We start from the raw sequence: 115,343 nt of genomic DNA, 5'->3' as shown, positions 1-115,343 counted from the left end.
GGCTGAGCGGGTAAACGCCCCGACAGAACATTCATGCTTTTATGTCGGGGGTTATGATGATTACCGGGCAGGTCTGATTAATGATCTGGCGCCAATATTGCGGGAAAATCACTGCCAGCCGGATTTTTATCTGGTGGGGGGTGACGCGGAGGATCCAAAATACTCCGCCTTCTGCATCAATGAAAAAATCAGTTATCAGCAAAATATTGAGAAACTGAAACGCTCCTCAGTCGTGCTGGAAATTAACAAACCGGGTCAAAGCGGATTAACTCTGCGCGCACTCGAGGCGATGGCTTTCAATAAAAAGCTGATTACTAATAACGCCTCAATAAAAGATTATGATTTTTATCACTCTGATAAAATCTTTATCTGGGGAGAAGATGACCGCAACAGCCTGGCCCGCTTTCTGTCATCACAGCATCAGAAAACTGACCTGGCTTTGATGAAAAGTTATTGCGCCGACGGCATGCTGAAAACATTGACCGGAACTGCAGTAGAATAAAATTTATGCCTGCCAACACAACCGGGCAGCAAAAGGAAACGCTATGAACAACAATCTCGCAGGGCTGAGTAAAGAAGAAATGGACAAAGTGAGTGCCGGACTGGCCGCCGGGACGGTCGCAGTGCGTGAGCGCAACAATCTGCCGGTGAATGCAGATGAAGTTGAAATGGAGCAGCCTGAACACCTGCGCGCATATTTTCGCGAGCGTCTGGCGCACTATCGTCAGCAGCCCGCAAAAAAGTAACCGAACCTGATTACCGGCAAACAGATTTAGCGGCGCACCGCGAAAAAATCGTTTATCGCCCGGATCAGATAACCCGTCGCCTCACCGGGCGGCGTCTGCCCCTGATGCAGGCTGATCCCTACCTCGCCCGGTTCGGGCAACTCATTCAATATTCTGACCGTCTGCGGCCTGCCGAAATCGGTACGCACCGTAACGCCTAATCCCGCCGACATCGCGGCCCAGATCCCGCTCAGGCTGCGGCTGGTAAACGCGATACGCCACGGAATACCCGCTTTATCCAGCGCCGTTGTGGCGGCATTTCGCATCAGGCACGGCGCTTCGAAAACCAGCAACGGCACCGGTTCGCCGGTTTCCTGATAACGTTGCAGGTCGAAGTTTTCAGGGCCAATCCAGCGCATTGGTATACGCCCGAGCGACTGACTTGACGGGAAAAGCGGCGCGTCATCAGCCTGCCAGCACACCGCAAGATCAAACTCGTTATGGCGGATCCCGTCGAGTAATTGCTGGTTGCGGGTAATGCTGGCCGATAGCTGAACCTGCGGATGTGCGCGGGTAAAGGTGCCGAGAAGTGCCGGTAACAGCGCTTCGCCGAAATCCTCCTGCATTCCCAGATTCAGGCTGCCGCTCAGGGCGCTGGCAAGCATAACGGCGCTGGCTTCATCGTTGAGACTGAGGATCCGCCGCGCATAGCTCAGCATCACCTCGCCGCGCTCCGTCAGAATCAGATGTCGTCCCGATTTTTGTACCAGCTCCGTACCGGCCTGCTGTTCCAGCTTTTTCAGCTGGGCGCTGACAGCGGAAGTCGAGCGCCCCAGCCGGTCTGCCGCCAGCACAAAACTCCCCAGTTCAATGCCGGTGACAAAACTGCGCAACGCCTGTGCATCAAAAGTTACCGGCCGTTTTGCCACGTTTAATCATCCTGTTTTTATGGATTAATGCTGCTGATATTTTCGATATTAAGGACAACCATAACGTCTTATGCTCTTTTTCACACACGTTAAAAGGAGCCTGATATGAGCACAACTTCATCCCAAACCCAGACGCTGGATACCATGTCGCGGCTGACGCCTAAATTTGCAGAGCTGACAGAGCAGGTGTTGTTCGGTGATTTGTGGAAAAGAGACCAACTGTCACCGCGTGACCGCAGCCTGATCACCGTTGCTGCGCTGATTGCCCTGAACCGCACGGAGCAACTGCCCTTTCATCTGAATCTGTCGGTGGAAAACGGCGTCACTCATGCTGAAATTTCCGAGACGATCACGCATCTGGCGTTTTATGCCGGATGGCCCGCCGCTGCGTCTGCCCTGACGCGTTTCGCCGCTCTCGGTGATAAGTAACCCGTAGCCAGTCACAAGAGAAACTGAAGATGCCTTTTACCCGAATTTCCTTACCCGAACACCGTGCAGATGACTGGCAGGATACTATTTCCGCTATTTTACAGAACGCGCTGGTAGAACATTTCGCTGTTCCGGCAGATGACTGTTTTCAGCTGTTTGAACCGGCAGGCCGTGGTCAGCGGGTGATTAACCCGACATATCTGGCCGGGAAAAATGATCAACGCTCAGAGGATTTTTTGCTGTTTCACATCACCGCAGGCAAACCGCGCAACGGCTACCAGAAACAGGAGCTGTTCCGTCATCTGGCAGGAAATCTGCACGCCGCGCTGGGAATTGCTCCGGCAGATGTGATGGTGGTGGTGAGTTTTACTCATCCGGAAGACTGGTCATTCAGCCACGGGGAAATGTTTACGCTGTGAAGGGAAGGCTGCCCGCAGGCAGCCGGTAAAATCAGCGGGCGGCAATCCCTAACTTTTTCATCCGCGATAATAGCGTGGTGCGCTTTAACCCCAGCCGCTGAGCTGCGCCGCGGGGCCCGGCGACAACGCCGTTAGTTTCTTTCAGCACCTGTAAAATGCGCTCCCGTTCGTCTTCTTCACTCAGTTGCGGTGCGGGCGCGCTTTCACGCACAGCGGGAGAGACCACCTGGGCCATCGGCAAGGGGTAATTGAGTTCAGGAAGTTGCAAATCCAGCACCGTTCCGCGGGTCAGAAGCACTGCACGCTCAATGACATTTTCCAGTTCGCGTACGTTGCCAGGCCACGGCATACGGCTCAGCAGACGCAGGGTTTCCGCCGGAATACTGTCGATGGTACGCTTCATACGTTTGGCGATTTTATAGGTAAGAAATTTCACAAGTTGCGGGATATCTTCCGGACGTTCACGCAGCGGCGGAATAACAATCGGGAACACGTTCAGCCGGTAATACAGGTCACTGCGAAATTCTTTATCAGCCACCATCTGCCGCAGGTCGCGGTTGGTCGCCGCGATCATCCGCACATTCACCGAGATCAGCTTGTTGCCGCCCACCCGTTCAAACTCCTGCTCCTGCAAGATGCGCAGTAATTTCGGTTGCAACTCCAGCGGAATTTCTCCCACTTCATCCAGAAACAGCGTGCCCTGATCGGCCAGTTCGAAGCGCCCCATTCTTTGCGCCGTGGCGCCGGTGAATGAGCCTTTTTCATGGCCGAACAGATCACTTTCCATCAGACCCGCCGGCATCGCCGCACAGTTCATTTTCACCATGCGCTGATCGCGACGATCGCCGAGGTTATGAATAGCACGGGCGATCAGTTCTTTACCGGTGCCGGTTTCACCGAGGATCAGCACCGAGCAGTCGCTTTTCGCCACGATCTCAACCTGTTTCAGCACCGCAGACATGGAAGGACTGCGCCCGACAATGTCGCTGAAATCCGGGTTATTGCTGTTGATTTGCTCGGTGAGATACAGGTTTTCGTGTTGCAGTTTTTCCTTCAGGCTTTTGATTTCCTGATAGGCCAGCGCGTTATCCACGGCAATCGCAATGCGTTCGGCAATTTGCTGTAAAACCCGTAAATTCGCGGTATTGAAATTATCCGGCTGACACTGCGCCAGTTTCAGCACGCCCAGTGTTTTATGACCAAAACGCAGAGGCAGAATGCACAGGGTTTTGGTCTGGTCACGCCACAGCAGCTGGAACAGCGTGCTTTCATCGCTCCCGAAGTCTTCTGATGGCCGGACATTGGTCAGCAGCATTTCGCCACTTTTCATCACCTGCTGCTCAAGGGAACCGCTCAGCGTCATGCGCGACTGCTCGCGTTCGGCAACGTGCGTCTGGACGTAATGGGTGGCGTAAACGCTGGCCTGTTCGCTGTCTTTAGCCGCATCGCAAAGCACAATGCTGATGGCATTGATGTGGAAAAAATGATGGATAGTTTTGGCAATTTCGCCGGTCAGTTCGTCAAGATCCAGCTTTGAGAGAACCGCGTTAGTGATATCAACCAGAATGCGGAAATCGTCACGCTCGTGACGCAGCTGAGATTGCTGGAACAGTGCATTTTCACGCAACTGAATTTGTTCAACCGCAATCGCTGCCAGCATACACAGTTCGTGCAGACCGTTTTTGTCCTCTACGCTGAACGGTGTGTCATTCTGGCGGGTAAATTCACAGCCGCCCAGCAAGCCGGATGAGGCCAGCAAAGGCACCAGACAATATCCGGTAAACGCCGGATACAGGTTCAGTGCGCTCAGCTGAGGAAAATGCAGATGCAAAGCATCGCTGCGCCAGACCTGCGTTTTCGGGTTGCTCAGCAAGGCATGAACCGGACCGGTCGCCAGCAGCGTTTCATCTTCGTAACTTACCGGCTGATGATGCGGATCGATACCATAAAAACTGACCCGCTCGCTTGGGTTGTCGATATTCTGATTGTCGAAAAGAACCAGCGTCACGGCGTCGGCAATACCGGCAGCCTGCACCACCTGCGTGAGAGTTTCCAGCAGCGATGTCATGGTCTGTTGCAGCAGCAGTGTGCGCGTCAGTTCCAGCAATCCTTTGTGTTTGGTAATGCTCATTGTTGCACTCTGCATAGCGTTAGCTCTGGATAGCATGAATTTTTGAATAAAAACGGCAGAGAAAATTCTACCCCTTTCGCCGCAACAGGCCCCCTGACGAGATCAACAAATCCGGGGTAATGGCTCCGCATTTGGTAACATTAGCTGGCGTGAAACCCCCAGCGCACCGCGCAGACAAACCTGCGGCGATGCCGTCACCTCACCGATGGTGGCAGCGTCAGCGCCGAGCGGATGGCTGTGCAATAATTTCAGTACCGCGTTTTCTTCCTGTGCCGAGACTACCGCCACCAGTTTTCCTTCATTGGCAAAATTGAGTGGCTCCAGCCCGAGCAGTTCGCAAATTCCCCGTACTGCCGGTTTAACCGGTATAGCGGTTTCGTCGATGCAAATCCCGAATCCGCTGGCGGCTCTGAACTCGTGAAGAATGGCATTTACCCCGCCTCGTGTGGCATCGCGCAAGGCACGGACACCGGAAAGTGCGCGCAGCGGCGCGATCATCGGCGCCAGCACCGCGCAGTCGCTTTCCACCTCCAGCGTCATTCCCAGCTGTTCGCGAAGGTTAAGGATAGTGGCCCCGTGATCGCCCAGCGTGCCGCTGACGATCACTTTGTCCCCGACCTGGATCCGGCTGGCGGCCCAGTGAACATCGGCAGGAATCACCCCGATCCCCGCCGTATTAATAAAGATTTTATCCGCCGCACCGCGCTGCACCACCTTGGTGTCGCCGGTGACAATGGCGATTCCCGCCTCGCGTGCGGTCTGCGCCATCGACTTCACAATTTTCTGCAAGTCTTCCAGCGGCAGTCCTTCTTCGAGAATAAACCCGCAGGAAAGATAAGCGGGTGTAGCGCCGCTGACCGCCAGGTCATTCGCCGTGCCGCACACCGCCAGCTTGCCGATGTTACCGCCTGGGAAAAACACCGGATCGATGACATAGCTGTCCGTGGTGAATGCCAGCCGGTCACCCTGCGCACTCAGACTGGCAATCGACAAACGCGCCGCATCTTCGCGCTCGCTGAGCCACGGGTTATCGAAAGCACTGAGGAACAGGCGTTCGATTATCTGCTGCATCGCCCGCCCGCCGCTGCCGTGCGCCATTGTGATGACGTCCTTATGTTCACTCATCTTGCTACGCACCTTCTGTTGTTCTTTCTTGTACTGCGGTTTCCTGATGCCGGTACTGATACCACGCTGCACAGGCACCTTCAGATGACACCATCAGCGCGCCGAACGCGTTATGCGGCGTACAACCGGTGCCAAACAACGGGCATTCATGCGGCTTGCAACGCCCGGTGAGCACTTCGCCACAACGGGAACGCGGGTCATCCGCCACCGGCTGCACCTGCGGGCTGAAGCGCAGTTCCGCATCAAACGCTGAGTAAGCCGCGCTCAGGGAAATGCCGGACTCTTTGATAATCCCCAGCCCGCGCCATTCGCTGCTGCCGGAAAGCGTAAATACTTCGCGCATCGCTTCCTGTGCCAGCAGGTTACCCTCTTGCGGCACAACGCGCCGGTACTGGTTTTCGGTTTTACACGATGCCTCGCAAACTTGTTCCACCAGCATCAGCACGCTTTGCAGCATATCCAGTGGTTCGAAACCGCTTATCACCAGCGGCTTACCAAATTCTTTATTGATGAAATCATACGGCGCGATCCCGGTCACCATGCTGACGTGGCCGGGCGCCAGAAACGCGTCGATGCGCACATCATCTTGTTCCAGCAGACTGCGCAAGGTCGGCATCAGGCTGATGTGCTGGCAGAAGACAGTGAAATTTTTCAGCCCTTCCCGCCGCGCCTGTTGCAGCGTAACCGCAGTGACCGGCAACGTGGTTTCAAAACCGAGTGCAAAAAACACTACCTGAGAATGCGGGTTTTCACGCGCCAGTTTCAACGCATCCAGCGGCGAATAAACCACCCGCACGTCCGCGCCCCGTTCGCGCGCCTGCAACAGCGAACCCTGTTTGCCCGGCACCCGCAACGCATCGCCAAAAGTGCAAAAAATCACCCCGTCATGTGCCGCGATTTCACAGCAGGCATCAATTCGCCCCATTGGCAGCACGCACACCGGACACCCCGGCCCGTGGATAAATTCCAGTTGCGGTGGCAGCAGTTTATCCAGACCGAATTTGAAAATAGCGTGGGTATGACCGCCGCACACTTCCATAATTTGCATCGGTTTTTCTGCGCTGTAAGGCAGATGAGCCGCCCGCTGATGCAGGCGTTCGATTAATGTTTTCGCCAGTTTCGGATCCCGAAATTCATCAACAAAACGCATTACCTTGTCTCTCCCGCACCCAAAAATAAGGCGACGTCGGCTTCCACTTCTTCCATCGCGTGCAGCGCGGCCAGCGTGTCCAGCGCTTCCTGCTCATCGAGTCGGCTCAGGGCAAAACCGACGTGGATTAATACCCAGCAGCCGATCAGCGCTTCACGTTCGCCTTCACGCACCAGCGCGATATTGACCTCGCGTCGCAATCCGCACACCTGCGCCCAGGCGTGATCGGGCTGAGTTTCATGCAGCGCGACAATTTGCCCCGGAATGCCTATGCACATCGTTGCTGCTCCAGCCAAAGCAGCCACTGATCCATGCCTTCTCCCGTAGTGGCGGAAAGTTGGATCACTTCAATCTGCGGATTGACCTGCCGCGCATTGGCGATACAGATTCCAACGTCAAAACTGACGTAAGGCAGCAGGTCGATTTTGTTAAGGATCATCAGCTGAGAGGCGGCAAACATATGCGGGTATTTAAGCGGTTTGTCTTCACCCTCGGTCACCGACAGCACCGCAACTTTATGCAGTTCGCCGAGATCAAAACTGGCCGGACACACCAGATTGCCTACGTTTTCGATAAACAGCAGACTGTTATTGTTTGGCGATAATTGATGCAGCGCATCGTGAACCATTTGCGCGTCCAGATGGCAGCCTTTACCGGTATTGACCTGAATCGCCGGAACGCCGGTGGCGCGTATCCGGTCGGCGTCGTTGGTGGTTTGCTGGTCGCCTTCAATGACCGCGCAGTCGAAATAAGGCGCCAGCCGGGTCAGGGTGCTGGTCAGTAAAGTGGTTTTGCCGGAACCGGGACTGGACACCAGATTCAGCGCCAGAATACCCGCCGCAGCAAAGTGCTCGCGGTTGTGGGCGGCAATATGATTATTCTTAGCCAGCACGTCCATTTCGATATCCACCAGACGACGCGCCGCAAACGGCAGGCCGTGGGAATGTTCATGAGAATGATAAGCGTGTTCGCTGCTGACGCCTTCAATACGAAGTTCGCCGCTGGCACAACCACAGGTACTGCACATAGCTTTCTCCCCGGGCAAATGAACGCCCGTTATTCGATTTCGATACGTTTAATTTTCATGCCGTCACCGGCAATCACCCGCAAATCCCGTCCGCCACACTGCGGGCAAATCAGCACGTTTAGGCTGAGCAGCGCAACATCCTGCTGACAGGTACGGCACCAGCTTTCTGCCAGGGGTGTTTCCAGATGCAATTCGCATCCCTGCGCCAGCGTTTCGCGACACGCCAGTTCAAAACAAAACTGCACGGCCTCCGGTTCGACGCAGGAAAACGCACCGATTTCCATCCACACTGCCGTTATTTTTCGCGCATTATTTTGCCGCCCGAACTGTTCCATTATTTCCACGGCATTCTGGCATAACGTAATTTCATGCATTATTTCCCCCTCCTTCAGGAGAACAATAAAAAGAGAGGCTGCAATATTGATGCCAGAAATTTTGACACTTTGCGTTTTTGCAAAAAACGCTCAGGAAATGATGCGAAGAAATAAACGGACATCGACCGACATAATTGTCGAAATAAGGTGTCATCGACATGTCATTTATTTTCTCACCGGACATAGCGCTGCCGTTAAAAATACCTTAAGCCATTAATTCAAAAGCATTTATAAGAATAATTCACAAACTGGCACGCTTTATGCCAACAGAGAGTCATGCGTCGTATTTTCGTCATCACCCGACATATCAATTCACAACGGATAATGAACATGAGCACTCTCAGCGAACTGACCACTAAAGCCGACTACATCGCCAGCAAAAACAGCCATCTGAAATCACAATGGCGCACGTATCAGAACAGCCTGATCCAGGCCATAACCAATTCAAATAAAAAGATAAATCATGAGTTTATCTGCGGTGAAGATCAGGACATCCGTTTCACCTTGTTTAACCATTTCACCATCAGCATTCATCTTCGCGACGACTTCTACAGTCAGGATATTGTTTACAGCCTGAACATGGCGCACAGCGGTGAAGAGCCTGACTTTCTGGCGTTTGCCCACGCCACATTGAGCGAAGAAGGCCGCGTTGACGGCGCTGTGGATATTAAAGATAAGAACGCCGTTCTCGAGCATTATCTCAATAAAATTTCGGCTATTTATCAGTGCATTTTTGACTCTCTGAAAAGTAATCAACCTATTCACTCCGGGCTCGAAAAATTACTCAGCCATGCCTGAGTCATATGCAGAAATACATTATTCCCCCGGCAGAACAGAAATAATTTTATCGCCGGTTTTTTACTGGGATCAATTCCGACATAAGTGTCGAAATGTCAATTTAAGTGCCGATTTCGTCACCTTTGACGAAATACCAAGGAGACTTCATGCGCAATATGGCCGCCATGAATCAGTATGTGATCGCGGACCCCAAACTTTGTATCGGCTGCAATACCTGCATGGCGAGCTGTTCTCAGGAACACCAGCTTCAGGGCCTGCAATCCGCGCCCCGTTTGCAGGTGATGCGCAACCGGCTGGATTCCGCACCGGTGATGTGTCACCAGTGTGAAGACGCGCCGTGCGCGCAGGTTTGTCCGGTGAACGCCATCACCCGTGAAAACGACGCCATTCATCTCAACGAAAGCCTGTGTGTGAGCTGCAAACTGTGCGGTATCGCCTGTCCGTTCGGAGCGATTACATTTTCTGCCAGCACACCGCTGGATATTCCACGCGACTGCAATACCTCAAAAGCGCTGCCCGCACCGCGTGCGCCGCGCGCTGTCAGTCCGTTTCTCGACTGCGTGCCGGGGCTTCGCGCCGTGGCCGTGAAATGCGACTTATGCAGCTTCAGCCCTGAAGGTCCGGCGTGCATTAAAACCTGTCCCACGCAGGCCATCACTCTGGTTACCGCCAGTCTGTCTGAATATTCCAGCCAGCAAAAACGCCTCAATGCCATGAACGTTTTTCCCGCGGGACTGACCTCACTGAACGCCCCTGATACGGAGGCTAAATAATGACGACTTTATTTTCCGGTGAACCGGCGTCGTTACTGGCGCTGGCGCTGCTGGTCTGGGTGCTGAGCGGCATGGGCGGCTGGATTTTGGCTGCCATGACGAAAGTCAGCAGCCTGATTTTTGGCACGGGCGGCATGGTGGCTGCGCTGTGCGTCATCGTGGCCGCATTACAGATTTTGCAGGGCGGCGCAACGGTTCAGGCCATGCTGCCGGTTCTGCCCTTTCACGCAGAGCTGACCGAGCTGAATTCGTTAATTTTGCTGGCGATGTCCGTCACCGCGCTCATGAGCACCCTGTACGCCTGCGCGTGGATGGCTAATGTCAGTGCCCGTAAGCGTGCCCGCAGCGGTCTGATGTGTAATCTGCTGATGGCCGCCCTGACGGCAGCGGCGATTTCGGCCAGCGCTGTGGAACTTGTCCTGATGATGGAAATGGCTGCCCTGTGCGCCTATTTCATGATTGTGCAGACCGATGATGTGAAAAGCCGCCGTGCCGGTCTGAATCAGTTTTTATCCGGCCGCGCCGGTACGCTGTGTCTGATCCTGGCCTTTGCCTTGCTGCATCACGCCAGCGGCAGCGTGAATTTTGAAGTGCTGCGCCACGTAACGTTTACGCCGGGCATCAAATCGCTGGCCTTCGTGCTGGCGCTGACGGGTTTCGGGCTGTACGCCGGGATTATCCCGCTACATGCCTGGGTACCGCAATCCCATTCCAGCGCGCCCGCTCACGCCGCCGCCTTATTCTCTTCTGCCCTGATGAAGGTCGGCATTATCGGCATCGTAAAAGTCGGTCTGGATCTGCTGGGTGCGCCGCCACTCTGGTGGGGTCTGTTGGTATTGCTTCTGGCTGTGCTGACCGCGTTTATCGGCGGGCTGTATGCCCTGATGGAGCATGATATCCGCCGTCTGCTGGCCTATCACACGCTGGAAAACATCGGAATTATTTTGCTCGGCGTCGGAGGCGCAATGACCGGCGTGGCGCTGAATCTGCCGGTGCTGGCTTCGACAGCGCTGCTGGCGGGTCTGTTCCATCTGTTCAACCACGGGCTGTTTAAAACGGCGCTGTTCCTCGGTGCCGGTGAAATTGAAATGCAGACCGGCATTAAGGACATGGAGAAACTAGGCGGTATCGCCCGCCTGATGCCGTGGACAGCAGCTGCCATGCTGATTGCGCTGATGTCGATGGCCGCGCTGCCGCCGTTAAACGGTTTCGCCAGTGAATGGCTGTTGTATCAGTCCCTGTTCCAGCTGAGCACCAGCCATGTCTTTATCGCCCGTCTGATGGGGCCGCTGCTGGCGGTCGGTCTGGCTCTGACCGGCGCGCTGGCGCTGATGTGTATTGCCAAAGTGTTTGGCGTCACTTTCCTTGGTACACCGCGCTGCCAGGCCGCCGCCGATGCCACACCAGCGCCGCTGGCAATGACATTCAGTACGATATTGCTGGCGCTGCTGTGCGTGATTTCCGGCGTGGCCTCGCCGTGGATTATTCCGCAATTCTCCGCTGTTGCCGCCTCCGTATTAAACACGCCAGTTTTGCTGGCAGCACAGCATGGCGTGGCGTTTTCCCCGACGTCCGCGGTGTCTGCCCCAATGGTGGCGATTTTGCTGCTGGGAATGCCGTTAGTGCCGTGGCTTGTTGCGGTGTTACTGCGCGGTGCGCGGCTGCCAAATCGTTCGCGTGGCGACGCCTGGGCCTGTGGTTACGCACACTCCCCGGACATGGTGGTGACGGCGACCGGTTTCGCCCAGCCGCTGCGCGTGATGTTCGCCCCGCTTTACCGTCTGCGCGTTCATGCGACACCGGCTTCACTGGTTGGTGCCCTGCACCGCGGCTGGCTGGGGGCTTTCTGCCGTCGTCTGGCGTTCATCGAACTGGCCGTATTACTGGTCGTGGCTTTTGCCTGAGGAACTGACTATGAACTTTCCTTCCCTGCTTGCCGGTTCGCTGTGGCCGCTGGCGCTTGTCCAGGTGGTGGTGTTGCTGGCTGTCGCTCCGTTATTTGCCGGATTCAGCCGCGTGATGCGTGCGCGGATGCACAACCGTCGCGGGCCCGGCGTTTTACAGGAATACCGTGACATCGCCAAATTGCTTCAGCGTCAGAGCGTCGCGCCCGCAGCGGCAGGTATGGCGTTTCGCAGTATGCCCTATCTGCTGACCGGCGGTTTGCTGGTGATCGCCACCGCTTTGCCGATGGTCACGCTGATGTCACCGATGGGCGCGGCGGGCGACCTGATTACCGTCATTTATCTGTTTGCCGTGGTGCGTTTTGTGTTTGCCATCGCCGGACTCGACACCGGCAGCACTTTCACCGGCATTGGCGCCAGCCGTGAAGCCGTTCTCGGCGTACTGGTTGAGCCGATTCTGCTGCTCGGCTTCTGGGTCGCGGCGCTGGTCGCCGGTTCCACGTCGCTCAGTGCGATTGCCGCACGCGTTCTGCACTGGCCGCTGTCCTCTTCCTTGACCCTGATTCTGGCCGGTCTGGCCTGTGCGTTCGCCACGTATATCGAAATGGGCAAGCTGCCTTTTGATATGGCCGAAGCAGAACAGGAATTACAGGAAGGGCCGCTGACCGAATATTCCGGCGCGGCGCTGGGCGTGCTGAAAATCGGCATCAGCCTGAAACAGCTGGTGGTGTTGCAGCTGTTTCTCGGCGTGTTTTTCCCGTTTGGTATGGCGGAACACCTGACGCCGCTGGCGCTGCTGACTGCCGTGATCGTCGGTCTGCTGAAGCTGCTGGTTGCCGTGTTTGTGGTCGCGCTTATCGAGAACAGCGTCGCCCGTCTGCGCTTTCTTAAAACCTCCCGCACCACCTGGGCGGGGTTTGGTCTGGCGTTTCTGGCGCTGGTTTCCTGGCTGGTCGCTGGCTGACCTGACATTTTTCTTATCCCGCCACGGCGGGAAGAGGCTTTGCAATGAGTGAGTTCAACACCGCATTAAATCAAAACCCGGTTGGCAAAGAATATCTGGCCGCACTGGCGAAACAGTTTCCTTCGGCGATTCTGGGCAGCGAATGGCAGACCGACACACAGGCGACCGTCACCATCAGGCTGAACTGGCTGCCGGAAGTGGTCGAGTGGTTGTATTACCAGCAGGGTGGCTGGCTTTCCGTGCTTTTCGGCAACGACGAACGCACGCTGTGCGGCAATTACGCGCTGTATTACGTGCTGTCGATGGAAAAAGGCGTGAAGTGCTGGATTACCGTGCGCGCCGAAGTCGATCCGATTTCACTGGAATTCCCTTCCGTGACGCCGCGTGTACCGGCGGCCGTCTGGGGCGAGCGCGAAGTGCGGGATATGTATGGTTTGCGCCCGGTCGGATTGCCTGACGAACGCCGTCTGGTGCTGCCGGACGACTGGCCTGACGATTTATATCCGCTGCGTAAAGATGCAATGGATTATCGCCAGCGCCCTGCCCCGACCACGGACGAAGAAACCTATCCGTTTATTTCTGAGGCCAAAGAAGGTAGCAAAATCGTGCCGATTGGTCCGCTGCACGTCACTTCTGACGAACCCGGCCACTTTCGTCTGTTTGTCGATGGCGAAGACATTATCGACGCAGATTATCGTCTGTTTTACGTACATCGCGGCATGGAAAAACTGGCCGAAACCCGCATGGGCTACAACGAAGTGACGTTTTTGTCAGACCGCGTGTGCGGCATTTGCGGCTTTACCCACAGCGTGGCGTATACCTCCTCGGTCGAAAACGCGATGGGGATTGTGGTGCCGGAACGCGCCCAGATGATCCGCTCCATTTTGCTGGAAGTGGAACGTCTGCACAGCCATTTGCTGAACCTCGGGCTGGCCTGTCACTTTGTCGGATTTGACTCCGGCTTCATGCAGTTTTTCCGCATCCGCGAACAGTCGATGAAGATGGCGGAAATCCTGACCGGTGCGCGTAAAACCTACGGCATGAATCTGATCGGCGGTATGCGTCGCGACATCCTCAAAGACGACATGATTGCCACCATTGCGCTGGCGGGGGGTATGCGCCGTGACCTGAATGAGCTGGTGGATATTCTGCTGAGTACCGCCAATACCGAGCAGCGCAGTATGGGCGTCGGCATTTTGGATCCTCAGGTGGCGCGTGATTTCAGTAACGTGGGGCCGATGGTGCGCGGCAGCGGTCACCGTCGCGATATGCGACAAGATCACCCTTACGCCGGTTACGCCAGACTGCCGTTTGAGCTGTGCAGCGAAACCGGCAACGACGTTTATTCCCGCCTGAAAGTCCGTATCCATGAAGTGTTCAATGCGCTGAACATGATTGAGTTCGGCCTGCAAAGTTTGCCGGGCGGCCCGCTGGCGGTGGAAGGCTTTAACTATATTCCGCACCGTTTCGCGCTGGGTTTTGCCGAAGCGCCACGCGGTGACGACATCCACTGGAGCATGACCGGCGACAACCAGAAGCTGTTCCGCTGGCGCTGCCGTGCCGCGACCTATGCCAACTGGCCGACGCTGCGCTACATGTTGCGCGGCAATACCGTTTCCGATGCCCCGCTGATTATCGGCAGTCTCGATCCCTGCTATTCCTGCACCGACCGTATGACGGTGGTCGATGTGCGCAAGAAAACGTCCATCGTCGTGCCTTACAAAGAAATCGAACGTTACGGCATCGAACGCAAAAATTCGCCGCTTTAAGGAGCCGCCCAAATCATGCTGAAACTGATTAAAAAAGTGCTCAAAACCGGCACGGCAACGGTGGGATATCCGTTCCAGCCGCTGGATTTAGCGCCCAACTTTCGCGGCAAACCGCACTATACCGCGCAACAGTGCATCGCCTGCGGAGCCTGCGCCAATGCCTGTCCTTCCAACGCGCTGACCATGACGACGGCAGAAGACGGTGAAACCATCCGCTGGCAGCTGTTTTTAGGTCGCTGCATTTTCTGCGCCCGCTGCGAGGAAGTCTGCCCGACGGCGGCGATCAAATTGTCGCAGGAGTTCGAACTGGCGGTCTGGCGTAAAGAAGACCTGTATGAAACTGCGGATTTCCCTGTCTGCCATTGCCGGGAATGCAACAAGCCCTACGCCGTGCAAAAGGAAATCGACTTTGCGCTCAGCCTGTTACAGGAAAGCGCCGCGCTGAGCGACCGCCAAATAAGCGATCGCCGCGTGCAATATGAAACCTGTCCGACATGCAAAAAAATGCACGGTCTCTCTTCCAGCGACCGCATTGATATTGGCCGCCATATGACTACGGAGGCCCGCTGATGAGCCATAACCCGATTGCGCCGCGTAACGAAAATGGCCTGCCGGTGCCCGTTACGCTGGATGAAAGTATCGCCAAACTGAAATCGACTTTACTCAACAGCATCCGCCGTTCTGCCTACGTTTACCGCGTGGACTGCGGCGGCTGTAACGGCTGTGAGATTGAGATTTTCGCCGCAATCTCACCATTGTTTGACGCAGAACGCTTTGGCATCAAAGTCGTTCCGTCGCCGCGCCACGCGGACATTTTGCTGTTCACCGGTGCAGTCACCCGCGCCATGCGTATGCCCGCCCTGCGCGCCTGGGATTCGGCACCGGATCCGAAAATTTGTATTTCCTACGGCGCGTGCGGTAACAGCGGCGGCATTTTCCACGACCTTTATTGCGTCTGGGGCGGCACCGACAAAATCGTGCCGGTGGACGTGTATATCCCCGGCTGCCCGCCGACGCCGGCAGCGACTATTTATGGTTTCGCTATGGCGCTGGGGTTGCTGGATCAGAAAATCAAAGGCCAGCAACACGACGAAGCGGCCGCAGAACCGGCTGCTTTATTACATCAGGAACTGCCGCAGCCACTGCGCGTACTGCTGGATCGCGAAGCGCGCCGCATGGCCGGTTACCGCTATGGCCGCCAGATAGCCGATCAGTTTATGGAAATCGTCGCAGCACCCGGTTTACAGCCGGTGGAACAGCGCGTTTCGGCTTATCTGGCTGAACAAGGCGACCTGCGCCTGAGCGAAATCGTCGGAAACCTGCAACACATTTATCAGCAGGTACTGCGCGGCGAGGTGCGACTGTGATGGCTTCCGTTAACGATCAGCGCTACGCGCGCCATCAGCCTTTTGCCGGTCATCAGCCTGATAAAAATAAAGTCATTTTCTATTCGCTGAGCAGCAAGTTTGTCGATGAAAAAAGCGCACAACAGCGCAGTCCGCAGAAAGCGCAGGAAGTGATTTATTACAGCCTGGCGATCGGCCATCACCTCGGGGTGATCGACTGTTTGCAATCACGCCTCGAATGCCCGCTCGACGGCTATCTGCAATGGATCAACTGCCTGCCCGAAAACAGCGAAGCACGCCGCAAACTGGCCGGTGTTCAGCGATTTGGAGAGATCACTATCGACAGCAGCCACACGCATTTGCTGGCACTGACGCTTCGCGACTCAAGCCCGCAGATGACGGCACAACAACAAGGCTGGAGCGAACAGCTCATCGCCCTGCTTGCGCAAATTGAACACGACCCCGCCATGTACCTGATGGTCAGGAGATACGATGCCTGATTACCCTGAGAATCTCCCCCGCTACGCACTGCTGTGCGTAGGCAACAGCATGATGGGCGACGACGGCGCCGGACCCCGGCTGGCAGAACTGTGTGCGGAAAAACCGCTTTCCGGCTGGACGGTAGTCGACGGCGGTGCCGCGCCTGAAAACGACATCGGCTTTTTGCGCGAACTGCACCCAAAGCATCTGGTGATTGCCGACGCTACCGATATGGGGCTGGCACCCGGTGAAATGCGCATTATCGCCGAAGAAGATATCGCCGACATGTTCATGATGACCACCCACAATCTGCCGCTGACCTTTCTCATGCAGCAACTTCATGACGATATCCCGCAGATCACCTTTGTCGGCATTCAGCCCGACGTCGTCGCTTTCTATTACCCGATGACGGACGCCGTAGAACAGGCGGTCAGCCGCCTTCATCAGCTGTTACCGCGACTGGAAACCGGGCTCGGGATCGCCCCGTTCAGTGCTTCGACATAACTGTCGATACAGTGACGAGGCAAACATGACGTCAGTGAAAAATTTCGTCATCCGCTCACCAGATAAAACTAACCATCTGAATTTAATACTAAAAAATTAAAAACAGAAACTGGCACGTTTTATGTATGGCCAGTAGCTGAAACCAATGACTTAGGGATGAAAAAACATGAACCGGTTCATCATCGCCGACCCCAAAAAATGCATCGGCTGTCGTACCTGTGAAATTGCCTGCGTGATGGCGCACAGCGATTCACAGGACATCTCGCTGCTCAATGCCGCGACCTTCGCGCCACGTTTACATGTGATTAAAGGCGTCAATCTCAGCACCCCCGTGATGTGCCGCCAGTGCGAAGACGCACCGTGCGCCAACGTCTGCCCGAACGGCGCGATTGCGCGCACCGGCGACCATGTTCAGGTAATGCAGGAACGCTGTATCGGCTGCAAAACCTGCGTCGTGGCCTGTCCGTATGGCGCGATGGAAGTGATCACCAGACCGGTTTTCCGTCAGAACGGCGCGGCAATGGTCGCGACCTCCGATAAAGCCGAAGCGCATAAATGCGACCTGTGCCATCTGCGCAGCGAAGGCCCGGCCTGCATGGAAATCTGCCCGACCAAAGCGCTCTACGCCATCGACCGAAACCAGTTACAGGAAATGAACGCAGAAAAACGCCGCCGCGCTGCGCTCGACAGCACTTCACCCCTGCTGTTTTAACCCCGGATAGAGGAAGTCATTCAATGAAAAAAGTCACTACTGTCTGCCCGTATTGCGGCGCCGGATGCAAACTGAATCTGGTGGTGGATAACGGAAAAATCATTCGCGCAGAAGCCGCGAACGGCGTAACCAACCAGGGAGAACTGTGCCTGAAAGGCTATTACGGCTGGGATTTTCTCAATGACACTAAACTGCTGACGCCGCGTCTGACGCAGCCGATGATCCGTCGTCAGAAAGGCGGAAAATTTGAAGCTGTGAGCTGGGATGAAGCCATCCGCTACACCTCGCAGCGTCTGAGCGAAATCAAACAAAAACATGGCCCGCGCGCCATTATGACCACCGGTTCTTCCCGCGGTACTGGTAACGAAACCAACTACGTGATGCAGAAATTCGCCCGTGCGGTCATTGGCACCAACAACGTCGACTGCTGTGCCCGCGTGTGTCATGGCCCGTCCGTCGCCGGTTTACAGGCGACGCTCGGCAACGGCGCGATGAGTAACTCCATCGGCGATATCGAAAACTCAAAATGCCTGCTGGTGATCGGCTATAACTGCGCCGATTCTCATCCGATCGTCGCCCGCCGCGTCATTAAAGCCAAAGAAAAAGGCGCGCAGATTATTGTCTGCGATCCGCGTCGTATCGAAACTGCGCGCATTGCCGATCAGCATCTGCAAATCAAAAACGGTTGCAATATGGCGCTGGTGAACGCTTTCGCCCATGTGCTGATCGAAGAAAATTTGTATGACCACGACTACGTTGCCAAATACACCGAAGGCTTCGAGGAATACCGTAAAAACGTCGCGGATTACTCGCCGGAAGCCGTTGAGGAACAAACCGGCGTTTCAGCACAACAAATCCGTCAGGCAATGCGCACATATGCCGCCGCGCCTTCTGCCACCATCATGTGGGGCATGGGCGTCACGCAGTTTGGTCAGGCCGTGGACGTGGTTAAAGGGCTGGCAGGACTGGCGTTGCTGACCGGTAATCTGGGACGCGCCAACGTCGGCGTCGGTCCGGTGCGTGGTCAGAATAATGTGCAGGGCGCGTGCGACATGGGCGTATTGCCCAATGAATTCCCCGGCTATCAGTCGGTCACAGACCCGAAAATCCGTGCAAAATTCGCTGATGCCTGGGGTATAGACGTCAACCAAATGGACGCCGAAGTCGGTCTGCGCATCACTGAAATCCCGCATCTGGCCATTGAAGGCAAGGTCAAAGCCTACTACATCATGGGCGAGGATCCGTTGCAGACCGAAGCCGATTTAGGGCTGGTACGTAAAGGGTTTGAGGCGCTGGAATTTGTGGTGGTGCAGGACATCTTCATGACCAAAACAGCGGAACAGGCGGATGTCATTTTACCGGCCACCTCCTGGGGTGAGCACGGCGGCGTTTTCTCCTGTGCGGATCGCGGTTTCCAACGTTTCGAGAAAGCCATTGAGCCGAAATACAACGTCAAACGCGACTGGGACATCATCAGCCTGCTGGCGACCGCGATGGGTTATCCGATGCATTATCAGGATAACCAGGAAATTTGGGACGAAATGCGCAGCCTGTGTCCGCTGTTCTACGGCGCGACCTACGAAAAAATGGGCGAACTGGGACACGTTCAGTGGCCTTGTACCACGCTGGAAAGTCCGGGGACCCAGTACCTTTACGCCGATAATCACTTCGATACGCCGACCGGCAAAGGCCAGCTGTTTGCCGCGCCGTGGCGTGCACCTGCCGAAGTGCCGGACGGCGATTATCCGCTGGTACTGTGTACCGTGCGTGAAGTCGGCCACTACTCCTGCCGCTCAATGACCGGTAACTGTGCCGCACTGCAAACGCTGGCCGATGAACCGGGCTTCGTGCAGATGAACCCGGTAGACGCAGAGGCACTGGGGATCCGCGACCAGCAACTGGTCTGGGTGGCATCACGCCGCGGTAAAGTCATTTCACGCGCCAACTACAACGAGCGTATCAACGCCGGTGCGGTTTACATGACCTACCAGTGGTGGATTGGTGCCTGTAATGAACTGACGCAGGACAATCTGGATCCGATATCCAAAACACCTGAAACCAAATACTGCGCCGTGAAAGTCGAACAAATCGCCGATCAGCGCTGGGCAGAAAACTACGCCCAGCAAACCTACAGCGACATGAAAGCGCGCCTGCGCAGCGCCGTTGAAGATGCGATCCCGGTGGTTGAGGTTTAGGTTTGGTTTTTGGGTAAAAATCACCATTGATACCCAAAATAATTCGAGTCGCAGGAAGGCGGCAAACGAGTGAATCCCGATGAGCTGACACGGGTCAGTGATTCGGGTTCGCGAGTGCAGCCAACGCATCTGCGGTTCGAAGGATGAAGGGTATGAGGTATGTATGTCTGGCTTACTCATTCGCATCTCAGGCAAGGTCCAGGGCGTCGGCTTCAGGCCATTTATCTGGCAACTGGCTGACCGTCTCCGGCTTTGTGGCGAAGTCTGCAATGACAGTGCCGGTGTTGAAATCAGGCTGCTTGCGCCGGTTAACATCGAAACATTTATTGGCCAGTTACAACGCGACTGCCCGCCGCTGGCGCGTATCGACAGCATCAGTTTCGATCCTTTCGACTGGAAAACACCACCGAAAGATTTCACCATCACGCCAAGTCGTCAGAGCCAGATGGACACGCAGGTGGCACCCGATGCGGCGACCTGTCCGGAATGCTTGCAGGATATTCTCCGCCACGGCGACCGGCGTTTCGGTTATGCCTTTACTAACTGCACCCACTGCGGTCCGCGTTTTACGCTGATCCGCGCTATGCCTTACGATCGTCCTTCCACCAGCATGGCGCAATTCGCGCTGTGTCCGGCCTGCCAGCAGGAATATGACAATCCTGCCGACCGGCGTTTTCACGCCCAGCCGGTGGCCTGTCCGCACTGCGGCCCACAGGTCAGTGCGACATTTCAGGATGGCAAAATACTGGCGCAGGAGCAGGCCGCGCTGGAACACGCCGTTGCCGCATTGCGGGCGGGGAAAATCGTCGCCATCAAAGGGCTGGGCGGTTTTCATCTGGCCTGCGATGCCACACAGCAGGACGCGGTGATGCAGCTGCGTGAACGTAAACATCGTCCGACCAAACCGCTGGGGGTGATGCTGCCGGATATCAGCTGGCTGGCACGATGCAGCGACGACAGTCCGCAGTTTGCGCTGCGGGAACTGCTCGGATCCCCCGCAGCACCGATTGTGCTGACGACGAAAAGCGCAATATCGCCGCTATGCGCAGCCGTTGCGCCTGAGCTTGATGAAACCGGCCTGATGTTGCCGTTCACGCCATTGCATCATTTGCTGATGCAGGCGTGTCAGACCCCGCTGGTGATGACGTCCGGTAATGCCGCCGGTCGTGCTCCGGCGCTGACAAACATGGAGGCGCTTGAGCAACTGAGCGGAATTGCCGATCTGTGGTTATTGCACAACCGCAACATTGTTCAGCGAGCCGATGATTCGCTGGTGCGGCTGACCGCGCAGGGAACGGAGGTGCTGCGGCGTGCGCGCGGTTATGTGCCCGATGCGCTGCCGCTGCCGCCGGGCTTTAACCTTCAGCCACCGCTACTGGCGCTGGGCGGCGACCTTAAAAATACTTTTTGTCTGGTACGCGGTCATCAGGCCATTCTGAGTACGCATTTCGGTTCGCTGACGCACAGTGATATTGCAGAGCAACAGCAGCAGGCAATTGAACATTTCCGGCGACTTTATGACTGTACGCCGGTGGCTGTCGCGCGCGATGCCCATCCGGGTTATGTCAGCCACCATCAGGCAGAAAACCACGCAATACGCATAGTAGATGTCTTTCATCATCACGCCCATATCGCCGCCTGTCTGGCCGAACACCACTGGCCAGTGGATGGCGGAAAGGTAATTGGTCTGGCGCTGGACGGCCTCGGTTATGGCGAAAAAGACAGTCTGTGGGGCGGCGAATGTTTGCTGGCGGGTTATCTGCACTGCGAACATTTGGGTGGATTACCGGCCGTCGCCCTGCCCGGTGGCGATCGCGCTGCACGTGAACCGTGGCGTAATTTACTGGCGCAATGGCAATCGTTCGTGCCGGACTGGCAGACGCACCCGCAAGCACAATCAGTGCTTTCACAACCGTGGCAGCCGCTGTCAAAAGCCATCGCTGCCGGCATCAATTCACCATTGGCATCTTCCTGCGGGCGTTTATTTGATGCCGTCGCCGCCGCGCTGGGCTGTGTGCCCCGAGAGCTCAGCTGGGAAGGCGAAGCCGCGAGCCGGTTAGAAGCGCTGGCACATCATGCGCACGGGATTTCACATCCGGTCACAATGCCGCTGCGGCATACCGAAAACGGAACATTTCTGGATATGACGACGTTCTGGCAGCAGTGGCTCGACTGGCAGGCACCGCACGCCGCACGGGCTTTCGCTTTTCATGACGCCCTCGCTCAGGGCTTTGCCGCCCTCGCCCGTTATCATGCGGCCAGAACCGGCATCCGCACCGTCGCCATCGGCGGCGGTGTGCTGCATAACCGCCTGCTGCGTCAGCTTTTACATCACTATTTAGCGCACCTGAATGTGCTGATGCCGCAAAACATTCCCGCCGGTGATGGCGGCCTGGCGCTCGGTCAGGCACTCATTGCCTGCGCCCGTCTGCAACATGCTTCTGCTCAGAATTCTTCTGGTTATAAAAATAAGGATCTCCATGATTAACCGTCAATTTTTCTCTTCGAACCGCCGCGCTTTCTGGCTGTTAGCCGGACTGGTGGCTGTGAATTTACTCGCCTGGGGATGGGCACTGGCGGTCTTTCGCCACAACGCAGCACTGGTCGCTGCGTCATTAATGGCTTACAGCTACGGATTGCGTCACGCGGTCGATGCCGATCATATTGCCGCCATTGATAACGTCACCCGAAAGCTGATGCAACAGGGTCAGCGCCCGGTCGCCGTCGGGGCATTTTTCTCGCTCGGACATTCCAGCATTGTGGTGCTGGCCTGCGTGGCGATTGCCGCCACGTCGCTGGTGTTTGGCACTAAAATCGGCTGGCTGCATGAGTACGGCAGCACTATTGGCACGCTGGTTTCCGCACTGTTTTTACTGCTGATGGCACTGCTGAATGCGCTGATCCTGCGCGACGTTTACCGTCGTTTTCAGAAAGTGAAACAGGGTAAAAACTTTACCGCCGAAGAAGAAATTTACGCGGTACAGGGCGGTATGATGAGCCGGATTTTCAGCTTCGCCTTTAATCTGGTGAATAAAAGCTGGCAGATGTATCTGGTGGGTTTTTTGTTCGGGCTGGGCTTTGATACCGCGACTGAAATCGGCCTGCTGGGGATTTCTGCCGCAGGCGCGTCGTCCGGGATGTCGGTGTGGAGCATTCTGGTTTTTCCGGCACTGTTTGCCAGCGGCATGGCGCTGGTCGATTCACTGGATAATTTTGTGATGGTCGGTGCTTACGGCTGGGCGTTTGATAAACCGGTGCGTAAGCTCTATTACAACATGACCATCACCGCCACCAGCGTGGTGATCGCGCTGTTTATCGGCGGGCTGGAAGCGCTCGGTCTGATGGCCGACAAACTGGATTTGCACGGCGGATTATGGACGATTGTCGAACGTCTTAATGACAATATGGGCAGTGTCGGATACGCCGCCGTGGCGATTTTTCTGGTGTTCTGGGGTATTTCTGCGCTCAATTACCGCCGCAAAGGCTACGACAATCTGGCGGTGTGATCCTCGGAAATCAGGCGTCATTCGGCAGGGTGATCTGTTTTTCCAGACGCAGCGTTCCGCCGTCCGTTACCGTGATCATAATCTGGGTTTTACTGCCCGGCTGAACAGAAAAACGCATACGACCGAGAGGTTGCGGCTGATTAGCAGAAAGGTTCACGTTGCTGCTCTGACGGCTGGTGCTGGAACCCGCCACGCCCTCCTGTGAAACGGAAACCGCCACCTGACAGGCGCAGGCCTTGGTGAGATTGACCATCGGGGTAATAACATAGGTCTGTGCGTCGTTGCTGGTGTCGAACCACAGCTGGTTGGACATTACGGCGGCAATCAGGAGCAAATGCATAGCGTTTATCCTCAGAGTCCGGTCGAAAAAAAACAGGGCTAGTGCCCTGTTCTGTGTTGCTCCTCCCCTTCTCAGGGGAGGGAGCGCTAATCAGTTTTGTGACGCGTAGGCCAGGTTAGCTGTACCGACCTGAGTAATGCTGGTCAGAGAGCCATTAGCACTTTGTGAAGCCTGAGCGTAGTTGCCTGAACCGTTCTGGGAGACAAGCACTTTGCTGCCGTTGGCGCTCTGCGCTACGTTAGCACCGTTGTAGTCACCCTTTTGCACTACGCTGATCAGGCTGCCATCACCGGTCTGATTGGTACCGGCGCTGTTTCTGTAGCCGTCCTGGTTAATCGCAGTCAGCGATTTTTGTGCGCCAGTCTGAGTGGCGTTCGCCAGGTTTGAAGTACCCTGTTGGTAAATCTGAATTTCAGAATTCCACTGAGTCGCAGTAAACGTCGGCACTGTTGACGGAGGTGTAGAAGGACCACCGCCGCCACCACCACCATGACTTGGACCGGTTGCAAATGCACTGCCACTGACGACTAAAGCGGAGACTGCCACAATTTTCCAAAGTTTCATGATGCTACCCCATTGGTTTAATATCGGATGTCATAAAAAACGTTTTACTTTTCATACTTCGAATTTCAGATGCGTTGGCTGCGCTCGCTCACACCCGTCGCTTAGTTATCTAAGCTCCCGGCGCTTCCCGAGTTGGCCACCTTCCTGCATCTCGAACTATTTTGAGTAAAATTTTGTGTTTTAATGCTGTGTCACTCTAATCGCCATTCCTGACGAGTTTTGTACGACACCGCTGCTCTGGTTCGTACCATTCTGGCGAATTTCCGTCACACTCCGGCCTTTTTGCAGAATGTAAGCCGTATTGCCAAAATTCTGTTGCGTAATGGATGCATCCCCGCCGCCGCTTTGCGATATATAGGCAAAGTTATCGCTGCCGCTTTGGGATATATCGGCGTTATTTCCATTACCTCGCTGATTTACCACCGCAGTATTGTCTGCGCCTGATTGTCGGATTACGCTGGAATTTCCATAACCCGTCTGATTATTCGCAGCCAGATTGCTATTACCGTTCTGGTAAATCGTTGATGAATTCCCCGATGAATTCCTCGCGCCAGCAAAAACCTGATCCGGATTACCAGAACTCATTTCTGAGTAAGCCATATCAAACTGCTGAGCGTGAACGACCCAGGATACTGAAAGTAACGCCAGGGTCAGCAAAGTCTTTTTCATTTCGTCACCCTGTATATCACCGGTGACTGTGTATTTGCTCACCGGGTTATTGCTGTTGACGAATTGATTATGGTGTTTGGCGAAAATAAGAAACTCACCCGCACGTCGTATTTTAATTTTGAACTTCATTAAAAAGTATGAGACGCCACTTCTCATGCGGATTGACCAGAATGGATCCGTAATACGTCAATGACGCTAATCGACCCCATGGCATTAATCCTAAAGTGCCAGGAAACATCAGCGTAAATAATCACACAAATGCAACTATTCCTAATATCCCGGCAGGCTTAAAAAGGCATTAAAAGAGATCGCCGCCACATTTCTAACCCTTAACATTGTGCCTTCCACGCCATTTCACCCGTCCGCAGGCCGCTTTGCGCATGGACAAACGGGCTTAAAAGCGGTCTCACCTAAGTGAAATCGATTATACAGGATGCAGTTATTTGAGTTATTAAAGAGGAATCATGCGCCCTGTTGCTGTATCGCATCGAATAGTCAGGTCAGGATTTATTTAAATTCGCTGTCATAACAAGGCCGAACGTTAAGATAGTGTAAAGTTATTACTTAAGTTTTTTTTAAGAAGCACATCTCATGCTTATGACAATACATTAAGAAAACTTTATACATTTTGCGTTACATTTTGAAACATAAATAAGCCTTGCGTAAGGTAAACCAAAAGCTAAATTGAGTCTGTACCGCACATATTGCGAGCAAAAATATTATGTGCCTAAGACCGCGTTTATTTGCTACTTTCAGAAATGCACAGCAAATATAAAGCTATAGATTTAGCATAATAAAATCTCAGTCTATTACCGGCCTGTTTATTAACAGGTGCGGCAGGCTGTGGCTATAAAATCAGGGCAGGGTTTCATTATGAGTAATGAAGCAGCAATCAATAATAATATTCTTTTATTAGTGACCAAACCATCATTACAAGCCAGTGCTTTATTGCAGCAATTAAAACAGCAACTTTGTGTCAGTACCCGGTTACACAGTATTCATAAAACACTGGAGGATCAGTATCTTCATCAGACGCTTATTCTGTTCGATATGATGGAAGCTGACCGGCGGACTATTGAGGTCTGGCAATCCGTCATTAACCGTTATCACGAGAGTGTGAAGTTATTATTATTAAATACACCCGATAATTACCATTTTCGGGAAATAGAAACCTGGCCGCGAATAAGTGCTGTCTTTTATCTTTCAACTGATGAAGAACATCTGGTGGAAGGGATCCGCAGCGTGATCCGCGGAGAATGCTATTTCTCTCAGGGCTTCGCCAGCTATCTGATCAATCAGTCCGGCGCTTTCAGGCACATGCATACGGAAGACACCGGCCTGACCCATCGCGAAAAAGAGATCCTCAATAAGTTGCGTGTGGGTGCGTCCAACACGGAAATCGCACAGCTTCTGTTTATCAGCGAAAACACCGTGAAAACGCATCTTTATAATTTATTCAGGAAAATCTCGGTAAAAAACCGTACTCAGGCGGCGTCCTGGGCGAATGACAATCTCAAGCGCTGACATCATGACTATTTGCATCAGAAGCTTCTGGCTCTGGCTGGCGCTGCTTTGCGCCACCTGCCTGCATGTGCAGGCTGCGGATATAAAAGACCCCGGGCTGATTACCGACCATACAGTGACGTCGGTGGGTCACGATTTTTATCGTGGCTTCACCGCCAAATGGGAACTGAACTACCCGGAAACCATCACGATTTCAGAAAGACCCAGCGCCCGCTGGGGCAGTTGGATCACCATAAAAATAGGTCAGGACACCCTTTATCAAACCCTGCTGTTTCCAAACCGTCGTAATTTTGGAAAGGACGTCGATACCGCGCTGGCCGGCGTGACCGAGGCGTTATCAAGACGTCAGCTGGACAAAGCATTACTTGGCACCGGGGATCTTGCCCATGACGAATTTTAATGCACAGCCTCTTCTAAGGAGAGCATCGTGAATATTCCAGTCTCTGCTTCGCGTTCAGTCATGCTGCTGGCATTACTGACGGCGTCCCCGGTTTCCTGGGGAGGCAACATGGTATTCCAGTTCATTAACCCGAATTTCGGCGGCAACCCGAATAATGGTGCGTTCCTGCTTAATGAAGCCCAGGCGCAGAATTCCTACAAAGATCCGGACTCGTACGATTTCGGCACCACCGGCACTTCGGCGCTGGATAACTTCACGGCGTCGATACAGTCGCAGTTACTGGGCAGCCTGATGGGCAATGTGAATCAGGGTAAACCGGGACGGCTGGTGACGCAGGACTTCATTGTGGATATCCAGAATACCGACGGCCAGCTGGTGATGAACGTCACTGACCGTAAAACTGGCAAGATTTCCACCATTCAGGTTCAGGGCCTGTCTGCCACGACCAACTGATTCCGACGACCAATAAAAACAGGAACACCATCATGCGCAGCTATTTATTACTCATCGCAGTTTTTGTGTTGAGCGGGTGTCTCACAGCGCCCCCGAAAGAAGCCGCCAGACCAACATTATTGCCGCGGGCACCGAGTTATACCGACCTGACCCACCTCCCGTCACCGAAGGGACGTGTTTTTGTCTCCGTTTATAATATTCAGGATGAAACCGGGCAGTTCAAACCGTATCCGGCGAGTAACTTCTCGACTGCGGTGCCGCAAAGCGCCACGGCGATGCTGGTCTCAGCGTTAAAAGACTCCAAATGGTTTATCCCGCTGGAACGCCAGGGACTGCAAAACCTGCTTAATGAACGCAAAATTATTCGGGCAGCTCAGGAAAATGGCAGCGTCGCTATCAATAACCAGCGACCACTCTCTTCTTTAGTGGCGGCGAATATTTTGATTGAAGGCTCGATTATCGGCTATGAAAGCAATGTGAAATCGGGCGGCATCGGAGCGCGTTACTTCGGTATCGGTGCCAGTACGCAGTACCAGTTGGACCAGATAGCCGTGAATCTGCGTGCTGTCGACGTCAATACCGGGGAAGTTCTGTCGTCTGTGAATACCAGCAAGACGATTTTGTCCTATGAAGTGCAGGCCGGGGTGTTCCGCTTTATCGACTATCAGCGTCTGCTGGAAGGCGAACTGGGCTATACCACCAATGAACCTGTGATGTTGTGCCTGATGTCGGCGATTGAATCCGGGGTTATTTATCTGGTCAATGACGGTATCGACCGTAATCTGTGGCAATTGCAGAATCCGTCGGAGGTGAATTCTCCGATACTGCAACGCTACAAAAACAGCGTTGTCCCTGCCGAATCCTGATGTTCGGTAGTGGGCGATAGATAGCCGTCGGTTGAGGCGGCTATCTTTCTTTTTTGAGATGATTAAAGAGCAGCTTCAGGTTTTATTTTCTTCACTTTTCACCGCCTGACGGTAATTGTTCACCCGCTTTTTGTCCTCAAGATTAAAGTCAGGATCGAGATAAATGCTCAGCCGTTTAATCAGCAAATCATCAAACGCAAATACCGTACAAAAATGATGGCTGCCGGCTTCCGAGGTTGGCCAGCGGTCACCGTTTTGCATCACGCCACGCATCTGCCCTTCCAGCACAATGGTGTCACCGTCGCTGAGAAACCGGAAAGCATCCTGAATATGTTGGATCTTGTCGATTTCCAGGGCAAAGCGTTTTCCCAGTTCTCCCAGGGATGACTTGCCCTGCGCAGTGCCAAATTTCGGAAAAAAAAGCACCACATCTTCAGCAAAGAGATCCAGCAAGGATGAATCAGCCTGATCCAGTTTGGCGTAGAAATTCTTAACGATTTCAATGCGTTTTTCTTTCAGTTCGTGTTCTGCCATTTTCACCTCGAAATACTCCATCCAATACTTAAGCCTAGTGACTGCAGCTGATTTTGCCAGTTATGTGGTAATGCTCACACAATGCCACTTCCCCGCTACGAAAGACTTTTCTGCGCCGAGATGCGGAAACCACTACACTGGCGGATGTTTTAGCATTACTTCCCCTTACACTTTCGGAGAGTCACGGATGTCTCAGTTCAATCGGGCTGGTCTTAGCATGCCCCTTCCGCCCGTTCCTTCCCGCTGGCTGATCATGTTTGTCTGCCTGTTGCAGGGACTTTTGCTGTATTACTTTTTCTCAGACACCCCGGCGGTAACGCAGTCGGGTTTCTCTCACAATATTTACGGCCAGACTATGGCATTCACATTACCGGTGATAATTTCGTTGTCGCTGGTGCAGCTGAATGATCGCAGGTTCTGGGGCGCAACGGCGTTTATGGCCTTGCTGCTGGCGGGACTGGCGGCGTGGGTAAAAAGTAACGTGACCGGCACACCGGCAGATTCGGTGATGGTGCCGTTTAATCTTTCGCTGGTGGCAATGGTATTTTTTGCGCTGCCCTGGTTACAGGTGCAGACGTTCACGGCGCAGAACCGCTACCGTTACGCTCATCTTTCGGCCTGCTACAGCCAGAATGTGCTGTGTGCCCTGCTCACTTTGCTGCTGATGCTGCTGACCGTCGGCGTGCTGGCGCTGTGTGCTGCGCTGTTCCGGGTGATTGGCATTGAATATTTCCACGAGCTGTTTTTCGATACGCCGCTGTTTATGCATCTGGTTTTCGGGCTGCTGCTGGGAATAAGCATCATTACCTGCCGCACCCAACCGGCACTGATGAACACCACCCGGAATATTATCCGTTTCATTCTCAAAGGCCTGCTGCCGCTGGTCGCTTTCGTGGCGCTGATTTTCCTGTTCGCCCTGCCCTTCACCGGTCTGACTGCATTGTCGCAAACCTGGTCTGCCGCCAGTCTGCTGACTATTATGGCGCTGAGCCTGCTGGCGCTGGTTAACGTGGTGCGTGAAACCGACAGCGGGGTGAAACCTTATCCGCAAGCTGTCCGCTGGCTGGTGAATGCGGCGATTTTGCTGCTGCCGGTGTATGCCGCGCTGGCGTTATACGCCACGGGCGTGCGGATTTCGCAATACGGCTGGACGCCGCAACGCCTGTGGGCCGTGCTGATTATTTTGGTCACGCTCACGGCCTCGATTTGTTACAGTTTTTCCGTCATAGATAAACGCCCGGACTGGCTATCGCGCCTTAACCAGTTCAATAAACCGTTGTCATTGTTAGTGGTGTTGCTGGTGATTGCGGTCAACAGCCCGCTGCTTGATCCTTACCGTATCAGCGTGAACAGTCAGATGGCGCGGCTCGACAGCGGTAAAACGCAGGCGAAGGATTTTGATCTCAAATTACTGCGTTTTGAGACCGGCCGTCGTGGTAACGAGGCGCTGGCAAAATTGCTGCAAGATCCAGCTTTTACCGCCGATCCGCGTCTGCTGGTCACGGTGAAAAATATGATGGCGCAGACCTCCCGCTGGGGCTCCTACAATGATAAAGAGGCCGATGCGCTGGCTAAAAATTATCGTATTGAGGATGCAAAGAAGATGATCACGCTGGCGAAAGGCGCGGTACAACCGGATGACGTCTGGTGGAAAGGTCTTCCGGCACTGGAAAAATACCGCAATACCCTGCGCGATTGTCTGAGCGTTCAGGGCGCGTGCATCGTTAATACGCTGGATCTTAACAGCGACAGACAAAAAGAGATCCTGCTCTGTAATACGCTGGATGCCCCTTCGATAAACTGCCGGATTTACGCTAAGCAGGCCGGACAATGGGCGCAAAGCGGCGAACTTTATCTGTATGAAGATAAGGATAAAGAGATGCTGATACAGGCGCTGCGCAACGGTGAAGTTAAACCTGCGCCGCGCAAATGGGCGGATATCCAGATTGAAGGGAAACGCCGCGTGGTGCATTACCAGCAGGATGAAAACTGATTTAACCGCCCGTCACCGGCAGGGCCTCTGCCGGTGAATTCCCCGTTAAGGCGTCATGCGTAATAAAGTGTCATCTTTTCGGAAGTAATGATGATAAATGGCCGCCAGCGCATGTAAGCCAATCAGGTAATAACCGCAGTTCGCCAGGAACTCATGCGCCTGTTTCACCGTGCTGCGCACGGAAGGATCCGGCGTCACGAACTGCGGCACCTGCCAGCCGAACAGAACCCAGTCACGCCCGCCGTATTCCAGCGTCAGCATGCCCAGCACCGGCAGCGAGAGAAACAGCAGGTACAACACGCCATGTACCGCGTGCGATGCCGCAATCTGCCAGCGTGGCAAAGGCGGCGTGATGACCGGCGTGACATAACGGGTGCGCAAAAATATACGCGCACACATCAGCAGCCAGACACAAATCCCGAAATTGAAATGCAGTAAACGCACCAGCGGCTGATTATCCTCAGGGAAATAGTCCCGGGTCAGCATTGCGGTATACGTCAGAATAATCATCAGTAACGTTGCCCAGTGCAGGCTTATCTGGGACAGCGAATAACGGTTTTTCATAAGGCGTTTCCTGACCGGATAAAGTAAGCAGTTAAACAGCGTTTGGGAATGAGTACAGAAAATGAGTATAGAAAGGAATTACGCAGACTTTGTGGACAGGCCGGGCGTGAAAGGTAAAGAAGTTAAAATATTGTTATAAAAAACCGGGCCGAAGCCCGGTCTGACTGACGGACGCGTTTTACGCGCTGGCGGTCGGATCCTGCTCCACCGGCGGTTCTCCCGCGGCTTTTTTCGGTGCCAGTAAACCGTCGGCACGGAACATCGCTTTGATGCCGCGCACGGCCTGGCGGATACGGTCCTGATTTTCGATCAGCGCGAAACGCACGTGCGTGTCGCCGTAATCACCAAAACCAATGCCCGGCGACACACAAACTTTGGCGTCCGCCAGCAGGCGTTTGGCGAATTCCAGTGAACCTAAATGCGCATACGCGGGCGGAATTTTAGCCCAGACATACATCGACGCTTTCGGGTTTTCCACCATCCAGCCCGCTTCATGCAGCCCACGCACCAGTACATTACGGCGCTGACGGTATTGTTCGGCAATGTCTTTCACACATTGCTGATCACCTTCCAGCGCGGCAATTGCGGCAACCTGTAACGGCGTGAAGGTTCCGTAATCGTGATAACTTTTGATACGCGCCAGCGCGCTGACCAGCTCCGGATTACCGACCATAAAACCGATGCGCCAGCCCGCCATATTGTAGCTTTTCGACAGGGTGAAGAATTCCACCGCGATATCTTTCGCACCCGGCACCTGCATGATCGACGGCGCTTTCCAGCCGTCATAAACGATGTCGGCATAAGCCAGATCATGAATAACCAGCACGTTGTACTGTTTCGCCAGCGCCACCACGCGTTCGAAGAAATCCAGCTCTACGCACTGCGCTGTCGGGTTGGACGGGAAGCCGAGGATCATCATTTTCGGACGCGGAATGGTTTCACGAATGGCTTTTTCCAGCTCAGCAAAGAAATCCACACCTTCTGTCAGCGGCACGGAACGCACCTGAGCACCGGCGATCACCGCGCCGTAAATGTGGATCGGATAACTTGGATTGGGCACCAGAACAGTATCACCGTGATCGAGGGTCGCCAGCATCAGATGCGCCAGACCCTCTTTCGAACCGATGGTAACGATAGCTTCGCTTTCAGGGTCGATCTCCACATGATAGCGGTCGGCATACCAGCGGGAAATTGCACGACGCAGGCGCGGAATGCCGCGTGATGTCGAATAGCCATGCGTGTCTTCGCGCTGCGCAACCTGCACCAGTTTTTCCACAATGTGTGGCGGTGTCGGGCCGTCAGGGTTGCCCATACTGAAATCAATAATGTCTTCCCCGCGATGGCGTGCGGCCATTTTCAGTTCAGCGGTGATGTTGAAAACATAAGGGGGAAGACGATCAATACGTGAAAAACGACGTGGTGAACTGGAATCAGCCATAATTTCCTCTGGATACGTAAGCGCCCGGACCGTCCGAGCGACGCTGGTCGCGTTGCGACCTTCAACGAACATAACGCAGAGAAATAGGGCTGTCGAGATACTGAGCAACATTTTTTACTGTGTCTGTTAACAACAGATTTGACTACGGGCGCGCATCGGTCGCCAGCAGCCCCAGCAGCCAGTCGTTTTTCCACTCGCCGCCAATCCGGTAACTGTCACGCAACCGCCCCTCCATCTGGAAACCGCATTTCTCCAGCACCCGGCGCGAACCGTCGTTGCCTTCGAGCACGTTGGCCTGCAGGCGATGGAAACCACAATGGTCAAAGGCGAAGTTCAGCACTTCACGCAAAGATTCCACCGCATAACCTTTGCGCTGATGCTCAGGGGCGAGAATAAAGCCGACTTCACCTTGTTTGTAAGGCCGCCAGTCAGGGAAAAATCCTGTCAGCCCCACGGCGGCGCCGGTTTCTTTTTCGCGGATCAGCAGACATAACCAGAAGTCGCAATAGCGATCCCAGTCGCCCAGACGCTGCTCAAAACGGGTGTGAACCAGTGCGGGCAGCTCGATATCGCCGATAAAGCGCATGACTTCCGGCGTCTGGTACAACCGCAAGAAAAATGCCCAGTCGTCAGCCTGGATGGGCTGCATAATCAGCCGCGGCGTTGATAACGAAATCATCTCGGTTGGCTCCCCTGTGTCTGCCGATGGTGAAAGTCTGACCTTTTACATATAATAACGGCTGAATCCATTTGGCGCGCTTATCTTGAGCGCGCAAAGAGTTAATCTGCCATGCCTCACATTTTCGATATGCTGCTGGCGGTCTTCGACCGTGCGGCGCTGATGCTTATTTGTCTGTTTTTCCTCACGCGTACTCCGCTGTTTCGTAAACTGCTGCATAAAGAAAATGAGAACCACACGCCCCTGGAGCTGACGGCGGTAACGGCCATTTTCTCACTGTTTGCGATTTTCGGTACGCTTTCCGGGATCAACGTCGAAGGCTCGCTGATTAACGTCCGTACCATCGCCATTATGTCTGGCGGGATCTTGTTCGGTCCGTGGGTCGGGATCATTACCGGCCTGATTTCGGGCACGCACCGTTTTCTTATCGACATTCACGGGCCGACGTCCATACCGTGTCTGATCACCAGTATCACCGCCGGTTTTCTTTCCGGCTACATCAATAAAAACGTCAAAAAAGCGCTGCACTGGAAAGTCGGGATCATCGCCGGGATGCTGTGTGAAACCCTGACGATGGTGTTAATTTTGCTGATGGCGCGACCATTTTCACTCGGGCTGGATATTGTCGTGAATATCGCCGCACCGCTGATACTCGGCGCCAGTTCCATCGGCCTGATAGTGTTGCTGGTGCAAAGCGTCGAAGATGAAAAAGAGGTCATCGCTGCGCGACAGGCGCGTCTGGCGCTGGATATCGCTAATAAAACGCTGCCCTATTTTCGCGATATTAATGCCAATTCCCTCGCCAGCATCTGTCGCATTATCCGCGAGGATATTGATGCCGATGCGGTGGCGATCACGGATACCAAAAACATTCTGGCGTACGTCGGCGTGGGCGCGGATGAATATAATATCGGCCATGAATCCCTGAGTGAGATGACCAAAGCCTCGCTGGAAAGCGGCGAAATCACGGTCAGGAACAATGATGAAATGGACCGCACGCCGCAGATCCACTCTCTGATTATTATTCCGCTGTGGGAAAAAGGCGAAGTAACCGGCTCGCTGAAAATCTATTATTGCGATCCGCATCGTATTACTTATTCGCTGAAAGTGATGGCCATCGGGCTGTCGCAAATTATGTCCACACAGATGGAAGTCTCGCGTACTGAACAGCTGCGCGAAATGGCCAATAAAGCCGAAATGCGGGCGTTACAGAGCAAGATAAACCCACATTTTCTGTTTAATGCGCTGAACGCGATTTCATCGTCAATTCGTGCCAGACCGGATGTGGCGCGTCAGCTGATCATCAATCTTTCCCGTTATCTGCGCTACAACCTGGAACTGAACGACGAGCTGATCGACCTGCGTAAAGAGCTGCATCAGGTGCAGGATTATATCGCCATCGAACAGGCACGGTTTGGCAGCAAACTGACGGTGATTTACGACATTGATGACGATATTTCAGTGAAAATCCCCAGCCTGCTGATCCAGCCGCTGGTGGAGAACGCCATTGTTCACGGTATTCAGAAATGCAGTGGCAAAGGCGTGGTGGTGATTTCAGTGAAGCATCAGGCTGAAGGGATTAAGGTCTCAGTGAAAGACACCGGCCACGGGATCAATCAGGAAACCATTGACCGCGTGGCGCGCAATGAAATGCCCGGCAATAAAATCGGTCTGCTGAATGTGCATCACCGCGTTTCGTTGTTATACGGGCAGGGTCTGGCCATCAGGCGACTGGAGCCGGGCACCGATATTTCTTTTGTGATTACCCACGCCCCTGCGAAAGTCACGGCGGCCGTACAGAGCCAGATTGCCTGATCCGCAGGGACGCTTATTTTGTTTTACCCGCCCGCATTTCGGGCCACCGCACCGGGAGATAATTCAGTGAAAGCAATTATCGTCGAAGATGAAGTACCGGCTCAGGAAGAGCTGAGTTATCTGATTAATACACACAGCAGCATTCAGGTCGAAGCGATATTTGACGACGGGCTGGACGTGCTTAAATATCTGCAATCACATGAAGTGGATGCAATTTTTCTCGATATCAGCATCCCGTCGCTCGACGGCGTTTTACTGGCGCAAAATATCAGTAAATTTGCCCATAAGCCTTATATCGTGTTCATCACCGCCTACAAAGAACATGCTGCCGAAGCCTTTGAAATCGAAGCGTTTGACTACATTCTCAAGCCCTATCACGAGTCGCGCATTGTCACCATGCTGCAAAAGCTGGAGTCACATTTTCGTCGTGATAAAGAACTGGCTGCTAAAGAGGCTGGTGATAAACAGGAAGGAAGCCAGCCGGTAGCGGGCAACACCCAGCGGGTCAGTCACAGCATTAATCTGATCAAAGACGAGCGAATTATCGTTACTGATATCAACGATATTTATTACGCCGCCGCGCAGGAAAAAGTGACGCAGGTATATACCCGCAAAGAAGAATTCACCATGCCGATGAACATCACTGAATTGTGCAACCGCCTGCCGGAGGAGCATTTTTTCCGCTGCCATCGCTCATATTGCGTGAATCTGTCGAAAATCCGCGAGATCGTGCCGTGGTTCAACAACACCTATATTTTGCGCTTAAGTGATTTGGATTTCGAAGTGCCGGTGAGCCGCAGCAAGGTGAAAGAATTCAGACAGTTAATGCGGTTTTGATGTCGGGCTCTTTAAAAATAAAAAGCCCGATACTTCCGCTAAGTCATTGGAGTTGCAGCAAGGCGGCAAGGGAGAAGCCCCCGATGAGCTGACTGATGTCAGTGATTCGGTTCTTCGAGCGCAGCCAACGCCGCTGCAGCTTCAAGGACGAAGGGGAATTAGATAGTCATACCGATCGACTGACGTAAGTACGCCCCTGCACCTAACAACCCTGGCTGATCGTGCGTGATCAGGAATACAGGTATATCCATCAGGTAATCTTTGAAACGGCCTTTGTCTTCAAACGCGGCGCGGAAACCGGACGCTTTGAAGAATTCGAGGAAGCGCGGAACGATGCCACCGGCGATGTAGACGCCGCCAAATGTCCCCATGTTTAGCGCCAGATTGCCGCCAAAACGGCCCATGATCACGCAGAATAATGACAGCGCGCGGCGGCAATCGACGTTTTCATCCGACAGCGCCAGTTCGGTCACGTCTTTTGGTTTAAGGTTTTCCGGCACACGCTTATCTGATTTCACGATGGCGCGATAAAGATTCACCAGCCCCGGACCGGACAGAATACGCTCGGCGGACACGTGCCCCATTTCTGTACGCAACTGCTCGAGAATAATGTCTTCTTCTTCGCTGTTCGGTGCAAAATCAACATGACCGCCCTCGCCCGGCAGGCTCAACCACTGCTTGTTGGCGTGGATCAGATGCGCGACACCCAGCCCGGTACCCGCGCCATAAATCACTGCCGGTTTGCCGTCCTGCGCTTTTTTACCGCCAAACTGCAAGAGATCTTCTTCTTTGAGCATCGGGATCGCCATCGAGACGGCAGTGAAATCGTTGATCACTTCCAGATGTTGCAGACCCAAACTTTTCTTCATTTCTGCAATGGAGAATGCCCAGGTGTGGTTAGTCATTGCCACCCAGTCGCCGGTAATAGGACAGGCAATGGCGATGCAGGCATCTTCAATCTCCTGCTTTTGCTCAGAGAGATACTCACGGACTGTGGCTTCGAGGCTGTCGTATTCCAGCCCGGAGAAGGTCTTCGCCTGCGAAATCTCGCCGCTGTCCAAAGCGCAAAGCGCCAGGCGGCAGTTGGTGCCCCCGACATCGCCCACCAGGGAGTATTTGGTCATGTTATTCTCCGCAAAAGTAAATTCGTTATGCTGCGCATCCGCGCCATCAAAGCTGCACTAAAGAGTACGCTGCCAGCCTCCCTGATGTAAGCTGTCATCATCAATTAAAGCGACTGGCGAAACCCCGCCCGTTGGGCAAAGTTTACAGTTTGGTGTGGGCAAAATAGCGGTAATTGCTATACGCTGCAACGCAGTTTTGAACCCGCGCACATTTATGCGGCACATCACACGAAATAATGTCGACAACCAGTAAACAGACTTTGCCAGGATTCATCTAAGCTATTAGGGCAAGCAAAGCGAAAACTATAAATAAGGAAATTCTTGCATGTTTCATCCCCGCGCCAGAATTATGCTGGCTTTCGCCCTGCCCGCAGTCATTATCGGGGTGCTTTCCAGCCTGATTCTGGTCTTTGTCATGATGATTGCCGGTGCGTTGCAAAACCTGCTGTGGGAACACATTCCCGAGGTTTTACAGATCAATACAGAGTCCGCCAGCTGGACATTATTTATGCTGACGCTGACCGGTGTCGGGGTCGGTGCACTGATCAAGTATATGCCAGGTCACGCGGGGCCGGATCCCGCCACGGAATCGCTGATCGGCGCGCCGGTGGCAGTGAATGCGTTGCCGGGTCTGGCGCTGGCGCTGATGCTCGGACTGGCCGGGGGAGTGAGCCTCGGGCCGGAACATCCGATTACGGTGATTAATATTGCGCTGGTGGCATGGATAGGTACGCGACTGATGCCCAAAGTGCCAACCACTGACTGGGTTATTCTGGCGGCTGCCGGTACCATCGGCGCACTGTTTGGCACACCGGTCGCGGCGGCGCTAATTTTCTCGCAAACGCTTGGCAATAATAAAGATGTGCAATTGTGGGATCGCCTGTTCGCACCTTTGCTTGCCGCAGGTGCCGGTGCGCTGACGACCGATCAGTTCTTCCAGCCGGATTTCTCACTCAGCATTCCATCTTATGACTCCTCCAGCCTGGCTGACATTTTCAGCGGTTCTGTCGTGGTGCTTATTGCTATCGCACTGGGAATGATCGCCGTTTGGCTGTTCCCGCACGTTCACCGCCTGTTCAATACGATCAAGAATCCGATATTGCGCCTCGGTCTTGGCGGTTTTGTGCTGGGTTTGCTGGCGCTGATCGGCGGAGAAATCACGCTGTTCAAAGGCCTCGATGAAATGAAAGAGCTGGCACATTCCAACCAGCTGTTTGAGATGGGGCCGCTGCTGGCGATCACGCTCACCAAACTCGCGGCGTTAGTGGTCGCTGCCGCCTGCGGTTTTCGTGGCGGACGTATTTTCCCGGCGGTATTTGTCGGGGTTTCACTCGGCCTGATGCTGCATCAGTACGCGCCCGACGTGCCCGCAGCAGTGACGGTTTCCTGTGCGGTAATGGGGATGGTGCTGGTGGTGACGCGCGATGGCTGGCTGAGTCTGTTTATGGCCGCTGCCGTGGTGCCGGGGCTAAAACTGCTGCCGTTGCTGTGCATCGTGATGCTGCCAGCCTGGCTGATGCTGGCCGGAAAGCCGCTGATGCAGGTTGCAAAACAGCGGCTGAATCGTCCCACATTGGAAGAAGATTAATCCTGCCCTAAAGCAAATTCCGCCGCCGCCAGCGCATGAATGGCGGTGGTGTCAAAGACCGGTACACTTGCGTCTTCTGCACCGACCAGCAGGGTAATTTCGGTACAGCCGAGAATAATGCCTTCAACCCCCTGCTGTTCTAATTTGCCAATAATCCGGCGATATTCCTCGCGGGAATCATCCTTAATCATGCCCAGACACAGCTCTTCATAAATGATGCGGTGAACGGTCGCCCGGTCGGCCTCATCCGGGGTCACCACGTCAATCTGATGTTTATCCTGCAAACGTCCGCGATAGAAATCCTGTTCCATCGTAAAACGCGTGCCGAGCAAGCCGATTTTGCGCAGCCCCTGCCCGGTGATTTTTTCTGCTGTCGCATCAGCGATATGCAACAGCGGCAGGCCGCTGATACGTTCGATATCGTCCGCCACTTTATGCATGGTGTTGGTACATACGACGATGACATCCGCGCCTGCACGCGCCAGTGAGTTTGCGGCGTTACCGAGAATTTCGCCCGCCTGCTGCCAGTCACCGGCCATTTGCAGCTTTTCGATTTCATAAAAATCGACGCTGTAGAGAAACAGTTTGGCCGAATGCAGGCCGCCGAGTTGCTGTTTCACGTGCTCATTGATCATTCGGTAATACGGCACCGTAGATTCCCAGCTCATGCCACCAATCAGTCCTAACGTTTTCATCTTTACGCCCTGTATTTTTCCGGATGGCAGAACCATAACCGACAAAAAGGCCGCCGACAAAGAAAATGTCAGCGGCCTTTTTTATGCAGCTTGCAGCCTTGCGAATTAGTGTTTAGCCGGGCAATCTTCTGTGGCCATACGACGGTTCATCCAGCGCTGACGCAGCGTGTCGTACACCCAGTTGTACACCACGGTATACGGCAGGAAGAACAGGAAGAACCCGATCTCCAGCATAAAGGCGTCTAGCAGGCCAATACCCAACCACATCGCGGCAATCGGCAGACCCATCATGATGAACCCGCCTTCGAAGCCCAGCGCGTGCGCCACGCGGATTTTAAATGTCCGTACCACGCGGGAAACCGGCCAAAATTTATCGAACAGGCTGTTGTAGACGATGTTCCAGACCATCGCTGTCGTCGATAACATGATGGCCAGTGCGCCCATTTCCCAGACCGGTTTGTTCAGCGCCCAGGCTGCGGCAGGTGCTGAAATCAGAACAGCGAGGGTTTCAAAACCTACCGCATGGAAGATGCGTTCGCCGAACGTTTTCTGAGAGATATTCCGTGTTTGCTTAGACATAAAAACCTGCCTGATTCCTGATTATTGTTACGTTAACTTCTAAGTGACGGCTGTCACAGGCAGTCATTATCATCACTAAATAAGATAGGTTAAAGATAGAAAGTATCGATAAAATAGATGGATTGAAATCACAGGAAACCTTATGCGCTACTCCCCCGAAGCCCTGATAGCGTTTGTCGAAGCCGCCGATGCCGGATCGTTTTCGGCGGCGGCGCGCAAACTGCGCAAAAGTCAGTCCACCGTCAGCACGGCGATTGCCAATCTGGAAGTGGATTTAGGCGTTACATTATTTGACCGCAAGAGCCGCCATCCGGTGCTGACACCTGCCGGGCAGCGCGTGCTGAGCCACGTTCAGGCGATTCTGGCCGCCAGCGAACGGCTCGACGAACTGGCAGTGCGGTTATCGACGCAGGTAGAAACCCGCCTGACGTTTGTGCTTTCCGATACCTATCAGCCGACCCATCACGAGGCGCTGCTGCGTCGCTTTGAACGCCGGTATCCGGACATCGAATTTGAATGTCAGATTGCTGAAGATCAGGACGTAATCGACCTGTTGCAGTCGGGGCGCGCGCATATCGGCATGGTGGAAGTTCAGGCAAGTTATCCGCCGGATATTGGCGTGGCACGTTTGCCGGAACAAACAGATATGTCGATATTTTGCAGCCGTGAACATCCGCTGGCAAAAATGACGGAGTTACAACCCGAGCAACTGAACACCTTTCGCCAGCTCTGTCTGCAACCTTACAGCCGACGGGAGATGCCCCGGGCGCAGGGGCAAATCTGGTCAGCGCCCAGTTATCTGATGCTGCTGGAAATGGCGGAACAGGGATTTGGCTGGGCAACGCTGCCCCACTGGCTGGTGAAGCAGTTCGGACATGACAAACTGGTCAGCGTGCCACTGCGCGGCTGGCCTAAGCAGATTTCGGTGGATGCGGTGTGGAGCAAGAACAATCAGCCCGGTCCGGCGGGTTGCTGGTTCATCGACCAGCTGATGGAACCGCCGTCACCGGAAACCGATTTACTGCCCTGAGTTACGCTTCGCCAGTGATTTCGTCACTGAATTCAGCAACTCAGGAATATCCATTTTCGGCAAAATAACTTCTATCCAGGCCATCTGCCGCCGGGCGGTGGCCTTTTCAATCGCGTCTTTCAGCGCCTGCGGCGAATCGGCCCGTGCGCTGAACACTTCTTTGCCGCCAAATGCCGCAGGGAACTGCGTCCAGTTCCACTGCGCAATATCGTTGTAGCGCTGGGTCTCTCCGTGGATTGCCCGCTCGACGGTATAACCGTCGTTATTAATCACGAAAATAATCGGCGGAAGTCCATAACGGATGGCGGCGCCTAATCCCTGAAGTGTCAGCTGCGCGGATCCGTCGCCGATCAGTAACACCACGCGGCGATCCGGTACGGCAATCTGCACACCAAATGCGGCGGGCAGCGTGAAGCCGATGGATCCCCATAAAGGCTGGACGACGAACTGGCAATCTTGCGGCAAATTCAGCGCTGCTGCGCCAAAACAGGCGGTGCCCTGCTCGGCAACCAGCACGTCGCCCGGTTGCAGGAAATCCTGTATCTGTTGCCAGAAGGCATATTGCCCGAGGCTGGTGTCGTGCGACAAAGGCAACGTATTGCGTTTCACGGCGTAAGGCGTCTTACCACAGCCCAGTTCGGCGGTAAGGCGGTGCATCACGCTGACCGTTTTTTCGAGCGGAAGCTGATGGAAAATCTGGTCGCCCACGCGGGCAAAAAAGGGCTGAAGGTCGATACATTTTCCGGCCGGAAGCTGCTGGGTAAATCCGGCGGTGATGGTGTCGGTGAATTTCACGCCGACCGTGATCACCACATCCGCCCCTTCAATCGCTTCTCTGGTCGACGGCGCACTGGCGGCGCCCGAGTAAGTCCCGGCAAAATGTGCCTGCTGTTCGTTGAATAAACCTTTGCCCATCAGCAGCGTTGAATGCGCCAGTGGCACGTCTTCCATCCATTGTTCCAGCGCCTTTTTCACTTTGAAACGGTCAGCCAGAAAATCTGCCAGTAATGAAACGCGTTGGGCACCCCGCAATTGTTTTTCAGCGGCGGCAACAAAAGCTTCGAGAGAAGAAGGCGAGAAAGGCGGCTGTCTGGCGGACAACGGATGCGCCCGGGTGCTGACCGCCAGTGCGGCGACGTCGCTGGGCAGTAACAGATAACCCGGACGCGAGGTGGTCATCACCTCTTCGATTACGCGGTCGATTTCGGCCAGCGCATTCTCCGGCGTCAGCGAAGCCTGCGCCACACTGACCTGTTCTGACATCCGCATAAAGTGGCAAAATTCGCCATCGCCCAGCGTGTGATGCAGTAACTCACCTTTGCGCTGTGACGCCAGCGCCGGTGCGCCCACAATATGCACCACCGGCACATATTCGGCGTAACTGCCCGCAATGCCGTTCAGCGCACTCAACTCGCCGACGCCAAAGGTGGTCAGCAATGCCGCAATCCCTTTGATGCGCGCATAGCCGTCCGCGCCATAAGCGGCATTTAATTCATTGGTGCAGCCAATCCAGGTGATTTGCTGATGACTGATGACGCTGTCGAGAAATTTCAGGTTGTAATCACCCGGCACGCCAAACAATTCGTAGATCCCGCTAAATGACAAGCGATCTAAGAGATAGTCACCTACTGTGTATTCATTTTCCATGACGATCCTCTGTTAAAAATCAGACAAACAGTTAATCCCACTAACTGAAGTATTACTCCAAAAATGGGAATAGGACATTTGTTATGCGAAATAAAGCATGGAAACGCAGAGTTACAGCTCTGCACCGGATTAACGCAGGGGATTTTATTCAGCAGTTACGGTAATACGCAGCAAGAATAGTCACGGTAATCAATAGCCCTGAACTTAAGGATTGTTCCGGATGTGATCTGAATAGCTGGAAATGCTTGTGAAAGCGCATACACTAAAACCGCTTTTCTATGACATTTATAACCTTCTGTTCACTCCTGAATTTATTATAAGGACTCACATGGTGTATCAAGCCAGTCCAAATCGTTACGAGAATATGGAATACCGTCGCTGTGGCCAGAGCGGTTTGAAACTGCCTGTCGTTTCACTCGGTCTGTGGCATAACTTCGGCGATAACGCCCATTTTGAGAATGGCCGGAAACTGCTCCGCCATGCTTTCGACCACGGGATCACCCATTTCGACCTCGCCAATAACTACGGCCCTCCTCCGGGATCTGCGGAACAACATTTTGGCCGCATCCTGCAGGAAGATTTGCTGCCTTATCGCGATGAGCTGATTATCTCTTCCAAAGCCGGTTACACCATGTGGGACGGGCCTTATGGTGACTGGGGTTCGAAAAAATATCTGGTGGCCAGCCTGAACCAGAGCCTGAAACGTATGGGTCTGGAATATGTGGATATTTTCTACCACCACCGCCCTGATCCGGACACACCGCTGGAAGAAACCATGGCAGCGCTGGATTTAATTGTGCGCCAGGGCAAAGCGCTGTACGTCGGCTTATCGAATTATCCTGCCGATCGCGCCAAAAAAGCGTTCGAAATTCTGAAAGATCTCGGCACGCCATGCCTTATCCATCAGCCGAAATATTCTATGTTTGAGCGCTGGGTTGAGGCGAGTCTGCTGGATACGCTTGCGGATAACGGCGTCGGCTCTATCGCTTTCTCGCCACTGGCGGGCGGTGTGCTGACGGACCGTTATCTGGCGGGTATTCCGCAAGATTCACGTGCCGCCAGCGACAGTAAATTCCTGACTACCGATCAGCTGACCGAAGAAAAGCTGGAGAAGGTGCGTAAGCTCAATGAGATTGCGCAGGCGCGCGGTCAGAAGCTTTCGCAGATGGCCCTGGCGTGGGTTCTTCGCGGTGACCGCGTGACCTCAGTGCTGATTGGTGCCAGTAAAACCAGCCAGATTGATGATGCGGTGGGCATGGTTGCCAACCGTCAGTTCAGCGCAGAAGAGCTGGCGGCGATCGAAGGTATTTTAGTGTAAACGCTTACCTGGCTGAGTAAAAAACGCGCCTTTATGGAGGAAACGTAAGGTATCCGTTAAGGCGCGTAAATCATTCAAAACAGGATTGTAAGCAATAGAATGACGCCCCTCTTCCGCTTATAACTGTCAGCATAATTTATAAGAAGTTATAAGAGGCTCAGGAGGCACTTATGCTAAAGCCAATATTACTGGGAACGTTGTTGTTCGCCTTGCTCCCTGCCGCGGCACCTGCCGTGCAGGCCAGCAGCTTCAGTCTGAATACTCCGGGTCTTTCTATCAATATCGGTGACCGCGACCGTCGTGGTAATTACTGGGATGGATATGACTGGCGCGATCCTGGCTGGTGGAATAGCTATCGCGGTCACCATTATGGATATCGTGGCCCGCGTGGACATTACTGGGACGGTTACCGCTGGCGCGATCAGGGCTGGTGGGATCAACGTCATCCGCCGCGTCGTCCGATGCCACCGCCGCCACGTTACTATCATGGCGATCACGGGCGTCCGCATTATGACCACGGACGTGATCACGGACATGACCGGGGGCACGGTCGCGGGCACGATGATCATCATGGCGGGCATGGCGATCATCACCACTGAATACCGGAATAACACCAACGAAAACGGGACAGCGCAAACTGTCCCGTTTTTTTTCCATCCGCATTAACTCTGCGTTATTTGAGCATGCCGATCAGCAGATAGAGATTCAGACTGACGACAATCAGTACAATCAGCCGCCCCGCCCACTGTACCGTTTTGGTGTTGACCATATCGCCCATCAGGCTGCGGTTGCCGGTAAAGGCCAGCAGCGGTAAAAGCGCCAGCGCAATCCCGAAGCTCAGCAATACCTGACTCATCACCAGAATGCGCGTCGCATCTAATCCCATCAGAATCACAATAAATGACGGCATCATGGTCACTGTACGGCGCACCCACAGTGGAATGTAGAATTTCACAAAGCCCTGCATGACGACCTGTCCGGCCAGCGTGCCGACGACGGTCGAAGATAAACCGGCAGCGACCAGGCTCAGACCAAAAGTAGTGGCAGCCGCGTGACCTAGCAAGGGTTGGAGAGTGAGATAGGCTTCATCGAGTTCGCTTATTCCGCTGTGTCCGCTGAAATGGAACGCTGCGGCAGCTGTCGCCATCATCGCCAGATTCACAAAACCGGCGATGGTCATGGCGATGCCGACATCCAGTTTGGTGGCAGAATATCGCTGCGCTTTAGATGCCTTGCCGCCCCGCTGAGTCAGTGAAGAGTGCAGATAAATGACATGCGGCATGATGGTCGCACCGAGAACACCGGCGGCCAGATAGACAGAATCTGCGGTTGGCAGCGACGGGATCAGCATCCCTTTGCCGAGCGCCAGCATACTTGGCTGCGAGAAGAACAATTCGACAATATAAGCCGCTGCGACAAACAGCAGCAGACCGGCGATCACCAGCTCCAGCGGCTTTTGCCCGCGTTTTTGCAATCCGAGAATAATAAAAGTAGCGATACCGGTCAGCACCGCACCCTGCAACAGGGAAACACCAAGGAGTAATTTGAAGCCGATCGCCGCACCGATAAATTCAGCGAGATCGGTGGCCATCGCGATGATTTCCGCCTGCACCCAGTAAGCCCAGACGGCAGGACGCGGGAAACGATCGCGGATATGTTCGGCGAGATTCTTGCTGGTGGCGATACCCAGTTTGGCAGAGAGCAACTGGATCAGCATCGCCATGATGTTGGCCCAGACCACCACCCACAGCAACTGGTAGCCATAGGAAGCACCGGCCTGAATGTTCGTCGCAAAGTTGCCCGGATCGATGTAACCGATGGCGGCAATGAAAGCTGGCCCCATCAGTGAAAGTTTCATCTTTCTGGCGGCGCGGCCTGTAGATTCGGCCCTGCTGTTGAGCATATTCTGTTAACCCTTACTATTGTTACGCTTACATCAATCATATCCAACTGATAATGATTATCAAGTGCATTTAGAAAGATCTGAGTGATGGCTCTGATAGGCAGTAGCAGTAAGCGGCAAGGTGATAACTGAGAGGTTATTCGCTGGTCAGCTTATGAAAGCAAATCGCAGCGCACTTTCCAAAAACAGACATTAACTGGCCAGATTTAGAACGCATTACGGCACATTGTAAAATTAGCATAAGAATGCCAATTGTGCTTAGTTTTCTTAACATCTTGATTTTTTGTGTGATGGCCGACGATTTGTTGCAATTCGTGTCTGTAATTTCTATATTTGCTATCGACTTCACGTTTTAAATGTACGCGTTACATAAAATGTCCGTCGAAATATAGCCTGCCTCTAATTTGGAGCACCCATGTCCCGAATATTGCACTTTGTATTAGCGTTGGCCGTTGTCGCTGCACTCGCTTTACTGGTGAGCCGTGACCGGAAGAATATCCGTTTACGTTTCATTGTTCAGCTCTTGGTCATCGAAGTCTTATTAGCCTATTTCTTCCTGAATTCTTCTATAGGTTTAGGTTTTGTGAAAGGCTTCTCAGACTTGTTTGAGAAATTATTAGGATTCGCTGCGGAAGGGACCGGCTTCGTATTTGGAGGCATGAGCGATAAAGGATTAGCGTTCTTCTTCTTGAAAGTCTTGTGTCCGATCGTGTTTATCTCTGCACTGATCGGTATTTTACAGCACATTCGCGTACTGCCTTTCGTCATCCGTATTATCGGTACGGTTCTGTCGAAAATTAATGGCATGGGAAAGCTGGAATCTTTCAACGCCATCAGCTCCCTGATTTTGGGTCAGTCAGAAAACTTTATCGCGTATAAAGATATTCTGAGCAAAATGTCTGAAAAACGTATGTACACCATGGCAGCCACAGCAATGTCGACGGTTTCTATGTCGATTGTGGGTGCGTACATGACCATGCTGGAACCGCGCTTCGTTGTTGCTGCGCTTGTGCTCAACATGTTCAGTACCTTCATCGTACTGTCGTTAATCAACCCTTATAAAGTTGATTCAGAAGAAGACCTGCAAATCGGTAACACGCACCAGGGTCAGAGCTTCTTTGAAATGCTGGGTGAATACATCCTGGCCGGTTTCAAAGTGGCTATCATCGTTGCAGCCATGTTGATTGGTTTCATCGCACTGATTTCCTGCCTGAATGCGTTGTTCGACGTCGTATTCGGCATCAGCTTCCAGGGCGTGCTGGGTTATGTCTTCTATCCATTCGCATGGATGATGGGCGTACCGAGCCACGAAGCCTTGCAAGTCGGCAGCATCATGGCAACCAAACTGGTTTCCAATGAATTCGTTGCCATGCTGGACCTGCAGAAAGTCGCGACCGAACTGTCACCACGCGGCGTGGGCATCTTGTCCGTGTTCCTGGTGTCTTTCGCAAACTTCTCTTCTATCGGTATCGTTGCCGGCGCTATCAAAGGCCTGAACGAACACCAGGGCAACGTGGTTTCACGCTTCGGCCTGAAACTGCTGTACGGCTCAACGCTGGTCAGCGTGTTGTCTGCTTCTATCGCGGGTCTGGTACTGGCGTAAGTAAGCAAGCTACAGAACGACAAAGAAACCCGCTTCGGCGGGTTTTTTTATGCCTGCGATCCAGTGCTGCTCAACAGATAGGAGGAGGGAGAAATGACAAACCTCAGAAAGCAAAAAACCCGCCGAAGCGGGTTTCTTTAATATTTGGTGGAGATAAGCGGGATCGAACCGCTGACCTCTTGCATGCCATGCAAGCGCTCTCCCAGCTGAGCTATACCCCCACACGAGGTCGTACACATTTTCTATTAGTTTCCTTTGGGAAGGAAACAGCCAACTTACTCTGGAAAGGAAGTTGGTGGAGATAAGCGGGATCGAACCGCTGACCTCTTGCATGCCATGCAAGCGCTCTCCCAGCTGAGCTATACCCCCAATTCACGCCCGTAAAAACGGGTGAACGGGGCGCATAATATGAAACGTCGCTACCCCTGTCAACGGCTAAATCCGTTTCTCAATTCAAGCGCTGAAAAAGCCGCCAAATACCCCATTTTGCAGGGAAAAAACCTCTGCCCTGACGGAAATTTTTGGTGTGATGCATTGTTTTACAATTTGCCCCTCAGCCCGCATTTTCTCTAGCTTTCTGATCTCGCTAAGCATTTTCTTAACATCTATGTCTGAATGATTAATGGAATGTTAGCAGACTATGAAAATCGTCTTGTTTTGAGATAATTCTCAGAATAGACTGCTCGCGCAATAATCATAACTTACTACTTCGAGCAATCTCATGTCCTTGTATTCACCTAAAGAAATCGCATCCATCGCTGTCACGGCGGGCGTTAATAAAAGCCATGCTTCCGTGTTGAATTTGTTAATTTTGGGCTTTCTGGCTGGCGCGTTCATCGCCACCGGTTTCCTGCTGGATTTGCACGTAATAGGGACGTTACCTGCATCCTGGGGATCATTTAGCAACTTACTGGGCGCGGCTGTCTTCCCGGTAGGTATTATTCTGACCGTGTTAGCAGGGGGAGAGCTGCTGACCGGTAACATGATGACCTTACCTATCGCCTGGTTCGCGCGTCAGATAAGCCTTTACGCTGTTTTGCGTAACTGGTTCTGGGTGACCATCGCTAACCTGCTGGGCAGCCTGGCAGTGGCCTATTTCTTCGGTCACGTTCTCGGTCTGACGGAAGGTGCCTTCCTGAGCAAAACCGTGGCAACCGCCACCGCGAAAGTGAACGCTGATTTCATGCACGCGTTTATTTCCGGTATCGGCTGTAACTGGCTGGTGTGTCTGGCAATCTGGCTGGCCTTCGCCAGTAAAGAAGTCGGCGGAAAAGTGATTGGTATGTGGTTCCCGGTCATGGCATTCGTGGCGATCGGCTTCCAGCACGTGGTGGCAAATATGTTCATCGTACCAGCAGCTATTTTTGCCGGTGCGCTGAGCTGGTCTCAGTATTTCCCGAATTTCGCGGCAGTATTCCTCGGTAACGCAGTGGGCGGCGCTGGCTTTGTAGGACTGATGTACTTCCTCGCCTACCGCCCGACCGCACAGGCACCCGCAACTGAACAACGTTAATTAAGACGTTTTTCACGCGAGCGTTTCGCAGAAAGCAAAAAAGCCAGCCGGTTTCCCGCGCTGGCTTTTTTATCGCTATCTGACGGCGATTACTGAGCTTGTGTTTCACGCTCAGCAATAAAGGCTAACGCCATATCGATACGCGCCAGCACACGGCTCTGACCGATAGCATGAACGGTGACATCCACGCCCGGAGACTGGCCAGCGCCTGTTACCGCAACGCGCAGTGGCATACCCACTTTGCCCATACCGACTTCCAGCTCATCCGCTGTGCCCTGAATGGTGTGATGAATGTTTTCTGCAGTCCAGTCAGTGATGGCAGCGAGTTTGGCGCGCACCACTTCCAGCGGCTGACGTGCAACCGGGCGTAAGTGTTTTTTCGCCGCATCGGCATCAAACTCAGCAAAATCTTCGTAAAAGTAACGGCAGGACTCTGCCATCTCTTTCAGCGTCTTGCAGCGCTCGCCCAGCAGGGTCACGATTTCAAACAGCTGCGGACCGTTACGGGTTTCGATCCCGGCCTGCTCAACATGCCACAACAGATGAGTCGCCACATACTGCGGATCCATCGTATTGATGTAGTGGTGGTTCAGCCATTGCAGTTTTTCAGTGTTGAACGCACTGGCAGATTTGCTGACGTTATCCAGTGAGAACAGCGCTTTCATTTCGTCACGGCTGAAAATTTCCTGATCGCCATGAGACCAGCCCAGACGTACCAGATAGTTCAGCAGCGCTTCAGGCAGATAACCGTCATCGCGATATTGCATCACGCCGACCGCACCATGACGTTTAGACAGTTTTTTACCGTCGTCACCCAGAATCATAGAAACGTGCGCGTAAACCGGTACCGGTGCGCCCAGCGCTTTCAGTATGTTGATCTGACGCGGAGTGTTGTTGATATGGTCTTCGCCACGGATCACGTGAGTGATTTCCATATCCCAGTCATCAACCACAACACAGAAGTTATAGGTCGGAGAACCGTCGGTACGACGGATGATCAGATCGTCCAGCTCATCATTGCTGAATTCGATAGGACCACGGATCTGGTCGTCAAAGATGACTGACCCTTCCTGCGGGTTACGAAAACGCACCACGCATGGCTCATCCGCAGCATGATGTTCGTGGCTGTCGCGGCAACGACCGTCATAACGAGGCTTCTCGTTATTGGCCATTTGTTCTTCGCGCAGCGCTTCCAGACGTTCTTTAGAGCAATAGCATTTATACGCGGTGCCGTTTTCCAGCATTTCATCAATCACTGCGTTGTAGCGGTCAAAACGTTTGGTCTGGAAATACGGGCCTTCATCCCAGTCCAGATTCAGCCAGTTCATGCCATCCATAATCGCGTCGATTGCTTCCTGGGTCGAACGCTCGAGATCAGTATCTTCGATACGCAGCACAAACTCGCCGCCCAGATTGCGGGCAAAGAGCCAGGAATAAAGCGCGGTACGGGCGCCACCGACGTGCAGATAGCCGGTCGGGCTTGGGGCAAAACGGGTTTTGATTTTCATCTGGGTGCAACCTTAATAACGCAACGCCGGAAAACGTCGCTATCAATTAACAAAAAGTGGCTGACATTCTACCACTCTGCCCTGATTCCTCAACGCACAACCAGAGGCAGTCGCAGGGTTTAAGGCCATGAATGCGTAAAGAATCGGCTACGCGGGCGAGAAACGCGTCATGTTGTCTAAAAATAAGCCGAACGATCATTTTTGTTTTTAAAAAGCGTTGACGTAATTTCAAGTATCCCTATAATGCGACTCCATCACGACGGGGGCGATTAGCTCAGTTGGTAGAGCATCTCCTTTACACGGAGGGGGTCGGCGGTTCGAGCCCGTCATCGCCCACCACTCTTTAAGAGTGCCGCGTTGTGATAAGTAAGAAGAATTGAGAAATGGGCGATTAGCTCAGTTGGTAGAGCATCTCCTTTACACGGAGGGGGTCGGCGGTTCGAGCCCGTCATCGCCCACCATTTCTCAGCAAGTTTCTTCTTACATGGGGAAGTACCCAGAAGTGGGCGATTAGCTCAGTTGGTAGAGCATCTCCTTTACACGGAGGGGGTCGGCGGTTCGAGCCCGTCATCGCCCACCACTTCTGCGGGCCGTTAGCTCAGTTGGTAGAGCAGTTGACTTTTAATCAATTGGTCGCTGGTTCGAATCCAGCACGGCCCACCAATTCAGAGAAAAGCGCCTTTAGGCGCTTTTTTCGCATCTGTACTCCGGTAACCCTTTTCTCTCCCCCTATTCCAACTTAAACATCGGCACGACTTTATTGTGCAGCGCTGTGTTATCACTTTCATCCTTCAGATTCACCCCTGACAATTTGCGCTGGAATGATTGTTCGAGCAGCCACGCCAGTTTAAAAGCCGCCTGCGGATAGTTCAGCCCTTCCGGACGCACATTCGAAATACAATTTCGCTCCGATTCCAGTCTTTTGGTATGCGGTCCCCAGGTCATATAAATCCCTAAACTGTCGGGCGATGACAATCCCGGCCGCTCGCCGATCAAAATCGCCACGGCTCTGGCTTTCATCGCCTGCGCAATATCATCGCCCAGCGCCACCCTCGACTGATGCGCCAGCACCACAGGACCCAATTTCAGCTCCAGCGTGCGCAGATACGGCATTAACGCCGCAATCAGCGGCACGGCCTGCCGGTGTACGGCTTTCGATGACAGACCGTCAGCAATCACCAGCACCACGTCGGCGGGTTCTGCCTTCAGCCGCTGCAATGCCTGACGGCTGCTTTCGGATAGTTTGCGCCCGAGATCTGGGCGGCACAGATAAGTCGCTCTGTCCGGTGCCGCGCTGGCGACCGTCAGGGTTTCCAGCCCGAGCGCAAAAAGTTCCGGTTCGAGCGACTGACTGTCAAAAGGCTGATGTACCGCATCACGCGCCTGCGCATGCGCTAAACCGAAGCGTAACAACTCGCCCGTGGGCAAACTCGACCCGGTGCGACCCAGCGCGATACGCGCGGCGGTAAACTGACGCAGCGTCTCCCACGGGTTGTTATGCACCAGCGGTGATAATCCCTGCCCTTTTTCTTTATTCATCAGCAAAGACCTCAGCTCAGTTGCGGTAACTGACGCAACAACGGATGGGACGCACGGGTATCCTGTAAAGCGCCCTGCGGATCGATGATTTTCATTTTCTCCAGCCAGACGGCAAATTCCGGTGCATGTTTCAGCCCGAGTAATTCGCGGATGTACAACGCGTCATGGAATGAGGTGCTCTGATAGTTAAGCATGATGTCATCTGCGCCCGGAACGCCAATCAGGAACGTCAGTCCGGCGGTACCCAGCAGCGTCAGCAAAGTGTCCATATCATCCTGATCGGCTTCGGCGTGGTTGGTATAACAAACATCACAGCCGAGCGGTACACCGAGCAGTTTGCCGCAGAAATGATCTTCCAGCCCGGCACGGATGATTTGTTTGCCGTCGTACAAATATTCCGGGCCAATAAAGCCGACCACGGTATTAATCAGCAACGGCGAAAAATGCCGGGCGATGGCGTAAGCGCGCGCCTCGCAGGTCTGCTGATCGACACCGAAATGCGCATTGGCGGATAAACAACTGCCCTGCCCGGTTTCGAAATACATCACGTTGTCGCCAAGCGTGCCGCGTTTCAGGCTGTACGCCGCCTGCTGTGCTTCTGCCAGCAATGCCAGATTAATACCAAAACCGCTGTTTGCTGCTTCGGTACCGGCTATCGACTGGAAAACCAGATCCACCGGCGCGCCGCGCTCCACCAGCTTGATGGTGTTGGTAACATGCGTCAGCACGCAGGACTGCGTGGGGATTTCAAAGCGCGAGATAACGTCATCGAGCATGTAATTGAGATTTTCCAGCAGGGGCAAACTGTCGCTGGCAGGATTAATGCCAATTACCGCATCGCCGGAACCATACAGCAAACCATCGAGCATACTGGCGGCAATCCCTTGTAAATTGTCGGTCGGATGGTTGGGTTGCAGGCGCACGCTCATATGCCCCGGCAGCCCGATGGTATTGCGGAATTTAGTGATCACCCGGCATTTTTTCGCCACCAGGATCAGGTCCTGATTACGCATCAGTTTGCTGACTGCCGCCGCCATTTCCGGCGTGATCCCACGGGCGACCGCCGCAAGTACATGACTGTCGGTTTTTTCACTCAGCAGCCAGTCACGAAAATCCCCGACGGTAAGATGGGAAATCGCGGCAAACGCCGCGACATCATGAGTATCAACAATCAGGCGCGTGACTTCGTCGTCTTCATAGGGCACCAGCAATTGTTGCAGGAACGTTTTGAGCGGCACATCGGCCAGCGCCATTTTGGCTGCCATACGTTCTTCTGCACTGGCAGCAGCCACTTCCGCCAGATAGTCCCCCGACCGCGCGGGCGACGCCTTCGCCATCAGTTCGCGTAAATCCGCAAACTGATAACTACGGTGACTTAAGGTCGTCTGAAACATATCACTCCTTAGCTCGCCGGATTATTTACCACTTTTTGCAGGCACCGGTCGCAGGCCGCGTAATTGCGGATCTTCCGCCGCATCCGTCCGTGCCTGATGGGTGATGCGATACCACGCATAAGCCAGCAGCATCATGGCGGCGAAGATCAGAAACAGTAAGGTGTTGTAGTAAATCATAGCTATCAGGCAGACGACCGCCAGAACCAGCGCCAGCGCAGGAGCAAAAGGATAAAGTGGCGCACGGAAAGGCCGGATCAGATTAGGTTCGCTGCGACGCAGTTTGAACAGCGCCGCCATCGAAATGATGTACATCACAATCGCGCCGAATACCGACATGGTGACGATATTCGCCGTCAGCGGTTGCCCGCCAATCACGATCAGTGAATCTGAGAAAATCGCGGCAATGCCGACCACACCTCCCGCGATAATGCCCAGATGCGGCGTCTGGAAACGAGCGTTGACGCTTGCCAGCCGCTTGGGTAGATATCCTGCCCGCGCCAGTGCAAAAATCTGCCGCGAGTAGCCCATGATAATGCCGTGGAATGATGCAATCAGGCCGAACAGCCCCAGCCAGACCAGCATATGCAGCCAGCCGCTGTTGCTGCCGACAATCATTTTCATTGCCTGCGGTAACGGGTCGTTGATATTAGAGAGTTTGGTCCAGTCGCCCACCCCACCGGCAAACAGCATTACGCCCAGCGCCAGAACAGTCAGGGTCAGAATACCGCCGATAAAGGCTTTCGGAATGGTGCGCTGCGGGTCTTTCGCTTCTTCGGCCGCCATCGACGCCCCTTCAATCGCCAGGAAGAACCAGATGGCAAACGGGATCGCCGCAAAAATGCCGGAAAACGCCGCCGGACTAAAGGTATCGCTCCCCGCCCAACCGCCGTGAGTAAAGTTAGACATTTCAAAGCCCGGCGCCACTACGCCCATAAAGACCAGCAGTTCGAATATCGCCAGCAATGTGACCAGCAGTTCAAACGTCGCGGCAATACTGACGCCCAGAATATTGAGCACCATAAAGACCACATAGGCGCCTACCGCCACCCATTTCGGTTCAATCGACGGAAACTGGACGTTGAGATACGCGCCGATCGCCATGGCAATCGCCGGAGGCGCGAAAACAAACTCCACCAGCGTGGCAAATCCGGCAACAAATCCGCCGGTTGGCCCGAAGGCGCGGTATGCGTAGGCAAAAGGCCCGCCCGCATGAGGTATAGAAGTGGTGAGCTCGGTGAAACTGAAAATAAATGCGCAATACATTGCAGCGATCACCAGCGCAGTGATCAGAAAGCCGAGGGTGCCCGCCTGCGCCCAGCCGTAACTCCATCCAAAATACTCGCCGGAAATAACCAGCCCGACGGCAATACCCCAGAGTTTAAAACTTCCCAGCGTACGTTTTAAAACGGGTGTGACTTTCGTGGTTTGCATAAATGATCCCCTGCCCGGTGATAATGCAATAGTGTCAGGCAGGTTGTTGCAAAGGCTGTACCACTTCAGAAACCCCGAGCCGCTGCGGTCTGGCGCGACTTTCGCGCGTGATTTGCTTCATTTTGGCGCGTGACATAAAAGACACGCGCCCGAAAAGGTGCGTTGTTAAAACTTCACAAAATGACGCTACAATTTGGGCAGCACAAAAAGGAGAACTGCACGTGATCAATCGGGAACAGCAAATTATCACCTGGCTCAGGGAAGAACCGTTGCACCTGCAGGCGCTGATGCAGGCCAGCGAACTGAGGCTGAATGACGCCTGGCTGGCGGCGGGATTCGTCCGTAATCTGGTCTGGGACCGGCTGCACGGGTATAAAAATGCCACGCCGCTTAACGATATCGACGTGGTGTATTTTAATCCTGAGGATTGTTCTGTTGCTGCGGATGAGCGCTACGAGCAACTTCTGCGGGAGAAATCCCCTGATTTACCCTGGTCGGTAAAAAATCAGGCGCGTATGCATGAGCGTCACGGGCACACGCCTTATGTATCCAGCGCGGAAGCCATCAGTCATTGGGTCGAGGTGGAAACCGCTGTGGCCGCCAGAATGAGTGCCGCCGGACAAATTGAGCTGAACGCCCCGCTCGGGCTGGAACCGCTGTTTACCTTTACTATCACACCCAACCCGCGCCATGCGATTGCGAGCGTTTTTGCACAGCGCGTCAGCGGTAAAGGCTGGCTGGAACGCTGGCCGAAGCTACAGATACAGGCTTTGATCGAAAGAAAATCGTTAAATCTGTAAGGAATATGAAAAGCAGGTAAAGCCTCACAGCGCGCCGCCGATACCTGTTAAGCACCCTTACGTGCAAAAAATTTTGATTCCCACACAGTGAGGCTTTTATGACGACTATCAGCGCCACCAGCAGTTCGGTCAGCACGGCGTCTTCCGGTGACTCCGGCAGTGCCAGCCAGATTGCTCAGCTGACTAAACAGATTGCCAAACTGACTGAACAGGTGAAAAACCTGAGCAGCTCAGGCGGCAGTTCTGAAGACGTTCAGCAACAACAGGAACTTCTGCAACAGCAAATCGAAATGCTGCAACAGCAGATTGCACAAATCGAACAGCAGCAGGCCCAGAAGGCACTTCAGCAGCAGCAACAACAGCAGGCCGCTGCCGAAGCGAAGAAAGAAGTAGGTGTTAATAAACCTTCGGACACCAACGCTATCGACATTTACGTGTAATCGCATATATGTGATTACAGATAGTGCCCGAAACAGCCGGCAAGACGTCAGGATCCGTACACGCCCTGCTGGCTGCGCTTTTCACTCAGTACTGCCGCCTGTTCTTTCACGACCTGCCAGATGGCCTGCGCGGCAGGGGATAAAGACCGGTTTTTGCGTTTCACCAGCATCAGCACACGATTAATTTCCGGCACCAGGGGTTTGATAACCAGCCGGCTCCCCTGCGGCATGGGCAGCGCCAGCGCGGGTATTACACTGATCCCAATCCCCGCTTCTACCATCGGGAATAATGTCGCCGGATGACCAATCTCCTGCGCAATTTCCGCCTTCACTTTTTGCGCTTTCAGCGCGCCGTCAATCAGCATCCGGCTTCCGGAAGCGTAATCCTGCAAAACCAGTTTGCAGCCGTTAAGCGCCAGCCATTCGACTACAGCGCGGGCGGCAAAGGGATGGTCTTCGCGACACAGCAACAGAAAGGGTTCGTGCAGTACCGGCTCGCAATCCAGATCGGTACTTTCACCAGGATCGATAACAATACCGAAATCCACTTCCGCATTTCTCACGCTGTTCAGCACCAGTTGCTGGGCCTGATCACGTAACAGCACCCGGATATCGGGATATTGCAGCGCACCGCTGGCAATACATTGCGGCATCAGCTGAGCGGAAATGGTCTGGCTGGAAGCAATCCGCACGCGGCCATTGTGCTGCGTGCCGAAACTGCGGGTATCGAGCAACATGGCGTGAAGTTCATCGAGCAGCGGTTCGACACGGTTGGCCAGCCGCAGACCGGCGTCAGTCAGCGCGACTTCACGCGTGGTCCGGTCCAGCAACCGCACACCCATTTCGGCTTCCAGCTCTTTCATACTGTGACTGACTGCCGACTGACTCAAACCAATGGCCTCGCCTGCCCGGCTGAAGCTGCCGTAGCGCGAAACCGCCACAAATACACGAAGTTGTCTGAGGGAATAATTCATGAATTTTTTGCATTAATGGATTAAATAAATCAATTTTTTAATTGTACCGCAAAGGCACAAAATAACTGCATTCAGAAATAACTCTTCGAGACATGTTATGCGCTTCTTACCCGATCGCTTTACCCTGACACTCATCGCCGTCGTTCTGCTGGCCACCTTTTTTCCGGCCAGCGGTATGTTTGTGGCCTTCTTCAATAACCTGACTATTTTCGCCATCGGCCTGCTGTTTTTTATGCATGGCGCCAAGCTTTCCCGCGAGGCGATTTTTCAGGGCAGCAATAACTGGCGGCTGCATCTTTGGGTGATGTTCAGCACCTTTATTCTGTTCCCGATCCTGGGCCTGCTGTTCCAGTGGTGGCATCCGGTGGATGTCAGCCCGCAGATATACAGCGGCTTTGTGTATCTGTGTATTCTGCCTGCCACCGTGCAGTCGGCGATTGCGTTCACTTCACTGGCGGGCGGGAACGTTGCGGCAGCGGTATGCAGCGCGTCGGCGTCCAGCCTGCTGGGGATTTTTGTGTCGCCGCTGCTGGTCAGTTTGCTGATGCACGTTCAGGGTGAAACCGGCAATGGTCTGGCACAGGTCGGGCATATCGTGCTGCAACTGCTGGTGCCGTTCATCGCCGGACATCTGTTACGCCCGCTGATCGGCGGCTTTGTAGAGCGTCACCGTAAAATGATCGGCAAAACTGACCAGACATCAATTCTGCTGGTGGTCTATTCCGCGTTCAGCGAAGCGGTCACGCAGGGGATTTGGCACCAGGTAGGTATCGGTTCGCTGCTGTTTATCGTGGTGTTCAGTCTGGTGTTGCTGGCCTTTATTCTGGTGATCAACACTTACATGGCACGCTGGATGGGCTTTAGTAAACCCGATGAGATTACTATCGTATTCTGCGGCTCGAAGAAAAGTCTGGCGAACGGCATCCCGATGGCGAACATTCTGTTCCCGGTCAGCGCGATTGGTATGATGGTGCTGCCGCTGATGATTTTCCATCAGGTTCAGCTGATGACCTGTGCAGTTCTGGCGAAACGCTACCAGAGAAAACAGCGGGAAGCGGCGCTGAAGCAAACGCCTGTGACGGAATAAGATTCGCAGAAAACCAAAAGAAAAAGGCGCTGATATCCGCGCCTTTGCTCTGTAAAAAATGTTTACTCGTCGGTACCGCCCAGTCCGGGGCCGTTGCGGCGCAGCGGATTGATCAGACTCTGCAATCCTTCGCTTTTAATTGCCAGCGTCAGTTGCATTAGCTCACCCAGTTTTCCCTGTGGAAATTCATCCTTGCGGGCAAACCACAGCAAATATTCTTCCGGCAAGTCGATCAGCACCCGTCCGGCATATTTACCGAACGGCATCACCCTATTAGCAATCTGGATCAGATCTTCTTTTTCCATCGTTTATTCACCCAGCAGGCGGATCATCTCCGCTTCGTCGATCACTTCGATCCCCAGCTCCTGCGCTTTCGCCAGTTTGGAACCCGCCGCTTCGCCGGCGATCACCAGATCGGTTTTCTTCGATACGCTGCCGGACACTTTCGCGCCCAGCGCGGTCAGCCTGTCTTTAGCTTCATCGCGGGAAAGGATCGAAAGCGATCCGGTTAATACTACGGTTTTACCGGCAAACGGACTGTCAATTTCTTCCGGTACAATCACCTGCACTTGTGGCCAGTGAATGTTGATTTCGGGGCTTAACAGCTCGTCAATTACCTGCTGGTTATGTTCTTCCGACAGGAAATTCACCACGTGCTTCGCGACCACTTCACCGACGTCCTGCACGGTTTTAAGCGATTCAATATCCGCCACGCGCAGCGCTTCGACCGAACCGTAATGCGCTGCCAGATTGGCTGCCGTGGCTTCGCCAACTTCACGAATACCCAGTGCATACAGGAATCGCGCCAGCGTAGTTTCCTTGGCTTTCTCCAGCGCATTCACCACGTTTTGCGCGGATTTTGGCCCCATGCGATCCAGACCGGTGAGTTTGCCCGCCGTCAGACGGAACAGATCCGCCGGCGTTTTGACATATTCTTTTTCGACAAGCTGATCGATGATTTTGTCACCCATGCCGTCAACGTCCAGCGCCCGACGCGAAACGAAATGCTTTAACGCTTCTTTGCGCTGTGCGCTGCAAATCAGGCCCGCAGTACATCGCGCAACGGCTTCGCCTTCTACACGTTCGACATCAGAATGACAGACCGGGCAATGCGTCGGGAAGACCACTTCGCGGGCATTTTCAGGGCGTTCGTCCAGCACCACACCGACCACCTGCGGGATAACATCACCGGCGCGGCGCACAATCACGGTATCACCGATACGCAGACCAAGACGCTCGATTTCATCGGCGTTATGCAGCGTGGCGTTACTGACCATCACACCTGCGACCAGAACCGGCTCCAGACGTGCCACCGGCGTGATAGCCCCGGTACGCCCGACCTGAAACTCGACGTCTTTCACCAGCGTGATTTGTTCCTGCGCCGGGAATTTAAACGCCGTCGCCCAGCGCGGTGCACGTGCGACAAAGCCCAGCGTTTCCTGAATATCCAGCGAGTCAATTTTCACCACTACGCCGTCGATATCAAAACCCAGAGACGGACGGTCGGCTTCAACCTGACGATAAAATGCCAGCACTTCGTCGCTGCCGGTACAAACACGTACCCGGTCGGTGACAGGTAAACCCCAGGCTTTGAACTGTTGCAGGCGTTCATAATGGCTGCGCGGCAATTCGCCGCCTTCCAGCAGCCCGACGCCGTAACAGAAGAAGGTCAGCGGACGTTTGGCGGTAATGCGCGGATCAAGCTGGCGCAAGGAACCGGCAGCCGCATTACGCGGGTTGGCAAACACTTTGCCTCCGGTGCGGCGCGCTTCGTCATTCATGGCCTCAAAGCCCGGTTGCGGCATAAACACTTCGCCACGCACTTCCAGACGGGCAGGGATATTGTCACCATGCAGACGCAGAGGGATCGCGCGGATAGTCCGCACGTTCGCCGTGATGTTCTCTCCGGTCGTCCCGTCGCCGCGTGTGGCCGCCTGCACCAGTTCGCCGTTTTCATACAACAGGCTCACCGCCAGACCATCGAGTTTCAGCTCACAGCAGAACGTCAGCGGCTCAGCCGTTTTCAGCCTGTCCTGCACACGTTTGTAAAACGCCAGATAGCTTTCTTCGTCGAAGACGTTGTCCAGTGACAACATCGGCACCTGATGTTTGACTTGCTCGAAAGCAGACAGCGGTGCCGCACCCACGCGCTGAGTCGGCGAATCCGCAGTGATAAGCTCAGGATGTGCGGCTTCCAGTTCCCGCAATTCACGCATCAGACGGTCGTATTCGGCATCAGGCACTTCCGGCGCATCAAGAACATGATACTGGTATTCGTGATGGCGCAGCTGAGTGCGTAATTGATTGATCTGTTCTTCGATAGTGGCCATGACTCACCGTGGAGATAAAAAACCCCCGGCAAGCGGGGGTTAGGGGAAAGGGTATTTCACGAACGCCGGTATCAGGCGGTCGCTTCGAGGACCTCGCGGATCCGCGCTTTATACGTTTCGAGCTTCTGGGGCGTAATCATACGACGCTCATCGTCAAGCACCATCGCACCGACATCATCGGCAATACGCTGGGCAGACTGAAGCAGCAGTTTGAAGTTCTGATGCGCGTCACCGTAGCAAGGCACCATCATGAACAACGTCACACCAGGCGTGGAGAAGTCGGACATATTGTCAGGGTCGAAAGAACCCGGTTTGACCATATTCGCCAGACTGAACAACACCGGACCGCTGCCCGCAGGGCTAACGTGACGATGGAAAATATTCATTGCGCCAAACTGGAAACCGGACTGAAGCACGCTGTTCAACAGCACTTCACCACCGATAACGCCACCCTGATGCGCGGCAACATGCAGCACCAGAACCGTCTCTTTCAGTTTCGCTTTCTCAGCCGGAGCTTCTTCTGCCGGAGCAAAAGGCGCAGACTGAGGTTCTGCTTTCGCAGCAGGTGCCGCGTTTGCATGAATTTCCTGCGGCGGAACTGGCGCATGCTCTGTAGATTCAGGCGCATATTCCTGCGGTGCAAAATCTGCAACAGGTTCGCGACGCGGTGCAGGTGCTGGCTCAGCGGCTGAATAACCACTCAGCAACGGATCATCCTGCACAGCATGTTGCTGCGGCTGAGCCGGTTGTTGAGGACGAGCAACAGGTGCAGGCGCTGGCTGCGCAGGTTGACCCTGCGGCTGACGTGGCGGTGCAGTCTGTTCTGGCTCATCATACTGACCAAAAGTCGGTTCATCCTGAGGATAAGCAGGACGCACGCGCACTTCCCCCACTCCATCGACGAAATCGTCGAGCGGAGATTGTTCCCGTTCTTTTTTCACACGTTTAGCTGGACGATCGCGAAACAGCGAAGAGCGTTCTTTACGGCTGGTCCACAAACCGTGTAACAACAACGCTATTATGGCGATCGCGCCAACAACGATTAATATCAGACGCAAATCCTGCATCATTGCTATCTCTGTTGTTCTAATACATTGCCACCACGGCAAACATTCACAATATTAACTCTATTTGCCCACGTAGATAAGTGCAAGTCTGGACTCTACTTTCTGCTAATAAATAGGGCAGTTGCACCTTTTTTTGCTGTTTTTTCAGCCAATCCACTGGTAGCCAGTGGAAAATCATACCGATATGATAGCCCATGTCATTCAACTCAGAGAGAAAATTTCGTTTATGACTTCATCGCAAAGCGCCAGACATGAAAACGGCGTGCATTATTTCAGACAGGGCTGGACGCTCATCTCCTTACCAGGGATACGACGTTTTGTGATTTTACCGCTGGCCGTGAACGTATTACTGATGGGGGGGGCGTTTTGGTGGCTGTTTACCAAACTGGGGGAATGGATCCCCGCTATGATGAGCAAGGTTCCGGCGTGGCTTAGCTGGCTGGATTATCTCATCTGGCCGGTGGCCGTGCTTTCTGTAGTGCTGGTGTTCAGCTATTTCTTCAGCACCATCGCCAACTGGATTGCCGCACCGTTCAGCGGATTACTCGCCGAACAGCTCGAAGCGCGCCTGACCGGTAAACCGCTGCCTGATACCGGCATCTGGGACATCATGAAAGATCTGCCGCGCATCATGAAACGCGAATGGCAGAAACTGGCGTATTACCTGCCACGTGCCCTGCTGCTGTTCGCACTCTATTTTATTCCGGTGATCGGCCAGACCATTGCACCGGTGCTGTGGTTCTTCTTCAGCGCGTGGATGGTGGTGATTCAGTATTGCGATTATCCGTTCGATAATCATAAGGTGAGTTTCGCGGATATGCGTCGTTCGCTCGGCAGTAACAAAATCGACAATATGCAGTTCGGCTCGCTGGTCAGCCTGTTTACGATGATTCCGGTGCTGAATCTGGTGATCCTGCCTGTCGCAGTTTGCGGGGCAACTGCCATGTGGTGCGACCGCTATCGGCATGTTTACGTTAAAAATAATGTGGACGTGAATTCGACCCGTAAATAACGTTTTATCTCACAGCCGCCTGCGGGCGGCTGCCTGCTATGCTTGACTTTTCGTCCTCAAACTTATTTCTTAATAACGTATCGATATACCAAATACCAAAACCTTACTTCACTGGGAAAGCGGTTCGCGTATGCTTTCTCGATTCCCACTAATTTCATAGTGTTGAAAGCTTCACACCGTGAATATTTCATACAGTTAAAGGACGGGTTATGAGCAAGATCTATGAAGACAATTCATTAACAATTGGCCATACGCCACTGGTTCGCCTGAACCGTATCGGTAATGGTCGTATTCTGGCTAAGGTCGAGTCACGTAACCCGAGCTTCAGCGTGAAATGCCGTATCGGTGCAAACATGATCTGGGATGCTGAGAAAAAAGGCATCCTGACCAAAGATATCGAACTGGTTGAACCGACCAGTGGCAACACCGGTATTGCCCTGGCGTACGTAGCAGCCGCGCGCGGTTATAAACTGACGCTGACCATGCCTGAAACCATGAGCGTTGAGCGTCGTAAGTTGCTTAAAGCCCTCGGGGCCAATCTGGTGCTGACCGAAGGCGCAAAAGGGATGAAAGGCGCAATTGCGAAAGCCGAAGAAATTCAGGCCAGCGATCCTTCCCGTTATCTTATCCTTCAGCAGTTCAGCAACCCGGCCAACCCAGCCATCCATGAACAAACCACCGGCCCGGAAATCTGGGAAGACACCGATGGCGCAGTCGATGTGCTGATTGCAGGCGTGGGCACGGGCGGTACCATCACCGGTACCGGTCGTTATCTGAAAAGCAAAAAAAGCAGCGTGAAACTGGTGGCCGTGGAGCCAACAGATTCCCCGGTTATTACCCAGACGCTGAACGGCGAAGAAGTCAAACCGGGCCCGCACAAAATTCAGGGCATCGGCGCAGGTTTTATTCCGGGTAACCTGGATTTGGAACTGCTGGATCGCGTCACGCTTATCACCAACGATGAATCCATTCAGATGGCCCGCCGTCTAATGGAAGAAGAAGGTATTCTGGCGGGGATTTCTTCCGGTGCTGCGGTTGAAGCTGCGGTAAAATTATCTCAGGAACCCGAGTTTGCGGATAAAACCATCGTGGTTATCCTGCCCTCTTCCGGTGAACGCTATCTGAGTACCGCATTATTTGCAGATCTGTTTACTGAAAAAGAATTGCAACAATAATGCCACATCCCTAAAAGCGTATAAAAAAGCACCTTTCGGGGTGCTTTTTTGTGGGCTACATCAAAGTTTGTACCACTCTGTGATTGATTTTACCCGCCAGGTTTAGTATTTAACCGGACAATTATTTCGATGCGCGAAATTAATAGCCTCCATGAAACCGCCCGCTGAATCGATTTACCGATTTGTTACAAGAGGGAAAATCACGGCATAATGGAGAAATAACAGGAAAGCCTAGATCTAGGGCAAAGAGTTTTATCGCTGAGTGCGTTATTTTCTCTTTTCTGTTGCATCTGAACCTGCCCCTGAACCATAGTCAGGCGCTAATCTCTACAGGCTAAAGTAAAGCGCATAAGCTAAACTTTAGCTCCACAACATTACTTTAATAAGTTGGGGAAACAACAATGTTCCAGCAAGAAGTTACAATCACCGCTCCTAATGGTCTGCACACCCGCCCTGCTGCACAGTTCGTGAAAGAAGCAAAAGGTTTCGCTTCTGACATCACTGTGACTTCAAACGGCAAAAGCGCCAGTGCTAAAAGCCTGTTTAAACTGCAAACTCTGGGCCTGACCCAAGGTACCGTTGTGACCCTCTCAGCTGAAGGTGAAGACGAGCAGAAAGCCGTTGAACACTTGGTAAAACTGATGGCAGAGCTCGAGTAACACTCAGCCGCTCTTATATCGTTTAAACCAGTCAAGAGAAAGGTAGGGTTATGATTTCAGGCATTTTAGTATCTCCCGGTATCGCTTTCGGCAAAGCACTTCTGTTGAAAGAAGATGAAATTGTCATCAACCGGAAAAAAATCTCTCCTGATCACGTTGATCAGGAAGTTGAACGTTTCCTCGCTGGCCGTGCGAAAGCCTCAGCTCAGCTGGAAGTGATCAAGACCAAAGCCGGTGAGACCTTCGGTGAAGAGAAAGAAGCCATCTTCGAAGGCCACATCATGTTGTTGGAAGACGAAGAGCTTGAACAGGAAATCATAGCCCTTATCAAAGACGAGCATGCTTCTGCTGACGCTGCTGCTTTCTCTGTCATTGAAGGCCAGGCAAAAGCCCTGGAAGAGCTTGATGATGAATACCTGAAAGAACGTGCGGCTGACGTGCGTGACATCGGTAAACGTCTTCTGCGCAACATTCTCGACATGGCTATCGTTGATCTGAGCTCCATCCAGGACGAAGTTATCTTGGTTGCGACCGATCTGACGCCGTCAGAAACTGCTCAGCTGAACCTGAACAAGGTTCTGGGTTTCATTACTGATTTGGGTGGCCGTACTTCTCACACCTCAATCATGGCGCGTTCCCTGGAATTACCTGCCATCGTAGGCACCAGCGACGTGACCAAACAAGTCAAAAATGATGACTATCTGATCCTCGATGCTGTGAACAATAAAATCTATGTCAACCCGACAGCAGACGTTATTGATGAGCTGAAAGCCGTTCAGAATCAGTACATCTCAGAAAAAGACGAACTGACTAAACTGAAAGATTTGCCGGCTATTACGCTGGATGGTCATCAGGTTGAAGTTTGTGCCAACATCGGTACCGTGCGCGACGTCGCCGGTGCAGAGCGCAATGGCGCTGAAGGTGTCGGCCTGTATCGTACAGAATTCCTGTTCATGGACCGTGACAGCCTGCCTACCGAAGAAGAGCAATTCCAGGCTTATAAAGCTGTTGCTGAAGCGATGGGCTCACAGGCTGTTATCGTACGTACCATGGACATCGGCGGTGATAAAGACCTGCCGTACATGAACCTGCCAAAAGAAGAAAACCCGTTCCTGGGCTGGCGTGCAATCCGTATCTGTCTGGATCGTAAAGAAATTCTTCACGACCAGCTGAAAGGTATTCTGCGTGCTTCTGCGTTCGGTAAACTGCGTATCATGTTCCCGATGATCATTTCTGTTGAAGAAGTGCGTGAACTGAAAGCAGAACTTGAACTGCTGAAAGCTCAGCTGCGTGAGAAAGGTCAGGCATTCGATGAAACCATCGAAGTCGGCGTGATGGTTGAAACTCCGGCTGCTGCGGTGATTGCTCATCATCTGGCAAAAGAAGTCGATTTCTTCAGTATTGGTACAAACGATCTTACCCAGTATACTTTGGCTGTGGATCGCGGTAACGAACTGATTTCTCATCTGTACAACCCGATGTCTCCGTCAGTACTTGGTTTAATTAAGCAAGTTATTGACGCATCTCATGCTGCCGGCAAATGGACAGGGATGTGCGGCGAGCTAGCCGGTGACGAACGTGCTACACTTCTTCTATTGGGCATGGGGTTAGATGAGTTCAGCATGAGCGCTATCTCTATCCCACGCATCAAGAAAATTATTCGCAATACAAACTTCGAAGATGTGAAAGCGCTGGCAGATCAGGCCCTGGCCCAACCTACGGCGCAAGAGTTGATGAACCTGGTTAACAAGTTCATTGAAGAAAAAACACTCTGCTAATTGCGCGATGCTGGTAAAGCTGCCCAAATTAATGCTTAGGAGAAGATCATGGGTTTGTTCGATAAACTGAAATCATTGGTTTCTGATGATAAAAAAGACGTTGGCACTATTGAAATCGTAGCGCCAATCTCTGGTGAGATTGTCAACATTGAAGATGTGCCAGACGTTGTTTTCGCTGAGAAAATCGTTGGTGACGGTATTGCTATCAAACCATCTGGCAACAAAATGGTTGCTCCGGTTGATGGTACTATCGGTAAAATCTTTGAAACTAACCATGCTTTCTCAATCGAATCCGACAGTGGCATTGAGTTGTTCGTGCACTTCGGTATCGACACCGTTGAACTGAAAGGCGAAGGCTTCAAACGCATCGCTGAAGAAGGCCAACGTGTTAAGAAAGGCGATTTGGTTATCGAGTTTGATCTGGCTCTTCTGGAAGAGAAAGCGAAGTCTACCCTGACTCCGGTTGTCATCTCTAACATGGACGAGATCAAAGAGCTGATTAAACTGACTGGTAGCGTGACTGTGGGCGAAACCCCAATCATCCGCATCAGGAAGTAATTCGCTCAGCGAGTTGTAAACCAAGAAGTTAAAAACGGCGCCTAATCAGCGCCGTTTTTTATTGCCTGTTTTTTACTGAATCAGCGGCTCGAATTATGAAGCAGATTTCCAGTGCGGGACTTGAAGGCTGATGATAAGGCCATGAGGCTGTGCATTACGGGCATCCACTTTACCTTCATGCGCTAACATCACTTTACGGGTGATGGCCAGCCCGAGACCGTAGCCTTTGCCTGAAAGCGGCGATTTCACACGCACGAACGGGTCGAAGATACTCGAGAGCTTATCTTCTTCCACACCCGGCCCCTGATCGGCGACTTCAATCTGCAAATACTCTTCAACCTGTGCCAGCGAAACATTGATTGTTTGTCCGCGCGCTGAAAAACGCAGCGCATTGCGCACAACGTTATCGACTGCGCGTCGCATCAGCTCTGCATTGCCTTTGACCGTGTAATCCAGGTCATCGGGTGATTCGGGATAGAGTGCAATCTCCACGCCCGGTAACTGCGCCTCGTAGCGCGCATCGTTCACCACCGCTTCCACCAGCCCATACAGATCGAAATATTCTTCATCCGGGATTTCACTGCTTTCAGTTCGTGACAACGCCAGCAGTTCGCCGATCATCTTATCCAGACGTCCGGCTTCATGCTCAATACGACTCAAAGAGGTTTCCACGTTGGAAGGGTTCTGTCGGGCCAGACCGATTGCCAGTTGCAAACGGGCCAGTGGTGAACGCAGCTCGTGCGAAACGTCATGCAACAGCTCTTCACGCGCCTTCACCAGAACCTGCAAACGTTCAGCCATTGAATCGAAATCGCGTGCCACTTCTGACAGTTCATCGTGCCGCTTACCCATGCTGGTAAACAGGCGGACCGATAAATCGCCCTGCGCCACACGCCCGAAGGCTTTACGCATTTGCAGCATAGGTCGGGTCAGGTTCCACGCCAGAACCGCACTGAACAGCAATCCGCCCAGTCCGCCGAGCCACAACAGCGGCGGAGGCATATTCAGCCAGTCTCTGTGGCGTCTCGGGCGATATTCATGCATCAGCCCGTCGACATCATATTTCAACCGGTAGCCCTGTCCGTCCGGCCCCTGTACAAATTGCACAACTTCATGCGGAATTTTACCAGGTTCCAGATCCTTAATCGTATTGCCTTTCGCAGGCAGAAACGAAGGGGTGACCGAGAAAAACTGTCTGTCATCATCCGGCCAGTCAGCCATCATCGCGTTCAGCGCAGGCATACCGCCGCTGTGCAGCGTGGAAACCGCTGAGGTAATTTGCAGTTTCACAAAACGCCGGGCAATGCCGCTTTCCGGCGGTTCATGCGGATTGTAAAAAGCAAAAACAACCCAGAGCCCCTGAGTGATCGCCACGAACGTGAACCAGAATCCGAGCAGGATTTTCCAGAACAGTTTTCCGCGAAGTCGTTTAGCGTATGCGATAGCCAATACTGCGCACCGTCTCAATAGTCAGGATGTCGCCACCTTCCAGTGACCCCAGTTTCTGGCGGATATTACTGATGTGAACATCAATACTGCGGTCATACGCTTCACGCGGACGGCCCAGGCCTTTTTCCGACAGCTCATCCTTTGAAACTACACGCTCCGGGGAACGCAGCAACAGTTCCAGCAGATTGAATTCAGACGCCGTCAGGTCAAAAGACACGCCACGCCATTCGCTGCTGCGCGTGGCAGGATTGAGCGTCAGGTCGCCGTAGTTAACGGATGAAGAATCAGAATGCGATTCCTGTTGCTCTTCCACACGCCGCAATACCGCACGCAGACGCGCAACCAGTTCACGCGGGTAGCAAGGTTTTGGCATGTAATCATCGGCACCCATTTCCAGGCCGATAACACGGTCGATGTTGTCGCCTTTGGCGGTCAGCATGATGATCGGCAGGCGGCTGTTTTTGCGCACCTGACGCAGGACATCAATTCCGCTCATATCCGGCAGCATGATGTCGAGGATCATGGCGGTATATTCCCCCGACATCGCCCCTTCCACGCCCGCTTTTCCGGTCAGCACCAGAGAAGCGTCAAAACCTTCTGCAATCAGATACTCGCTGAGCATGGTCCCTAATTCGAGATCGTCATCGACTAATAAAATTTTCATTCTTTATTTCCGCCTGGCTAAAATTTTGGTCATTTTTACCACTAACCCTGCATTACGCAGCCGCTTTTACTCTTTTTTTACACAGTCTCTGACAGAATTTCGTATCGCTGAAAGCGCAGTGTAAGGAACAAAGTTGTCGTGATTAACACTATTCCTATTATAGAAGATTAAAATCAATCTGTTAGCGTCGTTCAGAAAGCAAAAAGCAGGCGCTAAGGCCTGCCTTTATAATGTGACCGCATTTTTCGCTGCGAGTTCTTAATCAGAAAACACGCCAGTGGAAAGATAGCGGTCGCCACGATCGCAGACAATCGCCACAATCACACTGCCGGGATGGCTTCTGGCGACGCGCAGTGCGCCCGCGACAGCACCGCCAGAACTCACGCCACAAAAGAGTCCTTCTATCCGCGCCAGAGCGCGCATGGTGTCTTCCGCTTCGTTCTGTCCCATGTCCATCACTTCATCGACCAGCTCAGGGCTAAAAATGCCCGGCAGATATTCCTTAGGCCAGCGGCGTATCCCCGGAATACTGCTGCCTTCACAAGGCTGCAACCCGATAATTTTCACCCCCGCATGCTGACTGCGCAGAAAGCGGCTGACGCCGGTAATCGTGCCGGTTGTCCCCATACTCGACACGAAATGCGTGATGCGCCCGTGCGTCTGTTGCCAAATTTCCGGGCCGGTAGTGGTAAAGTGTGCGAGGGGATTGTCCGGATTATTGAACTGATCTAGCACTTTCCCCTGCCCTTGCTGTTCCATTTCCAGAGCCAGATCCCTCGCGCCTTCCATCCCCTGTGCACGGCTGACCAGCAATAATTCAGCGCCGTAAGCGCGCATGGATGCCTGACGCTCAAGACTCATGTTTTCCGGCATCAGTAATTTCAGCTTATAGCCTTTCAGTGCCGCAATCATCGCCAGCGCAATACCGGTATTACCACTGGTGGCTTCAATCAGTGTATCGCCGGGATGAATTTCACCGCGTTTTTCCGCCTGCTCAATCATGAACAGTGCCGCACGGTCTTTCACTGAGCCCGCGGGATTATTGCCTTCCAGTTTGACCCAGATTTCACTGTCGAGCCCCGCGGTCAGGCGCTGTAGTCTCACCAGAGGTGTATTACCGATGTAGTGTTCGAGCGTACTCAAAGTGCTTGCCTTATATTTCGAATATGAAAAAAAGCGGTCAGTGACCGCTCTTTAAATCTGCAATAGAAGAAAATTAACAGCAGGGGGAATGATTGGCAATCAGTTGTCGCGGGGAAGTCTGTACGAAACCATTTATTTGCCGGATGCTAAGCGGTAAACACCCTGAGCTGACTTTCCGGTCAACAGCAGCGCAACATTTATAGCAAAGCCTCACAGTACGCCCTCATCTGAAACTCAAAAAACCATAACATTTACATGGAAAAGAATTAAGGCAGCCAGTGCGATAGCAGGCCCAAAAGGGACAGCCTTATCTTCTGTAATAAATGGATTTTCAGAATCACCCAGTTTTGTTGCGTAATACACCCGAACAACCAGATAGAAAACACATCCGATAATTGAAGAAATTAAAATTAATTGTGGCAATAAATCCACACCCAGCCAGGCAGAAACTGCACTATAAAGTTTAACGTCGCCATTACCTAATCCATCCTGACCGCGGATCATTTTATACAATGTCATCACACTAAACATTATGAACCAGGATACAGTGACTCCCAGAACAGATTGCAGTGGTGTCACAGTAATAATACCCGTCACGGATGCCAGTATACCGCCCCATAGCAACATATAAACCAGTGAATCTGGCAATAACATATGTTTAAGATCAATCATCGCCAGAGCATATAACACGCAAAAAAAACTCGTGCTAAAAGTAAATTCACCTGCAGTAACGTGCGGCAGCATACGCCACGCTTCAAGGGTAAACCAGAGGCCAACAGTCACCTCAGAAATCAGATAACGCACAGGAATACCCGCGCGGCAATGGCGGCATTTTCCTTTTAAAACCAGCCAGCTAAACATAGGGATGTTATCGCGTTTCAATATCGACTTTTCGCAAATCGGACAATGTGACGATGGCCAGCAGAGATTAAATGACGGTATTTTATTTCCTTCAAATTGTGCGAACAGCATCTTCGGCAACCGGTAAATAACAACATTTAGAAAACTTCCGATCATTAAACCGGTAACTAATGCCAGTATTAAGAATACATAATTTACGTTTAATTCATTCATACTGCTCCCTGCCTATAATGCGAAAAATTCCATGAGGGTTTATGATGCATTGCTATTAAGAGTTCTTTAAACATTTAAATAATGACACATAGTACTGACCATACTATATCTGGCAAGAAGCCCTCACAATCTTTTTAAATATAGATTTGAGTTATCAGGCCAAAACATAAATACAAAAACCAGATAAATAAAAATCAGTACTGGGGAAACCAGATTAAATTTCTGCGGGAGAGCGATGAAGAAAAGCCGGGAATAAATTCAAAGCAGCTTACGCTGCTTTGAAAGAAGGATTATGAAGTTAAGCCGTTTTTGCCAGCTCAACAGCCTGAAGCTGCTGATCACCGGCGTAAAGACGACCGTTAAGGCCACCAACGTAGAAACGATCGCCGCGCTGTGGCGCGTTATTACCGTGGGTTTCAGAAAGCACCACGGCAAGCGGCTCATCGTGCCAGCCTTCGGCCTGAACAATTAATTGCCAGAAATGACCACGCGGACTGACTTCCAGTACTTTTACCGGCAACGGACAGCGCGCGGTGCTGTGTGCTGTGATTTCCATTTCCCACGGACGCAGGAACAAATCTACCCTTCCCTGATGCAATGGCGGGTTTTCCAGCGGCCAGTGATGTGCACCGACATACAACTGAGAACCGCGAATTTCTCCGCCAATTTTATTCACTTCACCCATAAATTCGAGCACGAAGCGGGTTGCCGGCTCACGCCATATTTCTTCCGGCGCCCCCACCTGTTCAATATTGCCCTGGCTCATGACGACCACACGATCCGCGACTTCCATCGCTTCTTCCTGATCGTGAGTCACGAACACGCTGGTGAATTTCAGTTCTTCATGCAACTGACGCAACCAGCGACGCAGCTCTTTACGCACCTGCGCATCCAGCGCACCGAACGGCTCGTCGAGCAATAAAATCTGTGGTTCAACCGCCAGCGCACGGGCCAGCGCCACACGCTGTTTCTGGCCGCCGGAAAGCTGTGCCGGATAACGATTGGCCAGATGGGCTAACTGCACCATTTCCAGCAATTTCGTGACTTTCTGTTTAATCGCTTCGGTGTTCGGACGCTCGCGGCGCGGCAGCACCGTCAGACCAAAGGCGATGTTATCGAACACCGTCATATGGCGGAACAGCGCGTAATGCTGGAACACAAAACCGACCTGACGATCGCGGGCGTGCAGGCGCGTCACGTCTTTACCGTGAAAGCTCAGATGACCGGCACTCTGGTTTTCCAGCCCGGCGATAATGCGCAACAGCGTGGTTTTACCCGAACCGGAAGGACCGAGCAACGCGACCATCTCTCCGGAAGCAATATCGAGCGAGATATCATTGAGCACTTTCGTGCGGCCAAAATATTTGTTGATACCGTTAATTTCAATGCTCATGACTTTCCTCCCGCTCAAGACGGTCGTTGTGGCGTTTCAGACGCCATTGCAGGCCGCTTTTCAGAAACAGTGTGACAATCGCCATCAGGGTCAGCAGCGCGGCAGCAGTAAACGCACCTGCGGTGTTGTAGTCCTGATGCAGTAATTCAACTTGTAATGGCAGCGTGTAAGTTTCACCGCGGATAGACCCGGAAACGACAGAGACTGCACCGAACTCACCAATTGCACGGGCGTTAGTCAGCACCACGCCATACAGCAATGCCCAGCGGATATTCGGTAACGTCACGCGGCGGAACATCTGCCAGCCGGAGGCACCCAGCAATACAGCAGCTTCATCTTCGTGACTGCCCTGGCTCAACATCACCGGTACCAGCTCCCGGATAACAAACGGACAGGTAACGAAAACCGTCACCATCACCATGCCCGGCCAGGCGAACATGAACTGAATATTGTGCGCGTCCAGCCAGCCGCCAATCGGACCGTTAGTGCCGTAAAACAGCAGATACAACAGGCCTGCTACTACCGGCGAAACCGCGAACGGAATATCGATCAGCGTCAGTAACAGCTGACGGCCAGGGAAATTAAAGCGCGCCACAAGCCAGGCCAGCAGCGTGCCGAAAATAAGATTTACCGGCACCGTAATCAGCGCCATAAGCACTGTCAGCCAGATGGAATGCAACATGTCAGAATCCGACAGGTTCTTCCACACAGCTGCGATACCGTCAGAAAAGGCCAGCACAAAAATGCTGATCATCGGGATAACCAGCAACAGCACGCAAATCAGCACACCTGTGCCAATCAGCGACCATTTCACCCAATCAGTACGCTGGCGTTTTTCACCTGCAAAAGCCGGAATATCAGACATTACTGGCCTCCCAGACGACGGCCATAGCGGCTCTGTAAAGTGTTAATCGCGAACAACAGCAGCAGCGAAGCAGCGAGAATAACCGATGCAATGGCGCTTGCCGCCGGGTAATCAAATTCCTGCAAGCGGATGAAAATCATCAGCGAGGTCACTTCCGTTTTCCAGGCAATGTTACCGGCGATGAAAATCACCGCGCCGAATTCGCCCAGACTGCGGGTGAAGGACAACGCCGTGCCCGCCAGCAGCGAAGGCATCACTTCCGGTAACACCACCCGACGAAAACTCTGCCAGCGCGACGCACCGAGTGTTTCAGCCGCTTCTTCATATTCCGGACCTAATTCTTCCAGCACCGGCTGCACGGTACGCACCACAAACGGGATACTGGTGAAGGCCATTGCCACCGCAATTCCGAGCCAGGTGTAGGCGACTTTGATATCAAAATGCGCCAGCCACTGACCATAAAATCCGGTGGTCGAAAACAGACCGGCCAGCGTAAGACCCGCAACCGCCGTCGGTAAAGCAAACGGCAAATCCATCAGCCCGTCGATCAGGCTTTTTCCCGGAAACTCATAACGGGTCAGGATCCACGCCATCAGCATGCCGAAGAAGCAGTTGAAAAGACTCGCCACGCCCGCCGCCAGCAGCGTGACTTTGTACGCCGCAACAACCTGACCGTTGGTGATCACATCCCAGTATTGCGCCAGCGTCATTTGTGACAGCTGCATCACCAGTGCACTCAGAGGCAGCAACAGCACGAGGCAGACAAACAGCAGGCTGCTGCCGAGACTGAGGGTGAATCCGGGTAATACGCGTTTGCTCGACAACAACATTACTTGTGACCTTGCTCTAACAGTTTGTCCAGCTCACCGCCGGTACTGAAATGGGTTTCCATCACTTGTGGCCAGCCACCGAACTGCTCTTCAACTTTGAACAATTTAGTATCGGGGAACTGTCCTTTCGCCGCCGCCATTGCCGTTTTGTCATACACGCGGTAGTTAAAACTGGTAATGATTTTCTGCGCCTGCGGGCTCCACAAATAATTCAGGTAATCTTTTGCGGCTTTCTCAGTGCCATTTTTTTCGACGTTTTTGTCCACCCAGGCCACCGGGAACTCAGCCAGAATATCCACCTTCGGCACAATCACTTCGTACTTATCGTCCCCGTACTGTTTGCGGATATTGTTCACTTCTGATTCGAAGCTGATCAGCACATCGCCCAGACCGCGCTCCACAAATGTGGTGGTCGCGCCACGGCCGCCGGTATCAAACACCTGCACGTTTTTCAGGAAACTCGCCATCTTCTCGCGAGTCTGCGTCTGGTTTTTATTGTCTTCCAGATTGAATGCGCCCCAGGCACCGAGATAGGTGTAACGGCCATTGCCGGAAGTTTTTGGATTCGGGAACACCAGGCTCACACCCGGACGCGCTAAATCGTCCCAGCTGTGAATGTTCTTTGGATTACCCTTGCGCACCAGAAACGCCATGGTGGAATAAAATGGCGAACTGTTGTTAGGCAGACGAGTTTGCCAGTTGGCCGGGATCAGATTGCCGCGGTCATGCAAAATCTGCACATCGGTCACCTGATTGTAAGTGACCACATCGGCCTTCAGGCCCTGCAAAATCGCCAGCGCCTGCTTGGAAGATCCAGCATGCGATTGTTTGATATCGAGTTTGTCGCCGTTGTTTTGATCAGCCCATTGCTTCTGGAATGGCGGATTCAGTGCAGCAAAAAGTTCACGGGACACATCATAAGAGCTGTTAAGCAGTTCAGTCGCCGAAGCCGCTCCGCTGGCCAGCAACAATGCCGCCACGGAACCTTTCAGCACGCTGCCAGTAAATCCGAGTGTTTTCATGCTTAGCCTTAGGTGAGTGAACCGATATGCGACGCTGATAAATGCCGCTCAATATTACACAGTGTATTTATAACTGAGGCTCAGGCTGTAACGGTTTTATATACCATTTGGTGATTTTCAAGCATGAAAAGCTATAAGGCATTAACAACTGAAGGGGGAATTGCAGAAGGGAGGGAAGCAGCGCGTCCGAGAATGAACGCGCTTAAGAAACTTATAGTGATAAAAGGCGGGTCAGCGAGGGGGCGAAATAATAGCTGCCGGTCACCGGACGGGTGAAGCGCAGCATGGCGTCACGTTTACCATCGAGATCGCCAAACATGCTCAGCAGTTGTTTCTCAATGTTCCACAAACGGGCGCAATAGCTGATGAAATATAAACCGTGCTCACCACTGGCTGTGCCATAAGGCAGGCTCTGGCGCAGAATTTTCAGGCCTTTGCCGTCTTCTTTCAGATCCACGCGGCTGACGTGAGACGTATCCGGACGAGTTTCTGAATCCAGTTCTTCATCGGTGTCTTTCGTACGGCCAATGACTTCCTCCTGCTGTTGCACGGAGAAGCGTTCCCATTGCACCAGATTATGTTTCCAGCGCTGAACCATCACGTAACTGCCACCGGCATCGACACTGCCTTCAGGAATAATCGCCACCTGAGCACGCGCTTCGGCTTTCGGGTTTTCAGTACCGTCAACGAAACCGCTCAGGTCACGTTCTTCAACCGCACGAAAACAGTGAGTTTCTTCTTCAACCACGATCGAACTGCCGAACGCTTTCAGAGCCGCCTGTGCCAGGGCAAAATTTACGTCATGACGCAGGGACTGAATGTGCAGCAGCATATCGCGCTGCGTTGCAGGTGCCAGACCTTTGCCTAATGGCTCGAAAGATTTCAGTTCATCCGCGCCCTGATTGCCGGATAAATCACGCCACACATCGTTGCCAAAGGCCACGACTGCACCAAGATGTTCGGTGGGAAATTTTTTCTGCATGTCTTCCAGTACAGCCACAAATGCACGGCAGCCCTGCCGGAGCGCATCCAGGTCACCCTGAGCTTTCGCTTCAATGTAAATCGCGAAACGGCAATGTTCGGGCAAAATGCCGCTCTGAACCTGAGTCATCTTCTCATCCTCGTTAATTTGACCGGCGACATCATACCGGATGTCAATAAAAATGCCTTGCGCGAAGGCAAGGCATTGAGGATTTATTAAGCTGAGAAGCCCGGTTTACTGGGCAGCAGACGTCTGAACCGGATTCGCCCGCCAGATGATTTTGCTGACCTTCCAGTCTTTCAGTGCATCGTCGGAAGGCATCAGCGATTCCGGGCCATGCCAGATGCCGCTGAAGACATAGGTCACGTGCGCACTTTGCGGCGCTTTACACTCAACGTTCTGAGCATCATCACCCTCGCCTTTCACACAGACATCAAAGGCTTTGCTGTAAAGGCTGCTGAATGATGTGCCGATTTTAACGCCCCATTGGCTTTCAACTTTAGGATCCACCACATCAACGCGCTGGACATTGCCTTTCGGCTCACCGCTGATGGACATTTTCACGTCTTTGCCATCCATCGCCTGGAAGAAGCTCAGCATTTTTCCGTCGCTCATTGACATGCCGCTGCGCAGCGTATAATCGCCGTTGAGTGCATCTTTGATGGCGTCTTCAGTCAGCGGCGTACTGGCCGTGATGCCGCCGACGCCTTTATCACTGACCGTAACACTGCTGCCAAACCAGTTAAGCGGATTCATGCTCGACCAGGACACGCTCGGCCACGACATGTGTGACATCGACGAACAGCCGGTCAGGATCAGTGGCAGCACCAGCAACAGAGGGCGAACCCGCAAGCGAACAGTCATTCCGTACTCCTTTTCTGCCCGTTCCCGTTGGCCGGTACGGCCTGGCGGACAAACCGACAGTGAATTAATATTTTAACAATTATTGTTAAGCGCCAGTTCGAGTACTTTTCTGGCGAAAAAGTTCAGCCCGAATGGGAATATGCTTCAGGCCAGACGGTGTGAGGCATCAAAACAGGCGCGCAGACGGCGGCTCAGCAACCAATAGGCCAGCGCGGTAGCATCCAGTAAGGCCAGCACGATATCCACGCCAGAAATCATGTCAGTACTTTGCCACAATCCCAATCCCTGCAAAGCAAAAGTAACAAACATCCCGGCAAGAAGTAACCAGTACCCGGCCTGCCAGATGCGTGGCCACACATGACGACGACCACTGAGCAAAAACACCAGCGCTGGCGGCAGCCCCAGCAACATCCCGGACCAGAAACTCTGCTGATCGGGATAAAACAACGTCAGTAAATCACTCCCCTGCTGGCGGGAGGCTCCCGCCATTACAAACAACAGCCAGGTTCGTGCCTGCAAAATTAAAATCATCCAGAACCACAGCGGCAATCGCAACATACCGTGGTCGTTATAGTCATCCGGGTTCATAAAAAGAACAACGTTCCTGCAAATAAGGTGAAATTTAAAATACTGAATTTGGCTTAAGAAACTGTTAAGAACAGTCTGCTTTAATGGTCTCCAGCGCGGCAAGACATCCTAAACGATGTCATAGTTGCCGGTACTCTGGAAACGTAATATTAAGGAAGACCTATTATGATGAAGAAGATCACTCTGGCAACCCTCATTGCACTTTGTTCAGCGACGGCCTTTGCCCAACAGACTGGCGGCTTTAATGGCCCTTCAGCTCAGGAGACGCAAGCCCAGCCTGCGGAACAAGGCGGCTTCACCGGTACCACTGCGCTGAGTACCGTGAAAGATGCGCAGACAATGAAAGACGATCAATGGATCATGCTGGAAGGCTACCTGGATCAGCGTATCGACCACGATAAATACATTTTCCGCGACAATACCGGCACCCTGAATGTGGAAATTGACGGTAAACGCTGGCAGGGGCAGAACGTCTCGCCAAAAGATAAAATCCGCATTGAAGGTAAAGTCGATAAAGACTGGAACTCTGTGGAAGTGGACGTGAAGAGCGTTAAAATCATCAAGTGATCGATGATAAAAAAGCCCCGGCAGAAGTGATTCTGTCAGGGCTTTTTATTCACTGGAAAACAACCGGTATATCAGTATTCCTGATCTTCGATCAGACGTTTTCCGAGCAGCAAAGTATCCGATATTTCATAGCCCAGCTTTTCGTACATGCTGACAACCGCGTCGTTTTCTGCACGCACCATTAAATTCATTTTCGGACAGCCACGGGCAATCAGCTTTTTTTCCAGCCGGTTAACCAGTGCATTAGCAATGCCTCGCCCGCGATAATCCGGATGTACGCCCAGATAATTCGCTGAACCACGATGACCGTCATAGCCGCCCATCAGCGTGCCGACCACTTCGCCGCCGACTTCTGCCACCAGGAAAAACTCCGGGCTATGGTTAATTTTACGTTCGATATCCAGCTCAGGATCGTTCCACGGGCGCAGCAAATCGCAACGCTCCCATAAGGTCAGTACTTCTTCGAAATCTTCTTGACGGTATACGCGAATTTCCATCACTGTTCGCCGCTGTTAATAGGGGTTTAATTGATTATCGCGGGATCTGTTTGATACGCAACATCAAAATCGCAGATTGTCTATTTTACGAACAAATTTGAACCGTTAACTGACTGCCTGCAGAAGATATCACCCGCCGTTCAATCGAATATTTATTCAGTGTTAGCAACAACCGCGACACAATATTCATAAAAAGTAATAGTTCTCAGATCGAAACTATAAAAAAGATACTCTATAACATAGGCATTCTGCCTTTTTTCTGACGGTAACGGACTGATGTTAAACCCCCTGAACAAATTTTTGCATTTCCAGCCGCTTCCCGCTGCCGCCACTCGCCGCCAGTTATTACTTTCCGGCCTGGGATTAGCGATTGCCGCCTTTGGTTCCCGGTCTGCCAGTGCGGCGCAGCAGGAACACATCACCAAATCCGCCCCGGCACCTAAGCCACCGGGCGCGAAAAAACTGGTGATGATCGACCCCGGCCACGGTGGCATTGATTCCGGCGCTGTCGGTCATGAAGGCTCGGAAGAAAAACACGTGGTGCTGGAAATCGCCAACTACGTGCGGGAATTCTTAGGTGAGCAAAGCCATATTGAAGTCAAACTGACCCGCGACTCTGACCATTTTATTCCGCTTTATCAGCGGGTTGAACTGGCGCATCAGCATCAGGCAGACCTGTTCGTTTCCATTCACGCCGATGGTTACACCAGCCCGACGGCCTCCGGTGCTTCAGTTTTTGCCCTGTCCAACCGCGGTGCCAGCAGCGCGATGGCACGTTATATGTCGAAAAAAGAAAACGATGCGGATTTGGTCGCGGGTGCGAAATACGCCAAAGAAGACAACAATTATCTGCAACAGGTGCTCTTCGATCTGGTACAGACCGACACCATTAAAAACAGCCTGACGCTGGGACATCACGTGCTCGACCGGATCCGCCCTATTCACCATCTGCACAGCCAGCAAACCGAGCAGGCCGCGTTTGCCGTTCTGAAATCCCCGTCGATCCCGTCGATTCTGGTAGAAACATCGTTTATTACCAATCATCAGGAAGAACAGCTGCTCAGCACCACGGCTTTTCGCCGGGAAATTGCTCAGGCGATCTCACAGGGCATCGTGAACTTTTTCAGTTACTTCGACGCCAACGAGCGTAAGCCCCGTTAATCTCTTCCCGGCACAAAAAACAGCCGCCTTTGGTGACCCGCAGGGTTTTGGGTATATAATAACGTCCACTTTTCTATCATTCAGCGCCCGCAAGGCGCTGAATGTCTTTTCAGTCAACGTCTGCGAGTTAGCCTGTGAGCCAATCCATTCCCGACATCCAGCAAGTCAAAACTTTCCTGCTCCAGCTTCAGGATCATATTTGCCGGCAACTGGCCGCTGCCGATGGCAAAGGTCACTTTGCTGAAGATCAGTGGGTTCGCGAAGAAGGCGGTGGCGGTCAGAGCCGGGTCTTAACCCACGGCGCAGTGTTCGAACAGGCTGGGGTAAATTTCTCACATGTTTCCGGCGCCACCCTTCCGGCCTCCGCAACAGCACATCGCCCGGAACTGGCGGGTCGCAGTTTTCAGGCCATGGGCGTCTCCCTGGTTATCCATCCGCTTAGCCCCTATGTGCCGACCAGCCACGCCAATGTGCGTTTCTTCATTGCCGAAAAACCCGGCGAAGCGCCGGTATGGTGGTTTGGCGGGGGTTTCGACCTCACGCCTTATTATGGTTTTGAGGAAGATGCCCGACACTGGCACCTCACTGCGCAACAGCTTTGCCAGCCGTTTGGCGACAATATGTACCCGAAATACAAAAAATGGTGCGACGACTATTTCTTCATCAAACACCGCAATGAGGCACGCGGGATTGGCGGTTTGTTCTTTGATGACCTGAACTCGCCGGATTTCGACACCTGTTTCAACTTTATGCAGGCCGTCGGTAACGGCTTTACCGACGCCTATCTGCCGATAGTGGTAAAACGCAAAGCCCTGCCGTGGGGCGAGCGCGAGCGCCAGTTCCAGCTTTACCGCCGTGGCCGTTACGTGGAATTCAATCTGGTGTGGGATCGCGGAACGCTGTTTGGCCTGCAAACCGGCGGCCGCACAGAATCTATTTTGATGTCGATGCCACCGCTGGTGCGCTGGGAATATGGCTATGAACCGGAAGCTGGCAGCCCGGAAGCCGCGTTGTACAGCGATTTCCTGCCGGTTCGCGACTGGCTGACTGATAACGGCTTATCTGAAAACGGAGAAGCAAATTAATGCAAATCTGGGTTGATGCCGACGCCTGTCCGAATGTGATCAAGGAAGTGCTGTTCCGCGCAGCTGAACGCACCGGCATGATGGTGACGCTGGTGGCTAACCAAATCATCCGCACACCGCCGTCAAAATTCCTGCGGACTCTGCGCGTGGAAGCCGGTTTTGACGTCGCGGATAACGAAATTGTAAAACGCACAGAGCCCGGTGACCTGGTGATCACCGCTGATATTCCTCTCGCGGCTGAAGTGATTGAAAAAGGCGGTGTAGCGCTCAACCCTCGCGGCGAGCGTTACACCACTGAAACCATTAAAGAGCGCCTGAATATGCGTGATTTTATGGACACCATGCGCGCCAGCGGCGTGCAGACCGGCGGACCGCCTGCGCTTAATCAGCGCGACCGCCAGCAATTTGCCAATGAACTGGATAAATGGCTGCAACAAGCCAAAAAATAGTCCGGTCAGGCAAACCGATGTATCCCTACACTTTTAAAGGAATAAGAAATGGTCAAAAAGATCATCCTTGATTGCGATCCGGGGCACGACGATGCTATCGCGATGTTACTGGCTCACGGTAACCCCGAAATCGAGTTGCTGGCCGTCACTACGGTAGTCGGCAATCAGACGCTGGAGAAAGTCACCCGCAACGCGCTGGCGGTCGCACGCGTGATTAATCTCACCGGCGTGCCGTTTGCCGCAGGGGCAACGCGTCCGCTGGTACGTCAGATTGAAGTGGCTGATGAAATCCACGGCGAATCCGGTCTCGACGGTCCGGTGCTGCCGGATGCTGCCATCTCACTGGAGCCGATTCACGCCATCGATCTGATTATTGATTTGATCATGTCGCACCCGCCAAAAACCATCACCCTGGTGCCAACCGGCGGGCTGACCAATATTGCGATGGCGGTACGTAAAGAGCCGCGCATTGCTGATCGCGTGAAAGAAGTGGTACTGATGGGCGGCGGTTATCATGTGGGTAACTGGAGCGCTGTCGCAGAATTTAATATCAAGATTGATCCGGAAGCGGCCCATATCGTGTTCAACGAAAAATGGCCTCTGACGATGGTCGGGTTGGATCTCACCCATCAGGCACTGGCCACGCCGGAAGTTGCCGCACGTATTGCTGCAGTCGGCACGCAACCTGCCAAATTTGTCGGCGAGCTGCTCGATTTCTTCGGTCTAAGCTATAAAGATCGCCAGGGCTTTGATGCTCCCCCAGTTCACGACCCTTGCGCCGTGGCTTACGTAATTGACCCGAGCGTAATGACAGTACAAAAAGTGCCAGTGGATATTGAGCTGACCGGCACGTTGACACTGGGTATGACCGTCGCTGATTTCCGTGCCCCGCCGCCGCCAGACTGCCATACTCAAGTGGCGGTAAAACTCGATCATCAGCGTTTCTGGGATCTGATCGTCGATGCACTGGAACGTATCGGCGAAGTGAAATACTGAGCCGGATATTTAAAAAGGGCGCCCGTTGCGGCGCCCTTTCCAAATTCAAAGAGGCTCGGTTTGCGCCTCCACCACGGCTAATGCCACCATATTTACAATCCTGCGCACCGAGGCTATCGGTGTCAGAATATGTACCGATTTCGATACCCCCATCAGCACCGGCCCGACGGTGACGCCTTCAGAACACGATACGCGCAGCAGGTTGTAGCTGATACGTGCCGATTCCATATTCGGCATAATCAGGATATTGGCTGAACCTTTTAACGGACTGTCGGGCATGATGTCCTGACGGATGCTTTCCACCAGCGCGGCATCGCCATGCATCTCGCCGTCAATTTCAAGTTCGGGATCAAGCTCATTCACCAGCTCCAGCGTTCGCCGCATTTTAAGCGCCGCCGGACTGTCTGAAGTGCCAAAACTCGAATGCGACAGCAACGCAACTTTCGGTTCGATACCAAAACGACGTACCGTTTCCGCCGCCATCAGGGTGATTTCTGCCAGCTGCTCCGGCGTCGGGTCGTCATTAACATAAGTGTCTGCAATAAACGTGTTCCCGCTTGGCAATAGCAGCGCATTCATGGCACCGGCAACGTGCGTACCTTCGCGAAAACCGAAGACCTTCTCCACAATATCGTAATGCTCATGATAGGTGCCGACCGTACCGCAAATCATCGCATCCGCTTCCCCGCGCAACAGCATGATGGCGGAAATCAGTGTCGGATTACCAATCACCGCACGCCGTGCCTGCTCCTGTGACACACCACGCCGTTTCATCAGCACATAATATTCGCGCCAGTATTCATTAAAGCGCGGATCAGATTCGTTATTCACCACTTCGAAATCCCGGCCTGCTTCGAGCTGCAACCCCAGTTTCTTAATGCGCATGGCGATAACGCTCGGGCGTCCGACCAGAATCGGTTTGGCCAGTCCCAGGGAAATCAGTTCCTGTGTGGCCTGTAAAACACGCTCTTCTTCCCCTTCCGCCATCACCACCCGCCGGGCGTCTTTTTTCGCCTGCGAGAAAATCGGTTTCATGAACAGATTGGTTTTATAAACAAACTCCGTCAGCTTCTCAGCGTACGCTTCCAGGTCTTCAATCGGGCGCATCGCCACACCGGAATCCATTGCCGCTTTTGCGACAGCCGGTGCAATTTTCACAATGAGGCGCGGATCAAAGGGCTTCGGAATGATGTAATCCGGGCCGAAAGAGAGCTCTTCTTCTCCATAGGCTGACGCCACTACGTCACTCTGTTCTGCCATCGCCAGATCGGCAATCGCATGTACGCAGGCCAGTTTCATTTCTTCATTGATGGTGGTAGCGCCCACATCCAGCGCGCCACGGAAAATGAACGGGAAACACAGCACGTTATTGACCTGATTGGGATAATCCGAACGACCCGTGCAAATGATGGCATCAGGGCGAACCTCTTTTGCCAGCGGCGGTAAAATTTCCGGCTCAGGATTGGCGAGTGCCAGGATCAAGGGATCCTTCGCCATGGTTTTCACCATATCCTGCGTCAGAACGCCGGGGCCGGAGCAGCCAAGAAAAATGTCAGCCTCCGGAATGGCATCGCCCAGCGTGCGCTGGCCGTTATCGTCAATGGCGTATGCCGCTTTTGTTTCGGCCATATTCTCTTCGCGGCCTTTATAAATCACGCCACGGGAATCACAGGCAGTAATGTTGTGGCGTTTAAGTCCGAGCGCGACCAGCAGATTCAGACAGGCAATAGCGGAAGCCCCTGCGCCGGATACTACCAGCCGCACATCCGAAATATTTTTACCGACCACGCGTAAACCGTTCAGCACTGCCGCGGTACAGATAATCGCGGTACCGTGCTGATCGTCATGAAACACCGGGATCTTCATGCGTTCACGCAGCTTTTTCTCGATGTAAAAACACTCCGGCGCTTTGATGTCTTCAAGATTGATGCCACCGAACGTCGGTTCCAGCGCGGCAATCACGTCGATCAGTTTATCCGGATCGTTTTCATCGACTTCAATATCAAACACGTCAATGCCGGCGAATTTTTTAAACAGTACGCCCTTCCCTTCCATTACTGGTTTACCGGCCAGCGCGCCGATATTGCCTAACCCGAGAACCGCGGTTCCATTGGAAATCACCGCCACCAGATTGCCGCGCGCGGTGTATTTGTAAGCCGCCTGCGGATCTTTGGCTATTTCCAGACAAGGGGCGGCAACGCCGGGTGAATAGGCCAGCGCCAGATCACGTTGTGTGGCGAGGGGTTTGGTGGGCGAGACTTGAATTTTTCCGGGCACCGGAAACTCATGAAAATCGAGCGCACTTTGCTTGAGTTGTTCGTCCATCGTAGGGTCCTTTTCTTGTTTCTTATTTTTACAGAGATAACCGGTTTTTTGCGCAGACAACGAATATGGGGAAACATCACCATCAGGTTTTCCCGCTGACCAGTATAGATAACCCTGCCACGACTAAGGGGGAATGACGAACAAAAAACGACCGTTACATTGTTTGCTTTTCATTCATGGAAGACGTCTCGTAAAAATCAACTAAGCTTAAAGTTTGTCCTTGCGCTTTTCTCGCCAGACACCCAATTTGAGCAGCAATAAAGGCCGCCATTGTTGAGACCCATTGCAGTAATCAGAAAAAGCGCATTCAGTTTGTTAACAGAATGATGCAGGGTAGGAGCCCTACGAAATAGAGTCGGTCGACCTTATTGCTGTATCGTTTTTTCTCGCTAAGGAGCTAAGAGATGAACCAGTTAGACGCATTAAAAAAAATCACCACCGTCGTTGCCGACAGCGGTGACATTGAATCTATCCGTCATTTCGAGCCTCAGGATGCGACCACCAATCCTTCACTGATCCTCAAAGCAGCCGACCTGCCGCAGTACCAAAGCCTGATTAAAGACGCGCTGGACTATGCCCGTAAACAGGGCGGCAGCAAAGAGACTCAGGTGGTGAATGCCACGGATAAACTGGCCGTAAATATCGGGGTGGAAATCCTGAAAAGCGTCCCAGGACGCATCTCGACAGAAGTCGATGCCCGCCTGTCTTTTAACAGTGAATTATGTATCGAAAAGGCCCGTAAACTGATTGGCCTCTATCAGGATCAGGGCATTGATAAATCCCGCATTCTGATCAAACTTGCTTCAACCTGGGAAGGGATTAAAGCCGCAGAGAAGCTGGAAAAAGAAGGGATAAACTGCAACCTGACCCTTCTGTTCTCGTTCGCTCAGGCACGCGCCTGTGCCGAAGCCGGTGTTTATCTGATTTCTCCTTTCGTCGGCCGCATCTATGACTGGTATAAAGCCAAAGAACCGAACGCGACTTATGACGTGGAAAAAGACCCGGGTGTGAAATCTGTCCGCGATATTTACGACTATTACAAATCCCACGACTACCCGACCGTCATCATGGGTGCCAGCTTCCGTAAAGTGGAACAAATCCTGGCTCTGGCGGGCTGTGACCGCCTGACCATTTCTCCAAATCTACTGGAAGAACTGAAAGCCAGCAGCGAACCGGTAGAACGTAAACTACAACCTTCCAAAAAGGGTGAGAAGAAACCAGCACCTCTGACGCAGGCTGAATTCCTCTGGGAACACCATCAGGACGCCATGGCCGTCGATAAACTGGCTGAGGGTATCCGTTCATTCGCCGTCGATCAGAAGAAACTCGAAGATATGCTTTCGGCAGAGCTTTAGTTTCACCTAGGACAGTTTCAACATTTAATCCTGAATGAGTCAGGTTGCAGAGAGGCGGTAACTCCGCAGCTCTGTCGCCTGGCTCATAAGAGTTATTAATCCGGAGAAAAATATGCCTTCCCGTAGAGAACTAGCGAATGCCATCCGTGCACTGAGCATGGACGCCGTCCAGAAAGCGAATTCCGGACACCCCGGCGCCCCGATGGGGATGGCCGACATCGCCGAAGTCCTGTGGCGCGATTATATGAATCACAACCCGACAAACCCGAAATGGGCGGATCGGGATCGCTTCCTTATGTCCAATGGTCACGGGTCGATGCTGCAATACAGCCTGCTGCACCTCACCGGTTATGACCTGCCAATGACCGAACTGGAAAACTTCCGCCAGTTGCATTCCAAAACGCCGGGACACCCTGAATACGGCTATACGCCTGGCGTAGAAACCACCACCGGGCCACTGGGGCAGGGCCTCGCCAATGCCGTCGGCTTTGCGATTGCGGAACGCACGCTTGGCGCGCAATTTAACCGAGAAAATCATGAAATCGTAAACCACCATACCTACGTCTTTTTAGGTGATGGCTGCATGATGGAAGGGATTTCCCACGAAGCCTCCTCGCTGGCCGGTACCCTGAAACTCGGCAAACTGACTGCGTTTTATGATGACAACGGCATATCCATTGACGGCCATGTCGAAGGCTGGTTTACAGATGACACAGCCAAACGTTTCGAAGCTTATGGCTGGCACGTCATCCGTGGAATAGACGGACAAAACTCTGACGCCATCAAAGCGGCAATCGAAGAATCTCATAAAGTCACCGACCGCCCTTCCCTGCTGATGTGCAAAACGGTGATTGGTTTTGGCTCACCGAATAAAGCCGGTAGCCACGAAGCGCATGGCGCAGCACTGGGTGCAGATGAAGTCGCAGCCACCCGCAAGGCTTTGGGCTGGAATTATCCTGCCTTTGAAATCCCACAAGATATCTATGCCGCGTGGGATGCCAAAGAAGCCGGAAAAGCCAAAGAAAAAGCCTGGAATGACAAGTTTGCTGCTTATGCCAAAGCTTATCCTGAACTGGCAGCAGAATTTGAGCGTCGCGTGAATGGCAAACTGCCAGCTGACTGGGAAACCAAATCACTGGCATTCATTGAAGGATTGCAGGCCAAACCTGCCAATATTGCCAGCCGTAAAGCCTCGCAGAATACGCTGGAAGAGTTTGGCAAAATTTTGCCTGAGTTCCTTGGCGGTTCAGCGGATCTCGCACCAAGCAACCTGACCATGTGGTCTGGCTCAAAATCGCTGATTGATGACGTTGCCGGTAACTACATTCACTACGGCGTACGTGAATTCGGCATGACGGCTATCTCCAACGGTCTCGCGCTTCATGGCGGTTTCCTGCCGTATTCTGCGACTTTCCTGATGTTCGTCGAATACGCCCGTAACGCTGTTCGTCTGGCGGCGCTGATGAAAATCCGCAACGTCTTCGTGTACACCCACGACTCTATCGGTCTGGGGGAAGACGGTCCGACGCACCAGCCGGTTGAGCAAATGGCAAGCCTGCGAGTGACGCCGAACATGAGCCTGTGGCGTCCGGCTGATCAGGTGGAATCTGCTGTAGCATGGAAATATGCCATCGAGCGTAACGACGGGCCGGTCGCGCTTATCTTCTCGCGTCAGAATCTGACCCAGCAACCACGCACCGCTGAACAACTGGCAAACGTGGCGCGCGGTGGGTATGTGCTGAAAGATTCTGAAGGCACACCGGAAGTGATTCTTATTGCCACCGGGTCTGAAGTGGGTATTACGGTAGAAGCCGCGGACAAACTTGCCGCAGCGGGCACCAAAGTGCGGGTAGTCTCCCTGCCTTCGACTGACGTGTTCGACAAACAGGATGAGGCTTACCGCGAATCTGTACTGCCTAAATCCGTGACCGCACGTGTGGCGGTAGAAGCCGGTATCGCTGATTACTGGTACAAATATGTTGGCCTGAACGGTGCGATTGTTGGTATGACCACTTTCGGGGAATCTGCACCAGCAGAGCAACTGTTTAAAGAGTTCGGCTTTACTGCTGATAATGTCGTCGCGAAAGCGCAGGCGCTATTGAAGTAAAGCAGACACTAATAAAGTAAAAGAAAAGAAATAATTCTGCTTAGGTTATTCCCTCTTCGTCTCAGGAGAGGGAATTCCTTCTAATTCCGCCCCACTGACTTGATGAATCGCCCTCTCTCCGGTAAAGTCCCGTCCCTTCTTTGGCATGGGGAACAATGATGTTTATTGGATTTGACTACGGTACAGCGAATTGCTCAGTTGCAGTAATGCGCGATAATAACGCCCATCTTCTGGCGTTAGAAAATAACGATCCTTATTTACCCTCCATGCTTTGTGCGCCGACACGTGAAGCGGTCAGCGAATGGCTGAACCGTCACGGACAGGTTCCGGCAGGCAGTGATGAAAATCTGGCGCTGTTACGCCGCAGCATCAGCTTTAACCGTGAGGAAGATATTCCGGTTAATGCCAACAGCGTGCATTTCGGTTTGCAGGCGCTGTCGACCTATATGGAAGATCCGGAAGAGGTGTACTTTGTCCGCTCTCCGAAATCATTCCTGGGCGCGAACGGCCTGAAACCTCAACAGATTGCCCTGTTTGAGGATCTGGTCTGCGCAATGATGTACCACATCAAGCGTCAGGCTGAATCCGTCTTGCAGGAAAGTATTGAACAGACCGTTATCGGCCGCCCAATTAACTTCCAGGGCATGGGCGGTGAAGAAGCGAATGCTCAGGCGCAGGGTATTTTGCAACGTGCCGCTGAGCGCGCCGGTTTCCGCGATATCGCTTTCCAGTTTGAGCCAGTCGCCGCAGGTCTGGATTACGAAGCGACCCTGACTGATGAGAAAACCGTGCTGGTCGTGGATATCGGCGGTGGCACCACTGACTGCTCGGTATTGCTGATGGGCCCGCAATGGCGCGATAAAGCAGAGCGTCAGAACAGCCTGCTTGGTCACAGCGGCTGCCGCGTTGGCGGTAACGATCTGGATATCATGACTGCATTCAAACAGCTCACGCCGCAGTTTGGTATGGGCAGCGAAACGCAAAAAGGTATCGCAATTCCGGCGCTGCCTTACTGGAATGCTGTGGCGACTAATGATGTTCCGGCGCAGCTGGATTTTTACAGCGTAGCGAATGGCCGTATGTTGCGAGATCTGATCCGCGACGCCGCGCAGCCGGATCTCATCAAACGCCTGCTGAAAGTTCAGCAACAGCGTCTGAGCTACCGTCTGGTGCGCGCCGCAGAAGAAAGCAAAATTGCTCTTTCCGAACGTGAAAGCGTCACGGCGGCTATGGACTTTATTGAATCCGGTCTGGCGGAAACCATCAGCCAGCAACAACTGAGCGATGCGATTTCTCAGCCGCTGGAACGCATTCAGGAACAAGTCAGCCTGGCGCTGGCCAGCAGCGAAATTAAACCTGACGTGATTTACCTGACTGGCGGCAGTGCGCGTTCGCCATTACTGCGTGCTGCTTTACAGGCACAGTTACCGGGCATTCCGCTGGTCGGTGGCAATGATTTCGGCTCGGTCACCGCCGGTCTGGCACGCTGGGCACAAACGCTGTTCCGTTAATCTTTAAGCGATACAGATAAACAAAAACCGCCTGATTTGAATTGAAGGCGGTTTTTTTATGGGTCAGATTAGATATTTACCAGGCACTGGCGTCATTTAATGTCCTGATATCCGCTTCATCCAATTTGAGTGTTGCGGCCTGCGCCAGTTCATTCAGCTGTTGCAGAGACGTCGCGCTAACAATCGGCGAAGTGATGCCCGGACGGGCAATCTGCCAGGCCAGCGCCACTTGTCCAGGTTGAGCACCGTGCTTTTCTGCCACCTGATCCAGCCCCGCCAACACTTTCAGACCGCGCTCATTAAGGCAGCGTGCGATCACGCTTTCGCCGCGCTTACTTTTACCGGCATCCGCTTTGGTGCGGTATTTCCCGGTCAGGAATCCAGCCGCCAGCCCGTAGAAGTTAATTACGCCCAAACCGTTTTCCGTGACCACTTTTTCCAACGCTTCTTCATAGACTTTACGGTCGTACAAATTGTACTGCGGTTGCAGTGTTTCATAACGCGCCAGCCCGTTTTCCTCACTGACTTTCAGTGCTTCGGCCAGACGTGGCGCGCTGTAGTTGGATGCCCCGACGGCACGCACTTTCCCTTCTTTGATCAACGCATCGAATGCCGCCATCGTTTCGGCCAGCGGTGTATCGGCGTCATCATCATGTGACTGGTATAAGTCGATATAATCCGTTTGCAGGCGTATCAGTGAGGCTTCTACCGCTTCTTTAATATAGCGCGGCGACAAACCCGATTTTCCTTCGCCCATAGGTTTGCCAACTTTGGTCGCCAGGATAATCTGGTCACGCTTACCGGTTTTTTTCAGCCAGTTGCCGATAATGGTTTCCGATTCGCCCCCTTTGTTGCCTTCGACCCAGCTCGAATACACATCTGCGGTGTCGATAAAATTCAGTTTATGATCCAGTAAGGCATCAAGCAGGTTAAAGGAAGCTGCCTGATCGACTGTCCACCCGAACACATTGCCGCCAAACGTCAGCAACGGTACCTGAATACCTGAACGACCCAGTTCTCTTTTGCTCATTATTCTCTCCCTTTATTAAGGTCAGATTGAACTTACTTTGCATGCGAACGATTCGTGATCAAAGGTCAACCATAGCATTTTGATATAAAATGTCAGGCTGAAAGCTATTCTTTATTGTCAGAAGAATTGTCAAAAAATGGGAAAGACTCTCCTTATTTCCTCCATTTTCTGCTGAAACATTCTGGCTACACTGTGAGCCTGGTCTGAAGGTGGATCTCCCTCCTGAAATGCCGCGACAATGATTGTGCTGATGCGATAAACCATGAAACCTGAAAACACTGATACTTTACCGCCCTCTGCTCCCCTGCCGCCTTCGGTGCGCTGGCAGCTGTGGATTGTCGCTTTTGGCTTTTTTATGCAGGCTCTCGACACCACGATCGTGAATACTGCCCTGCCTTCGATGGCCCGCAGTCTGGGCGAAAATCCGCTGCACATGCATTCTGTCGTTGTCGCTTATGTGCTGACGGTCGCGGTGATGCTGCCCGCCAGCGGCTGGCTGGCGGATAAGGTCGGCGTTAAATGGGTATTCTTTTCGGCCATTGTGCTATTTACGCTGGGCTCGCTGTTATGCGCGCAATCGGAAAGCCTGCGTGAACTGGTCATGTCCCGCATCGTTCAGGGGATTGGCGGGGCGATGATGGTCCCCGTCGGGCGGCTGACGGTACTGAAAATCGTCCCGCGCAGCGAATACATGGCGGCGATGACCATGGTCACTTTGCCCGGTCAGGTCGGCCCGTTGCTTGGTCCGGCTCTGGGCGGTTTTCTGGTGCAGTACGCCAGCTGGCACTGGATCTTCCTGATTAATCTGCCGGTCGGTCTGGCCGGATGTATCGCCACCTTAATGATTATGCCTAATTACAAAATGCAGACCCGGCGCTTTGATATTAGCGGGTTTGTGATGCTGGCGGTGTGTATGGCGACGCTGACTCTGGCGCTGGAAGGCAGCCGCAGTATGGGGCTGAGCGTGCTGGAAATAATCCTGCTGGTGGTAGTCGGCGGCGGTGCTCTGGGCATTTACTGGATGCACGCGCGTGGTAATCTCTCGGCGCTGTTTTCCCTGCGACTTTTCCATACGCCGACCTTTAAAATCGGGCTGATTGGCAGCCTTCTCGGACGTATCGGCAGTGGTATGTTGCCATTTATGACGCCGGTATTTCTACAACTCGGCATGGGCTTTACGCCATTCCACGCCGGACTGATGATGATCCCAATGGTACTCGGCAGTATGGGGATGAAACGCGTGGTCGTCCGGCTGGTTAATCAGCTTGGTTACCGGAAAGCGCTGGTCAGCGCCACGTTGCTGCTGGCGCTGATCACCCTGATCTTCCCGCTGGTGGCAATATACGGCGCCGTGTGGATGATTCCGATTGTGCTGTTCTTCCAGGGCATGGTGAACTCCCTGCGCTTCTCGTCGATGAATACGCTGACGCTGAAAGATTTGCCGCCGCGTCTTGCCAGCAGCGGCAACAGTTTGCTGTCGATGATCATGCAGCTGTCGATGAGTCTGGGTGTCAGTGTCGCCGGTTTGCTGATTGGGTTATTCGCCCATCAGCAGGCTATTACACCGGACAGCGCCACCATGCACACCGCGTTCCTGTATTGCTACATGTCGATGGCGCTGGTGATCGCTTTGCCAGCCTGGGTATTCTCCAAAGTGCCACCCGATACACAGAAAAATGCCATTATCGACCGTCGTCGCGCTGCGGCCGGTTCCCCTGATCCGATGAGAAAATCATGAAACCTGGTATTACCGCCAAGTTATTTATGGCCATTTTTTGTACCTGCGCACTGGTGCTGATCACCATGAACTGGGGCGTAAGGATGAGCTTCGAACGGGGCTTTATCGACTACATCCGCCAGAGCAACGAGCAGCGCGTGGAATTGCTGGCTGACACCTTGCAGGAACAATACAAACAGCACGGCAGCTGGGAGTTTCTGGAAACCAATGACCGGCTGATCTATCAGATAATGCGTTCATTTGAACAAAACAGCAGCCCGAGAATGCCGCCGCAGGGATGGCGGACGAAGTTCTGGATCCTCGACAGCCATGATCATCGGATCGGCGGTTACGATCAGCCGGTTCCACCGGATTTACAAGGCCCGCGCCGCATTATGACCGTTGACGGCGTGGTGATTGGCTCGGTGATTTCCACACCTGCCGAACGCCTGACCCGCGATGCCGATATCAATTTTGAGCGCCAGCAAAGCCGCACCAGCTGGATGATTGTCGCCTTTACCGCTCTGCTGGCCGCTGCCGTTACCTGGGTGTTATCCCGCGGAATGCTCGCGCCGGTAAAACGGCTGGTGAAAGGAACTCATCAGCTGGCTGCGGGCAATTTCAGCACACGCGTAGAAGTCGACAGTGAAGATGAACTCGGAAAACTGGCGCAGGACTTCAATCAGCTGGCGATGACGCTGGAAAAAAATGAGCAGATGCGACGGGCGTTTATGGCGGATATCTCTCACGAGCTGCGCACTCCGCTGGCCGTGCTTCGCGGCGAGCTTGAAGCCATGCAGGATGGCGTGCGTAAAATGAGCGTCAGCTCACTGGAATCACTGCAATCTGAAGTCTCGATTCTGACCAAGCTGGTGGACGATTTGCATCAGCTTTCATTATCCGATGCCGGCGCGCTGGCGTACCGGAAAGTGGACACCGACGTCGTGCATCTGGTGCAACTGGCGGAAGCTGGTTCGCGCGATCGTTTCCATGCCAAGCAGTTAACCCTGACCAGCCATCTGCCGGGAAGTGCGGAAGTGTTTGGTGATCCGCAGCGTCTGTCACAGCTGTTCAACAATCTGCTGGAAAACAGTCTGCGCTATACTGACCCAAATGGCGGCCTGGAGATACTGGGCGAAATACGGGAGAAATCACTGTATCTGATGTTTCAGGACAGTGCGCCGGGTAGCAGCGACGAACAGCTTGGCCGCATTTTTGAACGTTTTTACCGTACCGAAGGCTCGCGCAACCGCGCCAGCGGTGGTTCGGGATTAGGTCTGGCCATTTGCCAGAATATTGTCGAAGCGCATGGCGGGCAGATCAGCGCCAGCCATTCTCCGGCGGGTGGCGTTCGTATTACGATCGTCCTGCCGCTTTCTGTCACATCAGGCCCGAGAAACTGAATGAACGACTCTGTATTGTCCGGCCCGGCGCCGTTAAAAATTCTGATTGTAGAAGACGAGCCTAAACTGGCTCAGCTGTTAATCGACTATCTCGAAGCGGCGGGCTATGCCACGCAATGGCTGCCGGACGGGCACGACGTCATCGCACAGGTTAAGAGCCATCCACCGGCACTGATTTTGTTAGACCTGATGTTACCGGGCAGCAGCGGGTTATCGATTTGCCGTGATATCCGCCAGTTTTCTGATGTACCGATCATGATGGTGACCGCAAAAACGGAAGAAATTGATCGCCTGCTCGGGCTGGAAATCGGTGCCGATGATTACATCTGCAAACCTTACAGCCCGCGGGAAGTCGTGGCGCGCGTGAAAGTGATATTGCGCCGCTGCGTGCGCCAGGATGCCAATGCTCCAAGAGATAACGGTCTGCACATTGATGAAGCCCGCTTTCAGGCTACGTTCCAGGGGCATGAACTGGAGCTAACACCGGCGGAATTCCGCCTGCTGAAAACTCTGTCGGTGAAACCGGGCTACGTGTTTACCCGCGAAGTACTGCTCAATAATCTTTATGACGACTACCGCGTGGTCACCGACCGCACTATCGACAGTCACATCAAAAATCTGCGCCGTAAACTCGAATCTCTCGACGGCGAAAAAGCCTTTATCCGCGCCGTCTATGGCGTGGGCTACCGCTGGGAAGCAGAACCCTGTCATCTGGCATAGCACGAAACTGGCCGGCATTTCAGTTTTGTAAAGTTTCTGAAAGTCTGTCGGCCAGTTCACATTTCATGTCTTAAATCTTTCCTGCCGACGCGAAACAGTTTCCATTAACTACACTTATCTCTGGAAAATAACCCCTCTGATGGAGATTACCTTTATGGCTAATGGACACTATGAACTGAAAAAAGCGAAGAACGGACAGTTTCACTTTAACCTGAAGGCCGGGAACGGAGAGATTATTCTCACCAGTGAAATGTATGCCAGCAAAGCGTCAGCAGAAAACGGGATTTCATCGGTTCAGACCAACTCCCCCGATGAAGCACAATATGAAGTCAAGCCCTCGAAAGATGGTCAGTTTTACTTTGTGCTGAAAGCGAAAAACCATCAGGTGATTGGCATCAGCGAAATGTACACCACGGAAAGCGCATCAAAGAAAGGGGTTCAGTCTGTGGTGAAAAACGGCGCAAGCACTGATATCCGCGATCTGACGCAGTAGTTCACAATGATTTCTGTTTTTAACTATTCAGGAGCAGAGAAGGAAATTGATCTGGCTCCTGAATAGTCTAATTAGCGCTGTAATACCCACACGAAATGGCTGCTTTTGATCAACTCAGACGTTACAATTCCGACCTTTCGTCGCCCCGCATCCGGGACGGCCCTGACTTGTGATCAGACTGAGATTGACTATGTTTACCCCCGATTCTTTTGTTCCGGAACTGCTTTCCCCTGCCGGCTCCCTGAAAAACATGCGTTACGCTTTCGCCTATGGCGCCGATGCCGTCTATGCCGGACAGCCGCGTTACAGCCTGCGTGTACGTAATAACGAATTCAACCACCAGAATCTGGAAACCGGCATTAATGAAGCCCATGCTCTGGGGAAAAAATTCTACGTGGTAGTGAACATTGCGCCGCATAACGCCAAGCTGAAAACCTTTATCCGTGATCTGCAACCTGTGATCGACATGGGGCCCGATGCCCTGATCATGTCCGATCCGGGCCTTATCATGATGGTGCGCGAAGCGTTCCCGCAGATGGATATTCATCTTTCGGTGCAGGCTAACGCCGTGAACTGGGCAACAGTGAAATTCTGGAAACAAATGGGGCTAACGCGTGTGATTTTATCGCGCGAACTGTCACTGGAAGAAATCGCAGAGATCCGCGCACAGGTGCCGGATATGGAAATTGAAATTTTCGTTCACGGTGCGCTGTGCATGGCGTATTCCGGCCGCTGTCTGCTTTCCGGCTACATCAATAAACGTGACCCGAATCAGGGAACCTGTACCAACGCCTGTCGCTGGGAATATAAAGTACAGGAAGGCAAAGAAGACGCCATCGGCAATATCGTGCATCAGTACGAGCCAATCCCGGTTCAGCAGGTAGCAGCCGCAGAACCGACATTAGGCATCGGTCAGCCGACAGATAAAGTGTTTATGCTCGAAGAAGCCCTGCGCCCCGGTGAATACATGAGCGCTTTTGAGGATGAACACGGCACGTATATTATGAATTCCAAAGATCTGCGCGCCATTCAGCATGTGGAAACGCTGACAAAAATGGGCGTGCATTCGCTGAAAATCGAAGGCCGTACAAAATCCTTCTACTATTGCGCGCGTACCGCACAAGTTTATCGCCGGGCCATTGACGATGCCGTTGCCGGAAAGCCTTTCGACCCGACGCTGCTTTCCACGCTGGAAGGTCTGGCACATCGCGGATACACCGAAGGTTTCCTGCGTCGACATACTCACGATGCACAGCAGAATTACGAATACGGTTTCTCCGTCAGCGACCGCCAACAGTTCGTCGGCGAATTTACCGGTAACCGGATGGATGGCTGGGCTGAAATTGATGTGAAGAATAAATTCAGCGTGGGTGACAATGTGGAAATGATGACGCCACAAGGCAACGTCCAGTTCAAGCTGGAAGCGCTGCGCAATAAGAAAGGCCAGCCAACTGATGTCGCGCCGGGTAACGGCCACATGGTGTATGTCGCGCTTCCGGAAGACGTCAATCTGGAATTCGCCATTTTATTGCGTAATCTGGTAGAAACGGATACCCGTAATCCGCATTCGAAATAAGGTTTTGGTCGAAAACAAGAATTCGATCACATCTATTTCTGACCGGGCTGGCTAATATGCATTCGCAATTTACTTCGAATGCAAAATAAAGCACCGGACTATACCAGGAACCACCTCCTTGGCCAGCTCAATCTCCCTTGAGCTGGCTTTTGTTTTTCTATTCCAATAACCCTTTATTGAACTAAATTCTGCTAATTCAACTTAAACCCCTCGATTACTCTCATTAATAAGGTGACGTCTCTTCGTTTAAATAAAATACGTTTCTGAAAAATAAACGTCATTTCTAATTAATGTCACTGCAATTATTTAACCTCATCGTCAATTTTTCGCTGATTAATCCGATAGCCAAATACCGTCCCTATCATCTATTGTGGGTATGAGTAGATAAAAGGAGCGTACATGACCACAGCAATGCTGATTTTAAATGGAAAAGGCGCAAGCAACGAAGAGCTGCGGATAGCCATCGGCGCGCTACGTAAAGAGGGTGAAGACGTCAATGTGCGAGTCACCTGGGAATACGGAGACGCTGCGCGTTACGTAGAAGAAGCCATTGAACTGGGCTGTGAAACCGTGATTGCAGGAGGCGGCGACGGCACCATTAATGAGGTGGCGGGTGCGCTGGCACAATATGAAGGCCAGCAGCGTCCCGTGCTCGGTATCGTGCCTCTGGGCACCGCAAATGATTTCGCCACTGCCTGTAATATTCCCCTGCAACCGGAACAGGCGCTACAGCTGGCGGTAAAAGGCCGTGCGGTGGATATCGATCTGGCCAAAGTGAATGACCAGCATTTCTTTATCAACATGGCCACCGGAGGTTTCGGTACGCGCATCACCACCGAAACGCCGGAAAAACTCAAAGCCGCACTTGGCGGCGTCTCCTATTTCATTCACGGCCTTTTGCGCCTGGATACCCTGAAAGCTGACAGCTGTGAAATCGCCGGCCCGGATTTTCACTGGGAAGGTGACGCGCTGGTCATCGGGATTGGCAATGGTCGTCAGGCCGGTGGCGGACAACAAATTTGTCCGGATGCGCTGATTAACGACGGATTACTGCAATTACGACTGCTGACGTCAGAAGAGCTGCTGCCCTCTTTCCTGCGCAGCTTGCTCAATAATGAAGAAAACAAAAACATTGTTTCCGCCAGTCTGCCCTGGCTGGAAATTACCGCACCTCACGATATGACGTTCAATCTCGACGGAGAACCGCTGACCGGAAAACAGTTTCGAATTGAAGTTCTTTCTTCTGCCATTCAGTGCCGCTTGCCTCCTCACTGCGAACTTTTAGGCTAACCCTCCCCTCCGCTGTTCATTCTCTGTACTGTGATCTGACTTACAGTACAGAGCAAACTCGCCCTTATTTTTGTGATCTTCTCCGCTAAAACCTTATTCACATACTTGTATGGTAGGTGCGCATTACCTAATTTTACTTTGCCGATGTCGCTGAATAATTCATTTATGAGTTTCTGCGGGCACAAACGACGCAATTCTTTTGACGACTCTTATTAATCCGGTGACGGAATGCAGGGGTAGTATGATTAATCATCATAAAGAAAGACCGATATCGGTGAAAAATATGCTTGCCTACGGCGGAGGAGATTTCTTCGGCGGAGGGTGTTTCGCGGTATTAGGTCTGTGGATTATGTTTTTCTATACCACCTATGCCGGATTAAGCCCCGCAGAGGCCGGTGCTGTTATTGCCACCGCGCGTTTGCTGGACGCTTTCTTTGATCCGCTGATGGGATATGTCACGGATAATTTTTACCGCAATCCACTCGGTAAGAAATATGGCCGACGCGGTTTCTTTTTCTTATTTGGCGCTCCGTTGATTATGGTGACCTACATTATTATGTGGGTCAGCGGCATGGGGTTCTGGTACTACCTGTTTACGTATATTCTATTCTATGCCGCGTATACGCTGGCGATTGTGCCTTATGAAACGCTGGCAGCGGAAATGACCTCCAGCTTTAAAATGCGCACTAAACTGACCGGCGTCAGAATGTTTTTCTCAACAGGTGCCGCGATATTAGCCGCCTGGTTACCGGGGCGGATAATTGCTTATCTGGGCGATGATTCCTCGTCATCTTTCCTGATTATGGGTGTGATTTTCGGCGTGCTGTTTGCCGTCGTGATCCTGATGCTTTACTTCTATACCTGGGAGCGACCAATTCCGGTGGATGAGGCTGCGCCGAAGTTATCTTTCCGCCGCGATATGAAGCATCTGTTCCGTTCACTGGTTTCCACTATGAAAGTGCGCACTTTCCGCCAGCATGTCGGAATGTATCTGGGCGGCTATGTCGCGCTCGACGTTCTTGGCGCTGTACTTGCTTATTATATTATTTTTGTTCTCGGTCAGAATGCCGTCACGGCTTCTAATGCCATGACATTAATGACGCTGGTACAGTTCGTCTGCGTCGCGCTGTTTATTTTCCTGTGTATGAAATTAGGTAATGGCGCGTCATATCGTATTGCACAATTATTTATGCTGGCCAGCGTCGGATTATTTTTGTCCATTCATCTTCTGCAACTGCCGTTTAATATGGCGCTCCTTTATCTGTCGGTCATTTTAATGGGCGTGGGGCGTTCCGGCACCAGTTATGTTTGCTGGAATATTTACAGCTTTATTCCTGATGTGGATGAAATGCTCACCGGAAAACGGCGCGAAGGTATTTTCGCTGGCGTGATGACTTTCGTGCGCAAAGCCGTTCAGGCAGTCGCATTATTCGGAGTCGGATTATTATTGCAGCACTACGGATTCACACCTAAAAGCAGTTCTCAACCCGCCGAAGCGGTTTATGGGATCACACTGGTCTTTGGCGCGGGCTCGGTTATCTTTCTGCTGGTGGGATTATACTGCTCGATGAAATTCCGGCTCACCCGCCATAACCACGCCCTGCTGGTGAATGAAATTGAACGTCTGAAAGCCGGTGGCAGCAAATATGACGTCACGCCGGAAACGCGCTTGATAGCCGAACAGCTTACCGGCTGGCCATATGAAAAATTATGGGGCGATAACAATATTCTTAGTCAAACCGAAGAGAGTCTTCCCCTGACATCCACAGAGCTTTCAACCGGAGCCGACCATGCAAAGAATTGAATTCAGCCTGATGCAACAAACCATTCAGCGCGCCCTGCAAAAAGCGGGACTAAATGAAGGAGACGCGCGAACGTGCGCACGCATCCACACCGAATCGAGCTGTGACGGTATTGCTTCACACGGTTTGAACCGGGTGGCGCGTTTTGTCGATTACGTTCAAAAGGGCTGGATTGATATTCATGCCAAACCGGAGCTGGAAAAATCTCTCGGCGCCATCGCTATTTATAACGGCAACCGCGGGATCGGCATCACTAACGCGCTGTTCGCCGTCGAAAAAGCCACGGAAATGGCAAAAGAATATGGCGTGGGAATTGTGGCGCTGAAAAACAGCAGCCACTGGATGCGTGGCGGCAGTTATGGCTGGCACGCGGCTCAACAAGGCATGGCGGCGATTTGCTGGACCAATACGGAATCCTGCATGCCCGCCTGGGGCGGAAAAAACACCCGCGTCGGCAATAACCCGTTCGTGATGGCGGTGCCAAGGCTCAAAGGCCCGATCGTGCTGGACATGGCGATGTCGCAGTATTCCTACGGCAAATTACAGGTTACGCGGCTGAAAAACGAAAAATTACCCTTCCCCGGCGGCTACGACAAAAACGGAAATCTCACGGATGATCCGGGTCCGATCGAAGCCTCCATGCGCATTTTACCCACCGGTTACTGGAAAGGTTCCGGGCTGGCGATTGTGCTCGACGCTATGGCCGCGTTGTTGTCCGCCGGATCACCGACTAATGAGATCGATAAAATTGGCAAAGGCAGCTGTACCGGCGCCAGCCAGATTTTCATGATATTTGATCCGACACAGTTAGGCGGCGCTGAATTCACTGAACGCATGGCCGACAGCGTTGCAGACTATGTGAATCAGTCCGAACCGGCAGAAAACAGCCGCGACGTACGTTACCCCGGGCAGACAGCCGCCGCCAACCGCGAACAAAACCGCCAGCTCGGGATCCCGGCAGATGAAACGGTCTGGGATGAAGTGATGCGGCTGGCGGAATAATTCATTCATCTGCATTAATCACGCCTGTCAAAGACAGGCGTTTTCTTTTCGTCCCGGATAAATTCCTGTGAATAAAGTGTGATCCTCTCCGGCAAAAAACAATTTACATACTTGTATGGTAGTTCGCATATGGCGTATTTATAACCACAGAAAATGCATCCTACTTTTACTGCAGAAGGTCGTAACCGATGAAAATCGTGAATGCTGAAGTCTTTGTCACTTGCCCGGGACGCAACTTTGTTACGTTGAAAATCACCACTGACAGCGGGCTGACCGGCATCGGAGATGCCACGCTGAATGGTCGCGAATTACCGGTCGCCTCCTATCTCAAAGATCACGTTTGCCCGCAGCTGATTGGACGCGACGCCCATCAGATCGAAGACATCTGGCAGTTTTTCTACAAAGGCGCTTACTGGCGTCGCGGGCCGGTTACTATGTCGGCCATTTCTGCCGTCGATATGGCACTGTGGGACATCAAAGCTAAAGCCGCCAATATGCCGCTGTATCAGTTACTTGGCGGCGCATCCCGCACCGGCGTAATGGTTTACTGTCACACCACCGGCCATTCCATTGATGAAGTGCTCGACGATTACGCCAAACATAAAGAGCTCGGGTTCAAGGCTATCCGCGCGCAATGCGGCGTACCGGGCATGAAAACGACCTACGGCATGGCGAAAGGAAAAGGTCTGGCCTACGAGCCGGCAACGAAAGGTAACTGGCCGGAAGAACAGCTGTGGTCGACAGAAAAATATCTCGATTTCACACCAAAACTCTTCGAAGCGGTACGTAATAAATTCGGTTTCGACGAACATCTTCTGCATGACATGCACCACCGCCTGACGCCAATTGAAGCCGCGCGCTTTGGCAAAAGCATCGAAGAATATCGTCTGTTCTGGATGGAAGATCCGACACCGGCTGAGAATCAGGAAAGCTTCCGTTTGATCCGCCAGCACACGGTGACGCCAATTGCGGTCGGTGAAGTATTCAACAGCATCTGGGATTGCAAACAGCTGATCGAAGAACAGCTGATCGACTATATCCGCACCACGATCACTCACGCGGGTGGTATTACCGGCATGCGCCGTATAGCCGATTTTGCCTCGCTGTATCAGGTGCGTACCGGCTCACACGGCCCTTCTGACCTTTCTCCTATCTGCATGGCGGCCGCTCTGCATTTCGACTTGTGGGTACCGAACTTCGGCGTGCAGGAATACATGGGGTACTCCGAGCAGATGCTGGAAGTCTTCCCGCATAACTGGACGTTCGACAACGGCTATATGCATCCGGGCGAGAAGCCTGGGCTGGGTATCGAATTCGACGAAAAACTGGCCGCGAAATATCCGTATGAACCGGCTTATCTGCCGGTAGCCCGTCTGGAAGACGGTACTTTGTGGAACTGGTGAGGGAATAAAAATGAACAGCGTCGTTATACAAGAACCCGGGAAATTAGTCATCGAGCAACGTGCTTTGCCGGTACCTGCCGCCGGCGAAGTACGAGTTCGGGTCAGTCACGCCGGTATCTGCGGGTCGGATGTGCATATCTATCACGGCCACAATCCCTTCGCAAAATACCCGCGGGTGATTGGCCATGAATTTTTCGGTCACATCGACAGCGTGGGTGAAGGCGTAGAGGCATCACGCATCGGAGAGCGCGTCGTGGTCGATCCGGTTGTCAGCTGCGGACATTGTTATCCCTGCTCCATAGGCCGCCCGAATGTGTGCGCCCAATTACAGGTGATCGGCGTCCACCGCGATGGCGGTTTCAGTGATTACGCCTGCGCACCGGCGAAAAACGCCTATGTGGTACCTGACGTCATTCCCGACAAACTCGCCAGCATGGTCGAGCCGTTTACTATCGCCGCCAATATCACCGCCTTTTTGAAACCTGTTCCACAGGATACTGCACTGATTTACGGTGCTGGCCCGATGGGGCTGACGGTTGTCCAGGTGCTGAAAGGCGTGTACGGCGTGCAGAAAGTGATTGTCGCCGACCGCATTGATGAGAGATTGCAGATGGCTCAGGCAAGCGGTGCAGACTGGATAATCAACAACAGCGAGCTCAGTGTAGCTGATGAACTGGCCGCCGAAGGTGTGCGTCCGACGCTTATTGTGGATGCCGCCTGCCATCCGGCCATTTTGCAGGAAGCCATTCTGCTGGCCTCCCCGGCAGCGCGAATCGGTATGATGGGCTTTTCCGGTGAGCCCAGTTCAGTGACGCAGCAAAGTATTACCAGCAAAGAAATTTCACTGTTTTCATCGCGCCTGAACAGCCACCGGTTCCCGCAGGTGATTGAATGGATCGAACAAGGGAAAATCGCGCCCGAAAAACTGGTAACACACTGGATGCCTGCCAGTGACGTTGAAGCGGCATTAACGCTGTTTGAGAAAGATCAGCGTTCCTGCTGCAAAGTTTTACTGACATTCTGACATTTAGCTATTTTTGAACAAATGACGGGAGGATTTTTAATATCCTCCCGTCAGCAGCACCTCATATTCTACCTACAAAAAACGCAACACTATTAAAACGACACCGACAAGTGGAGCACCTATGTTCAAGAACTTACGCTGGATCATCGTATTCCTGCTGTTCCTGGTTTACATGATCAATTACCTCGACCGCGTTGCGCTGTCGATTACTGTTCCGATGATAGAAAAAGAACTGACTATTAATCCCGAACAATTCGGTATGATATTTGGCAGTTTCTTTTTTGGTTACGCGATATTTAACTTTATCGGCGGTCTGGCGGTGGATAAATTCGGTCCGACGCTGGTGATGGGATTAGCCGTCGGATTATGGTCAATATTTTGTGGTATGACCGCTATCGCGACCGGCTTTTATTCCATGTTAATACTGCGGGTATTATTCGGTATGGCTGAAGGCCCGATTTGCGCCTCGGCAAATAAGATGATTAACGGATGGTTTCCGAAGAAACAGGCGGCAACCGCGATGGGCTTACTCAGCGCCGGTTCGCCTCTCGGCGGCGCTGTCGCCGGGCCGATTGTCGGGTACTTAGCGATTTCCTTCGGCTGGCGTCCGGCGTTTATGGTGATCGCTTCCATCGGGATTATCTGGATGGCGGTGTGGTTCTTTACCGTCGCGGATAATCCGCTGAAAAGTAAACGTGTTTCACCAGAGGAATTACGTTTAGTTGATCAGTTGAAGAATGAAAATATCAGCGAAGAAGAAGATCTGGCACAGGCCGCGCATGGTCTGGGATATTATTTACGTCAGCCAATTATCCTCGTCACTGCCTTTGCCTTCTTCTGTTATAACTATATTTTATTCTTCTTCCTCAGCTGGTTCCCGGCTTATCTGGTACAGGCTCATGGTCTAAATATTAAAGAAATGAGCCTGACCACCGTTATTCCCTGGATTGTCGGATTCGTCGGACTGGCTTTGGGCGGATATATTTCCGATAAGATATTCAATATCACCGGCCGTTTATTACTGTCGCGTAAAATCATATTAGTGGTCAGTCTGTTAGCCGCAGCGATTTGTGTCGCGCTTGCCGGTATCGTCACCAGCGTGGTTCCGGCAGTTATCCTGATGTCAGTGTCTATTTTCTTCCTGTACACCACCGGCGCTATTTACTGGGCGATTATTCAGGACGTGGTACATAAATCTCGCGTCGGAGGCACCAGCGGGTTTATCCATCTGGTCGGCAGTGTGTCGGGCATTATTGGTCCGGTCGTGACCGGTTTCATCGTACAAAATACCGGTCGCTTCGACAGCGCCTTTATTCTGGCCGGTGGCGTCGCCGCGCTGGGTGCAATTCTGGTGTTCTTCGTAATTAAACCACCAAAACACACGCCAGCCACAACGCTGTCTCACAACTGATGTTCTGAATGAAAAGCCGCTCCTTATCAGGGGCGGCGCTTTGCTACCCGCGTCATTGCTAAACCGGAGCATTTCACCATGTCACAAATGTCATCACAGCCCCTTTCAAAAGCCTCTGAAAATGAACAGCGGGGATTATTAAAACGCGTCGCGGGGGCATCCGCCATCGGCACCGCCGCCGAATATTACGATTTCTTCGCCTACGGGACGGCCGCGGTTCTATTTTTCGGCCAGCTATTTTTCCCCAGCCATGATCCGCTTATCAGCACGCTGGCAGCTTTCGCCACATATGCCGTCGGTTTTCTTGCCCGCCCGTTAGGCGGCATTGTGTTTGGCCATATCGGCGACAAAGTCGGCAGAAAAAAAGCGCTGGTGATCACCATTCTGATTGTCGGACTCGGGACGTTTTGTATCGGCCTGCTGCCGACGTATGAAAAAATCGGCTTCTGGGCGCCGGTCCTGCTAATCCTGATCCGCGTCCTGCAGGGTTTTGGCGTCGGCGGCGAACAGGCCGGTGCGGTGCTGATGACCGCAGAATATTCCCCGCCGGAGCGTCGTGGTTTCTTCGCCAGCTGGGTACAGATAGGCGCGCCTTTGGGTTTTCTGCTCCCTTCTGCACTCTTCGCTTTACTGACTTCACAGCTTTCAGCGGCACAAATGCTCGACTGGGGCTGGCGTATTCCGTTCCTGCTGAGTTTATTGCTGGTGATCGTCGGATTATTTATCCGCCTGCGTATCGATGAATCACCGGTATTTGCTGAAATCCGTAAAACCAAAGCGGTGGAATCCCGGCCGGTGGTGGAAGTCATCAAGCTGTATCCGGGAATTATCGTAAAGGGAGTCTGCGCCAAGCTGATTGAAGCCTGTGCCTTCGCCATGTTCACGGTTATTGTGCTGGCGTTCGGGAAAGCCAATCATCTGAGCGAAAGCATTTTGCTTCAAACGATGATTGTGGCGGTGATCCTTGAAATATTCTCCATCCCACTGATGGGAAAACTTTCTGACCGTATTGGCCGCAAACCGGTTTACATGGCGGGTGCGGTACTGCTGGCTGTCGGGATTATTCCTTTCTTCCTTGCGCTCAAACTGGATATTTTCTGGGTAACGCAGATAGCGATGATTCTGGCGCTGACGTTCGGTCACAGTATGTGCTACGCCCCGCAGGCATCGTTCTTCCCTGAACTGTTTCCGACGCGGATCCGATGCAGCGGCATTGCGTTGATCTGGCAAATCGGATCACTCATCGGCAGCGGGATCCTCGGGCTGGTGGCGGTAAAAATTCTGCAAATGACCGGCGGCGATTATCACGGGCTGGCGATCTACATGATCGTACTGGGCGTCGTTTCAGTCATTGGGCTGGCGCTGCTGCCGGAAACCGCTCCGCGCCGGAGAGGCAGCGAATACCACAGCTGGAAACAGTAATCCGACCCAATAAAAATCCGGCTCTCATGCCGGATTTTTATTCAAAACCGGCAGGTTTAGTTTTGATCCACCCACACGCGCATCTCCCCTTCCCCTCTGTTGGCCCAGGTAAAGTAAGGCACGAAAGTCATGATTTGCGTTGTCATTTCCTCTGGCGGCGCATTGAAGCTGTACAACGGTTGCTGACCGGCCTGAACCGATAACCGCCGCTCGCCTTGCGTCTGCAATAACGTTTTACCGGCGAACAGTCCGCTGCCGGAAATCAGGCGAAATTGCGCATCCTGTGGCAGCCTCACATTATGCAGTTCGCTGCCGTTGTCGGCCTGTTCAAGGCAATACACCAGCGGACCACGCTGTATCGCCACTTTTCCTGCCACGTGCCGCAACAGGGCGTTGCCCTTCACGCGCGTCACCGGCATCGGCAATGTCATTTCAATGCGATCGCCTTTCTGCCAGCCCTGCGTCAGGCGTAAATATCCGTTGTGCGTCAGCGCGGACAGCGCCAGCGGTTTACCATTGAGCGTCACTTGCGGGCTGGCGCACCAGTCGGGTAAACGCAGCGCCAGCGTGGCTTTCAGCGGCGCATCAGTATCGACTTCAACCAGAACCTGTTCCGTCCACGGATAACCTCCGGACTGCTTCAGCCGCAACGGTTTGCCGCCAATCATCGCCTGCACATCACTGCCGATATACAGGTTGATGTCCACGCCGTCCGGCCGCTGGGTATAGATGTAATGTCCCAGCGAAGCCAGCAGTCGTGCGATATTCGGCGGGCAGCAGGCGCAACCGAACCAGCGCTGGCGAACCGGTTTTACGTGGTCATAGATATGGTTGAACGGAATACTCTTCGGATGCACTTCCAGCGGATTCACGTAGAAGAAATGTTTGCCGTCCAGCGCCATCCCTGCCAGCACGGTGTTATAGAGCGCGCGCTCCATCACATCGGCGTAACGACTGTCGGAGTCCATCTGCAGCATCCGGTTGGCAAACATCATCAGCCCGATTGAGGCGCAGGTTTCCGTATACGCCGTGTCGTTTGGCAGATCGTAATCCGATGAAAACGCTTCACCGCTGCTTTGTGAACCGATTGAACCGGTAATATACATTTGCTTCTGCGTCATGTTTTCCCACAACCGCTGGCAAACCTCGCGCATTTCCTGATCCTGACTCAATCGTGCCAGATGCGCGACACCGGCGTACAGATACACAAAACGTACCGCATGGCCGATAGCCGTCGTCTGTAACGCAACCGGCACATGCGCCTGGCTGTAGGCTTTATCTTTGACCATCCACGCCGGACCGTAAGTATTCCAGTGCGAAGTTTTACCTCGTTTTTCATATTCGATGTCGTAGAAATGCGGCTGTGCGCCGCGCTGCCCGACAAAATACCGGGTCAGCTCGAGATAACGGGTTTCACCGGTGGCTTCATATAAACGCATCAACGCCAGTTCAATTTCAGGATGGCCGGGATAGCCATGCAGCTGTTTATCACCCGGCCCGAAAACATCCGCGATGTGATCAGCAAGCTTACAGACGATTTCCAGCAGACGCGTTTTCCCGGTTGCCTGAGCGTAGGCCACACCGGCTTCGATAAGGTGTCCGGCACAATAAAGTTCGTGGCATTCAGCCAGATTCGCCCATCGCTGTTGCGGCTCTTTCACCGTGAAATACGTGTTCAGATAACCGTCCGGTTGCTGCACGGCGCCCACCAGTTCGATCACCTGATCAGCCGTTTCTTCTAATGCAGGATCCGGCGTTTTCGCCAGCAAATAACCGACAGCTTCCAGCCATTTCGCCACATCACTGTCCTGAAAAACCATCCCATAAAACTCGCCTTCACTTTGCCCGGCAGCGATACGGAAATTTTCAATGGCATGACTCGGTTCTGCATCTGTCACCTCATCATTCAGGGCTTTCCACTGATAAGGCACAACCACGTCTTTGACCAGCCGCTGATATTCAAGCCAGAACGCATCAGAAATATTGACCTTATCAAGCGGTACTTCTAAAGACTCAACCGGGGAAAACGACATAGAACCTCCTGAATAAAAAATAATTATGAGATTTTCGCGGCCAGGTCATGCGACATCCGCGACAGCAATTTGTTATCGAGTTTGCAGAACATCAGCGTGCCCGCCAGCAGCAGATGCATCGCCGCAGGCAACAGCGTTTCCAGCAGGGTGATACCGCCCAGCGACGCCGAAGTCTGGTGTTCCGCACCGGCCTGATAAGAAACCAGAATGAAGACCAGGCTGATAATCCCGGCGCTGGATGCCCAGGCTAATTTGATGAAAAACAGGTTGAAGGCGAAGTTCATACCAGAGGAGCGGATACCGTTTTTCCAGTGGCCGTAATCGTCGGCGAAGGCCATCAGGGAAAAGTGCAGCGGTAACGTGAAACCGAGGATCACGCAGTGAACAAAAATGATGCCCAGCCACAGCGTCTGGTACGCCTCACCGGCAGGGACAAACCACAGTAATAGTGAAAATACCGCCAGCACCAGATTAGTGATCATATACAGCCGCACGCTGTCGATAAATTTGGTCAACTGGTTGACGATCACCGCACCAAGAATTGAGGCCAGCGTGACCATACCGAAGAACATCGAGGCATAACCCGCGCCTCCCTTCAGCACATAAGTGATGAAATACATGTAGCCGCCACCGCGCAGGTTAAACACGTTGATCAGCAGGAAAGACATCAGTAATACCAGCAGCAGTTGATCGTTTTTCAACATTCCACGGATATGCTCTTTCACGCTGAATTGCCCAAGCAGCGCCAGCGGCAGGCGTTCACGTACAGTGAAAAAGCACCACAAAAACATCACTACCGCAACGGCGCACAGCAAACCCACACCCTGCTGGTATCCGTCGGCAGCATTGCCTTTACCCAGCACCTGAACCAGCCACGGCAGCCCGACAGAAACCAGAAATCCCGCCACACCGCACAGTACAAAGCGCCAGGACTGGCAGGAAATCACTTCGCGATGATCAGTCGTCATGGTGTTAATCAGGGCGCAGTAAGGCACGTTGATCGCTGTGTAAGACACTGACAGCAGAAAATAAGTGAAGAAGGCGTAAGCGATTTTGGCATCGCCACTCAGGCCGGGAACCGTGAAAGTCAGGAATCCCACAACGCCAATCGGCAACGCAATCCACAGTTGCCATGGACGAAAACGCCCCCATCGGCTTTGCGTGCGGTCAGCCAGAATACCCATCAGCGGATCGGATATCGCGTCAATCACGCGCAGGGAAATAAAAAGCGTACCGACAATCGCCGGTGTCAGGCCGAAAACATCGGTATAAAAGAATGTCAGAAAACTGGTGATCAGACAGGTAATTATCGTACCGCCAGCATCTCCCAGCCCGTAACCTATTTTCTCGCTCACAGAAAGTCTGGTATTGGCAGAGGTTATTCCGCCCTCACCCGCTACCGGCGATGGACCAGTATTAATGGAATCCGTTGACATTTTTTTTCCTCGCTCTTATATCGTTATTAATAAGCAACAGGAACAGGATTAATAAGGCAGATTATTTACATCAGCCCGAAGAATAAATAAGGTACGCAGTCAATCTGTCACAGGGGCATCACGTCAACAAGAGGAGGATAAAGTAGTTAAACGGGACAATTCCGACCTGCATCTCTATTTTGTGAAGCAGATCAAAACGTCCTGCCGCGTAGCTGGCAGATGCCTCTGCCTGTGCTACTGTCAGGCTTAAACAGCCCGTCAGGAGCCTGAAGAATGTCCGAACCTCTTGTTTTCCACGTCAATTATCCGGTAAAAGTTCAGAATGGGGGCTTATTCATTTCCAGAGGAATTGGCACGCATCCGACCCGCAGGCTGAGTTCGCATGAGCTCATTTACGTGGTTCGCGGCACGCTTTCGTTACAGGAAGGAAATACGCGATTTGATCTGCATGAAGGCGAAAGCTTAATATTATTCCCAGGACGTGAACATAAAGGCGTCACCACTTTCGATTCTGACTTAAAATTTTACTGGCTGCATTTTGATTTTGTGAAAGATAAAGCAAAAATTAAATCACAGCAAAATAATCCCTCTTTACAGCTGGATATTCCACAACATTGCAAAGTCAAAGACAGAGAGACTATTCTGACTTTGTTCAGATTATTTTTATATGAGCAGGAACGTGGTGGAAATTCCCTTGAGCTGTTTTTGTTATTACTTTTACAAGAAGTGTCCCGAGCCTGGCCTGATAACGTCGAACCCGATGGTCCCGGCGTGGCGCTGGCCTATAAGGCCCGCCAACTGATCACAACACAATTTCATTTACCACTGGGGGCTTCGGAGCTGGCTGAACGGTTGCATTGCAACGCAGATTATCTCGGGCGAGTGTTCCGCCTGACGTTCCAGATGACGCTGACCGATGCGCTGCATAAGCAACGGGTGACGGCGGCGGAAAAACTTTTACTGGCCAATACCGGAAACGTCGCAGATGTGGCGCGCCTGACCGGCTTTAATGATGTCGCGTATTTCAGGCGGGTTTTTCGCAAACTGTCAGGCATCACACCCGCAGCATACAAAAAACTGTATTGTCGTGAACATATCAATTCACAGTAATTCATGCGCTAACAATCTCAAAATCCTGAGAAAACTCATGTTAGTATTATGGCTTCCCGACTATAAAGACAACCTTTGCCCATGACAGACTCCTTTGAATTTCTCAGTAATGTGCCGGTTAATCAGCAGATTTACCGCACCTTACGTCAGGACATCGTCACCTGTGCCATTGCACCGGGAGCATTTCTGTCGGAAAAAGAAATTTCCACCCGTTTCAATGTATCCCGCCAACCGGTTCGCGAAGCCTTTATCAAACTGGCAGAAGCCGGACTGGTTCAGGTATTACCGCAACGCGGTACTTATGTCATGAAGATATCGTCCAAACGGGTAGCTGACGGACGTTTTATTCGTGAAGCTGTCGAAACCGCCGTGGTACGCCGCGCGGCGATGGTGGCGACGGATAAAGATCTGGCACTGCTCGAACACAATCTGGAGCGCCAGACGCTGGCGGCAAAAAGTCAGCAGACGCAGGAATTCCTGCTGCTTGATGATGAATTCCACCGCACGATTGCCCAGATCATTGATTGTAAACTGGCTTGGGAAACGGTCGAACATATTAAAGCGACGATGGATCGCGTGCGCTTTTTAACGCTGAGTAAGGTGTCGCCACCGGAAAGTCTGATTGCGCAGCACTATGCCATTTTTGACGGGCTCAAAGCCCGTGATCCGGACGCTGCTGAAAAAGCCATCCGCATCCATCTTCAGGAAATGATCTCGACTATCACGCCTATTGCCGAGCAAAACAGCGACTGGTTCGATGCGGAGTGACCAATTGATTCCCGCGCGGTGAAATCAACTTCAGCGCGGGAGGTGATGCTTCACTTCAGGGTAATTTGCTGAAGTCCTTTGGTGGATGGTAGTAAGCCTCCGCCGGGCCAAAAACTTCGAGATCGTCAGTGTCCCCCTTAAGCCTGTCGGCATAGATAACCATCATACTTAAACTGTAACGCAGCATTTTTCCTATGAGAGGATGCCCTTTTGTCTTGCGATAGAAATTCTCCAGCGAGTTTAACTCCAGAGGCCCTGTCACTGGCAGGCATGACTTCATCAAGAACGCAGCCCGCTCTCGCTAATCACCTTTTCATGTAACGTCATCCCTTGCATATTATTTTACTTCCACTCATTAAAATTAATTTCTCAAGATTAATCTTCAACCAAGGAATAACAATCGCCAACGCAATTATTCTCGAGATGCCTCGTAAAATATCGTCACTACGCAGAGGGATAAGCAACCTGCCAAACAGACAATTTGCGACAGTGTACAAATTTTGCGGGTTAGCCCTAAAATCTGTATGACAACTTGGTGTAAGCTGTAAACCACATCAATACCGTGGACACTTTTATGCCAGCTGCTGCCCCCCTGAAAAAAAGCTATTACAGCGCCGATCAGTCACTGTCCCTCTCCCAGCTCGATAACGAGAAAATCACGCAAATCGTGCAAGATCTGGACGTGGCTGAAAGTGAAAAAGAACATTACGTCATGGGCTGGATGGGTCAGAACAGCGTAGTGGTGGTGAGAAATTATCAGGATAAACGCGGTACTTCGAATGGTCTGGTGTTATCCCGGGGCAACCGTTACAAGCTTACCGTTCAGGCGATTACCTTTCGCATTCCCAAATTTTTACTGTGGGTGACCTTCCGTCGTCGGCCCCGCACTATGACCGTCATTGCTTATAACAAACTGGGCGAACAGGCGACCGGCCTGCAACAATTTATTCATGTGCAGGACCCTGAATTACGGGAAAAGCTGGAAAGCGACTGGCGCGCGCTGAATGACTATCTGGGCCTGGCCTGCTGGCAGATGGATAACAACCGCCCGTTGTGGCGTCAGCTGCATCAGGAAATCTCACCGCAGGCTTTGTGGACACTGGCGGAATCGCCTTGGTTCAGCGGCAAAAAGTTGCAAAAAGACGGCGAGTTGGAAGGCCTGTGGTCGCACGAGCAGTTTATTGGTCGTCGCACCGGTGAGCACGCGGCATTATTGCTGTCGTGGAAAGATGAAGAAAATGAGGATATCGCCAGCTATCTGTTTGAAAGGGTTTCAGCGAATAAAATCCGCATCATGCTGCGTCCGCGTAAAGAAGAGAAATTCTATCCGCTGAATCCGTTTGATGCGGAACATTTGCAACAGGCTCTGGCGAAATTTCATGAAGCCGAACAGGCGCTGAGCGAAACCCAGCGCCGTGCTTAACGGGCTTTACCACCAGCGGTGAAAATGATGGACCGGCCCGATACCGTGGCCGACTTCCAGAGAATCGGCCTGCATCAGCGCCTGCTGTAAATATTCTTTGGCTTCGCGCACGGTATCGGACCAGTTGTTATGACGCGGTCGCAGAGCCGCCAGCGCCGCAGATAACGTACATCCTGTGCCGTGAGTGTGGCGGGTGTCCACGCGCGGCGCGGTAAAACGCTCGCGGGAACCGGACATAAATAACCAGTCCGGGCTTTCTTCATTGCTCAGATGGCCGCCCTTCATCAGCACCGCGCCACATCCCATCGCCAGCAAGGCTTCTCCCTGCTCGCGCATTTCAGTTTCATTGGTGGCTATCGTGCATTCCAGCAACGCTGCGGCTTCCGGCAGATTTGGCGTAATAATGGATACCTGCGGGATCAGCAGACGGCGCACGGCATCTACGGCTTCCGGCAGTAACAGCGGATCGCCACTTTTCGCCAGCATGACGGTATCGAGCACCACAAAAGGCGGCAGATAATGTCTGAGCCGCTCCGCAACCACTTCCACAATCTGACTGTTTGACAGCATGCCGATTTTCGCGCTGTCGATACGTACGTCGCTCAGTACAGAATCCAGCTGCGCCGAAACAAAATCCGGTTCAATGTTATAAACCGACTGCACGCCACAAGTATTCTGCGCCACCAGCGCAGTAATCACGCTGGTGCCGTACGCACCGAGCGCCGAAAAGGCTTTTAAATCCGCCTGGATCCCCGCTCCGCCGCTCGGATCCGTTCCGGCAATCGTCAGTGCATTAATCCGTTTCATAGCATTCCCTCCCCGTTCAGCCATTCTTCGCTGATTAAATACAAGTTATCGAGGAATTCTGGTGTGAAACTGCCAGGGCCTTTCACCACTGCGCAGGCGCGTTCTCCGGCGCAAGACATTACGCGGCAGGCGGCGGCGACGTTATCCAGCCGCCCGCCCGGTAGAGCCACAAAAGCAGCGACAACAGCGGACAACGCGCATCCGGTACCGACCACGCGGGTCATCATCGGATGTCCGCCCGCTACGGCTCTGCTGCGTTCGCCATCGGTGACGTAATCCGTTTCACCCGTGACAGCGACAACCGCACCTGTTTGGCGTGCCAGCTGTTGTGCGGCGGGTAAAGCGGCAAGGGAATCGTCCCCGCTGTCAACGCCGCGACCGGAAGCACTGAGTCCACTGAGTGCAAGGATTTCAGACGCATTACCGCGGATGGCAGCAGGTTTTAGTGTGATGAGTTTAAGACAGAATTCGGTACGCCAGCTCAGACCACCGACCGCTACAGGATCCAGAACCCACGGTTTTCCGGCCTGATTAGCGGCGTGAACAGCCGCCAGCATTGCATCTGCATGAGGGCGGGTCAGCGTGCCAACATTTATCAGCAGGGCATCGGCGATGGCACTGAACTGCGCCGCTTCGCCGGAGTCAACCACCATCGCCGGAGATGCACCCAGCGCGAGAAGGACATTGGCGGTAAAAGATTGCACCACATCGTTGGTCAGGCAGTGAACCAGCGGCGCAGAAAGGCGCAGTTGTTGCAAAGAAGTGACGGCTAAAGAGCCGGGTAAAAAGGTAGGTCGGGTATTCATAATTCTCCCCACCGGCACTCAGGAAGGCGGTATCGGGAGAGATACCTGACTTCCCTACGCTGGCATAATCCAGATCAGGTAATACGGGTAAAATCTCAGCCAGGCTTTACAGCGGGCACCCCGAGTCATTAGTAAATATATCTTCTTTCATCAGCTTACGGGAAGTGGCTTGTTGACACAAGCCTGCCTCTCTCCCAATGCCGCCTTCCTGACGCAGAAAGTAATTATCACAATATTGTGCCAATTTTATCACACCCTTTATCACATACCCATGAGCTATAACGCATTTAAAAGTAGCTTCATAATGTTTGGCATTGGTACACTTATCACAAAGACATGGAATGGCCAATAACTATCGAATAAAGGAACTGATATATGTGCAACATGTTTTATGTGGTAGCGGGAATAGCTCTCTTGCTAATTATTTCGGTGTATGTAATACATGCGACAGAGCGTATTAGAAACTCTAACTGGGTAATAGATACTATTATGGTTGAATACAACTACAGCGAAGACTTGGCGCGTGAAATCGTCTTACAAGTTGATACATTAACTAAATGTAAAGTGCTCAGGACAGACAAAGAAATCTTTATGCGTATAGTTAGGCAATATATTTTAAATCTTACAAATGATGAGCCTATCATATGAAAGTCGTAAAAATCATTTGCAAACATAAGAATATTGTTTTAAACACTAATGAAAGATGGTTAAACAGTTAGCCTGACGGAAACGCATAGAACAAGAATGTAACCCCGATAGTTAGATGGCTGAACAGGCCGGAGATATGCTAGACACTTTCATGCTAAGTGCAGTGACATGGATATTCTGGTGCAGAAAGGACAGGCCTGGAGACTGTAATTAAAATTGTGTAATTGCCTGTTTTTGATATGTTCACTCCAGCAACGGAGACAGGTAAATTATGGACGAAAAGAAACTTAAAGCCCTTGCGGCTGAACTGGCTAAAGGCCTTAAAACCGAAGCCGATCTCAATGCGTTTTCCCGTATGCTGACCAAGCTTACTGTCGAAACAGCGCTCAATGCAGAGCTGACTG

Annotated in this window: 105 protein-coding genes, 6 tRNA genes, 4 pseudogenes and 1 riboswitch (1 of these 116 running past the window's edge); of the genes and pseudogenes, 68 read left to right on the top strand and 47 right to left on the bottom strand. The window is 52.8% G+C overall.

The window, feature by feature from the left end:
- A protein-coding gene (locus tag J1784_RS14220) for a WaaS/CpsH family glycosyltransferase (RefSeq protein WP_217149773.1) crosses the window boundary here: on the top strand, window positions 1-502 show its 3' portion. Its footprint begins 479 nt before the window's first position; 502 of the gene's 981 nt are visible here — the last part of the coding sequence; the start codon falls outside the window, past its left edge; it ends in the stop codon at window positions 500-502.
- 43 nt (window positions 503-545) lie between these two features.
- Window positions 546-746 carry a DNA polymerase III subunit theta gene (locus J1784_RS14215; protein WP_112290086.1) on the top strand — a complete coding sequence of 67 codons (201 nt, stop codon included), beginning with the start codon at window positions 546-548 and terminating at the stop codon, window positions 744-746.
- 26 nt (window positions 747-772) lie between these two features.
- Here the strand turns inward: J1784_RS14215 and J1784_RS14210 are convergent, their stop codons facing one another.
- Window positions 773-1,654, bottom strand: a complete 882-nt coding sequence (locus tag J1784_RS14210; RefSeq protein ID WP_217149772.1) for a LysR substrate-binding domain-containing protein — start codon at window positions 1,652-1,654, stop codon at window positions 773-775.
- 105 nt (window positions 1,655-1,759) lie between these two features.
- Here J1784_RS14210 and J1784_RS14205 point away from each other — a divergent pair, with 105 nt between their 5' ends.
- Both J1784_RS14205 and J1784_RS14200 read left to right on the top strand, forming a co-directional pair.
- Window positions 1,760-2,083, top strand: a complete 324-nt coding sequence (locus J1784_RS14205) for a carboxymuconolactone decarboxylase family protein (RefSeq protein ID WP_217149771.1) — start codon at window positions 1,760-1,762, stop codon at window positions 2,081-2,083.
- A gap of 29 nt (window positions 2,084-2,112) precedes the next feature.
- Window positions 2,113-2,502 carry a tautomerase family protein gene (locus J1784_RS14200; RefSeq protein ID WP_217149770.1) on the top strand — a complete coding sequence of 130 codons (390 nt, stop codon included), beginning with the start codon at window positions 2,113-2,115 and terminating at the stop codon, window positions 2,500-2,502.
- A gap of 31 nt (window positions 2,503-2,533) precedes the next feature.
- Here the strand turns inward: J1784_RS14200 and flhA are convergent, their stop codons facing one another.
- From flhA to hypA, 6 genes are all read right to left on the bottom strand, one after another.
- Window positions 2,534-4,633 (bottom strand): formate hydrogenlyase transcriptional activator FlhA, encoded by a 2,100-nt coding sequence (gene flhA, locus J1784_RS14195; protein ID WP_420803973.1) that lies wholly within the window; start codon window positions 4,631-4,633, stop codon window positions 2,534-2,536.
- A gap of 102 nt (window positions 4,634-4,735) precedes the next feature.
- Complete coding sequence (gene hypE / locus J1784_RS14190; RefSeq protein ID WP_217149768.1) at window positions 4,736-5,758, bottom strand: hydrogenase expression/formation protein HypE; 1,023 nt, start codon at window positions 5,756-5,758, stop codon at window positions 4,736-4,738.
- A gap of 4 nt (window positions 5,759-5,762) precedes the next feature.
- Window positions 5,763-6,908, bottom strand: coding sequence for a hydrogenase formation protein HypD (gene hypD, locus J1784_RS14185; RefSeq protein WP_217149767.1), 1,146 nt, complete (start codon window positions 6,906-6,908; stop codon window positions 5,763-5,765).
- Window positions 6,908-7,186, bottom strand: a complete 279-nt coding sequence (gene hypC, locus J1784_RS14180) for a HypC/HybG/HupF family hydrogenase formation chaperone (protein ID WP_217149766.1) — start codon at window positions 7,184-7,186, stop codon at window positions 6,908-6,910. The genes hypD and hypC overlap by 1 nt, the downstream gene beginning before the upstream one ends.
- Window positions 7,177-7,935 carry a hydrogenase nickel incorporation protein HypB gene (hypB, locus tag J1784_RS14175; protein WP_217149765.1) on the bottom strand — a complete coding sequence of 253 codons (759 nt, stop codon included), beginning with the start codon at window positions 7,933-7,935 and terminating at the stop codon, window positions 7,177-7,179. The genes hypC and hypB overlap by 10 nt, the downstream gene beginning before the upstream one ends.
- A gap of 29 nt (window positions 7,936-7,964) precedes the next feature.
- Window positions 7,965-8,309 (bottom strand): hydrogenase maturation nickel metallochaperone HypA, encoded by a 345-nt coding sequence (gene hypA, locus J1784_RS14170; RefSeq protein WP_217149764.1) that lies wholly within the window; start codon window positions 8,307-8,309, stop codon window positions 7,965-7,967.
- Window positions 8,310-8,639: 330 nt separating this feature from the next.
- Here hypA and hycA point away from each other — a divergent pair, with 330 nt between their 5' ends.
- The 13 genes from hycA (at window position 8,640) to J1784_RS14105 (ending at window position 23,260) form a co-directional block, all read left to right on the top strand.
- Window positions 8,640-9,107, top strand: a complete 468-nt coding sequence (hycA, locus tag J1784_RS14165) for a formate hydrogenlyase regulator HycA (RefSeq protein WP_217149763.1) — start codon at window positions 8,640-8,642, stop codon at window positions 9,105-9,107.
- A gap of 164 nt (window positions 9,108-9,271) precedes the next feature.
- On the top strand, window positions 9,272-9,880 hold the full coding sequence (locus J1784_RS14160) for a 4Fe-4S dicluster domain-containing protein (protein WP_217149858.1): 609 nt from the start codon (window positions 9,272-9,274) through the stop codon (window positions 9,878-9,880).
- Window positions 9,880-11,784 (top strand): proton-conducting transporter transmembrane domain-containing protein, encoded by a 1,905-nt coding sequence (locus J1784_RS14155; protein ID WP_217149762.1) that lies wholly within the window; start codon window positions 9,880-9,882, stop codon window positions 11,782-11,784. Before J1784_RS14160 ends, J1784_RS14155 begins: the two co-directional genes overlap by 1 nt.
- A 10-nt stretch (window positions 11,785-11,794) precedes the next feature.
- Complete coding sequence (locus tag J1784_RS14150; RefSeq protein ID WP_217149761.1) at window positions 11,795-12,748, top strand: respiratory chain complex I subunit 1 family protein; 954 nt, start codon at window positions 11,795-11,797, stop codon at window positions 12,746-12,748.
- A 44-nt stretch (window positions 12,749-12,792) separates the two neighbouring features.
- Complete coding sequence (locus tag J1784_RS14145; RefSeq protein ID WP_217149760.1) at window positions 12,793-14,517, top strand: hydrogenase large subunit; 1,725 nt, start codon at window positions 12,793-12,795, stop codon at window positions 14,515-14,517.
- 15 nt (window positions 14,518-14,532) lie between these two features.
- Window positions 14,533-15,087 carry a formate hydrogenlyase complex iron-sulfur subunit gene (locus tag J1784_RS14140; protein ID WP_217149759.1) on the top strand — a complete coding sequence of 185 codons (555 nt, stop codon included), beginning with the start codon at window positions 14,533-14,535 and terminating at the stop codon, window positions 15,085-15,087.
- Complete coding sequence (locus J1784_RS14135; RefSeq protein WP_217149758.1) at window positions 15,087-15,884, top strand: NADH-quinone oxidoreductase subunit B family protein; 798 nt, start codon at window positions 15,087-15,089, stop codon at window positions 15,882-15,884. The genes J1784_RS14140 and J1784_RS14135 overlap by 1 nt, the downstream gene beginning before the upstream one ends.
- Window positions 15,884-16,363 carry a formate hydrogenlyase maturation HycH family protein gene (locus J1784_RS14130; RefSeq protein ID WP_217149757.1) on the top strand — a complete coding sequence of 160 codons (480 nt, stop codon included), beginning with the start codon at window positions 15,884-15,886 and terminating at the stop codon, window positions 16,361-16,363. Before J1784_RS14135 ends, J1784_RS14130 begins: the two co-directional genes overlap by 1 nt.
- Complete coding sequence (gene hycI / locus J1784_RS14125) at window positions 16,356-16,847, top strand: hydrogenase maturation peptidase HycI (RefSeq protein WP_217149756.1); 492 nt, start codon at window positions 16,356-16,358, stop codon at window positions 16,845-16,847. Before J1784_RS14130 ends, hycI begins: the two co-directional genes overlap by 8 nt.
- Before the next feature lie 166 nt (window positions 16,848-17,013).
- Window positions 17,014-17,559: an electron transport protein HydN gene (gene hydN, locus J1784_RS14120; RefSeq protein ID WP_217149755.1), complete on the top strand. Its 546-nt coding sequence runs from the start codon at window positions 17,014-17,016 to the stop codon at window positions 17,557-17,559.
- Window positions 17,560-17,582: 23 nt separating this feature from the next.
- The gene (gene fdhF, locus J1784_RS14115) at window positions 17,583-19,754 is read left to right on the top strand and encodes a formate dehydrogenase subunit alpha (protein WP_217149754.1); all 2,172 of its coding nucleotides are present in this window, start codon (window positions 17,583-17,585) and stop codon (window positions 19,752-19,754) included.
- A 163-nt stretch (window positions 19,755-19,917) separates the two neighbouring features.
- The gene (gene hypF, locus J1784_RS14110) at window positions 19,918-22,242 is read left to right on the top strand and encodes a carbamoyltransferase HypF (RefSeq protein ID WP_217149753.1); all 2,325 of its coding nucleotides are present in this window, start codon (window positions 19,918-19,920) and stop codon (window positions 22,240-22,242) included.
- The gene (locus J1784_RS14105; protein WP_217149752.1) at window positions 22,235-23,260 is read left to right on the top strand and encodes a HoxN/HupN/NixA family nickel/cobalt transporter; all 1,026 of its coding nucleotides are present in this window, start codon (window positions 22,235-22,237) and stop codon (window positions 23,258-23,260) included. The genes hypF and J1784_RS14105 overlap by 8 nt, the downstream gene beginning before the upstream one ends.
- Window positions 23,261-23,270: 10 nt before the next feature.
- Here J1784_RS14105 and csgC read toward each other — a convergent pair whose 3' ends face one another.
- The 3 genes from csgC to J1784_RS14090 form a co-directional block, all read right to left on the bottom strand.
- A complete protein-coding gene (gene csgC, locus J1784_RS14100) occupies window positions 23,271-23,600 on the bottom strand; it encodes a curli assembly chaperone CsgC (RefSeq protein WP_217149751.1) in 330 nt (109 codons plus the stop codon).
- 90 nt (window positions 23,601-23,690) lie between these two features.
- Complete coding sequence (gene csgA / locus J1784_RS14095) at window positions 23,691-24,164, bottom strand: curli major subunit CsgA (RefSeq protein WP_120507225.1); 474 nt, start codon at window positions 24,162-24,164, stop codon at window positions 23,691-23,693.
- Between the two features lie 180 nt (window positions 24,165-24,344).
- Window positions 24,345-24,833, bottom strand: coding sequence for a curlin (locus J1784_RS14090; RefSeq protein WP_120507446.1), 489 nt, complete (start codon window positions 24,831-24,833; stop codon window positions 24,345-24,347).
- Between the two features lie 873 nt (window positions 24,834-25,706).
- Between J1784_RS14090 and csgD the strand changes: the two genes are divergently transcribed.
- Genes csgD through csgG form a run of 4 tightly spaced genes read left to right on the top strand, consistent with a single transcriptional unit; the run spans window position 25,707 to window position 28,076 of the window.
- Entirely contained in the window at window positions 25,707-26,357 is a 651-nt protein-coding gene (csgD, locus tag J1784_RS14085; protein WP_217149750.1) for a biofilm master transcriptional regulator CsgD, read from the top strand.
- A complete protein-coding gene (csgE, locus tag J1784_RS14080; protein WP_420803972.1) occupies window positions 26,338-26,757 on the top strand; it encodes a curli production assembly/transport protein CsgE in 420 nt (139 codons plus the stop codon). The genes csgD and csgE overlap by 20 nt, the downstream gene beginning before the upstream one ends.
- A gap of 60 nt (window positions 26,758-26,817) precedes the next feature.
- Complete coding sequence (csgF, locus tag J1784_RS14075) at window positions 26,818-27,210, top strand: curli production assembly/transport protein CsgF (RefSeq protein ID WP_112290770.1); 393 nt, start codon at window positions 26,818-26,820, stop codon at window positions 27,208-27,210.
- 32 nt (window positions 27,211-27,242) lie between these two features.
- Window positions 27,243-28,076: a curli production assembly/transport protein CsgG gene (gene csgG / locus J1784_RS14070; RefSeq protein WP_120507227.1), complete on the top strand. Its 834-nt coding sequence runs from the start codon at window positions 27,243-27,245 to the stop codon at window positions 28,074-28,076.
- A gap of 75 nt (window positions 28,077-28,151) precedes the next feature.
- Here csgG and J1784_RS14065 read toward each other — a convergent pair whose 3' ends face one another.
- Window positions 28,152-28,610 (bottom strand): nuclear transport factor 2 family protein, encoded by a 459-nt coding sequence (locus tag J1784_RS14065; RefSeq protein WP_217149749.1) that lies wholly within the window; start codon window positions 28,608-28,610, stop codon window positions 28,152-28,154.
- Window positions 28,611-28,797: 187 nt separating this feature from the next.
- Here J1784_RS14065 and J1784_RS14060 point away from each other — a divergent pair, with 187 nt between their 5' ends.
- Window positions 28,798-30,603, top strand: coding sequence for a DUF4153 domain-containing protein (locus J1784_RS14060; RefSeq protein WP_217149748.1), 1,806 nt, complete (start codon window positions 28,798-28,800; stop codon window positions 30,601-30,603).
- Window positions 30,604-30,648: 45 nt separating this feature from the next.
- Here J1784_RS14060 and J1784_RS14055 read toward each other — a convergent pair whose 3' ends face one another.
- The 3 genes from J1784_RS14055 to J1784_RS14045 form a co-directional block, all read right to left on the bottom strand.
- A complete protein-coding gene (locus J1784_RS14055; protein ID WP_217149747.1) occupies window positions 30,649-31,167 on the bottom strand; it encodes a cytochrome b in 519 nt (172 codons plus the stop codon).
- A 178-nt stretch (window positions 31,168-31,345) separates the two neighbouring features.
- Window positions 31,346-32,605: an alanine transaminase gene (gene alaC / locus J1784_RS14050; protein WP_217149746.1), complete on the bottom strand. Its 1,260-nt coding sequence runs from the start codon at window positions 32,603-32,605 to the stop codon at window positions 31,346-31,348.
- A 142-nt stretch (window positions 32,606-32,747) separates the two neighbouring features.
- Window positions 32,748-33,284, bottom strand: a complete 537-nt coding sequence (locus J1784_RS14045) for a GNAT family N-acetyltransferase (protein ID WP_217149745.1) — start codon at window positions 33,282-33,284, stop codon at window positions 32,748-32,750.
- A 111-nt stretch (window positions 33,285-33,395) separates the two neighbouring features.
- Between J1784_RS14045 and J1784_RS14040 the strand changes: the two genes are divergently transcribed.
- The 3 genes and pseudogenes from J1784_RS14040 to J1784_RS26895 form a co-directional block, all read left to right on the top strand.
- Complete coding sequence (locus J1784_RS14040; protein WP_217149744.1) at window positions 33,396-35,099, top strand: sensor histidine kinase; 1,704 nt, start codon at window positions 33,396-33,398, stop codon at window positions 35,097-35,099.
- Between the two features lie 66 nt (window positions 35,100-35,165).
- Window positions 35,166-35,517 (top strand): annotated as a pseudogene (locus J1784_RS26900) (response regulator); the annotation flags it as partial.
- Between the two features lie 92 nt (window positions 35,518-35,609).
- Window positions 35,610-35,936: pseudogene (locus tag J1784_RS26895) on the top strand (LytTR family DNA-binding domain-containing protein); the annotation flags it as partial.
- Window positions 35,937-36,094: 158 nt separating this feature from the next.
- Here J1784_RS26895 and glk read toward each other — a convergent pair.
- Window positions 36,095-37,060 (bottom strand): glucokinase, encoded by a 966-nt coding sequence (gene glk / locus J1784_RS14030; RefSeq protein WP_217149742.1) that lies wholly within the window; start codon window positions 37,058-37,060, stop codon window positions 36,095-36,097.
- A gap of 325 nt (window positions 37,061-37,385) precedes the next feature.
- On the opposite strand from glk, the gene J1784_RS14025 reads away from it, so the two are divergent.
- Window positions 37,386-38,648 (top strand): ion channel protein, encoded by a 1,263-nt coding sequence (locus J1784_RS14025; protein WP_217149741.1) that lies wholly within the window; start codon window positions 37,386-37,388, stop codon window positions 38,646-38,648.
- Here J1784_RS14025 and J1784_RS14020 read toward each other — a convergent pair.
- Both J1784_RS14020 and J1784_RS14015 read right to left on the bottom strand, forming a co-directional pair.
- Window positions 38,645-39,343, bottom strand: coding sequence for an aspartate/glutamate racemase family protein (locus J1784_RS14020; protein WP_217149740.1), 699 nt, complete (start codon window positions 39,341-39,343; stop codon window positions 38,645-38,647). The genes J1784_RS14025 and J1784_RS14020 overlap by 4 nt on opposite strands.
- 105 nt (window positions 39,344-39,448) lie before the next feature.
- Window positions 39,449-39,922, bottom strand: coding sequence for a multidrug/biocide efflux PACE transporter (locus J1784_RS14015; protein WP_217149739.1), 474 nt, complete (start codon window positions 39,920-39,922; stop codon window positions 39,449-39,451).
- A 142-nt stretch (window positions 39,923-40,064) separates the two neighbouring features.
- Between J1784_RS14015 and J1784_RS14010 the strand changes: the two genes are divergently transcribed.
- On the top strand, window positions 40,065-40,952 hold the full coding sequence (locus J1784_RS14010) for a LysR family transcriptional regulator (protein WP_217149738.1): 888 nt from the start codon (window positions 40,065-40,067) through the stop codon (window positions 40,950-40,952).
- On the opposite strand, the gene J1784_RS14005 is transcribed toward J1784_RS14010, so the two are convergent.
- A complete protein-coding gene (locus tag J1784_RS14005) occupies window positions 40,941-42,599 on the bottom strand; it encodes an alpha-keto acid decarboxylase family protein (RefSeq protein ID WP_217149737.1) in 1,659 nt (552 codons plus the stop codon). The two genes, J1784_RS14010 and J1784_RS14005, sit on opposite strands and share 12 nt — an antisense overlap.
- Before the next feature lie 328 nt (window positions 42,600-42,927).
- Between J1784_RS14005 and mgrA the strand changes: the two genes are divergently transcribed.
- Window positions 42,928-43,917: an L-glyceraldehyde 3-phosphate reductase gene (gene mgrA, locus J1784_RS14000; RefSeq protein ID WP_217149736.1), complete on the top strand. Its 990-nt coding sequence runs from the start codon at window positions 42,928-42,930 to the stop codon at window positions 43,915-43,917.
- Between the two features lie 170 nt (window positions 43,918-44,087).
- Window positions 44,088-44,516 carry a DUF2502 domain-containing protein gene (locus tag J1784_RS13995; RefSeq protein WP_217149735.1) on the top strand — a complete coding sequence of 143 codons (429 nt, stop codon included), beginning with the start codon at window positions 44,088-44,090 and terminating at the stop codon, window positions 44,514-44,516.
- 74 nt (window positions 44,517-44,590) lie between these two features.
- On the opposite strand, the gene J1784_RS13990 is transcribed toward J1784_RS13995, so the two are convergent.
- Window positions 44,591-45,820 (bottom strand): Nramp family divalent metal transporter, encoded by a 1,230-nt coding sequence (locus J1784_RS13990; RefSeq protein WP_217149734.1) that lies wholly within the window; start codon window positions 45,818-45,820, stop codon window positions 44,591-44,593.
- A 415-nt stretch (window positions 45,821-46,235) separates the two neighbouring features.
- Between J1784_RS13990 and J1784_RS13985 the strand changes: the two genes are divergently transcribed.
- Complete coding sequence (locus J1784_RS13985; protein WP_112290733.1) at window positions 46,236-47,423, top strand: NupC/NupG family nucleoside CNT transporter; 1,188 nt, start codon at window positions 46,236-46,238, stop codon at window positions 47,421-47,423.
- A gap of 145 nt (window positions 47,424-47,568) precedes the next feature.
- Here the strand turns inward: J1784_RS13985 and J1784_RS13980 are convergent.
- Window positions 47,569-47,644 (bottom strand) — tRNA-Ala (locus tag J1784_RS13980).
- A 72-nt stretch (window positions 47,645-47,716) separates the two neighbouring features.
- A tRNA-Ala gene (locus tag J1784_RS13975) sits at window positions 47,717-47,792 on the bottom strand.
- 352 nt (window positions 47,793-48,144) lie between these two features.
- On the opposite strand from J1784_RS13975, the gene J1784_RS13970 reads away from it, so the two are divergent.
- Window positions 48,145-48,936, top strand: coding sequence for a formate/nitrite transporter family protein (locus J1784_RS13970; RefSeq protein WP_217149733.1), 792 nt, complete (start codon window positions 48,145-48,147; stop codon window positions 48,934-48,936).
- An 89-nt stretch (window positions 48,937-49,025) separates the two neighbouring features.
- Here J1784_RS13970 and gltX read toward each other — a convergent pair whose 3' ends face one another.
- Complete coding sequence (gene gltX, locus J1784_RS13965) at window positions 49,026-50,444, bottom strand: glutamate--tRNA ligase (RefSeq protein ID WP_217149732.1); 1,419 nt, start codon at window positions 50,442-50,444, stop codon at window positions 49,026-49,028.
- A gap of 263 nt (window positions 50,445-50,707) precedes the next feature.
- On the opposite strand from gltX, the gene J1784_RS13960 reads away from it, so the two are divergent.
- The 4 genes from J1784_RS13960 to J1784_RS13945 all read left to right on the top strand — a co-directional run bounded on the left by J1784_RS13960 (window position 50,708) and on the right by J1784_RS13945 (window position 51,107).
- Window positions 50,708-50,783: transfer RNA gene (locus J1784_RS13960), tRNA-Val, on the top strand.
- 46 nt (window positions 50,784-50,829) lie between these two features.
- Window positions 50,830-50,905 (top strand) — tRNA-Val (locus J1784_RS13955).
- 43 nt (window positions 50,906-50,948) lie between these two features.
- Window positions 50,949-51,024 (top strand) — tRNA-Val (locus J1784_RS13950).
- Between the two features lie 7 nt (window positions 51,025-51,031).
- Window positions 51,032-51,107: transfer RNA gene (locus tag J1784_RS13945), tRNA-Lys, on the top strand.
- A gap of 66 nt (window positions 51,108-51,173) precedes the next feature.
- Here J1784_RS13945 and eutC read toward each other — a convergent pair.
- The 3 genes from eutC to eat are packed head-to-tail and all read right to left on the bottom strand — an operon-like array spanning window position 51,174 to window position 54,808.
- The gene (gene eutC, locus J1784_RS13940; RefSeq protein ID WP_217149731.1) at window positions 51,174-51,983 is read right to left on the bottom strand and encodes an ethanolamine ammonia-lyase subunit EutC; all 810 of its coding nucleotides are present in this window, start codon (window positions 51,981-51,983) and stop codon (window positions 51,174-51,176) included.
- Window positions 51,984-51,994: 11 nt separating this feature from the next.
- Complete coding sequence (locus J1784_RS13935) at window positions 51,995-53,377, bottom strand: ethanolamine ammonia-lyase subunit EutB (RefSeq protein WP_217149730.1); 1,383 nt, start codon at window positions 53,375-53,377, stop codon at window positions 51,995-51,997.
- Window positions 53,378-53,398: 21 nt separating this feature from the next.
- Window positions 53,399-54,808, bottom strand: a complete 1,410-nt coding sequence (eat, locus tag J1784_RS13930; protein ID WP_217149729.1) for an ethanolamine permease — start codon at window positions 54,806-54,808, stop codon at window positions 53,399-53,401.
- Window positions 54,809-55,032: 224 nt separating this feature from the next.
- Between eat and J1784_RS13925 the strand changes: the two genes are divergently transcribed.
- The gene (locus J1784_RS13925) at window positions 55,033-55,608 is read left to right on the top strand and encodes a nucleotidyltransferase family protein (RefSeq protein ID WP_217149856.1); all 576 of its coding nucleotides are present in this window, start codon (window positions 55,033-55,035) and stop codon (window positions 55,606-55,608) included.
- A 98-nt stretch (window positions 55,609-55,706) separates the two neighbouring features.
- Window positions 55,707-56,048, top strand: a complete 342-nt coding sequence (locus tag J1784_RS13920) for a FlxA-like family protein (protein WP_217149728.1) — start codon at window positions 55,707-55,709, stop codon at window positions 56,046-56,048.
- A 47-nt stretch (window positions 56,049-56,095) separates the two neighbouring features.
- Here J1784_RS13920 and J1784_RS13915 read toward each other — a convergent pair whose 3' ends face one another.
- Window positions 56,096-57,022, bottom strand: a complete 927-nt coding sequence (locus tag J1784_RS13915) for a LysR family transcriptional regulator (protein WP_217149727.1) — start codon at window positions 57,020-57,022, stop codon at window positions 56,096-56,098.
- A 97-nt stretch (window positions 57,023-57,119) separates the two neighbouring features.
- Here J1784_RS13915 and J1784_RS13910 point away from each other — a divergent pair, with 97 nt between their 5' ends.
- The gene (locus J1784_RS13910; RefSeq protein WP_217149726.1) at window positions 57,120-58,109 is read left to right on the top strand and encodes a bile acid:sodium symporter family protein; all 990 of its coding nucleotides are present in this window, start codon (window positions 57,120-57,122) and stop codon (window positions 58,107-58,109) included.
- A 62-nt stretch (window positions 58,110-58,171) separates the two neighbouring features.
- Here J1784_RS13910 and J1784_RS13905 read toward each other — a convergent pair whose 3' ends face one another.
- From J1784_RS13905 to zipA, 3 genes are all read right to left on the bottom strand, one after another.
- Window positions 58,172-58,414, bottom strand: coding sequence for a DUF3820 family protein (locus tag J1784_RS13905; RefSeq protein WP_217149725.1), 243 nt, complete (start codon window positions 58,412-58,414; stop codon window positions 58,172-58,174).
- A 3-nt stretch (window positions 58,415-58,417) separates the two neighbouring features.
- Entirely contained in the window at window positions 58,418-60,439 is a 2,022-nt protein-coding gene (gene ligA, locus J1784_RS13900) for an NAD-dependent DNA ligase LigA (RefSeq protein WP_217149724.1), read from the bottom strand.
- Window positions 60,440-60,510: 71 nt separating this feature from the next.
- Window positions 60,511-61,509: a cell division protein ZipA gene (gene zipA, locus J1784_RS13895; protein WP_217149723.1), complete on the bottom strand. Its 999-nt coding sequence runs from the start codon at window positions 61,507-61,509 to the stop codon at window positions 60,511-60,513.
- Window positions 61,510-61,732: 223 nt separating this feature from the next.
- On the opposite strand from zipA, the gene cysZ reads away from it, so the two are divergent.
- The 5 genes and pseudogenes from cysZ (at window position 61,733) to crr (ending at window position 66,688) form a co-directional block, all read left to right on the top strand.
- Window positions 61,733-62,518 (top strand): sulfate transporter CysZ, encoded by a 786-nt coding sequence (gene cysZ, locus J1784_RS13890; RefSeq protein ID WP_217149722.1) that lies wholly within the window; start codon window positions 61,733-61,735, stop codon window positions 62,516-62,518.
- A gap of 209 nt (window positions 62,519-62,727) precedes the next feature.
- Window positions 62,728-63,693, top strand: a complete 966-nt coding sequence (cysK, locus tag J1784_RS13885; RefSeq protein ID WP_120132235.1) for a cysteine synthase A — start codon at window positions 62,728-62,730, stop codon at window positions 63,691-63,693.
- 401 nt (window positions 63,694-64,094) lie between these two features.
- Entirely contained in the window at window positions 64,095-64,352 is a 258-nt protein-coding gene (gene ptsH / locus J1784_RS13880) for a phosphocarrier protein Hpr (RefSeq protein ID WP_013574433.1), read from the top strand.
- 50 nt (window positions 64,353-64,402) lie between these two features.
- A pseudogene (gene ptsI / locus J1784_RS13875) lies at window positions 64,403-66,200 on the top strand (phosphoenolpyruvate-protein phosphotransferase PtsI).
- Complete coding sequence (gene crr, locus J1784_RS13870) at window positions 66,179-66,688, top strand: PTS glucose transporter subunit IIA (RefSeq protein ID WP_013574431.1); 510 nt, start codon at window positions 66,179-66,181, stop codon at window positions 66,686-66,688. The pseudogene ptsI and the gene crr overlap by 22 nt, the downstream one beginning before the upstream one ends.
- Before the next feature lie 93 nt (window positions 66,689-66,781).
- Here the strand turns inward: crr and J1784_RS13865 are convergent, their stop codons facing one another.
- The 11 genes from J1784_RS13865 to J1784_RS13815 all read right to left on the bottom strand — a co-directional run bounded on the left by J1784_RS13865 (window position 66,782) and on the right by J1784_RS13815 (window position 77,562).
- A complete protein-coding gene (locus tag J1784_RS13865; protein ID WP_217149720.1) occupies window positions 66,782-68,137 on the bottom strand; it encodes a HAMP domain-containing sensor histidine kinase in 1,356 nt (451 codons plus the stop codon).
- Window positions 68,118-68,801, bottom strand: a complete 684-nt coding sequence (locus J1784_RS13860; protein WP_217149719.1) for a response regulator transcription factor — start codon at window positions 68,799-68,801, stop codon at window positions 68,118-68,120. Before J1784_RS13860 ends, J1784_RS13865 begins: the two co-directional genes overlap by 20 nt.
- Before the next feature lie 258 nt (window positions 68,802-69,059).
- Complete coding sequence (gene cysM, locus J1784_RS13855) at window positions 69,060-69,944, bottom strand: cysteine synthase CysM (RefSeq protein WP_217149718.1); 885 nt, start codon at window positions 69,942-69,944, stop codon at window positions 69,060-69,062.
- 234 nt (window positions 69,945-70,178) lie between these two features.
- Window positions 70,179-71,018 carry a prepilin peptidase gene (locus tag J1784_RS13850; RefSeq protein ID WP_217149717.1) on the bottom strand — a complete coding sequence of 280 codons (840 nt, stop codon included), beginning with the start codon at window positions 71,016-71,018 and terminating at the stop codon, window positions 70,179-70,181.
- 298 nt (window positions 71,019-71,316) lie between these two features.
- Window positions 71,317-72,411, bottom strand: coding sequence for a sulfate/thiosulfate ABC transporter ATP-binding protein CysA (gene cysA / locus J1784_RS13845; protein ID WP_217149716.1), 1,095 nt, complete (start codon window positions 72,409-72,411; stop codon window positions 71,317-71,319).
- Window positions 72,401-73,276, bottom strand: coding sequence for a sulfate/thiosulfate ABC transporter permease CysW (gene cysW, locus J1784_RS13840; RefSeq protein ID WP_217149715.1), 876 nt, complete (start codon window positions 73,274-73,276; stop codon window positions 72,401-72,403). Before cysW ends, cysA begins: the two co-directional genes overlap by 11 nt.
- Window positions 73,276-74,106, bottom strand: a complete 831-nt coding sequence (gene cysT / locus J1784_RS13835) for a sulfate/thiosulfate ABC transporter permease CysT (RefSeq protein ID WP_120131678.1) — start codon at window positions 74,104-74,106, stop codon at window positions 73,276-73,278. Before cysT ends, cysW begins: the two co-directional genes overlap by 1 nt.
- Window positions 74,106-75,128, bottom strand: coding sequence for a thiosulfate ABC transporter substrate-binding protein CysP (cysP, locus tag J1784_RS13830; RefSeq protein ID WP_217149714.1), 1,023 nt, complete (start codon window positions 75,126-75,128; stop codon window positions 74,106-74,108). The genes cysT and cysP overlap by 1 nt, the downstream gene beginning before the upstream one ends.
- A 211-nt stretch (window positions 75,129-75,339) precedes the next feature.
- A complete protein-coding gene (locus J1784_RS13825) occupies window positions 75,340-76,239 on the bottom strand; it encodes a Dyp-type peroxidase (protein ID WP_217149713.1) in 900 nt (299 codons plus the stop codon).
- A 105-nt stretch (window positions 76,240-76,344) separates the two neighbouring features.
- The gene (locus J1784_RS13820) at window positions 76,345-76,974 is read right to left on the bottom strand and encodes an RpoE-regulated lipoprotein (protein WP_217149712.1); all 630 of its coding nucleotides are present in this window, start codon (window positions 76,972-76,974) and stop codon (window positions 76,345-76,347) included.
- A gap of 144 nt (window positions 76,975-77,118) precedes the next feature.
- Window positions 77,119-77,562 carry a DUF2919 domain-containing protein gene (locus J1784_RS13815; RefSeq protein ID WP_217149711.1) on the bottom strand — a complete coding sequence of 148 codons (444 nt, stop codon included), beginning with the start codon at window positions 77,560-77,562 and terminating at the stop codon, window positions 77,119-77,121.
- Window positions 77,563-77,730: 168 nt separating this feature from the next.
- Here J1784_RS13815 and J1784_RS13810 point away from each other — a divergent pair, with 168 nt between their 5' ends.
- Window positions 77,731-78,129 (top strand): YgiW/YdeI family stress tolerance OB fold protein, encoded by a 399-nt coding sequence (locus J1784_RS13810; RefSeq protein WP_208645930.1) that lies wholly within the window; start codon window positions 77,731-77,733, stop codon window positions 78,127-78,129.
- Between the two features lie 71 nt (window positions 78,130-78,200).
- Here the strand turns inward: J1784_RS13810 and J1784_RS13805 are convergent, their stop codons facing one another.
- A complete protein-coding gene (locus J1784_RS13805) occupies window positions 78,201-78,626 on the bottom strand; it encodes a GNAT family acetyltransferase (RefSeq protein ID WP_013574419.1) in 426 nt (141 codons plus the stop codon).
- Window positions 78,627-78,902: 276 nt separating this feature from the next.
- Between J1784_RS13805 and amiA the strand changes: the two genes are divergently transcribed.
- The 4 genes from amiA (at window position 78,903) to uriH (ending at window position 82,317) form a co-directional block, all read left to right on the top strand.
- The gene (amiA, locus tag J1784_RS13800) at window positions 78,903-79,787 is read left to right on the top strand and encodes an N-acetylmuramoyl-L-alanine amidase AmiA (RefSeq protein ID WP_120131685.1); all 885 of its coding nucleotides are present in this window, start codon (window positions 78,903-78,905) and stop codon (window positions 79,785-79,787) included.
- Between the two features lie 134 nt (window positions 79,788-79,921).
- Window positions 79,922-80,872, top strand: a complete 951-nt coding sequence (gene hemF, locus J1784_RS13795) for an oxygen-dependent coproporphyrinogen oxidase (RefSeq protein WP_217149710.1) — start codon at window positions 79,922-79,924, stop codon at window positions 80,870-80,872.
- Complete coding sequence (locus J1784_RS13790) at window positions 80,872-81,321, top strand: YaiI/YqxD family protein (protein ID WP_112288886.1); 450 nt, start codon at window positions 80,872-80,874, stop codon at window positions 81,319-81,321. The genes hemF and J1784_RS13790 overlap by 1 nt, the downstream gene beginning before the upstream one ends.
- Before the next feature lie 48 nt (window positions 81,322-81,369).
- Window positions 81,370-82,317, top strand: coding sequence for a uridine-preferring nucleoside hydrolase UriH (gene uriH, locus J1784_RS13785; RefSeq protein ID WP_217149709.1), 948 nt, complete (start codon window positions 81,370-81,372; stop codon window positions 82,315-82,317).
- 45 nt (window positions 82,318-82,362) lie between these two features.
- Here uriH and maeB read toward each other — a convergent pair whose 3' ends face one another.
- Window positions 82,363-84,642, bottom strand: a complete 2,280-nt coding sequence (gene maeB, locus J1784_RS13780) for an NADP-dependent oxaloacetate-decarboxylating malate dehydrogenase (RefSeq protein WP_217149708.1) — start codon at window positions 84,640-84,642, stop codon at window positions 82,363-82,365.
- Between the two features lie 404 nt (window positions 84,643-85,046).
- On the opposite strand from maeB, the gene tal reads away from it, so the two are divergent.
- The 3 genes from tal to yegD all read left to right on the top strand — a co-directional run bounded on the left by tal (window position 85,047) and on the right by yegD (window position 89,615).
- Window positions 85,047-85,997: a transaldolase gene (tal, locus tag J1784_RS13775; RefSeq protein WP_217149707.1), complete on the top strand. Its 951-nt coding sequence runs from the start codon at window positions 85,047-85,049 to the stop codon at window positions 85,995-85,997.
- A 112-nt stretch (window positions 85,998-86,109) separates the two neighbouring features.
- Window positions 86,110-88,104 (top strand): transketolase, encoded by a 1,995-nt coding sequence (gene tkt, locus J1784_RS13770; RefSeq protein WP_217149706.1) that lies wholly within the window; start codon window positions 86,110-86,112, stop codon window positions 88,102-88,104.
- A 158-nt stretch (window positions 88,105-88,262) separates the two neighbouring features.
- Window positions 88,263-89,615, top strand: coding sequence for a molecular chaperone (yegD, locus tag J1784_RS13765; protein ID WP_217149705.1), 1,353 nt, complete (start codon window positions 88,263-88,265; stop codon window positions 89,613-89,615).
- Between the two features lie 76 nt (window positions 89,616-89,691).
- Here yegD and J1784_RS13760 read toward each other — a convergent pair whose 3' ends face one another.
- Window positions 89,692-90,645, bottom strand: coding sequence for an aldo/keto reductase (locus J1784_RS13760; RefSeq protein WP_217149704.1), 954 nt, complete (start codon window positions 90,643-90,645; stop codon window positions 89,692-89,694).
- A gap of 262 nt (window positions 90,646-90,907) precedes the next feature.
- Here J1784_RS13760 and mdtD point away from each other — a divergent pair, with 262 nt between their 5' ends.
- The 12 genes from mdtD (at window position 90,908) to J1784_RS13700 (ending at window position 105,908) form a co-directional block, all read left to right on the top strand.
- Window positions 90,908-92,383 carry a multidrug transporter subunit MdtD gene (gene mdtD / locus J1784_RS13755; RefSeq protein WP_217149703.1) on the top strand — a complete coding sequence of 492 codons (1,476 nt, stop codon included), beginning with the start codon at window positions 90,908-90,910 and terminating at the stop codon, window positions 92,381-92,383.
- Window positions 92,380-93,765, top strand: coding sequence for an envelope stress sensor histidine kinase BaeS (gene baeS / locus J1784_RS13750; RefSeq protein ID WP_217149702.1), 1,386 nt, complete (start codon window positions 92,380-92,382; stop codon window positions 93,763-93,765). Before mdtD ends, baeS begins: the two co-directional genes overlap by 4 nt.
- Window positions 93,766-94,485 carry an envelope stress response regulator BaeR gene (baeR, locus tag J1784_RS13745; RefSeq protein WP_217149701.1) on the top strand — a complete coding sequence of 240 codons (720 nt, stop codon included), beginning with the start codon at window positions 93,766-93,768 and terminating at the stop codon, window positions 94,483-94,485.
- A gap of 154 nt (window positions 94,486-94,639) precedes the next feature.
- On the top strand, window positions 94,640-94,978 hold the full coding sequence (locus tag J1784_RS13740) for a YegP family protein (RefSeq protein WP_217149700.1): 339 nt from the start codon (window positions 94,640-94,642) through the stop codon (window positions 94,976-94,978).
- A gap of 190 nt (window positions 94,979-95,168) precedes the next feature.
- A complete protein-coding gene (gene trhP / locus J1784_RS13735) occupies window positions 95,169-96,554 on the top strand; it encodes a prephenate-dependent tRNA uridine(34) hydroxylase TrhP (RefSeq protein ID WP_217149699.1) in 1,386 nt (461 codons plus the stop codon).
- A 399-nt stretch (window positions 96,555-96,953) separates the two neighbouring features.
- Window positions 96,954-97,844, top strand: coding sequence for a lipid kinase YegS (gene yegS / locus J1784_RS13730; RefSeq protein ID WP_217149698.1), 891 nt, complete (start codon window positions 96,954-96,956; stop codon window positions 97,842-97,844).
- A 241-nt stretch (window positions 97,845-98,085) separates the two neighbouring features.
- Window positions 98,086-99,648: an MFS transporter gene (locus J1784_RS13725; RefSeq protein ID WP_217149697.1), complete on the top strand. Its 1,563-nt coding sequence runs from the start codon at window positions 98,086-98,088 to the stop codon at window positions 99,646-99,648.
- Window positions 99,635-100,648, top strand: a complete 1,014-nt coding sequence (gene yiaK, locus J1784_RS13720; RefSeq protein WP_217149696.1) for a 3-dehydro-L-gulonate 2-dehydrogenase — start codon at window positions 99,635-99,637, stop codon at window positions 100,646-100,648. The genes J1784_RS13725 and yiaK overlap by 14 nt, the downstream gene beginning before the upstream one ends.
- 188 nt (window positions 100,649-100,836) lie before the next feature.
- Window positions 100,837-102,051 carry a D-mannonate dehydratase ManD gene (gene manD, locus J1784_RS13715; protein ID WP_112288901.1) on the top strand — a complete coding sequence of 405 codons (1,215 nt, stop codon included), beginning with the start codon at window positions 100,837-100,839 and terminating at the stop codon, window positions 102,049-102,051.
- A gap of 10 nt (window positions 102,052-102,061) precedes the next feature.
- Window positions 102,062-103,075: a Zn-dependent oxidoreductase gene (locus J1784_RS13710; RefSeq protein ID WP_217149695.1), complete on the top strand. Its 1,014-nt coding sequence runs from the start codon at window positions 102,062-102,064 to the stop codon at window positions 103,073-103,075.
- Window positions 103,076-103,196: 121 nt separating this feature from the next.
- Window positions 103,197-104,486 carry an MFS transporter gene (locus tag J1784_RS13705; RefSeq protein WP_217149694.1) on the top strand — a complete coding sequence of 430 codons (1,290 nt, stop codon included), beginning with the start codon at window positions 103,197-103,199 and terminating at the stop codon, window positions 104,484-104,486.
- A gap of 87 nt (window positions 104,487-104,573) precedes the next feature.
- On the top strand, window positions 104,574-105,908 hold the full coding sequence (locus J1784_RS13700) for an MFS transporter (RefSeq protein WP_420803974.1): 1,335 nt from the start codon (window positions 104,574-104,576) through the stop codon (window positions 105,906-105,908).
- Window positions 105,909-105,964: 56 nt separating this feature from the next.
- Here J1784_RS13700 and J1784_RS13695 read toward each other — a convergent pair whose 3' ends face one another.
- Both J1784_RS13695 and J1784_RS13690 read right to left on the bottom strand, forming a co-directional pair.
- Window positions 105,965-107,941 carry a glycoside hydrolase family 127 protein gene (locus J1784_RS13695; RefSeq protein WP_217149692.1) on the bottom strand — a complete coding sequence of 659 codons (1,977 nt, stop codon included), beginning with the start codon at window positions 107,939-107,941 and terminating at the stop codon, window positions 105,965-105,967.
- A gap of 23 nt (window positions 107,942-107,964) precedes the next feature.
- Window positions 107,965-109,377 carry an MFS transporter gene (locus tag J1784_RS13690; RefSeq protein WP_217149691.1) on the bottom strand — a complete coding sequence of 471 codons (1,413 nt, stop codon included), beginning with the start codon at window positions 109,375-109,377 and terminating at the stop codon, window positions 107,965-107,967.
- A gap of 273 nt (window positions 109,378-109,650) precedes the next feature.
- On the opposite strand from J1784_RS13690, the gene J1784_RS13685 reads away from it, so the two are divergent.
- The 3 genes from J1784_RS13685 (at window position 109,651) to J1784_RS13675 (ending at window position 112,678) form a co-directional block, all read left to right on the top strand.
- On the top strand, window positions 109,651-110,487 hold the full coding sequence (locus tag J1784_RS13685; protein ID WP_217149690.1) for an AraC family transcriptional regulator: 837 nt from the start codon (window positions 109,651-109,653) through the stop codon (window positions 110,485-110,487).
- A gap of 81 nt (window positions 110,488-110,568) precedes the next feature.
- On the top strand, window positions 110,569-111,255 hold the full coding sequence (locus tag J1784_RS13680) for a GntR family transcriptional regulator (protein WP_217149689.1): 687 nt from the start codon (window positions 110,569-110,571) through the stop codon (window positions 111,253-111,255).
- Window positions 111,256-111,829: 574 nt separating this feature from the next.
- On the top strand, window positions 111,830-112,678 hold the full coding sequence (locus J1784_RS13675) for a hypothetical protein (RefSeq protein WP_217149688.1): 849 nt from the start codon (window positions 111,830-111,832) through the stop codon (window positions 112,676-112,678).
- A 6-nt stretch (window positions 112,679-112,684) separates the two neighbouring features.
- Here the strand turns inward: J1784_RS13675 and thiD are convergent, their stop codons facing one another.
- Both thiD and thiM read right to left on the bottom strand, forming a co-directional pair.
- Window positions 112,685-113,485, bottom strand: a complete 801-nt coding sequence (gene thiD / locus J1784_RS13670; RefSeq protein ID WP_217149687.1) for a bifunctional hydroxymethylpyrimidine kinase/phosphomethylpyrimidine kinase — start codon at window positions 113,483-113,485, stop codon at window positions 112,685-112,687.
- Window positions 113,482-114,291, bottom strand: coding sequence for a hydroxyethylthiazole kinase (thiM, locus tag J1784_RS13665; RefSeq protein ID WP_217149686.1), 810 nt, complete (start codon window positions 114,289-114,291; stop codon window positions 113,482-113,484). The genes thiD and thiM overlap by 4 nt, the downstream gene beginning before the upstream one ends.
- A 34-nt stretch (window positions 114,292-114,325) precedes the next feature.
- A riboswitch (TPP riboswitch) is annotated at window positions 114,326-114,424 on the bottom strand.
- Window positions 114,425-114,666: 242 nt separating this feature from the next.
- On the opposite strand from thiM, the gene J1784_RS13660 reads away from it, so the two are divergent.
- Together J1784_RS13660 and J1784_RS13655 are read left to right on the top strand one after the other, a co-directional pair.
- The gene (locus tag J1784_RS13660) at window positions 114,667-114,939 is read left to right on the top strand and encodes a hypothetical protein (RefSeq protein ID WP_217149685.1); all 273 of its coding nucleotides are present in this window, start codon (window positions 114,667-114,669) and stop codon (window positions 114,937-114,939) included.
- Between the two features lie 271 nt (window positions 114,940-115,210).
- Window positions 115,211-115,343: pseudogene (locus J1784_RS13655) on the top strand (IS256 family transposase); the annotation flags it as partial.

This window comes from Rahnella ecdela (assembly GCF_019049625.1).
Lineage (GTDB): Bacteria > Pseudomonadota > Gammaproteobacteria > Enterobacterales > Enterobacteriaceae > Rahnella > Rahnella ecdela.
Note: the sequence above shows the minus strand (reverse complement) of the source record. Positions and strands in the feature narration are given on the sequence as shown.

Bases quoted from the DNA above. Each gene is read 5' to 3' on its own strand.
- J1784_RS14215 (WP_112290086.1), top strand. From the start codon at position 546: ATGAACAACAATCTCGCAGGGCTGAGTAAAGAAGAAATGGACAAAGTG.
- J1784_RS14205 (WP_217149771.1), top strand. From the start codon at position 1,760: ATGAGCACAACTTCATCCCAAACCCAGACGCTGGATACCATGTCGCGG.
- J1784_RS14200 (WP_217149770.1), top strand. From the start codon at position 2,113: ATGCCTTTTACCCGAATTTCCTTACCCGAACACCGTGCAGATGACTGG.
- flhA (WP_420803973.1), bottom strand. From the start codon at position 4,633: ATGAGCATTACCAAACACAAAGGATTGCTGGAACTGACGCGCACACTG.
- hypE (WP_217149768.1), bottom strand. From the start codon at position 5,758: ATGAGTGAACATAAGGACGTCATCACAATGGCGCACGGCAGCGGCGGG.
- hypD (WP_217149767.1), bottom strand. From the start codon at position 6,908: ATGCGTTTTGTTGATGAATTTCGGGATCCGAAACTGGCGAAAACATTA.
- hypC (WP_217149766.1), bottom strand. From the start codon at position 7,186: ATGTGCATAGGCATTCCGGGGCAAATTGTCGCGCTGCATGAAACTCAG.
- hypB (WP_217149765.1), bottom strand. From the start codon at position 7,935: ATGTGCAGTACCTGTGGTTGTGCCAGCGGCGAACTTCGTATTGAAGGC.
- hypA (WP_217149764.1), bottom strand. From the start codon at position 8,309: ATGCATGAAATTACGTTATGCCAGAATGCCGTGGAAATAATGGAACAG.
- hycA (WP_217149763.1), top strand. From the start codon at position 8,640: ATGAGCACTCTCAGCGAACTGACCACTAAAGCCGACTACATCGCCAGC.
- J1784_RS14160 (WP_217149858.1), top strand. From the start codon at position 9,272: ATGAATCAGTATGTGATCGCGGACCCCAAACTTTGTATCGGCTGCAAT.
- J1784_RS14155 (WP_217149762.1), top strand. From the start codon at position 9,880: ATGACGACTTTATTTTCCGGTGAACCGGCGTCGTTACTGGCGCTGGCG.
- J1784_RS14150 (WP_217149761.1), top strand. From the start codon at position 11,795: ATGAACTTTCCTTCCCTGCTTGCCGGTTCGCTGTGGCCGCTGGCGCTT.
- J1784_RS14145 (WP_217149760.1), top strand. From the start codon at position 12,793: ATGAGTGAGTTCAACACCGCATTAAATCAAAACCCGGTTGGCAAAGAA.
- J1784_RS14140 (WP_217149759.1), top strand. From the start codon at position 14,533: ATGCTGAAACTGATTAAAAAAGTGCTCAAAACCGGCACGGCAACGGTG.
- J1784_RS14135 (WP_217149758.1), top strand. From the start codon at position 15,087: ATGAGCCATAACCCGATTGCGCCGCGTAACGAAAATGGCCTGCCGGTG.
- J1784_RS14130 (WP_217149757.1), top strand. From the start codon at position 15,884: ATGGCTTCCGTTAACGATCAGCGCTACGCGCGCCATCAGCCTTTTGCC.
- hycI (WP_217149756.1), top strand. From the start codon at position 16,356: ATGCCTGATTACCCTGAGAATCTCCCCCGCTACGCACTGCTGTGCGTA.
- hydN (WP_217149755.1), top strand. From the start codon at position 17,014: ATGAACCGGTTCATCATCGCCGACCCCAAAAAATGCATCGGCTGTCGT.
- fdhF (WP_217149754.1), top strand. From the start codon at position 17,583: ATGAAAAAAGTCACTACTGTCTGCCCGTATTGCGGCGCCGGATGCAAA.
- hypF (WP_217149753.1), top strand. From the start codon at position 19,918: ATGTCTGGCTTACTCATTCGCATCTCAGGCAAGGTCCAGGGCGTCGGC.
- J1784_RS14105 (WP_217149752.1), top strand. From the start codon at position 22,235: ATGATTAACCGTCAATTTTTCTCTTCGAACCGCCGCGCTTTCTGGCTG.
- csgC (WP_217149751.1), bottom strand. From the start codon at position 23,600: ATGCATTTGCTCCTGATTGCCGCCGTAATGTCCAACCAGCTGTGGTTC.
- csgA (WP_120507225.1), bottom strand. From the start codon at position 24,164: ATGAAACTTTGGAAAATTGTGGCAGTCTCCGCTTTAGTCGTCAGTGGC.
- J1784_RS14090 (WP_120507446.1), bottom strand. From the start codon at position 24,833: ATGAAAAAGACTTTGCTGACCCTGGCGTTACTTTCAGTATCCTGGGTC.
- csgD (WP_217149750.1), top strand. From the start codon at position 25,707: ATGAGTAATGAAGCAGCAATCAATAATAATATTCTTTTATTAGTGACC.
- csgE (WP_420803972.1), top strand. From the start codon at position 26,338: ATGACAATCTCAAGCGCTGACATCATGACTATTTGCATCAGAAGCTTC.
- csgF (WP_112290770.1), top strand. From the start codon at position 26,818: ATGCTGCTGGCATTACTGACGGCGTCCCCGGTTTCCTGGGGAGGCAAC.
- csgG (WP_120507227.1), top strand. From the start codon at position 27,243: ATGCGCAGCTATTTATTACTCATCGCAGTTTTTGTGTTGAGCGGGTGT.
- J1784_RS14065 (WP_217149749.1), bottom strand. From the start codon at position 28,610: ATGGCAGAACACGAACTGAAAGAAAAACGCATTGAAATCGTTAAGAAT.
- J1784_RS14060 (WP_217149748.1), top strand. From the start codon at position 28,798: ATGTCTCAGTTCAATCGGGCTGGTCTTAGCATGCCCCTTCCGCCCGTT.
- J1784_RS14055 (WP_217149747.1), bottom strand. From the start codon at position 31,167: ATGAAAAACCGTTATTCGCTGTCCCAGATAAGCCTGCACTGGGCAACG.
- alaC (WP_217149746.1), bottom strand. From the start codon at position 32,605: ATGGCTGATTCCAGTTCACCACGTCGTTTTTCACGTATTGATCGTCTT.
- J1784_RS14045 (WP_217149745.1), bottom strand. From the start codon at position 33,284: ATGATTTCGTTATCAACGCCGCGGCTGATTATGCAGCCCATCCAGGCT.
- J1784_RS14040 (WP_217149744.1), top strand. From the start codon at position 33,396: ATGCCTCACATTTTCGATATGCTGCTGGCGGTCTTCGACCGTGCGGCG.
- glk (WP_217149742.1), bottom strand. From the start codon at position 37,060: ATGACCAAATACTCCCTGGTGGGCGATGTCGGGGGCACCAACTGCCGC.
- J1784_RS14025 (WP_217149741.1), top strand. From the start codon at position 37,386: ATGTTTCATCCCCGCGCCAGAATTATGCTGGCTTTCGCCCTGCCCGCA.
- J1784_RS14020 (WP_217149740.1), bottom strand. From the start codon at position 39,343: ATGAAAACGTTAGGACTGATTGGTGGCATGAGCTGGGAATCTACGGTG.
- J1784_RS14015 (WP_217149739.1), bottom strand. From the start codon at position 39,922: ATGTCTAAGCAAACACGGAATATCTCTCAGAAAACGTTCGGCGAACGC.
- J1784_RS14010 (WP_217149738.1), top strand. From the start codon at position 40,065: ATGCGCTACTCCCCCGAAGCCCTGATAGCGTTTGTCGAAGCCGCCGAT.
- J1784_RS14005 (WP_217149737.1), bottom strand. From the start codon at position 42,599: ATGGAAAATGAATACACAGTAGGTGACTATCTCTTAGATCGCTTGTCA.
- mgrA (WP_217149736.1), top strand. From the start codon at position 42,928: ATGGTGTATCAAGCCAGTCCAAATCGTTACGAGAATATGGAATACCGT.
- J1784_RS13995 (WP_217149735.1), top strand. From the start codon at position 44,088: ATGCTAAAGCCAATATTACTGGGAACGTTGTTGTTCGCCTTGCTCCCT.
- J1784_RS13990 (WP_217149734.1), bottom strand. From the start codon at position 45,820: ATGCTCAACAGCAGGGCCGAATCTACAGGCCGCGCCGCCAGAAAGATG.
- J1784_RS13985 (WP_112290733.1), top strand. From the start codon at position 46,236: ATGTCCCGAATATTGCACTTTGTATTAGCGTTGGCCGTTGTCGCTGCA.
- J1784_RS13970 (WP_217149733.1), top strand. From the start codon at position 48,145: ATGTCCTTGTATTCACCTAAAGAAATCGCATCCATCGCTGTCACGGCG.
- gltX (WP_217149732.1), bottom strand. From the start codon at position 50,444: ATGAAAATCAAAACCCGTTTTGCCCCAAGCCCGACCGGCTATCTGCAC.
- eutC (WP_217149731.1), bottom strand. From the start codon at position 51,983: ATGAATAAAGAAAAAGGGCAGGGATTATCACCGCTGGTGCATAACAAC.
- J1784_RS13935 (WP_217149730.1), bottom strand. From the start codon at position 53,377: ATGTTTCAGACGACCTTAAGTCACCGTAGTTATCAGTTTGCGGATTTA.
- eat (WP_217149729.1), bottom strand. From the start codon at position 54,808: ATGCAAACCACGAAAGTCACACCCGTTTTAAAACGTACGCTGGGAAGT.
- J1784_RS13920 (WP_217149728.1), top strand. From the start codon at position 55,707: ATGACGACTATCAGCGCCACCAGCAGTTCGGTCAGCACGGCGTCTTCC.
- J1784_RS13915 (WP_217149727.1), bottom strand. From the start codon at position 57,022: ATGAATTATTCCCTCAGACAACTTCGTGTATTTGTGGCGGTTTCGCGC.
- J1784_RS13910 (WP_217149726.1), top strand. From the start codon at position 57,120: ATGCGCTTCTTACCCGATCGCTTTACCCTGACACTCATCGCCGTCGTT.
- J1784_RS13905 (WP_217149725.1), bottom strand. From the start codon at position 58,414: ATGGAAAAAGAAGATCTGATCCAGATTGCTAATAGGGTGATGCCGTTC.
- ligA (WP_217149724.1), bottom strand. From the start codon at position 60,439: ATGGCCACTATCGAAGAACAGATCAATCAATTACGCACTCAGCTGCGC.
- zipA (WP_217149723.1), bottom strand. From the start codon at position 61,509: ATGATGCAGGATTTGCGTCTGATATTAATCGTTGTTGGCGCGATCGCC.
- cysZ (WP_217149722.1), top strand. From the start codon at position 61,733: ATGACTTCATCGCAAAGCGCCAGACATGAAAACGGCGTGCATTATTTC.
- cysK (WP_120132235.1), top strand. From the start codon at position 62,728: ATGAGCAAGATCTATGAAGACAATTCATTAACAATTGGCCATACGCCA.
- ptsH (WP_013574433.1), top strand. From the start codon at position 64,095: ATGTTCCAGCAAGAAGTTACAATCACCGCTCCTAATGGTCTGCACACC.
- crr (WP_013574431.1), top strand. From the start codon at position 66,179: ATGGGTTTGTTCGATAAACTGAAATCATTGGTTTCTGATGATAAAAAA.
- J1784_RS13860 (WP_217149719.1), bottom strand. From the start codon at position 68,801: ATGAAAATTTTATTAGTCGATGACGATCTCGAATTAGGGACCATGCTC.
- J1784_RS13850 (WP_217149717.1), bottom strand. From the start codon at position 71,018: ATGAATGAATTAAACGTAAATTATGTATTCTTAATACTGGCATTAGTT.
- cysA (WP_217149716.1), bottom strand. From the start codon at position 72,411: ATGAGCATTGAAATTAACGGTATCAACAAATATTTTGGCCGCACGAAA.
- cysW (WP_217149715.1), bottom strand. From the start codon at position 73,276: ATGTCTGATATTCCGGCTTTTGCAGGTGAAAAACGCCAGCGTACTGAT.
- cysT (WP_120131678.1), bottom strand. From the start codon at position 74,106: ATGTTGTTGTCGAGCAAACGCGTATTACCCGGATTCACCCTCAGTCTC.
- cysP (WP_217149714.1), bottom strand. From the start codon at position 75,128: ATGAAAACACTCGGATTTACTGGCAGCGTGCTGAAAGGTTCCGTGGCG.
- J1784_RS13825 (WP_217149713.1), bottom strand. From the start codon at position 76,239: ATGACTCAGGTTCAGAGCGGCATTTTGCCCGAACATTGCCGTTTCGCG.
- J1784_RS13820 (WP_217149712.1), bottom strand. From the start codon at position 76,974: ATGACTGTTCGCTTGCGGGTTCGCCCTCTGTTGCTGGTGCTGCCACTG.
- J1784_RS13815 (WP_217149711.1), bottom strand. From the start codon at position 77,562: ATGAACCCGGATGACTATAACGACCACGGTATGTTGCGATTGCCGCTG.
- J1784_RS13810 (WP_208645930.1), top strand. From the start codon at position 77,731: ATGAAGAAGATCACTCTGGCAACCCTCATTGCACTTTGTTCAGCGACG.
- J1784_RS13805 (WP_013574419.1), bottom strand. From the start codon at position 78,626: ATGGAAATTCGCGTATACCGTCAAGAAGATTTCGAAGAAGTACTGACC.
- amiA (WP_120131685.1), top strand. From the start codon at position 78,903: ATGTTAAACCCCCTGAACAAATTTTTGCATTTCCAGCCGCTTCCCGCT.
- J1784_RS13790 (WP_112288886.1), top strand. From the start codon at position 80,872: ATGCAAATCTGGGTTGATGCCGACGCCTGTCCGAATGTGATCAAGGAA.
- uriH (WP_217149709.1), top strand. From the start codon at position 81,370: ATGGTCAAAAAGATCATCCTTGATTGCGATCCGGGGCACGACGATGCT.
- maeB (WP_217149708.1), bottom strand. From the start codon at position 84,642: ATGGACGAACAACTCAAGCAAAGTGCGCTCGATTTTCATGAGTTTCCG.
- tal (WP_217149707.1), top strand. From the start codon at position 85,047: ATGAACCAGTTAGACGCATTAAAAAAAATCACCACCGTCGTTGCCGAC.
- tkt (WP_217149706.1), top strand. From the start codon at position 86,110: ATGCCTTCCCGTAGAGAACTAGCGAATGCCATCCGTGCACTGAGCATG.
- yegD (WP_217149705.1), top strand. From the start codon at position 88,263: ATGTTTATTGGATTTGACTACGGTACAGCGAATTGCTCAGTTGCAGTA.
- J1784_RS13760 (WP_217149704.1), bottom strand. From the start codon at position 90,645: ATGAGCAAAAGAGAACTGGGTCGTTCAGGTATTCAGGTACCGTTGCTG.
- mdtD (WP_217149703.1), top strand. From the start codon at position 90,908: ATGAAACCTGAAAACACTGATACTTTACCGCCCTCTGCTCCCCTGCCG.
- baeS (WP_217149702.1), top strand. From the start codon at position 92,380: ATGAAACCTGGTATTACCGCCAAGTTATTTATGGCCATTTTTTGTACC.
- baeR (WP_217149701.1), top strand. From the start codon at position 93,766: ATGAACGACTCTGTATTGTCCGGCCCGGCGCCGTTAAAAATTCTGATT.
- J1784_RS13740 (WP_217149700.1), top strand. From the start codon at position 94,640: ATGGCTAATGGACACTATGAACTGAAAAAAGCGAAGAACGGACAGTTT.
- trhP (WP_217149699.1), top strand. From the start codon at position 95,169: ATGTTTACCCCCGATTCTTTTGTTCCGGAACTGCTTTCCCCTGCCGGC.
- yegS (WP_217149698.1), top strand. From the start codon at position 96,954: ATGACCACAGCAATGCTGATTTTAAATGGAAAAGGCGCAAGCAACGAA.
- J1784_RS13725 (WP_217149697.1), top strand. From the start codon at position 98,086: ATGATTAATCATCATAAAGAAAGACCGATATCGGTGAAAAATATGCTT.
- yiaK (WP_217149696.1), top strand. From the start codon at position 99,635: ATGCAAAGAATTGAATTCAGCCTGATGCAACAAACCATTCAGCGCGCC.
- manD (WP_112288901.1), top strand. From the start codon at position 100,837: ATGAAAATCGTGAATGCTGAAGTCTTTGTCACTTGCCCGGGACGCAAC.
- J1784_RS13710 (WP_217149695.1), top strand. From the start codon at position 102,062: ATGAACAGCGTCGTTATACAAGAACCCGGGAAATTAGTCATCGAGCAA.
- J1784_RS13705 (WP_217149694.1), top strand. From the start codon at position 103,197: ATGTTCAAGAACTTACGCTGGATCATCGTATTCCTGCTGTTCCTGGTT.
- J1784_RS13700 (WP_420803974.1), top strand. From the start codon at position 104,574: ATGTCATCACAGCCCCTTTCAAAAGCCTCTGAAAATGAACAGCGGGGA.
- J1784_RS13695 (WP_217149692.1), bottom strand. From the start codon at position 107,941: ATGTCGTTTTCCCCGGTTGAGTCTTTAGAAGTACCGCTTGATAAGGTC.
- J1784_RS13690 (WP_217149691.1), bottom strand. From the start codon at position 109,377: ATGTCAACGGATTCCATTAATACTGGTCCATCGCCGGTAGCGGGTGAG.
- J1784_RS13685 (WP_217149690.1), top strand. From the start codon at position 109,651: ATGTCCGAACCTCTTGTTTTCCACGTCAATTATCCGGTAAAAGTTCAG.
- J1784_RS13680 (WP_217149689.1), top strand. From the start codon at position 110,569: ATGACAGACTCCTTTGAATTTCTCAGTAATGTGCCGGTTAATCAGCAG.
- J1784_RS13675 (WP_217149688.1), top strand. From the start codon at position 111,830: ATGCCAGCTGCTGCCCCCCTGAAAAAAAGCTATTACAGCGCCGATCAG.
- thiD (WP_217149687.1), bottom strand. From the start codon at position 113,485: ATGAAACGGATTAATGCACTGACGATTGCCGGAACGGATCCGAGCGGC.
- thiM (WP_217149686.1), bottom strand. From the start codon at position 114,291: ATGAATACCCGACCTACCTTTTTACCCGGCTCTTTAGCCGTCACTTCT.
- J1784_RS13660 (WP_217149685.1), top strand. From the start codon at position 114,667: ATGTGCAACATGTTTTATGTGGTAGCGGGAATAGCTCTCTTGCTAATT.